The sequence below is a fragment of the Streptomyces sp. Je 1-369 genome (assembly GCF_026810505.1).
Taxonomy (GTDB): Bacteria; Actinomycetota; Actinomycetes; order Streptomycetales; family Streptomycetaceae; genus Streptomyces.
In genome coordinates this window covers 455,746-568,113 of the sequence record NZ_CP101750.1, presented here as the reverse complement: position 1 = coordinate 568,113, position 112,368 = coordinate 455,746, and the positions used below count along the sequence as shown (strand labels likewise).

Genomic DNA, 112,368 nt, shown 5'->3' with positions numbered 1-112,368 from the left:
GGGGCGCAGCAAGGCCGACATGCGGGAGAACGACGCGCTGCCCCGGGTCGAGGTCGCGGCGGACAGCTTCGCGGTCACGATCGACGGAGAACTGGTGGAACCGTCACCGGCCGCGGAGCTGCCGCTGGCGCAGCGCTACTTCTTGTTCTGACGCGACGGCTTCCGCGACGGCGGCGGCTCCCGCGAGGACCACGGTTCCCGCGACGACTACGGCTCTCGCGACGGCCACGGCTCCCGCCACCGCTCCCGCCCCACTCCACTCACCCCGTTCCCTCCCCTCCCGACAAGCTGGCGACGATCACATGTCACGAGCAGCACTCCTCGTCCTGGCCGACGGCCGCTTCCCCGCCGGTGGGCACGCCCACTCGGGCGGGGCCGAAGCGGCCGTCAAGGCGGGCCGCATCACCGGTGCGGCGAGCCTGGAGGCGTTCTGCCGGGGTCGGCTGCACACCTCCGGGCTCGTGGCGGCCGCCCTCGCGGCGGCCGCCGCCCTCGGTGTCGACCCGGGCGCCCTGGACGCGGCGGCGGACGCCCGCACGCCGTCACCGGCCCTGCGTACCGCCGCGCGGCGCCTCGGTCGGCAGATGATGCGGGCCGCCCGCGCCACCTGGCCGCATCCCGCACTCGACGAACTGGCCCGGCAGTTCCCCAAGGGAGCCCACCAGCCGGTGGTCCTCGGACTCGCCGCCCGCGCCGCCGGGCTCGGACCCGAGGACGCCGCGTACTGCTCGGCGTACGAAGGGATCAGCGGCCCCGCGACCGCCACGGTCCGGCTCCTCAGCCTCGACCCCTTCGACGCCACGGCGGTCCTCGCCCGGCTCGCCCCGGACGTCGACGAGGTGGCGCACCGGGCTGCCGAGGCGGCGAGACGCGTGGTCGACGAGGGTGTCGACGCACTGCCCGCGGCGTCCGCGCCACTTCTGGAGATCAGCGCGGAGGCGCACGCGGCGTGGCCGGTCCGCCTGTTCGCGTCCTAGCGACGGCTCCACGCACGCGTTCTCAGCCGACTACTTGTTCCCGCACGACCGACCCCACGTTCCCGTACGACCGGCCCCACGTTCCCGCCCACGACCGGCACCACCCGAAGGAGCAGCAGCATGCACCTCGACCACTCCCATGACGGCCCCGCCGCCGTGTCCGCCGACGCCCACCGCCCCGACGGCCGCCGTCGCGCACTGCGCATAGGGCTCGGCGGTCCGGTCGGTTCCGGCAAGACCGCGACCGTCGCCGCGCTCTGCCGCGACCTGCGCGACGAACTGTCCCTCGCCGTGGTCACCAACGACATCTACACCCGCGAGGACGCCGAGTTCCTGCTGCGCGAGGCCGTCCTGCCGCCCGAGCGCATCACCGCGGTGGAGACCGGAGCCTGCCCGCACACCGCGATCCGCGACGACATCTCCGCGAACCTGGAGGCCGTGGAGGACCTGGAGGACGAGGTGGGCCCGCTCGACCTGATCCTCGTCGAGTCCGGCGGCGACAACCTCACGGCGACCTTCTCCAAGGGCCTCGTCGACGCGCAGATCTTCGTCATCGACGTCGCGGGCGGCGACGACATCCCGCGCAAGGGCGGCCCCGGCGTCTCCACGGCGGACCTGCTCGTCGTGAACAAGACCGACCTCGCCCCGCACGTCGGCTCCGACCTCGCCCGGATGGCCGCCGACGCGAAGGCCCAGCGCGCCGAACTCCCCGTCGTCTTCCAGTCGTTGCGCTCGGGTGAGGGTGTCGGCCCGGTCGCCGCGTGGGTGCGCGAGCAGTACGCGACGTGGACCGCGTCGGCGTGACGACGGACCTCGCGTCCCGGGACGGCATCGGCGAGGGGCGAGTGAACGCCGCGGGCATCCGCGCCACGGCCCGCGTCGAGGCGCGTGCCGATGACCGCGGCCGCATCTCCCTGCCGGTACTCGACGGAGAGGGCCCGCTCGCGCTGCGCCGCACCCGCTCCACGGGCCGCACGGCGCGCGTGACGCTGGTCGGGGCGATGAGCGGTCCTCTGGGCGGCGACCACCTGACCGTCGAGGCCGCGGTCCATCCGGGGGCCGCGCTCCACATGGACTCGGCTGCGGCCACCATGGCGCTGCCGGGCCAGACCGAGACGGCGGCACGCTACGACGTACGCCTCTCCGTCGCCGACGACGCCGAACTGCGCTGGCTGCCGGAGCAGTTGATCTCGGTGTGCGGCAGCGACCTGCGCGTCACGACGTGCGCTGAGCTGGCCGCCGGGGCCCGCCTGGTGCTCCGCGAGGAACAGGTCCTGGGCCGCACGGGCGAGGCCCCGGGCCGCCTCACCAGCCGCCTCACGGTGCGCCGCGCCGGACAGCTGCTCCTGGACCAGGAACTGGCCTGCGGCCCCGGCGCACCCGGCGGCTGGGACGGCCCCGCGGTCCTGGCCGGCCACCGTGCGATCGGTCAACTCATCGTCGTACGCCCGGAGTACACCCACGACAAGCCCGCCGCCGGGCCGTTGGGGGAGTGGGCCGCCATCACGCCGCTCGCGGGGCCGGGAGTCCTGGTCACGGCCGTCGCGCCGGACGCGCTGCTGGTACGCAGAGCGATGGACGAGGCGGTGCGCCGCCTGGGGTGAGACCTGCTCAGTGCTGAGGGTGGGGGAGCTCGTCCACGAGGACGTCGAAGGCCGTGGCGAGAGCGGGCGATGCCGCCTCCGTGTTGTGCGTGTCGAACAGGTGGTGCGCCCGGTCGATCCACTCCTGGTGCACGGGCTGCCCGGCCATGTCCCATTGCCGTTGAACATGCCGAAGGCCGCCACCGAGAGCCGTAACAGCTCGTACTCGACGGCCTGCGACAGATCGAGGTCGCTCAGCCCGGACTCGTGCTTCAGGACCTCGCGGCGGGCGAAGCGGGTGAGCAGGCGTTCGTACAGTTCATGGCTCACCAGCGTGTCCGCCTCCCGCTGATAGGCATTGTCCTCGGCGTCGTACAGGGCGAGCATCAGCAGCAGCAAGGGCTGGCTCGCGAGGGCGGCCCGAGTGAGCGCTTGCGAGGAGGGGAGGGGGTGCAGACCGCTGCGGCGGAAATAGTCCGCGTTCTTCCGGCCAAGTGGCGATCCACGTACGGCGATTCGTCGGTCTCGGCATGGACATGCAGGCATCCTACGAGTCGAGTTGCGCGCCGAGCGCTCTCCTCACCGATGATGTCGCGTCGTCAGCACCACTTCGGCCTGGTCCATCATCTCGCGGACGACGTCGCCCGCGGGCCTGATGTCGTGGATGAGACCGACGCCCTGCCCCATCAGCCAGGGCATCTCCTCCCAGTCCGCCTCGGTGGCGGGCACGGGCGGCAGGACGTTAAACTTGCGCAGCACCGTCTCCTCGCCCTGGAAGACGGTGGTGCCGACCTGCTCCAACGAGTCGCGGACGGTCGGCACTTCGGCGGTGCGGTCGTGCCACTCGGCCACCACGCGGTCGCGCTGCACCCGCATCGGGTTGAACTCCGGCCACTCGGGGCCGAAGATCCCGGTGAGTACCGTGTCCTCGCCCAGGCCGGCGATCAGCCGCCGGTGGTGCTCGGGATGCACCTCAGCCTCGCGGGTGGCGGCCATGCGGGTGCCGACCCAGACGCCGTCGGCGCCCAGGCACAGGGCCGCGGCGACTTGGCGGCCGTCGGTGATGCCGCCCGCGGCGAGGACCAGCGCGCGGTCTCCCACGGCGTCGACGACGGCGGGGACGCCGACCATGGTGGGCAGCCCGCCGAAGTTGTGCCCGCCGGCCTCCCAGCCCTGGGCGACGACCGCCTCCACACCGTCGTCGACGGCGCGCCTGGCCGCGTCGACGGAGCCCACTTGCTCCCACACCGACACTCCCGCCGCACGCAGCTGTTCGAGCTGATCGGCCGGTGGATGGCCCCAGTGGTACGAGACGATCGGCACCTGCTCCTCGGCACAGACGGCGACGTGCTCGGTGTTGTCGAAGTACGTGATCAGGTTGATGTGGAACGGAGCGCTTCCGGCGCCCTTGCGCACGGCGTGGATGATCTGCCGGAGGACGTCCGGGGGCATGAGCGCGGCGCCCACCGCACCGACGCCCCCTGCGTCGGCCACGGCCACCGCCAGTTCGGCGTTACCGCCGACGATGCCCATTCCGGCGCAGACGAACGGGTGACGGACGGCGTACTTCTCGGTGAGCCTGGTCGACAGCACACTCATGTCGGCGTCCTCCCGGAGCTGAGTCCGCGTCGATTCTCCCGCGAACAGGGCCGCCGCGAAGCCGCCCGAACCGGCCAGCCGGGCGCGGCGGCGACGGCATGGTTCTGAGAGCCGCCGCCGCGCTGATCGAGAACGCTCGAACCGCGGTCAGTCGTGTGCGCGGGTCGTGAGCTTCCACCCGGTCCCGGAGCACCCCTCGTGCGGGGGTGGGAACCGGTGGCCCCGCACGTCGGTGCTGTACCGGTGGTGCTGGCCGCACTCGCACTCGTAGATCCCGGACTCGGGGACGATCTCGCCCGGCTTGTAGATCGTCTCGCCCTGCTCGTCGCTGTTGCTCATGACTCCTGGTCTATGGGCCCCGGCGGCACGGCGCGACTCGGCGAGGCCCGGACGAGTCCCCCGGTTGCGGGCGACTGTGGTCCATCCGGGTCCGGCCGACCGGTGGAGCAGCACCATCCGACCCGCCGTGGCCGCTCACCGGTACGTCCCGCCCCGTTTATCGGATTGGCAAAAAACTCCGGCTCCATCTGTTCTCAGCCACCCCGCAGGCGCAAGGATCCCCCGTACTGATCGAATCTGCTCGAATCGATGTGCGGGAGGCCCGACTTGAAAAGGACCCCAGGGACCAGACGGCGGACGGCGGTGTTCGGATCCGCGGGGGCCCTCGTCGCGGCGACGCTGATAGCGGGGGCCGTCGCGGCCCCGACGGCGAACGCCGACGCCGCTACGACGGCGCGGGCCGACGCGGCCCGCTCCGGCAAGGACCGTGAGATGCGCGGCGCCGTCCTCGCCGCGCAGCGCGCCGCGAAGGCCGGCATCGACTGGCGGAACTGCCCCGCCGACTGGGGGCTGGAGAAGCCCATCCAGTGCGGCTGGGTCACCGTCCCCGTCGACTACGCCAAGCCCAACGGCAAGAAGATCAAGCTCGCCGTCGACCGCATCGGCAGCACCGGCACCAAGGACGAGCGGCAGGGCGCCCTGGTCTACAACCCGGGCGGCCCCGGCGGCTCCGGCATGCGCTTCCCGCGCCGCGTCACCACCAAGAGCAAGCTCTGGGAGAAGACCTCCAAGGCGTACGACTTCGTGGGCTTCGATCCGCGCGGCGTCGGGCACTCCGCGCCCATCTCCTGCGTCGACCCGCAGGAGTTCGTGAAGGCGCCCAAGCTCGACCCGATCCCCGACAGCGAGGCCGACAAGCGCGCCCAGCGCAAGCTCGCCGCCGAGTACGCCGACGGCTGCCAGGAGCGCAGCGGCGACATGCTGCCGCACATGACGACGCCCAACACCGCCCGCGACCTGGACGTCATCCGCGCCGCGCTCGGCGAGAAGAAGCTGAACTTCCTCGGCGTCTCCTACGGCACCTACCTGGGCGCGGTCTACAGCACCCTCTACCCGACGCACGTGCGCCGCATGATCTTCGACTCCGTCGTCAATCCGCGCACGGACAAGATCTGGTACGAGGTCAACCTCGACCAGGACGTCGCCTTCGAGAAGCGCCTCATCGACTGGATGAAGTGGGTCGCGAAGAACGACTCCGCCTTCCACCTCGGCGACACCTACACCGAGGTCCGCGCCCAGTGGGACAAGCTGCGCGCCACCGCCAAGAAGCAGCCCCTGAACGGCGTCGTCGGCCCGGCCGAGCTGCAGTCGTACTTCCAGAACGCGCCGTACTACGACTCGTCCTGGGTCGAGATCGCCACGAACTGGAGCAAGTACGCCGCCGGCGACCCGAAGCCCCTCATCGAGGCGGCGAGCCCCGACCTCTCCGACACCGCGGGCAACATCACCAGTGAGAACGGCAACGCGGTCTACACCGCCGTCGAGTGCGCCGACGCCAAGTGGCCGCGCAGCTGGCGGAAGTGGGACCGCGACAACACCCGCATCCACCAGACCAGCCCCTTCATGACCTGGGGTAACGCCTGGATGAACCTGCCCTGCGCCACCTGGTCCAGCAAGCAGCAGCGCCCCGTCGAGGTGCGCACGCACAAGGGTCTGCCGAAGACGCTGATCATGCAGTCCACGCGGGACGCCGCCACGCCGTACCCCGGCGCCGTCGAGCTGCACAAGCGCCTCAAGGGCTCCCGCATGGTCACCGAGAAGGACGCCGGTTCGCACGGCATCACCAACCTCGCCAACCCGTGCCTCAACACCCGTGTCGACACCTACCTGTTGACCGGCAAGGTGGACGCCTCCGACGTCACCTGCGGCCCGCACGCCACGCCCAAGCCGTAGGGGATGTGGATGCGGATGCGTTGTAGGTGAACTGCGCGGCCGCCAGCGGAGGGACCCCTCCGGTGGCGGCCGTCGTCGTTGCGCGGCGTAGGAGTCACGTGCCCGGGGGAGGGGTCACGTGCTTGGGGAGCGAGGTGTCAGGAGTTCCTCCGGTCCGCCAGCCACGCGTCCTCCGCCGCATAGTCGAAGAGGTCGAGCGACCGGTCGTAGTTCGCCGCCATCTCAGGGAACACCTCGCGCCAGTCGCGGTCGCCCAGACGGTCCGCGATCCAGTCGACCGTCTCCGCGAGGGCGTCGACGTACGACGTCACGGCGCGGTACCCCAGCTCCCGCTCCGCCGCCGACATGTCGTAGACGACCGGATGCGGCGTGCTCCACGGGGTGACACCGACGCTCGTGGCAGGCGCATCGCCTGGCATCGGCACTGTCTCGCTCTCGAAACCCATCACCGTGTCGATCGCCGCACCGATCTCCGCGACCGTGAGCGCCTCCGGGTCGGCCGCGTTGAGGACCCGGGACCCGGGCCGCCCGGCCGCGAGCCGTATCAGCTCCGCGATGTTGTGGACGCTCACCGGGTGGAAGCAGCTGCGCCCTCCGTGGGCGAGGACGCGCGTGCGCCGCTTGTCCAGGTTCCGCTTCACGAAGTACAGCTCGCGCGGCCCGCGGCAGTGCGGGCCGTAGATCGCGCCGGCCCGCAACAGCGTCACCGGCAGCCGGTCGCCCATCGCCAGGAGGTCCCGCTCGATCCCGATCTTGCGGGTGCCGTACGTCGCGTCGCCGGGAGCGACCGTGGGCTGGCTCTCCGGGATCGGCACGGGGTACTCGGGGGAGCCGTCGGGCTCGTCCTGGGTGTCGAAGCTGCGGCCCCGCGCGTCCGTGTAGACCGCCCCGCTGGACACCACCACGGCCGACCCGATCCGGTCGGCGAACTCCGCGTACTGCCGGGAGTGCGCGGCCGTGAACGCCACCATGTCGACCACGAGGTCCACCCCGTCGCCGAGCGCCCCCGCGAGCGCCGCGTCGTCCTCCCGGTCGAGCCGTACCGCCCGTACGTCCTGCGGCCACCGCTCGTCGCGGCCGGCGCCCCGCGACGCGGCCCGCACCGCCCAGCCGTCCTCGGCGAGGGCGCGCACCGCGACCCGCCCGATCTGTCCTGTCGCTCCGATGACCAATGCGCTCTTCATGATCGGACCGTAAGCGCCGCCGGGCGCGGGCTGAAGAGGGATCTGCTGTCAGCAGACGGGCCGGGTCCCGGTGAGGGGCGGATCGCTCGTGCGTCGTGTGCTCCGGGAGCGCATGCGGCGGCGCCGCTGCTTTCGGTGTCTTCCCCGGCGATGCGTACTCCGGCCCCCTCAGCTCAACGGCATCCGCGGCCGCCTGCGCGGTTCCTTGCCCCCCGCCGCCGCGCGTTCGCGTTCCGCTTCCGCCGCCTCCTCCGCCTTGACGACGGCCGCGTACTTGTCGACGTACTCCTGCCCGGAGAGCCCGAGGATGGCGTACATGATCTCGTCGGTGACCGCCCGCAGGACGGCCTTCTCGCCGTCCATGCCGACGTAGCGCGTGAAGTCGAGCGGCTCGCCGAAACGAATCGTCACCCGCTTGAACTTGGGGAACTTCCGGCCGGGCGGCTGCGCCTCGAAGGTGCCGATCATGGCGCACGGGACCACCGGCACCTGCGCCTTGAGCGCCATCGCCGCGACCCCGACCTTGCCTTTGTAGAGGCGTCCGTCGTGCGAGCGGGTGCCCTCCGGGTAGATGCCGAGCAGCTCGCCCTTGCGCAGCACGCCGAGGCCCTCGCGGATCGCGGCCCGGCCCGCCTCCTTGCCGGAGCGGTCCACCGGGATCTGTCCCGCGCTGCGGAAGAACGCGGCCGTCAGGCGGCCCTTGAGGCCCGGCCCCGTGAAGTACTCGGCCTTCGCCAGGAACGTGATGCGGCGCTTGATGATCGCCGGCATCAGGAAGTGGTCGGAGAACGACAGGTGGTTTCCCGCGACGATCGCCGCGCCGCCGTCCGGCACATGCTCCAGGCCCTCGATTCTGGGGCGGAACATCAGCCGGAGCAGCGGGCCGAGGATCACGTGCTTGAGCAGTAGGTAGAACATGGCGGCCGCCTTCCCCCTGATCCCGGTGCCGACGCGCAGTAGTCAATCGGTGACGCGGAACAGTAGTCAATCGATCGCGCGGATGCGAGAGCCCGTACGGGCCGTTGCGTGCGGCCGGGCGGGTGAACGACCGGCGTGGCGGCCCGGCGTACACCGCCGTCGAAGGGTGCCGTGGCTACTCCTCGGTGCCGCCCGACGCCACGGAACGTCACCGCCGCCGTCACGTCCGACGTGTATCCCGGAGGTCCCTCATGCGCTCGTTCCCCCTCGCGGCCGCCGCCGCCCTGGTGGCTCTCGGAGGGCTCGCGCCCGCCCAAGCCGCCGAGACCGCCGCACCCGCCACCAAGCGCGGGCTCTTCCTCACCGTCTCGGGCGCCGAGAACACCTGGACCCGGGGCGTGCTGCTGCGCTGCGTGCCCGAACCCGCAGGAGCGCACCCGCAGGCGGCCCGGGCGTGCGAGGCGGTCGCTGCGGCCGGGGGAGACTTCGACGGGCTGCCGGACGACCCGCACGCCTGCACCAAGGAGTTCGACCCGGTCACGGCGACGGCGACCGGGTCGTACAAGGGCAAGGCGGTGAAGTGGCACAAGACGTACCCGAACGCCTGCGCCCTGGACGCGGACACGGGCCACGTCTTCCGCTTCTGAGCCTCGCGGGCGACCGCGGCGCGCCGCCACCCTCACGCGGGCCGCGACAGCACCATCGCCAGCGTGATCAGACCGAGGACCACCCAGCCGAACCACAACCAGCCGTTGCTGCCGAGCGCCGCCGTGTAGGCCGTCACCATGACGAGGCCGCCGATGGTGAACCCACCCATGGTCTTCGTGGAACCGGGCATCGCTCCGCCTCCTCCCGGCAGTCCGCGGCGCCGAGGCGCCCGGACCGCGGTCCGAAGACCATCGTGACCCGGGAAGACCCTTTGGCGCTAGCGTCCGCGAGCGGCCAGTGAGGCCAGATAGGCGTTGTACGCCTCCAGCTCCTTGTCGCCGTCGCGGTCCGCGGCACGGTCCTTGCGGCGCGCCTCGCGGTCGTCGGAGCGCCGCCACTGGAAGAGGAGGGCGACCAGGACGACGACGGACGGGATCTCGCTGAACGCCCAGGCGATGCCGCCGGCGGCCTCCTGGTCGGCGAGCGCGTCGATGCCGAGCGAGGCGGGCGGGTGCATGTACGTGCCGATCATCGGCTGGCTCGCCATCATCAGCGCGATGCCGAAGAACGCGTGGAACGGCATGCCCGCGAACAGCTCCAGCATCCGCATGATGTAGCCGGGGCGGTGCGGTCCCGGGTCGACGCCCATGATCGGCCAGAAGAAGACGAGGCCGACGGCGAGGAAGTGGACCATCATCCCGATGTGGCCCGCCTTGGAGCCCATCAGCGTGTCGAAGAGCGGCGTGAAGTAGAGCGCGTACAGGCTCGCGATGAAGAGCGGGATCGTGAACGCGGGATGCGTGATGATCTTGATGTAGCGGCTGTGCAGCAGCCGGAGGAGCCACTCGCGGGGGCCCTTGCGGCCGCGTCCCGCCGCCGGCAGCGCACGCAGCGCCAGCGTGATCGGGGCGCCGAGCAGCAGCAGGATCGGCGACAGCATGCTGATCACCATGTGCTGCACCATGTGCACGCTGAACATGACCATGCCGTAGTCGTTGAGCTTGGTGCACATCACCAGGAGCACCGTCAGGATGCCGAGCACGAACGACACCGTACGGCCCACCGGCCACTTGTCACCGCGCCGCACGAGCCGCGCCACGCCCCACCCGTACAGGGCGAGAGCCACCAGGCAGCCGATGAGGAAGAAGGGGTCGGCCGACAGCTCGAGGCCTCGCCCCAGCGTGAACGGCGGCAGATCCATGTTCATGCCGTGCCCGCTGTGATCCATCCAGTGGCTCCTGATTCGTGCGGATTGTGCGACGTGTGTCGGCACCAGAGTAGAACTGCCCCCGGCCGCTGACGCGACCGGGGGCAGGAGTTCGACGGGCGAGCGGACTACAGCACGCACTCCGCTTCGGCGTACCGCTCCTCGGGCACCGTCTTCAGCGTCTCCACGGCCTCCGCCAACGGCACCATCGTGATGTCCGTGCCGCGCAGCGCCGTCATGTTGCCGAACTCGCCGCGGTGCACGGCCTCCACGGCGTGCCAGCCGAAGCGGGTCGCGAGGACGCGGTCGTACGCGGTGGGGGTGCCGCCGCGCTGGACGTGACCGAGGATGACCGGACGGGCCTCCTTGCCGAGGCGCTGCTCCAGTTCGAGGGAGAGCTGGCGGGCGATGCCGGCGAACCGCTCGTGGCCGTAGACGTCCTTGACGCCCACGTCGAACTCCATGGAGCCTTCGCGGGGCTTGGCGCCCTCCGCGGCGACGACGATCGCGAACTTCTTGCCCGCCGAGAACCGTTCGCCGACCTTCGCGGCCAGCTCCTCGATGTCGAAGGGGCGCTCCGGGACGACGATGGCGTGCGCGCCCGCGGCCATGCCCGAGTGCAGGGCGATCCAGCCGGTGTGCCGGCCCATCACCTCGACGATGAGCACGCGCTGGTGCGACTCCGCGGTGGTCTTGAGGCGGTCGAGTGCCTCCGTCGCCACGCCGACGGCCGTGTCGAAGCCGAAGGTGACGTCCGTGACGGCGATGTCGTTGTCGATGGTCTTGGGGACGCCGACGATGGGCAGGCCCGCGTCGGAGAGGAGCCGGGCCGCCTTGAGGGTGCCCTCACCGCCGATCGGGATGATCGCGTCGAGGCCGAGCTCGGCGACGTGGCCCTTCGCCCGCTCGACGCCGTCCCGCAGATGCGCGGGCTGGACGCGCGAGGAGCCGAGAATCGTGCCGCCGCGGGCGAGGATGCCGCCCACCGCGTCGAGGTCCAGCTTGCGGTAGTCGCATTCCAGGAGGCCTTTCCAGCCGTCGTGGAAGCCGATGACCTCGTCGCCGTGGTCCACCACCGCGCGGTGCACGACGGAGCGGATGACGGCGTTCAGGCCGGGGCAGTCGCCGCCGGAGGTCAGGACACCAATGCGCATTGCCCGGAATACCTTTGCAACGTGGGTCGATGACCGGACCACGTCGTCCGGCTGGATCCCCGCCACCCTATAGGCGCCGGGGGGCCGGACCGCACCTGGCGTCCGAGGGCTGGACGCCCGCGCTCACATGTGCGGGCGGGGCGTCAGGCGGGCCCTCGGACGGGGGCGCGGCGGAGGTGTTACGCGGGCTGCTGCGCGGAGTTGATGCGCTCGGCGCGCAGCGCCTCGTACCAGCGGTCGTCCGTCGGCGGCAGCGCGTTCACGTCGAGGGCCAGCTTCAGGAGCAGGTCCGCGATGAGCGGGTTGCGGGCGAGGACGGGGCCGTGCATGTACGTGCCGAAGACCGTGCCGTTGTACGCGCCCTCGGTGCCGTCGCCCGTGCCGTTGCCCCGGCCGAGCGTCACGCGGGCGAGCGGCCGTGCGGCCGGGCCGACGTGCGTGATGCCCTGGTGGTTCTCGAACCCGGTCAGCGGCGGCAGCCCGAGCTGCGGGTCGATGTCGCCGAGCACGTCGCCGACGCACCGGTCGCCCTCGCCGCGGGTGGAGACCACGTCGAGGAGGCCGAGGCCCGGCTCGCGCTGGCCGAGGTCGTTGATGAACTCGTTGCCGAGGATCTGGTACCCGGCGCAGACCGAGAAGACGATCGCGCCGTTGCCGACGGCGCGCTGCAGGCCGCCGTCGCGGCGCAGCCGCTCGGCCGCGAGCCGCTGCGGGCGGTCCTCGCCGCCACCGATCAGGTAGATGTCGCCGGAGGTGGGCACCGGCTGGTCGCTGCGCACGTCGTAGCGCTCGACCTGGAGGCCGCGCTGACGCGCGCGGCGCTCCACGACCAGGGCGTTGCCCTGGTCTCCGTACGTGCTCAGCAGGTCGGGGTAGACCCACACCAGCCGCAGGCTGTTGTCGCTCATGCTCATGTCCTTATCCGGGCGGGTCAGTTGCCGACGCGGCGGCGCAGGTCCTGGAACGCGGTGTAGTTCGCGATCGTCTCGATGCGTCCCGGCGGGGCGAACTGCACCGCCTCGTCGACGCTCTCGCAGACCCGGAAGTCCAGGCCCGCGACCTCGAGGCGCACGGCGAGGTCCAGCTTGCGGTCGCCGAGCACGAAGATCGGGTGACCGGCGAGCCGGGTGTAGTCGACGTCCCAGAGCCAGGAGGTGTCCGTGCCGTCGGCGCCGCGCGCGTTCACGGAGAGGATCACCGGGGTCGGCGGCGGGTCGATCAGCGAAAACGTTTCGAGCCAGCCCGCGGGGTTCTTGGCGAGCAGCAGACGCAGGTCACGGCCCTGGAACTGCACGACGTCGTAACGTCCCGCGACCGCCTGCACCTGGTACATGCGCTCGAGGGCGACCTGCGGCGGCACGCCGAAGACGGCGGCCACGGCGGCCGACGAGGCCGCGTTGGCCTTGTTGGCCCGGCCCGGCAGCTGCAGGTGGATCGGCCACGCGGAGCCGTGCGGGTCCAGGACGTGGTCGCCGGAGAGCACCCAGCTGGGCGCCGGACGGCGGAAGCCGCACTCGCCGCAGAACCAGTCGTCCCCGGGGCGCTGCATGACGCCGCCGCAGGACGGGCACGACCAGGCGTCGTCCTTCCACTCCTGGCCCGCCGCCACCCACACCACGTTCGGCGACGAGGAGGCCGCCCAGACGACCAGCGGGTCGTCGGCGTTGGCGATGATCACGGCCTTGGAGCCGGCCAGACCCTCGCGCCACCTCTCGGCGAGCATACGGGTCTCCGCGGCGCGGTCCAGCTGGTCGCGGGAGAGGTTGAGCAGCGCGATCGCCTTGGGGTCGACGTCACGGGCGACGCCCGCGAGGTACTTCTCGTCGACCTCGATCACACCGAACCTGGCGTCCGAGCCGCCGGCCAGCGCCGAGGTGATTCCGGCGGGCATGTTCGCACCGAGCGCGTTCGAGACGACCGGGCCACTGGCCCGCAGCGCCTCGGCGATCAGTCGCGTGGTGGTCGTCTTGCCGTTGGTGGCCGACACGAGGACGACGTCCAGGTGCGTGGCGAGCCGTCCGAGCAGTTCGGGGTCGAGCCTGAGCGCGACCTTGCCGCCGATCACCGATCCGCTGCCGCGGCCCGCTGCCCGGGACACCGCCGCGGCCGCCTTGCCCGCCGTCACGGCCAGCTTGGCCCGCGGCGACAGCGGGTCCGTGTTGCCTGACATCTGTCGAGATCCTCCTTGCGTACGGCGCCGCGCCTGCCCCCGGCATCGTTTCGCTGCTCAGCCTATCGAGATCCATCTGCAAGCCCGAATTGCGGCACCACCTCGGCACCTCGGCGGTGCCGCTCCGTCCCCTGGACCGTACTCTTGCCGCCATGCGACACGGCACGATCCCGGGCGCCTCGGGGCGCGTACGACCTCTGACCCTGCTCGGCGACCCGGTGCTGCACGCGCCGTGCGAGGAAGTCACCGACTTCGGCCCCGAACTGGCGCGCCTCGTCGAGGACATGTTCGCGACGATGTACGCCGCGCGGGGCGTGGGGCTCGCCGCGAACCAGATCGGCGTCGGCCGACGGGTGTTCGTCTACGACTGCCCGGACGACGACGACGTCCGCCACCTCGGGCACGTGGTCAACCCGAGACTCGTCGAGGCGGACGGCGTGACGGTGCGCGGTCCCGAGGGATGTCTCTCGCTGCCCGGACTCGAAGCGGGCACGCCGCGCTTCGACCACGCCGTCGTCGAAGGCGTCGACGTACGGGGGGAGCCGGTCCAGGTGCACGGGACGGGCTGGTTCGCCCGCTGCCTCCAGCACGAGTGCGACCACCTCGACGGTGGCGTCTACACCGACCGTGTCACGGGCTGGCGGCGCCGGAGGGTGCTGCGGTCGGCCGCCAAGGCCTCCTGGAACGTCTGAGGCCGCACCGTCCGGAGCTGGAACGTCCGATATCAGAACCCGGGACCTCCGACGCGGTTGCCCGCCGCCGCGAGCCGCCCCCAGAGCAGGTCGGCGAGGCTGCGCACCAACTGGGCGCGGGGGCAGGGCCGTTCGCCGAGCCACCAGTCGCCCGCCGCGTGCATCATGCCGACGATGCCGTGTCCCCACACCCGGGCGAGCTGGGCGCTCTCCGGGCCGAGGTCGACGCGCTCCTCGATGACCTCCGCGAGCTCCTCGCCGAGCCGGCGCAGCAGGGGGGCCGAGTGCAGCCCGACGTCGAAGCCCTGCTCGCCGGGGGAGGGGGCCTCCGACGGATGCATGAGGAAGCGGTAGACCTGCGGGCGTGCCTCGATCGCCGTGAGGTAGGTGTCGAGCGTCGCCTCGACCCGTTCCCTGCGCTCGGCCGGGGCGTCGAGCGCGGCGCGCAGGGCCTCCAGAAGGGCGTCGGTGTGTCTCTTGGCGAGTGCCGCGTACAGGCCGCCCTTGTCGCCGAAGTGGCGGTAGAGGATCGGCTTGGTGATGCCTGCCTCGGCGGCGATGGCGTTCATCGAGGCGCCGGGGCCGTCGCGGAGCACGACCCGGTCCGCGGCCTCGAGGAGCTCTCGCCGCCGGTGTTCCGCGGACCGTTGCTGATCGGTCCGCTGCGTGGTCTCCATCGTTTCTCCCCGCCCGTGCTGAATCGGTGACGCACGCGCAACGTAACACCCGTCGTCCCGACCGGATCGAACGGGCCACCGGGAGTTGACATGGACTACTGGCCGGTAACAGACTGCGGTTACCGCAAGTAACGTCGCAGATGATCGCAGGTCCTGGAGGGGTCATGACCGAGTTCACCATGGAGCTCAACGACGAACAGAAGGAGGTCCGGGACTGGCTCCACGGGTTCGCCGCCGATGTGATCCGCCCCGCGGCCGCCGAGTGGGACGAGCGCGAGGAAACCCCGTGGCCCATCATCCAGGAAGCGGCGAAGCTGGGGATCTACTCGCTGGATTTCTACGCCCAGCAGTTCTTCGACCCCTCGGGCCTCGGCATCCCGATGGCGACGGAGGAGATCTTCTGGGGTGACGCCGGCATCGGCCTGTCCATCATGGGCACGGGCCTGGCCGCCGTCGGTGTGCTCGCCAACGGCACCGAGGAGCAGATCGGCACCTGGATCCCGCAGATGTACGGCGACGTGAACGACGTCAAGGTCGCCGCGTTCTGCTCGTCCGAGCCGGACGCCGGATCCGACGTCGCCGCCATGCGCACCCGCGCCGTCTACGACGAGGTCAAGGACGAGTGGGTCCTCAACGGCACGAAGACCTGGGCGACCAACGGCGGCATAGCCAACGTGCACGTCGTCGTCGCGGTCGTCGACCCCGAGCTCGGCTCGAAGGGCCACGCGTCCTTCATCGTCCCGCCGAACACCCCGGGCCTGTCCCAGGGCCAGAAGTTCAAGAAGCACGGCATCCGCGCCTCGCACACCGCCGAGGTCGTCCTCGAGGACGTCCGCGTCCCCGGGCACTGCCTGCTCGGCGGCAAGGAGAAGCTGGACGAGCGCATGGCCCGCGCGCGGGAGCGCGCCAAGTCCGGTGGCGAGCGCGTCAAGAACGCGGCGATGGCCACGTTCGAGGCCTCCCGCCCGGCGGTCGGCGCCATGGCCGTCGGTACGGCGCGTGCCGCGTACGAGGAGGCCCTGGAGTACGCCAAGACGCGCACCCAGTTCGGCCGCCCGATCATCGACAACCAGGGCATCGCCTTCCAGCTCGCCGACATGCGCACCCAGATCGACGCGGCCCGCCTCCTGGTGTGGCGCGCCTCCTGGATGGCCACCACGGGCAAGAAGTTCGAGTCGGCCGAGGGCTCCATGTCGAAGCTGTATGCGAGCGAGGTCGCCAAGAAGGTCACAGGGCAGGCGGTCCAGATCCTCGGCGGCAACGGCTTCACCCGCGAGTACCCGGTGGAGCGCATGCACCGCGACGCCGCGATCTACACGATCTTCGAGGGTACGAGCGAGATCCAGCGGCTGGTCATCGCGCGGACCCTCTCGGGGATGCCGATCCGCTAGGCGTAGATAGGAAGGCAAACTTGCAAGTTTGACTTGCTGTGTCGTACGGTCGGCGTATGAGCGGACACTCTGGAGAGCCCACGCCGGAGCAGGTCGCCGCCGACCTCACGCACGTCGTCGGGCGTCTCGTACGGAAGCTGCGCGGCGCGTCGCCCATGAACGGGCTCAGCCCCTCGCAGCGCTCCGTCCTCGCCCGGCTCGACCGCGGAGGCCCCACCACCACCGCGGGTCTCGCGCGTGCCGAGTTCGTGCGGCCGCAGTCGATGCGGATGACCGTGAGCGCCCTGGAATCCATGGAGCTCATCGAGCGGACCCCCGATCCGAACGACGGGCGACAGTCCGTCCTCTCCCTGACCGATGAGGGGCGCCGCACCCTCACCGACGGCCGCGCCGCCAAGCGCGGCTGGCTGTCGGAGGCGGTCTCCGAAGAGCTCGACCCGGCCGAGCGGCGCCAACTGGCCGACACCATCGCGCTGTTGGAGCGACTGGTGCAGAAGTGAAGGCCACTCCCGTCGCGCGCGCCCGGCGGCGTCCGGTGCGGGAGCGGTCCGCCTTCGGAGCGCGACTGACCGCGCCGCTGCTGCTCGGCTCCCTGCTCAACCCCCTCAACACCACGATGATCTCCACCGGCCTGGTGGCGATCGGCCACGACTTCGGCGTCGGCGCCTCCGACACCGCCTGGCTCGTCTCCGTGCTCTACCTCGCGAGCGCCGTCGCCCAGCCCGTGCTCGGCAAGCTCGCCGACAGCGTCGGACCGCGCCGCGTCTTCCTCGGCGGACTCGTCCTCGTCGTCGTGTCGGGCCTCGTCGGAGCGCTCGCCCCGGCATTCGGCTGGCTGCTCGCCTCCCGGGCGCTCCTCGGCATCGGCACGTCCGCCGCGTACCCCGCCGCGATGGCCGTCCTGCGCGACGAGTCGACCCGGCTCGGCACCCCGACTCCGCGTACCGTCCTCGGCCGCCTCTCCTTCGCGGCGCTCGGCAGCGCGGCGATCGGCCCGACCCTCGGCGGCCTCCTCGTCGCGACCGCGGGCTGGCGCGCCGTCTTCGCCGTCAACGTGCCGGTCGCGGTCATCGCGTACGCCACCGCCCTGCGATGGATACCCAAGGACGCACCGCGCGAGCGGGCGGCGGGAGCAGCGGGCCGCAAGGGGACGCTCGATCCGCTGGGGATCGCTCTCTTCACGGGCGCGCTGAGCTGCCTCGTCGTGTTCCTCCTCGACCTGCGCCACCCGATGTGGCCGCTCCTCGCCCCGGTCGTGCTGCTCGCCGCCCTCCTCACGTGGTGGCAGCTGCGCCACCCGCACCCCTTCATCGACCTGCGCATGCTCGGCACCAACCACGCGCTCGCCCGCACCTACCTGCGGCACGGGCTCAGCTACCTCGTCGTGTACTGCGTGATGTACGGCTTCACCCAGTGGCTGGAGGAGGAGCGCGGCTACTCCTCGCTGCACACCGGGCTCGTCATGCTGCCGATGTCCCTCGCGGCCCTGGCCTGTTCCCTGATCGGGGCGCGCACCAAGGGCATTCGCGCGCCGCTCACCGTCGCCGCGGTGCTCCTCGCCGCGGGCAGCTCGCTGCTGCTCTTCACCACCGGGTCCACGCCGCTCGCCGCGCTGCTCCTGGCGGGTGCCTGCTTCGGCATCCCGCAGGGGCTCCTGGGCACCGGCAACCAGGCGGCCGTGCAGCAGTTCGCGCCCCCGGAGGCGATCGGGTCGGCGGCGGGACTCCAGCGCACCGCCCAGTACATCGGCGCCATCACGGCCTCCGGCCTGATCGGCCTCGCCTACGGACAGCGGGCCGACGACGGCGGGCTGCACCTCATGGCCGCCGTCGGCGCCGTGCTGGCCCTGGCCCTCATCGTCCTGACCGCCACGGACCGCGCGCTGCGCCGCCGCCCGGCCAAGTAGACGGGCCGCTCCGACAACCGGGTACGCCCTACGGCCGGTACACGTACGGCGTGGTCGTGCAGAGCGTGGCGAAGCCGAGCCGGTCCAGGATCGGGCGGCTGTCGTCGGTGGCGTCGACCTGCAGATAGCGGTAGCCGCGCTCGACGGCGATGCGGGCGCGGTGGGCGACCGTCGCGCGGTAGATGCCCCTGCCGCGCCACTGCGGGTCGGTGCCGCCTCCCCACAGCCCGGCGAAGTCGGTGCCCGGCCGGAACTCCATGCGCGCGCCGCACACCGGCCGGTCGCCGGCCATGGCGACGACCGCGACGATGTCGTCCGGTGTCTCGGTGAGCTGAGCGAGGACCCGCCGGGCGAGGTGTTCGCTCAGCGCCGCGTCGCCCTCACCGAAGGCGGCGAGGTGCGCCTGGGACATGAGGCGTACGCCTGCCGCGTCCGTCACGGGCACCAGCCGGATGCCTTCGGGCAGTTCGGGTCCCTCGGGCAGGGCGGCGGCCTCGGCGACCATCACGGTCTCCGTCGGTTCGGCCTCGAACCCGGCCGCCAGGAGACGCTTGTCGAGGTCTGCGGGAAGGTCGTACGAGTGCAGTTTCCACTCGAACTCGCGCCCCTGCTCGGTGTAATGCCGTACCTGTTCCGCGATCACGGCGTCCGCCGTCGACGCGTCGGCGTCGGTCCACAGGACACCGTTCCAGTGGTGCGCGGAGCCGGTCACGCGCACGACGCCGCCGGTCCGCTCGACCCGGGTGTCGCCGCCCTCGCCCTGTGTGTCGTGCCGGAGTTGACGGTCGTACGCGGCCAGTACCGCTGCGTGATCCATGCGGTCACCTCAGCAGCACGGCGAACCGGCGGCAACCGGTTTTCAGGAGCGCCAGCGGCAGCGCAGGGCCGCCGTCGCGAAGCCGGGGCCGAAGGCGATGGCCGCGCCGTGCGCGCCGTCGTCCGGCGGGTCGGCGTGGGTGCGTTCCAGGACGCGCAGGATGCTCACGCCGCCCAGGTTGCCCTCGTGGCCGAGTGTGTCCGTGGAGTGCCGTGCGGCGTGCTCGTCCAGGCGCAGCGCGGTCGCCGTGTCGGCGATGATGCGCGGGCTGCCGGGGTGGATGACGGCGAAGTCGGGCCGCCGGGGGCCGAGCCACTCCAGGAGGGGCGGCATCACGTCGGTGACGGCGGCCAGGACCTGCTTGGTCGAGTCGAAGTGGATGCCGTCCTCGGCGATCCTGCCGCGCTGGCGTTCGAGGCTACCGGCGAGGACGTACTCGAAGGTGTCCTCGACGGCCAGTCCGGGGCCCAGCGGGGTGTCGGTGACGACGGTCGCTGAGGCCCCGTCGCCGAAGAGCGCTTTGTAGATCATGGACTCGATGGTGGTGTCGCTGTGGTGGTAGATGCTGGACAGCACTTCGGAGGCGACCACCAGGACCTTGCCGCCCGGCCGCGCGGCGAGGAGGTCGGCGGCGCGGGTCAGGGCCTGGGCGCCGCCCGGGCAGGCCACCGAGGTGAGCGCGACGCGGCGCAGGTCGGGGCGGAGGCCGAGCCGCGTGACGAGGTTGATGTCCAGGTTCGGGACGGCCCAGCTCGTGGTGTGCGTGGTGACGAGGGCGTCGATGTCCCGCGCGGCCAGGCCCGCGCTGTCCAGGGCCAGGGTGCAGGCTCGTTCGGCCATGTCGAGTGCGTCGGAGAAGGCGATACGGGCGCGCTCCCCGACGTCGGCCGTGCCGGACACGGTGGGGGAGTCGAGCGGTCGCGTGAAGTAACGGGTCCGGACGCCGCAGTTGCCGATGACGCGGAGGATGGCGCGCAGCCGCGGGTGGTCGGCGTGGTGCGCGCTCACGTCGTCGGCTATCTCGGCGGTGGTGACCTTGTGGTCGCCGAGGACGGTCCGTGGTCGGAGTACGTGAGCAGTCACGAGGCGGCTCCCCGTGGATCGGCGGTGCAGGTGGGGACGTGGCCAAATTACTGCACTATGCCGAGAGTGCCCTGTTTTACGCCGATTGCTCGAATGTGTGTACGAGGGTGGGGGTCGGGTGGACCGGGCGTGTGCGCCGGGTCAGTCGGAGCGGAGGTTGGGCGCGCGCGAGTGGACGCGCTGCGTGCCGCGGTGGAACACGAGGATCATCAGCCGGGAGCCCGGCGCCGTCAGGGGCTGCGCCGCGCACATGGTGACCCAGCCGGGTCCCTCAAGGGCGTGCAGCAGGGGGCGCTCGTCGCCGTCGGGATGGGGGTGGGAGTTGCCCGCGGCGTAGAGGTCGGCGGTCTCGGGGTCGGCCAGGATCTCCTTCTCGATCTGCCGCAGTATGTCGTCGTCGGGCCTGGTGGCGAGCGCGGCCCGCAGTTGCGGCAGCACCATCGGCGCCCACACGCTGTGCCAGTCCATCAGGGTCTCGCGGCCGTGCGGGTCGAGGAGCATCCAGCGCAGGGTGTTGCCGGGGACCTTGCCGCTCGGGAACATCGCAGCGAAGGCGCTGTTGTACGCGAGCATCTCCCAGGACGCGTCGGTCACGTAGGCCATGTGCCCTATCCCGTCGACCGCCTCCTGCCAGACGCCGGGGACCTCCTTGCCGGAGGAGAGGTGGAGCGGACCCGGCGGGTCCTGCAGCAGGGCGTAGCGGCAGAGGGACACCCACTCCTGCTCGTTCAGACCGAAGAGCCGCGCCACGTCCCGCAGCAGCGAGGTCGGCGGGTTGGGGTAATTGCCGGACTCGAGACGGTGGTACGTCCCGAAGGTGCGGTGCAGCAGTTGGTCGACCTGGTGCTGTGACAGGCCGGGTGCGCGCCGGCCCTGGCCCGTGGGGCGGGCGAAGCCGTGCGATTCGGGGGCTATGAGGGCGCGTCGTTCGCGGAGCAGAGCGCGGAGCGCCGTCTTGTTCATGGTGGGTAATCCCTCTTGGTGCACGCCGAGTTGGAGCGTGATCAGTCTAAATATTCACATCGGCTTTGGTAGTAAACATTGCCCGAAGAAAACGATCAGTCGCTCAGGCATCATGGAGCGTGCGGGGTCACCGACCTGCAGGTTTGATCGTCGGATGACACTCGTGCGCAACAGCGGGGCATCTTGTCCGGGGAGCTTGAGAATGGCTGAAATTCCCCGGCATTGGGTACCCCCTAGGCCTACTGGGCCGCTGTGGGAAGCGTGTGGGACAACTGTTCGTATTCTGATCCGCGTGATCGGAATCGGAGCAGCACAGGACCGCACAGCTCGGCTTCCCGTGCCGGTTCCGTAGGACCACCGGCTGCGGTCGGTGCCGTCACTCGCCATTACGTAGCGGCCACGGTACCGGCCGCCCGTGGTTGTTCCGGGCGCGTCAGGTGGCCGTGATGTGCTCCTCCGCCTGCGCCAGGATCTCCGAGACCCGCAGCCCGAACCGTACGTCGCACGGATGAGCCGTGCCCGTGGCCGCGGACTCGACGAGCGCGTCCACCGCAGCCCCGAGCGCGTCACCCGCCCCTTCCCACGGCGGAAGCGCCACCGTGCCGCTCTCCCCGCGCAACTCCACGGCGAGACCCTCGCACTTCGGCGGCGCCGTCAGGCTCAGCGTCGCCGTGCTCGACGCGCCGCTCTCGTGCCGCAGGATCAGGTGGACCGTGTCCCTGGGGCCCTCGGCCGCGGTCACGGCGGTCACGTCGCCGAGCACGGGCAGCAGCATGGACAGGGCGTGCGGGCCCACGTCCCACAGGCCGCCGCGGCTGGCACGCCACGGTGACGAGAAAGCGGCGCTGCCGTCCGGCGCGTAGAACGAGCCGTACCAGTCGGCGCGGCCGGTGAACCAGCCACCCGTGGCGGTCTGTTCGGCCAGCCAGGCCGCCGATGCGGTGGTGAAGCGCAGCGTGAAGAAGACCACGGAGGCGACCCCCGCGCGCTCGGCCGCCGCGGCGAGGTCCCGCGCGCCGGCCGTCGTCGTGGCCACCGGCTTGTCGAGCAGCAGGTGGCAGCCCGCCGCCGCGGCCCGCGCGGCGAGCGGCGCCTGCACGTCGGGCGGCACCGCGAACGCCACGGCGTCACTGGCGGCGAACAGGTCGTCCACGTCCGCGTACGCCCTCGTCCCGTGCTCGGCGGCGAGCGCGGCCGCGGGCTCGGGGCGACGGCCCCAGACGCCGCTGAGGTCCACGCCCGGGTGGCTGGACAGCGCGGGGGCGTGCGTGGCGGAGGCCCACGGGCCGGTGCCCACCAGGCCGATGCGGAGTCGGTTCATGGGCCGCAGTATGACCGAAGCCGCCGACAGTGGGCCTGCCGCGGCAGGGGTGCGTGGCGGGCCCGGACGGTTCACGGCCACGGGCGGGCGGGGCTCCCCGCCCGAATTCTCGCCGAATTTCTCTGGGTGAATTCCCATTCACTAGCTATGGTGAATGGTAATTCACCTGATCGCGAGATTCCGCCGGGGGGATACGTCATGGCACCGGTTCCGGCCGTCGGCGACGGGGGAGGGGCGCGCGCCCGGCTCGCGGTCCCCGTGCTCGCCTTCGGCGGCATCCTCATGGCCGTCACGCAGACCGTCGTCGTCCCCCTGCTGCCCGATCTGCCCCGCCTGACCGGCAGCTCACCCGGTGCCGTGTCCTGGCTGGTCACCGCCACACTCCTGGCGGGCGCGGTCCTCACCCCCGTACTCGGCCGGGCCGGCGACATGTACGGCAAACGCCGCGTCCTGCTGCTCGCCCTCGGCCTGATGGCCGGAGGGTCGGTGCTCTGCGCGCTCACGTCCGACATCCGGCTGCTGATCGCGGCGCGCGCCCTGCAAGGTGCCTCCGCCTCGGTGGTGCCCCTGTCCATCAGCATCCTGCGCGACGAACTCCCGCCCCGGCGCACCGCATCCGCCGTCGCCCTGATGAGCTCCACGGTCGGCATCGGCGCCGCGCTCGGTCTGCCGCTGGCGGCGCTCATCGTGCAGTACGCGGACTGGCACGCCATGTTCTGGGTGACGGCCGCCCTGAGCACGGCCGGTCTGCTGCTCGCCCGGTGGGCCGTGCGGGAGTCACCGGTGCGTTCGCCGGGGCGGTTCGACACGTGGGGTGCGCTCGGCCTCGCGGCCGGTCTCGTCTGTCTGCTGCTCGCGGTGTCACAGGGCGGCCAGTGGGGGTGGGGGAGCGGCCCGGTCCTCGGACTGTTCGCGGGCGCGGTCGTCATCCTGTCCGTGTGGTGGCGGATGCAGCTGCGCGCGAAACAGCCACTGGTGGACCTGCGCCTCGCGTCCGGACGACGCGTCGCCCTCCCGCACCTGACCGCGCTGCTCGCCGGATTCGCCTTCTACGCCAACTCGCTGGTCACCGCGCAGCTGGTGCAGGCGCCCGCCGTGAGCGGCTACGGCCTGGAGCTGTCCATCGTGGCGACGGGGCTGTGCCTGCTTCCCAACGGCGTGATCATGCTGGCCCTCTCACCGCTGTCGGCCCGCGTCTCCACGGCTCGCGGCCCCCGGGTGACCCTCGCCGTCGGCGGCGCGGTCATGGCGCTCGGCTATGCCGTACGCATCGTGGACAGCCGGGAGTTGTGGGTGATCGTGCTGGGTGCCGCGATCGTGGCGACCGGCACGACCTTCGCGTACTCGGCGCTGCCCACGCTGATCCTGCGGGCGGTGCCGGTCGAGCAGACCGCGTCCGCGAACGGCGTGAACGTCCTGATGCGGACGGTCGGCCAGAGCGTCTCCAGTGCGGCCGTCACCGCGGTGCTCGTCCGGCACACCGCGTCCGCCGGAGGCACCGAGTTCCCCACGCTCGGCGGCTACCAGCTCGCTTTCACCCTGGCCGGCACGGTGGCGCTCGTCGCCTGCGCCACCGCACTGGCCATACCCTCGGACACGTCCACGGCCCGGCGGAACGGACGCAGGACCGCCGGGCGCGAAGGGCCCGCACAGGAAACCGCTCTGGAGGGAAGCTGACCATGGCGGAGGTACGCACGGAGGCGGACGGGCGCGCGGACGGGTCCCGCCACGCCCCGCCCACCGGACGCAGGGGCGCCGAGGCGAGCAAAGGGGCCATCATCCGCGCCGCCCGCCATCTGCTGGCCCGGCACGCGCACGGGGACATCACCCTCAAGGCCGTGGCCGACCGGGCCGGAGTCAGCGCCCCGTTGATCCTGAAGTACTTCGGCAACAAGGACGCCCTGTTCTCCCAAGTGATGTCGTTCGAGGCCGACGCCGCCGTGTTCCTCGACGCACCCGTCGACGACCTCGGCCGCCACATGGTCCGGCACCTGCTCACCGGCCAGGCGGAGCGGGGCGCCGATCCGATCCTGCGCATCGTCTTCGCCCCGCTCCACGGCGAACAGGGCGACATCCTGCGCGCCAACTTCCGCGTACAGGTGGCCCAGCGGCTGAGCGAGCGGCTGTCGGGGCCGGACGTGGGACTGCGGGCCGAGCTCGCCGTGGGCATGCTGCTCGGCCTCGGCGTGATGTACGGCATCGCCCGCGGCCCGCACCTGCGCGCCACCGAGATCGCCGAGATCACCGACCGGTACGCACCCGCTGTGCAGGCCTTGTTGACTCCCCGCTGACCCGCGTCTCCCGGGTGGTGGCCGCAGCGGGGGACCGGTCCGCTCCCCGTCCTCCCCGCCGTACGACCATCACCGCCGCGAGCCCGACCGACAGTCCCACCACGGTCTGCGGCCCGAAGGGCTCGCCGAACATCAGCGCGCCCCACAGCGCGGTCACGGGCGCCATGAGGAACATCAGCGTGTTGACCTGCGTGACCCCGGAGCGCCGCAGAATCAGCCAGTACAGGCCGTACCCGCCGAACGTGGAGAGCGCGACCAGCCATGCGATCGCGCCCCAGAACGACGCCTCGGGCGGCGGTGTCGCGGCCCCCGACACGAGCGCGAGCCCCGTGAAGACGACGGCGCTGGTGACGCAGTGGACGGTCATCGCCACCGAAGGGGCGACCGGGCGGGGCGCTCGCCGGTCGAGGAACGTCGCCGCCACCAACGAGAGCATGCCGAGGAACGGCACGGCATAGGCCCAGGCAGGGGTGGCGCCGCCCTGCGCGAAGTCGGCGGCGGTGACGATGACGACTCCGGCCACGCCGAGGCCGAGGCCGGCCCACTGCGTGCGCGAGACGTACTGACCGAGCAGAGGCCCTGCGAGGGCGCCCGCGACCAGTGGCTGGGTGCCGTCGATCAGGGCCGTGGTGCCGCTGGAGACGCCCAGTTGGATCGCCAGGTACACGGTGAGCAGATAGCCGCTCTGCGACAGTGCGCCGACGGCCGTCTGCCGTCCGACGTCGCGCGCCGTCAGACCGCGCCACGCCGCGCGGTGCAGCACCAGCACAACGAGTCCCAGGACCACGGCCAGCGGCAGGAAGCGCCACATCAGCACGGTCACGGCGGACGCGCTGCCCGCGCCCAGTTTGGCGCCGATGAACCCGGAACTCCAGGTCAGCACGAACGCGGTCGACAGCAGGACGTTCATGGGGATCTCCCGTCTCGGGTCTCCGAGGTCGTGCGGAGACCCGTCGTGGATGAGTAAACCGATCTGTCTACCTGGCTTGGCTGCCGAGTATACAGATCGGTATAGGTGCGATGTATACCGGTCGGTATACCATGGGCGTCATGGGTGATGAGACGACGTGCGGGGAGGAAGGCGGCGGCGCGAGTCCGCACCGCATCGTCATGACGCCGGCCGCCCGCCGCGCCCTCGATGCCGCCGGGCGCCTCTTCTACGAGCGCGGCATCCATGCCGTCGGAGTGGACCTGATCGCCGTCGAGGCCGGGGTCACGAAGAAGACGCTCTACGACCGGTTCGGCTCCAAGGAGCAGATCGTCGTGGAGTACCTGGCCGACCGCGACGAACGCTGGCGGGCCTTCCTCGCCCCGTACGTCGAGGCCGCATCCACGCCCCGCGCCCAGGTCCTCGCGGTCTTCGACGCCCTGCGCGGCTGGGCCGAGGGGCCCGAGGGGCGTCTGGTCAAGGGGTGCAGCATGGTCAACGCGCACGCCGAGATCAGTGACCCCGCGCATCCCGCGTACCCGATCATCGCCGGTCAGAAGGCCTGGATGCTCGCACTGTTCACCGGCTTCGCCGAGGGTGTCGCGCCGTCCGGGGCCGACGCCGCGCGGCTCGGGCGGACGCTCATGCTGCTGCACGAAGGTGCCCTCGTCGCCCACGGCCTGCACGTGTTCCCGGACGCGATCGACCAGGCCCGCGGTGACGCGGAGGTGCTGCTGGATGCGGCCGCGGGGCGGGCGTCCGCGCATCGTTGACAAGTCTTTGCCCGTGGCCGGAACACTCCCTTCCGGCCGCACTCCCGGTCGCGGGAAGCGCCAAGTGTCCGGCGGGATGGGTGCCCCCGTGCTGACACGAGTCATCCTCCGCCATCGGTAAAGAGCGGCCGAAACCGTCGGGGTCGGCGTGGCGCGCCGCCCGCAGGGGCGTTGACCGTGAGCAAGGGCAGGAGCACGCTGCACACATAGGTGCTAGTTACACCTAGTTCGGCGAGCGGAAGGAAAGCGCATGTGCGGCATCACCGGCTGGGTCTCCTTCGACCGTGATCTGACGGCCGAGTCCACCACCTTGGACGCCATGACGGAGACGATGTCCTGCCGCGGCCCCGACGACCGCGGCACCTGGTCCCGCGGGCCCGCCGCGCTCGGACACCGACGGCTCGCGATCATCGACCTGCCCGGCGGACGCCAGCCCATGACCGTCGGGACACCGCGGGGCACCGTCGCCCTGGTCTACTCGGGCGAGACGTACAACTTCGCCGAGCTCCGCCGCGAACTGGCGGGCCGCGGCCACCGTTTCACCACCGAGTCCGACACCGAGGTCGTCCTGCGCGGCTATCTCGAATGGGGCGAGGCCCTCGCCGAGCGGCTGAACGGCATGTACGCCTTCGCGATCTGGGACGCCCGCCACGACAAGCTCGTCATGATCCGCGACCGCATGGGCATCAAGCCCTTCTACTACTACGAGACGTCCGACGGCGTCCTGTTCGGCTCCGAGCCCAAGGCGATCCTCGCCAACCCGCTCGCACGCCGCCGCGTCGCCCTGGACGGGCTCAGGGAAGTGTTCGCCCTCGTCAAGACGCCCGGTCACGCCGTGTGGGACGGCATGAGCGAGGTCGAGCCCGGCACCGTCGTCACGGTGGACCGCTCCGGTCTGCGCCGGCACGTGTACTGGTCCCTGGAGACCCGGCCGCACACCGACGACCGCGACACCACCGTCGCCGGGGTCCGTGCGCTCCTCGACGACATCGTGCGCCGTCAGCTCGTCTCGGACGTGCCGCGCTGCACGCTGCTCTCCGGCGGCCTCGACTCCTCGGCGATGACGGCGATCGCCGCCCGTCAACTCGCGGAGACGGGCGAGACGGTCCGGAGTTTCGCCGTCGACTTCGTCGGCCAGGCCGACAACTTCGTCGCCGACGAGCTGCGCGGCACCCCCGACACCCCCTACGTCCACGACGTCGCGAAGTCGGCGGGCACCGACCACCGTGACATCGTCCTGGACTCCCACTCCCTCGCCGACCCGGACGTACGCGCCAAGATGATCCGTGCGCGGGACATACCCATGGGCTTCGGCGACATGGACGCCTCCCTCTACCTCCTCTTCCGCGCCATCCGCGAACACTCCACGGTGGCGCTCTCCGGAGAGTCCGCGGATGAGGTCTTCGGTGGCTATCTGCAGTTCTTCGACGAGACGGCGCGCACGGCCGACACCTTCCCCTGGCTGGTGCGGTTCGCCGACCACTTCGGGGACGACGCCGGCATCCTGCGCCCCGACCTGACGGCCGCGCTCGACCTGCCCGCCTTCATCAAGGAGAGCTACGCGGGAGCCGTCACCGGCATCCGCCGCCTGGACGGCGAGAGCGACTTCGAGTTCCGGATGCGGAAGATCTCGTACCTGCACCTGACCCGGTTCGTCCGCGTCCTCCTCGACCGTAAGGACCGCGCCAGCATGGCCGTCGGCCTGGAGGTGCGCGTGCCGTTCTGCGACCACCGGCTCGTGGAGTACGTCTACAACGCGCCGTGGGCGCTGAAGTCCTTCGACGGGAGGGAGAAGAGCCTGCTGCGCGAGGCGACCGCCGACGTGCTGCCGCGGTCGGTCTACGACCGGGTGAAGAGCCCGTACCCCTCCACGCAGGACCCCGAGTACGCCGTCGCGCTCCAGGGACACGTCAAGGATCTGCTCGCGCGGCCCGGACATCCGGTCTTCGACCTGGTGGACAGGGAGCAGGCCGCGAAGGCGGCGGAACGGGAGGCGCCCCAGATCACCCAGGCATCGCGACGCGGCCTCGAGCGGACGCTCGACCTGGCGCTCTGGCTGGACCTCTACCGCCCGGAGATCGTTCTCGCCTGACCCGCGCGCTGTCTCTCCCGGTCACCGTCCCTGCTGGTCCTCGGGGTCCGCCGAGGCGGCGAGCGTGTCGAGGAATCGCCGGAGCGCCGGTGCCCCGTCCGGGCCGATGCCCCGCTGGACGGGCGGCACGGAGGCCCCGCGCCGGGTGTCGGACGTCTGGCACGGGCCGGGCGGCTCCTCGGCCCGGACGGTCACCGCGCGGCGGATGAACTCGGCCACCGGCACCCCGAGACGGTCCGCGTGGCGCAGGATCGCGGCGTACTCGTCGGGCGTGAACAAGACCTGCACAGGCTTGGCACCGTCCATGGACGCATGATGCCGCCCGGGCGTGTGTGACGCGCTGTGCTTGTCATATTCGCCCTCGAAGGCGTGAAAACCGGGGAAGGCGCCCACATGGCGCCGACATGAAGGTGGCGCGACATGGATGTGACCCCGACCGGACGGGGGAATCGCGGTCGGGGCCACATCATGTTCAACGATAAACCATGGGGTGGTGTTCCGAGGTGGGGGGCCTGATCGTGTGAGCTGTGGCACCCCGTCCTCGCGATCCCCCGTCCTCACGTCCTCACGTCCTCATGCCTTCACTGGACCAGCATGATGATCGAAGCCGTGGTCCCGACGACCACGATGAACGTACGCATCGCAAGCGGCGGCAGCCTGCGGCCGTAGCGCGCGCCCACCAGGCCGCCCACCGTCGAACCGGCGGCGATCAGCCCGGCCGCCGTCCAGTCGATGTCCGCGACCACGATGAAGACGACGGCGGCGACGCCGTTGACGATCGACGCGAGCACGTTCTTCGCGGCGTTCAGCCGTTGCAGGTCGTCCAGGAGGAACGTGCCGAACAGGGCCATGAGCAGGACCCCCTGTGCCGCGCCGAAGTAGCCGCCGTAGACGCCGGTGGCCAGGACGCCGCACCACATCGGGATGCCGCCGTCCACCTTGCCGCCGCCCTCGCGGTTCCGGAGCCTGCGGGTGAGCCACGGCTGCAGCAGCACCAGGAGGCAGGCGCTCAGGATGAGCGCGGGGACCACCGCCTGGAAGGCGTCGTCGGGGAGCTTCAGGAGCAGCAGCGCGCCGATCAGACCGCCGATGAGCGAGGCCGTGCCGAACCGCACCAGCCGCTTGAACTGGCCCTTCATCTCGCGTCGGTAGCCGTACGCGGCGCTCAGGGTGCCCGGCACGAGGCCCAGGTTGTTCGACACGTTGGCGAGCACCGGTGGGAAGCCGAAGGCCAGCAGTGTGGGGAAGGTGATGAGGGTGCCGGACCCGACCACCGCGTTGAGCCCGCCGGCCGCGACACCGGCGGCGCCTACGGCCACCATTTCGAGCGCTTCCACGCTTCACCTTTCCCGATGTTCCCGATGTTTCCGGTGCTGTTGGTGCTGCCGATTTTTCCGATGTTGCTGACGTGCTGGATCGTCACCGTGGCCCCCGGGTCGACGCCCGTCGCCGGGTCGCCGCCCGGGCCTTCGTCGATCTTGGTGCACGGTGAAAACCCAAGTCAATCCTCGGGTTTCCTTGCATCCCCCCAAGGGATAACTTCATCCGCTGTGACCCTCGACGACCTTCGCATCTTCATCGCCGTGTGCCGCGCGGGCAGCCTCAGTGCCGTCGCCCGTGAGCTGTCCTGTACGCAGTCCGCCGTGAGTCAGCACGTCAAGCGCCTGGAGCGGGAGCTCGGCGTGAGTCTTCTGGAGCGGCAGGCGCGGGGTGTCCTGCCCACCTCGGCGGGCCGGACCCTGCAAGCCGCGGCGTCGGACGGGATCGGCGGCATCGATCTCGCCGTACGCCGCCTCAAGGAGCAGGTCCGCGGCGAGGGCGGCACGGTGCGGATCACCACCGGGGCCACCTCCGTACGGCACTTCATGGCCGAGGCCGTCGTCGACTTCCGGGACCGCTACCCGCGCGTCGGCCTGGAATTCCAGACCATGAGCTCGAGCCGCGGCTGTTTCGACGCCCTCGCCGCCGACGACCTCGACCTCGCCTGGATCACCGTCGGCGAGCCCGTGCGCGGCATCGAGCAGCGGCCCGTCGTGGAACTGCCCTGGGTCCTCGCCGTCCGCGCCGACGACCCGTTCGCCGGGCGGCCGCGCGTCGAGCCCGGCGAACTGGCCGCGGGGCAGCTCATCACGCCGCCGGAGGGGTCGACGTCGCGAGGTCGGCTCGACGCACGGCTCGGTGAGCTGGATGTGGTGCTGCGGACCGTCACCAGCGTCGCCGACTGGGACACCGCCGTCCTCCTCGCGGAGCTCGGGCTGGGCCGGGCCGTCGTGCCGCTGCTGCCGGGCTGGCGCGAGTGCGGGCCCGCGGGGCTGCGTCTCGTGCCGGTGCCGGAACTGCCGCCGCTGCCGGTGGGGTGGGCGGTGCGCCGGTGGGACGCGCTGAGCCCGCTGGCCCGTGCCTTCGCCGACACCGTCGCCGGGCACTGCGCGTCGTCCGGACGGGTGCCGGTTCAGGGTGCGAGTCTGGCGGCGCGCGTCCGAAGGTAGTGGGCCTCGGGGCGGCTGAGTGTTCCCTTGGCCGCCGACTGGTAGGCGGCGCGGGCGCGTTCGAGGTCTCCCGCCCTCTCCAGTAGATGGGCGCGGACGGCTTCGAGGCGGTAGTGGCCTCTCAACCCGCCCTCCAGGGACTCCAGTTCCACGAGGCCCGCTCGCGGACCGTGGACCATCGCGTAGGCGACGGCCCGTCCCAGCTCGGCCATGGGCTCGGGGGAGCGGCGTACGAGAACGTCGTACAGCGCGAGGATCTGTGGCCAGTCGGTGGTGTCCGCGTCGGGCGCCTCGTCGTGCAGCGCCGCGACGGCGGCCTGCAACGGGTAGGCGCCGGGCGGGCCTTGAGTGAGAGCCTCCTCGACGAGTGCCGTGCCTTCGGCGATCGCCTGCCGGTCCCAGAGGGTGCGGTCCTGCTCGTCGAGGGGGATCAGCTCGCCGTGCGGGCCGGTCCGCGCGGCGCTGCGGGCCTCGGTGAGCAGCATCAGGGCGAGGAGGCCCGTCACCGATCCCTCCCGGGGCAGGAGGCGACGTACCGCACGCGTGAGACGGATCGCCTCGCGGGCCAGATCCGCGCGGTGCAGGGCGTCGCCGGAGGTGGCCGTATAGCCCTCGTTGAAGATCAGGTAGAGCACCTGGAGGACGACGGCGAGGCGCGCGTCGCGGTCCGCGGGGCCGGGCTGCCGGAAGGGCACCCCCTTGATCTTCGCCTTCGCGCGGCTGATGCGTTGCGCCATCGTCGCCTCGGGCACCAGGTGCGCGCGGGCGATCTCGGCCGTGGTCAGACCGCCGACGGCACGCAGCGTCAGGGCGACCTGCGCAGCCGCGGTGAGCTCGGGGTGGCAGCACAGGAACAGCAGCGTGAGCGTGTCGTCGTCGGCGGGGGCGCGGCTCTCGCCCGGCGGGGGAGCGGTGAACGCGTCCCGGGGAGCCAGCCGTGCCGCGTCCTCCTCGCGCCGCCGCCGCGCCTCGTCGGCACGCAGCTGGTCCATGAGGCGGCGCGAGGCGACCTTGATCAGCCAGCCGCGCGGATTCTCCGGCACGCCCTGGTCGGGCCACTGCCGCGCGGCCGCGAGAAGCGCTTCCTGCACGGCGTCCTCGGCGGCGCCGAAGTGTCCGTACCGGCGGACGAGCGCGCCGAGGACCTGCGGCGCGTGCAGGCGCAGCAGGTCCTCGGTCCCGGTCGCGGGTCTCACGACGCGCTCGTACGTCTCACCGTGTGCCCCGTGCGTCTCAGCACTCGCCCCCCGAGGCGTCCTGGATGGGACGGATCACGACGGGCGGGTCCACGACGCCCTCCGGGGCCGGACACTCGCTGATGCGCAGGGCGATCTCGGTGACCCGTTCCAGGCTCTCGCAGTCGAGGACCCAGTACCCGGCGAGCACCTCCTTCGTCTCGCCGTAGGGCCCGTCCGTGATGACCGGGCGGCCGTCCTTGTCCCGGCTGACGAACCGGGTCTGTGCGGGCTCGGTGAGTCCCTGCCCGTCGACGAGCTCACCGGACTCGGCGAGGTCGTTGTTGAGCTCGCTCATGAACGCGAACATCGCCTGCAGTTCCTTCTCGCTCCAGGCCGGGCTGTCCGCGGACGGCTTGCCGGACATCGCTTCGTAGTCGGCCTGCGAACCCTGGACCATCACCAGATACTTCATGACTTCGCTCCTCGGCTGCGCGGTCACCCCTCGCGGGCGACTCTCACAGGGGACGTCGGCGCGGGCGGCACGTTCTCGACACCTCGCGGAAAGAATTTTATCGGCGGCAACCTTCCCTGTCCTCGGCGGCGACTGATCAGCGGCCCGGTCCACCGGACACGGCATTCACCCCCCCACGTTGGTACAGACGGGAAGCGACGCATGAGAAAGCTCCACGGCAAGGCGCGGCACCGCAGAAGAAGGACGGCTCTGGTGATCGGCGCCCCGCTGGCCGTCGCCGCCGCGGGAGCCATGGCCTACGGCACCGCCTTCGGGGCGTTCGGTGAGGACGCCGAGCCCCGCGCGGCCGCGGCACCCGCCGCCGCGCCGGCGTGGGCCGACGACACCGCCGACGGCTTCGCGTCCGTCGACGCGCAGGGGCAGAAGGGAACGTACGGCGGACGGGACGGGAAGACCGTCACCGTGCGGACGCTCGCCGACCTGGAGAAGTACGCGACCGCCCCGGAGCCGTACGTGATCGTCGTGGCCGCGGCGATCACGATGGACCCCAAGGGCAAGGAGATCAAGGTCGCGTCGGACAAGACGATCGTGGGCGCGGGGACGGCGGGACAGATCGTCGGCGGCGGCTTCTTCCTCGGCCGGGGCGTGCACAACGTGATCATCCGGAACCTGACGATCCGGGACGCGTACCACGGCACCTGGAACGACAAGGAGCACGACTGGGATGCCATCCAGATGGACGGCGCGCACCACGTGTGGATCGACCACAACGACCTGCGGCACATGGCCGACGGCCTCATCGACAGCCGCAAGGACACCACCCACGTGACGGTGTCCTGGAACAGGCTGAGCGACAACAACAAGACGTTCGGGATCGGCTGGACCGAGAACGCCACCGCCGACCTCACGATCCACCACAACTGGTTCCGCGAGACCGAGCAGCGCAACCCTTCCACGGACAACGTCGCCCGCGCCCACCTCTACAACAACTACCTCCAGGACGACGCGGGCACCCGGATCACCTCGTCCTACGGCAACTACGCGCGCGGCAGGACGAAGATGGTCCTGGAGAACAGTTACTTCAAGGGCATCAACAACCCCGTCATCAAGGACGGCACCGCGGCCCTCGTCCAGCGCGGCAACGTGTTCTCCGGAACGAGGGGCCGCAACGAGAGCGGCGGCACGGCCTTCGACCCGAAGGCGTACTACGAGTACACCCTCGACAACGCCGCCGACGTCCCGGCGCTCCTCAAGTCCGGTTCGGGACCGCGGAGTTCGCTCGGCACGACGGCCGGTGCCCGCGCCGCCGACCGCACCCTCACCGTCGCCAAGGACGGCAGCGGCCGCTACGCGAGCGTGCAGAAGGCCGTCGACGCCGTGCCCGCGGGCAACACCTCGCGCGTCGTGATCCGCGTCGCGCCCGGCACCTACCGCGAGACGGTCGAGGTCCCGGCCGACAAGCCGCACATCACGGTCGAGGGCACGGGCACCAGCCGCAAGAACACCGTCATCGTCTTCGGCAACGCCGCGGGCACGCCAAAGCCGGACGGCTCGGGGAGGTACGGCACGGGCGGCAGCGCCACCTTCGCCGTCGAGGCCGACGACTTCACGGCCCGCAACCTCACCGTCTCCAACGACTTCGACGAGGCCAGGAACCAGAACCTGGACGGGCATCAGGCGGTGGCGCTGCGCACGGCGGCCGACCGGGTCCGCCTCGACTCGCTCATCGTCAGCGGCGATCAGGACACCCTGCTCCTCGACACGGCGGGCAAGGACAAACCGGGCCGCGTCCACATGACCAACTCCTACGTCGTCGGCAACACCGACTTCGTCTTCGGCCGTGCCACCGCGGTGATCGACAAGTCGGTCCTCACCCTGAAGAAGCGCTGGAACGGCACATCGGCCGGTTACGTCACCGCCCCCAGCACGGCCGCGGGCCGCAAGGGCTTCCTCATCATCCGCTCCACGGTCAACGGCGACGTGTCCGCGCGGAGCTTCCACCTCGGCCGCCCCTGGCACGCGGGCGGCGACGCGACCCTGGACCCGCAGACGACGGTACGCGACACCGTCCTCAGTGCCGCGGTCAAGCCGGGCCCGTGGTCGGACATGGGCGGCTTCTCCTGGAAGGACGACCGCTTCGCCGAGTACCGGAACAGCGGCCCTGGTGCGGGCGGCCCCAGTGGTGACCGCCCGCATCTGACGGACGCCCAGGCCGCGAGCCAGGAGACCGCCGACTGGCTCGGGGACTGGACGCCGTAGAACCGAACTCGGTTGCTATTGCCGGGGGTTCACCCCATGTGGATCGGTGCCGCGCCCTCGGCTGTCTCCTGCTTGCGGGCGTTGATGGCCAGCGCGGTGACGGCGAGACCGGCGAGGAACATGATTCCCGCGCCGACGAACGCCAGCGTGTAGCCGTGGGTCAGGGCGTCCGCCGCCCTGGCCACCAGGCCGTGGTCCTTCGTGGCCAGGCCGCGGTAGAGCGAGGCGGCCGCGTCGGGCAGTCGGTCGTCGGCCGCCGACGTGGAGACGGTCGCGAGGACGGCGAGGCCGAGGGCGCCGCCGATCTGCTGGGCGGTGTTCAGGAGTGCCGAGGCGATGCCCGTGTCCTGATGCTCGACACCGCTGACCGCGCCCAGCGTCATCGGGACGAAGCCCATGCCGAGCCCGAGGGCGGTGACGAACATCGCGGGCATCAGGTGCCCGGTGTACGAGGAGTCAGGGGTCAGCGTGGCGAACCAGAACATGCCGCCCGCCGCCACGAGCAGACCGGGCCCGGCGATGGCGCGCGGCGCCAGACGCGTCACCAGCTTGGCGCTGAGCGCGGCGGCGACGCCCATGCCGAGGCTGAACGGCAGGTTGGCGAAGCCCGTCTTGACCGCGCTGTAGCCGAGGATCAGCTGCATGTAGAGGGTCAGGAAGTAGAAGGTGGCGATCATGCCGGCGCCGATGAACAGCATCGTGGCGAAGGACCCGGAGCGGTTGCGGTCCTTGAAGAGCCGCAGCGGCATCATCGGGTTCGCGGTGCGGCCCTGGATGACGAGGAAGGCGGCGAGCAGCACGGCGGCGACGGCGAAGCAGGACAGGGTGAGGCTGTCGGTCCAGCCGTGCTCGCCGCCGCGGGTGATGCCGTAGACCAGGGCGATCAGTCCGCCCGTGCCGGTGACGGTGCCCGGCAGGTCGAGCCGGCCCGGGTGGCGCTCCGCCTCGACGAGCGTCTTCGTCCCGGCGAGGACGGCCAGGCCGATGGGGATGTTCACGAAGAACACCCACCGCCAGTCCAGGGCGTCGGTCAGGACGCCGCCGAGCAGCAGCCCGACGGTGGCGCCGATGCCCGCCATGGCGGCGTAGACGCCCATCGCCTTGTTGCGCGGCTTGCCCTCGGGGAACGTCGTGGCGATCAGGGAGAGCGCACTGGGCGCGGCGACGGCGGCGCCGACGCCTTGCAGGATGCGCGCGCCGATGAGCAGGCCCTCGTTCGGGGCGAGCCCGCCGAGCAGGGAGGCCAGAGTGAACACGGCGATGCCCACCTGGAACATCAGCCTGCGCCCGAAGAGATCCCCTGCGCGGCCGCCGAGCAGCAGCAGCCCGCCGAAGGCCAGCGCGTAGGAGTTGACGATCCAGGCCAGATTCGCGTCGGACACATCGAGCGCGGTCTGGATGCTGGGCAGTGCGATGTTGGTGATGGTGCCGTCGAGCACCACCATGAGCTGGGCCGCGGCGATGACGAACAGGGCCAGGCCGAGGTGCCGGCCGCCGGGCGGCGCGGCGGCGGTTGCCGCGGGCGATGGTGTGGTGACAGCCGTGCTGTCAGCAGACATGAAAGAGCTCCAGGACGAGGCGTGGACACATTCCGCCGGTACGGGAATCAGACCTGGAAGGCCTTCTTCCATTCCGGCGTGAGGGGCGACGGCGGCCGCCGTGAAGAGGCCGTGTGTCGCAGTGCAATCCGAGCGGTGCGCCGGTGCGAATGCGGCCCGGATCGGGATGAGTAAAAACCCTAACACCTCAAAACCGCTGGTCGGGGCCGTGAAAAACAAATACCGGCAGACCTGTTCGGCAACTTGACTTTTCGCCCGCTTTCCTAGGCTACCGACTTTTGACGGCTTTATGGATTCCACTTGCATTTTCGCTTCAGCTGTGAGCAATCGGCGCTTCGAGGGGGTGGTTGCTGTGCTCACACTTTTCACGAAAAGGCAACTCGCGCTAACGTTCACCCCCTGGACCGGGAATGGGGGAGACAGTGACCGTCGACATCGGGGTCCCGCTCTGGAGCAACCGCAACTACCGGGTCTTCCTCCTCGTCCAGACCCTCTCCGCCCTCGGCGACTCGTTCTCGTTCGTGGCCATCCCGCTGCTCGTGCTGCACAGCACCGGCTCGGTCGTCCAGATGGGCCTCGTCACCGGTCTGACGGGCGTCGCGTCGATCGTCACCGGACTCTTCGCCGGTGTGATCGCCGACCGGTTCGACCGGCGCCGGCTGCTGATGCTCTCCGACGTGGCGCGCTGTCTGCTGTACGCGCTGATCCCGCTGGTCTGGGTCTTCGCGACCCCGCTGTGGCTGATCTACACGGTCGTTCCGCTCACCGGCGGCTTCGCGATGCTCTTCCAGGTGACGTACGTGACGGTGGTGCCCGCCATCGTCGAGCCCGGCCAGATCATCAAGGCCAACGCCCACCTGTACGGCTCCTACGCGGTGGCGACGGTCGGCGGGCCCACCCTCGCGGGCCTGGTCGCGGCGGCGTTCGGGCCCGTGGCCGCCATCGGGATCGACGCCGCGACGTTCGCCGTGTCGGCCGCCGGACTCCTCGCCGTCAAGCTGCGTCCGACTCCGCGGCCCACCGCGGACGCGGGGGCTCAGCAGGAGGGCGCTGAACGCGCAGGTGTACGCGGTGAGTTCCTCGCGGGCTTCCGCTTCCTGTGGGCCCACCCCGTCCTGCGCCCACTCACCGTGCTGCTGTCCCTGTTCATCTTCCTCACGCACGGCATGACCGACGTCATCATCTTCCGCATCAAGGAGGACCTCGGCCACGGCGACGGCACGGTGGGCTACGTCCTGAGCGCGGGCACGGTCGGTACGTTCCTCGCCTCCTTCCTGGTCACCCGGCTGCGCAAGGGCCTCGGCTTCGGGCCGAGTTGGGTCGGCGCGGTCACGCTCGGCGGTGTCGCCGTCGCCTGCCTCGGGCTGACCGGGAGCGTGCCGGTGATCGGCGCGCTCTCGGCGACCATGCTGCTGGCCACCGGAGTCGCCGGGATCTGCTCCATGTCGCTGCGGCAGGAGGTGACGCCGGGTCACCTGCTCGGGCGGGTCACCGCGGCGTTCTGGACCACGCACTACTCGCTCGGCCCGCTGGGAGCGGCCGCCGTCACCGCGGCCGCGGCCGGGTTCGGGGTGGCCAGGGTGTGCCTGGCGGTGGGCGCGGGCGTGGTGTGCGTGGCGCTGAGCGGGACGCTGACGGGGATCGTGCGGGCGGAGTCGCCGGAGGCGTCGTCCCGTACGGCCGCGGCGGCGGGGACGCCCGAGTCGGCGACGGAGACCGCCTGACGCCGAGGCCCCGCGGGCCTACGGGGAACGCGTCGTGCCGCCGCCCCTGGCCTTCTGGTCCGACGGACCCGCCCCGCCCCGCCCGTTCCGCTTCTCGTCCCCGTGCCCCGGCCACCACGCCGCGTGCCCTATGAGCGCCGTCAGCGCCGGGGTGAAGATCATCGCCATGACGAACGCGGCGACGAGGATGCCGAAGGAGAGCGAGAAACCCATCTGGGAGAGCGTCGAGTTGCCCGCGAGCATCAGCGTCGCGAACGTACCCGCGAGGATCACACCGGCCGAACCGATCGTCGGCCCCGAGTGGCGCACAGCCGTGCCCGCCGCGTCGTGCGGCGAACGCCCCTCCCGTGCCTCCTCGCGCAGCCGCGACACCATGAGGATGTTGTAGTCCGTGCCGAGCGCGACCACGAACAAGTACATGATCACGGGCAGCATGAACATCAGGCCCGGCTGGCTGCCGATCTGCTGGAAGATCAGGGATGTCGCACCGAGCGTCGCGCCGAAGCCGAGCGCGACGGACAGCATCAGGTACCAGGGCGCGACCAGGCTGCGCAGCAGCAGCCCGAGGATCACCATGATGGCGAGCGCCGCCACCGGGAAGACCACCGAATAGTCGCGGTCGACCGCCTTGTTGATGTCGACGTACACGGCCGTGGTGCCGCCGACGAGCGCCCGCGTGCCGGACGGCGCGTCCTCGTGGGCGGCGGGGCGCAGCCGGTCCTTCACCGTCTCCAGGGCGCTGTCGGAGGCGGGCGGGTCCGAGAGGATCACGGAGTACGAGGCGGTCGTACGGTCCGGACTCAGCCGCGGCGCCGCCACCTCGCCCACCCCGCGGACGTCGGCGAGCTGCTTGCGGAAGGCGGCGGCCCGCGGTTCCGCGACCGGCTTGCCGTTCGTGGAGGTGAGATACACCGACGTCGGGTCGGTGCTGCCCGCGGGGAACCCCTTCTGGAGGTCGTCCAGGGCGACCATCGACTCCTTGTCCTTGGGCAGCGAGGACCCGGCCAGGTCGAAGTTGGCCTTGTAGCCGAGTGCGCCGAGCGCGAGGGCGCCCATGAACAGCGCGGACACCAGCGCCCAGACCGCGGGTTTGCGGGCGATGGACGCGCCGAGCTTGGCGAACCCCGTGCCCTGCGGCTCCCGCTGCCAGGACTTCGACGGCCAGAACACCTTCGTACCGAGGAGCGACACCACCGCGGGGACGAGGGTGAGTCCGGCGAGGAGCGTCACGAACACCGCGATGGCCAGCGCGGGGCCCATCGACCGCAGCATGCCGAGCGAGGACAGCGTCAGCGCGGCGAAGGCGACGATGACCGCGCCGGCCGCCGACGTGATCGCCTCGCCGACCCGCTCCACGGCGTGCACCATGCCGCTCTTGGGATCCTCGCCCGCGCGCAGTGCCTCCCGGTAGCGGAAGAGCAGGAACAGGATGTAGTCCGTGCCGACGCCGAACAGGACGACGGTCAGCAGCTCCTGGATGGAGGAGTCCGCCTTCATGTCGAAGGCCTTGTTGGCGGAGGCGATCAGACCGGTCGCCATCGGCGAGATGAGGCCGATGAGGACGACGGGCAGCAGCGCGATGATGGGACTGCGGAAGATCACGAGCAGCAGGACGACAATGATCACGATCGTGCCGACGCCGACGAGCAGCCCCGCCTTCTTCGACGCGTCGCTCTCGTCGAGTGCCTGCGCCGCGGAGCCGGTGATCCCCGCGGAAAGGTCCGTGCCCTTCAACTCCGGCTTGAGGCCGTCCCGCAGCTCCTTGACGGCGTCCTGTTGCGCGGTGTCCTCGGGGTCGGTGATCTTCGGCATGGCGACGACGGAGGTCTGCACCTGCTTGTTGGGCGAGACCTCACCAGGCACGACGGCCTGCACCTCGGGGATCTTCCGGTTCTGCAGATCCTTGGAGACGCGCGCCACGTCGGCGGAGTCGGCGGCTGTCAGCTTCCCGCCGTCGGAGCGCTGGAAGACGATGATCGCGCCGACGTTCTGCTGCTTGGGGAAGTCCCTCTCCTGGACGTCGGCGGCGCGAATGGACTCGTAGTGGTCCGGCAGGAAACTCGCCTCGTCGCTGCTGGAGGTGAGCTTCGGCGCCAGTGAGATCACGGCGCCTGCCGCGATCACCCACGCCAGGATGATCCACCAGGCGCGGCGCACCACGAATCGGCCCAGGCCAGAGAACATCGGCTACTGCCTCTCCTCGCCCCCGAGGCAAACAGTCGTGTTCCGCCAAGGATCGGCCGGGGCGGGCGGCCCCGCCACTCGGGTGACCCGAATCCGGTCACGCGCGGCGTGGCGGGGCGCCCTGGTCGTCAGCCGCCCGTCAGAAGTTGATCATGTGCCCGGCCAGGCCGTGCACCGCTTCCTTGACGGCCTCACCCAGGGTCGGGTGCGCGTGGACGTTGCGCGCCACCTCGTGGACGGTGAGGTCCCACTGCTGGGCCAGGGTGAGCTCGGGCAGCAGCTCGGTGACGTCGGGGCCGATCAGGTGGGCGCCGATGATCTCGCCGTACTTGTCGTCGCTGATGATCTTCACGAAGCCGACGGTGTCGCCCAGACCGTGCGCCTTGCCGTTCGCCTGGAACGGGAACTTCGCGACCTTGACGTCGAAGCCCTTCTCCTTGGCCTGTGCCTCCGTCCAGCCGAAGCTGGCGATCTGCGGCTGCGAGTACGTGGCGCGCGGAATCATCGGGTAGTCGAGTTCCATCGTCTCGGCGTCCGCGAGGGTCTCCGCGGCCACCACACCCATGGCCTCGGCGGTGTGCGCGAGCATCAGCTTCGCGGTGACGTCGCCGATGGCGTAGATGTGCGGGACGTTCGTACGGCAGCGGCCGTCGACCTCGATCGCGCCGCGCTCGGTGAGCGCCACGCCCGTCGCCTCCAGGCCGAAGCCGGACACGTTCGGCGCGAAACCGATCGCCTGGAGGACCTTGTCCGCCTCCAGGACCTGTTCCTTGCCGTCCTTGCCCGTGACGGTGACCCGGACCTGCTCCCCGGACTCGTCGATCGACTCGACGCGCGTCGAGGTCATCACGTCGATGCCGAGCTTGCGGTACTGCTTCGCCAGCTCCTTGGAGACGTCCGCGTCCTCCAACGGCGCGACACGGTCGAGGAACTCGACGATCGTGACCTTCACGCCGTAGTTGTGCAGGACGTACGCGAACTCGATGCCGATGGCACCGGCACCCGCGATCACGATGGACCGCGGCAGCGAGTCGGCGAGGATCTGCTCCTCGTACGTCACCACGCGCTCGCTGCGGCTCGTGCCGGGCAGCAGGCGGGGCGTGGCGCCGGTGGCGATGATGCAGTTCTCGAAGCCGATCGTGGCGGTCGTGCCGTCGGACTTCGCGACCTGCAGCGTGTTCGCGTCCACGAACGTGCCCCGGCCGTCGAACTCCGTGATGCCGTTCTTCTTCATCAGGAAGTGGACGCCCTTGACCCGGCCGTCCGCGACCGTGCGGCTGCGGCTGAACGCCTCGCCGTAGTCGAAGGAGACCTGCCCGTCGACCTTGATGCCGTACGTCTTCTGCTCGTGCGTGAAGAGGTGGGCCAGCTCGGCGTTGCGCAGCAGGGCCTTCGTCGGGATACAGCCGACGTTGAGGCAGACACCGCCCCAGTACTTCTCCTCGACGACCGCTACCCGCTTGCCCAGCTGGGCGGCGCGGATGGCGGCCACGTAGCCGCCGGGTCCTGCTCCGAGTACGACGACGTCGAAGCGGTCTTCCATGGGGAGGTCCTCTCTGGGTGGTACGGAATCCGGTGGTGCGGATGGCTCTCTGCCCCGATCATCCGTCATGCGCGGGCCCGGACGGTCGGCGGGTGAGGCACACCACAGGTCTCACTCCGGGACGACCCGGGGGCGGGGCCAGGAACCCCCGCCAACCCATGTCTCCCGCAAGGACGTTGAGTTTTCGTAGTTCATTCACCCGAACGTGGATCACCGGATAGTGTCGCGACAAGGAACACGTTCCGTGAATCCTGCGGGAGAGGTGGAGAGCGCGCTGTGGCGAGTGACAACCAGTCCGAGACGGTGTCCGGGCCGTCCAACCCGTCCATCCCCTACGACGTCCCGACCTCGGCGCGCGGCTACGGCTGGATGCTGGGCGGCAAGGACAACTACGAGATCGACCGGAAGTTCATCCTCTCCACCGTGCCCTCGTTCCCCGAGGTCGTCGACATCTGCCGGCAGAACCGCCAGTTCCTCTACCGCGCGGTACGCCATCTGACGCGCGAGCACGGCATCCGCCAGTTCATCGACATGGGCTGCGGACTCCCCACCGACAACAACGTCCACCAGGTCGCCCAGCGCTTCGCGCCCGACGCCCGCGTCGTCTACGTGGACATCGACCCGATCGTCCTCGCGCACGGCCGCGCGCTGCTCGCCGACGACTCCTCCACGACCGTCATCATGGGGGACATGCGGGACCAGGACGCCATCCTGAAGAACCCCGACGTGACGCGCCTCATCGACTTCGACGAGCCGGTCGCCACGCTCTTCCTGTCCGTCGGGCACCACCTCGTCGACGCCGACGACCCGCGCCGCGTCCTGCGCACGATCATCGACCGCGCGGCGCCCGGCAGCTTCGTCGGCTTCTCGCAGGTCATCTGCGAGGACCCGGTCCGCGGCGCGGCGATGACCGAGCACATCGCAGGCGGCGGCGTGCCGTGGCAGACCCGCACGCCCGCCGAGGTCGACGTCCTCCTCGAAGGTCTCGAGCCCGTGGAGCCCGGCGTCGTCAACCTCGTCGACTGGCGCCCCGACCCCGACCAGCCCGCCCTGGAGCCGGTCGACCCCGACCTCGAGCCCTACCTCGGCGTGACCGACGCCAACAAGGGGATCTACGAATACGGCGGAGTGCTGCGCAAGCCGTAGCGGACGGTTGACCCGGAGGGGTGGACGCCCCACAATGACGATCATGATCCAGCACCTGACCGCCGCCACCCGGACGTTCGACGTCCCGTGGCGGCGCGGGTGCGAGCGATCGGGCCGCTAGCTGTACGGAGCCGTGCTCCGCACCGCCCCCGCCCGTCCGCTCCCGCATCCGAAGGATCAGACCCGATGACTGTCGCACCCCATTCCCACGCCACCGAAGCCCTGCGCGAGGCGCGCGTTCCCGCCGACGGCATGTACGAGGGCCGCCGCACCCTGCGCCGCCTGCCCGACGACTGGCAGGAGCGGCCGTACGAGCTCTTCGACGTCGTGCCCCAGGGCCGCGTCATCGGCGCCGAGATCCGCGGCGTCGACCTCGCCCGCCCGCTGACGCCCGCCCTGCGCGAGGAGCTGAACCGCGCCCTGCTCGAATGGAAGGTGCTGTTCTTCCGCGGCGCCCGCATCACCTCCGAGCAGCAGCGCGCCTTCGCCCTCAACTGGGGCGAGCTGGAGACCAACCCGCTGTTGGCGCGCGGCTCCGCCGACGACGTCGTCCGCTTCGACAAGGGCGGCAGCGCCACTCCCACGTACGAGAACGTCTGGCACGCGGACGTCACCTTCCGCGAACGCCCCGCGCTGGGCGCGGTGTTGCAGCTGCACGAGGTACCGCCGTTCGGCGGCGACACGATGTGGGCGGACATGGCGGCGGCCTACGACAACCTTCCCGACACCGTCAAGGCGCGCATCGACGGCGCCCGTGCCGTGCACGACTTCATCCCCGGATTCGCCCGCTTCTACGGCCCCGACCGGCTCGCCCCGCTCCAGGACCGCTTCCCGCCCGTCACCCACCCCGTGGTGCGCACGCACCCGGAGACCGGGCGGCGCATGCTCTTCGTGAACACGTCCTTCACCACGCACATCGTCGGCATGGAACGCGAGGAGAGCGACCGCCTCCTCGGCTACCTCGTGCGCCAGGCCCACGTGCCGGAGTACCAGGTGCGGTTCCACTGGCAGGCGGGCGACGTCGCCTTCTGGGACAACCGCGCCACGCAGCACTACGCCGTCGACGACTACGCCCCGCACCGACGGGTCGCGGAGCGCGTCGCCATCGCGGGCGACCTGCCCTGCTGAGCCCGGCGAGAGTGTCGTGACGGGGGGCGGGGGGCGGGGCTCAGTCCCCGAGTCCCGCCTCCCAGCGGATCCCGCCGTCCCGGATCACATCGGTGGCATGCGAAGGGGAGCACCTGATGACACCTCCATCCACCAGCCCCGACACCCACGGCGGCGCCCTCGCCGGGGTCAAGGTGCTCGACCTGTCCCGCGTCCTCGCGGGACCCTACTGCGCCCAACTGCTCGCCGACCACGGAGCCGACGTCATCAAGGTGGAACCCCCCGCCGGGGATGAGACCCGCGGCTGGGGTCCGCCGTTCGTCGCGCCGGACACCTCCGCCTATTACCGGAACCTCAACCGCGGCAAGAAGAACATCGTCGTCGACCTGTCCGTGCCCGAGGGACGCGACATCCTCGACGCCCTCCTGCTCGGCACCGATGTGCTCGTGGAGAACTTCAAGGCGGGCACCCTCGCCAAGTGGGGCTATCCGGACGACGAGTTGCGCCGCCGGTACCCCGCCCTCGTCCACTGCCGCGTCACCGGCTTCGGAACCGACGGACCCCTCGGCGGGCAGCCCGGATACGACGCCGTCCTCCAGGCCTACGGCGGCCTGATGAGCGTCAACGGCGAGGCGGAGGGACCGCCGTTGCGCGTCGGCGTGCCCGTCGTCGACCAGGTCACCGGCATCCTCGCCTTCTCCGGCATCCTGCTGGCCCTGCACGAACGCCACCGCTCCGGACTCGGCCAACTCGTCGACTGCACCCTCCTGGACACCGTGATCAGCCTCCTCCACCCGCACTCCGCGTCGTGGCTCGCCGACGGAACCGTGCCGCGCCGCACCGGCTCCGCACACCCCAGCATCGCTCCCTACGACGCCTTCGCCGCCGCCGACGGACCGCTCTTCGTCGCGGTCGGCAACGACCGGCAGTTCGCCGCGCTCACGGACGTACTGGACGTGCCCGAGCTGGCCCGGGACCCGCGCTTCCGCACCAACCCGGACCGCGTACGCCACCAGCGCGAGCTGCGCGCCGAGTTGGCGCCGCCCATCGCGGCCCGCCCCCGCGCCGAGCTCACCGCGCACCTAACGGCACGCGGCATCCCGGCCTCGCCCGTGCACGACGTCGCCGAGGCACTCACCGCACCCCAGGTGCGCCACCGCGGCCTCGTCGTCGAGGACGGCGACTACCGCGGGCTCGCCTCGCCCGTCTCCCTGTCCCGCACGCCCGCCGAGGTGCGGGCCGAGGTGCGGGGCGCGGGGGCGGACACGCGGCAGGTGCTCGCGGCCCGCGGGCTCGACGAGGAGGCCATCGAGGAGGCGGTCGTACGTGGGGTGGTGCGGGCGGCCGTGACCAGGGACGACGCGTGATTGTCAGTGGTGGGTGCGAAGGTGTCCGGCATGACACCACTGCGACTCACCGACATCGAGACGGCGCTGCGGGACAGTTGGGGAGCGGACACCTATCCGCCGGACTCGACGAACAGCTGGCCGCCGGACAATCCGGCGCGAGGCCAGTGCGGGGTGACCGCACTGGTTCTGCACGACCTGCTGGGCGGTGAGCTCATGCGCGGCGAGGTGCACGTCGACGGCGTCCGCACGGACTACCACTGGTGGAACCGTCTGGGTGCGGGAGTGGAGATCGACCTCACCCGCGAGCAGTTCGCACCGGAGGAGGTCGTGACGGCGGGCGCCGTCATCGCCCGGCCGCCTGAGATCCGCCGCTGCCGCGAGGAGTACGAACGGCTCCGCACCCGCGTCCTCCACAGACTCGCCGAACGCGGGAAGAACGTGCGGCCGGTGCCCGCTCACGCCACGTCGTAGACGTCCAGCCGTCCGCACATGCCGAACCGGCCGCGGACGGCGGGCTGTTCGGCCCGAACCGTCGCCCGCGCCAGGTAGGCGGCGTCGCCGCGCTCCAGCCGGTCGAGCTGGGCGCCGGTCGCCTCCGCCGCGGCGGCCGCACCCGCGCGCCACCGCTCCCGCCACGCCGCGGCCAGCGGCCGGGCCAGGGCGACGGCGGCACGGTGGAACGCGGCCAGCCGCTCCGGGTCCCCCGCCTGCGTCGCCTCGCGGAGCGCGGTGAACCCCTCGACGGCCAGGTCACGGCGGTGCCGGGCCGCGGCCGCCAGCTCGGCCTCGCTTCCTTCGGCGGGCAGGGCGACGGCGGCGCGGTAGGTCGCGGGGTCGGCGAGCAGCGCCGGAGGCAGCGTCAGGACGGCGTCCCCGGCCTCGGGCAGCCCGCAGTTCTGCATCAGGACGTTGATGGTGAGTCCGCCGTCGTTGACCAGGCGGTGGATGGTGCCGGGGGTGAACCACACCAGGGCGCCGGGGGACAGGGGGGTCTCGCGGAAACCGTCCGCGGTCAGGGTCTGCACGGCGCCGCTGCCGCCGGTGACCGCGTACCCCTCCGAACAGGTCAGGTGCAGATGGGGAGTTCCGCCGCGCCTGCCGTCGGTGGCGGTCCAGTTGTACACGCTGAGCTGCGAGACCCCGATGCCGCCGGGAAGTCCCTCGTACGGGACGGGCATCGCTTGCGCTCGGTGCGGTTGGTTCACCATGGACTCCTCGCGACGTCGCCGGGGCCGGTACCGCTGGAAACACTACGGCCCCCGGTGTCACCCGACACCGGGGGCCGCCCCGCGTCCCGGCCGCCTTCCCCCACGAAAGGTCACCGGGACTTCCCCTGAGTGTGGTCAGGGTCCGTGATCCCGTCAGAAGGTCAGTGCGGCACCCTCTCCGAGACCCGCCTTCATCGTGCACTGGTTGGCGAAGGTGGTGGTCCAGTTGACGTGCTTGCCGTTCCAGACGCCGGCCACGGTCACGGTGACCGGACGCCACTCCTTGGTACAGATGGCGTCGGACGAGGCACCGATCAGCTGGGTGAACTGACCGTTGACCTTGGCGAGTTCGGCGCACGCCGCGGCCGCCGACGGGTGGGTGCCCCCGGGACGGGGCGCACAGGTGAGCGTCACGGCGCGCTCCACGGCCGCGGACTCGGCGTTCTCGCCCTGGCCGACCGTCAGCACGAGGGCGGACGGTGCGTAGAGGCTCTCCGTCTTCGGGGCCTCGGCCTGCGCGGTGCCTGCCGTCGCGGCGAGGACGCAGGTGGCCGCCGCCGCGGCTGCTCCTACGGCCTTGAGGGTGCGACGCATGGTGAACTCTCCTTCGATCGATGCGGTTGGTGACTGCGGTGAGGAGTCTTGCCGGTGCGGAGAGTGAGCGCCATCCGGATGGTCGATTTCCGGATGTGGCGCTCCGGTGAGCGGTGACCGTACGCTCGTTCGGGCAGCTCAGAGGTGGTGGGAGCGGTTCCGTGTCACCTGTCCAGCATGTGGACGATCGGCATTGGTATAACCAAGAACCAACTTCTGACCTGCGGAAACGTAAAATTGGTTCTTGCTTCGACTACTCGCATCGTCCGGAAATCATCGCTGTTTTGCCCGTCAGCCATACGAATCATTGGCAATTCGGGCTCTATAGCCCTGGATTGGCGGCTGCTCCCTCGGTGCTGATCAGGACGACGGTCGCGTCGGGCCCGACCCCCAGGGCGGCCCGGCGCTCGGCGCTGCCGCTGCCGGTGAGGGCGGCGCGCGCTCCGGCGAGGGGGGCGGCGCCGCACGGTCCGGAGGAGACGCCCAGCTCCGCCAACTCGCGCACGGCGGACGTGCTGTCGGCATCGGTGACCGCCACCGCCGCGTCGAGGCCGTCGCGGAGCACAGGCCAGGCGAGGGTGGAGGGTGTCCCGCAGTTCAGCCCGGCCATGACCGTGGCGCCGGTCGGCACGTGCGTGAGCCGGCCGGCGCGGAGGCTCGCCAGTACGCAGGCGGCACCCACGGGCTCCACCGACAGCAGCGCGGTCCCCGTACCGCGACCGCCGCGCCGACCCGCGCTCGACCCACTGCGGTAATGCGTGACAGCCGCCTGCGCCAGAGACCCCACGCCCACGGGCACGGCGACCAGCGCGGGCGGCTCCGCGCCCACGGCGTCCAGTTGCGCGTCGATCTCGGCGAACAGGGTCGCGTACCCCTCGACGACCAGCGCCGGAATCTCCTCGTACCCGTCCCACGCCATGTCCTGGACGAGCACCGCGTCCGGCGCCGCCGCCGCTGCCCGTGCGTCGTGCACCGCCGCGTCGTACGACCCGGCCACCGCCGTGACCTCGGCGCCCTCGCCCTCGATGGCGGCCACCGCGGCCGGATGCACCCCTACGGGTACGAAGACATGGGCGCGCCTGCCCAGTTGCCGGGCCATCCGGGCCACGGCCCGGCCGTGATTGCCGTCGGTCGCGGTGACGAAGCGGAGCGTCCGCGTGTCGGTGGCCCCGGGTGTGCGGTACGCGGCGCGGGCGAGGATCCGGTCGATCGCCCAGGACGCGCCGAGCGCCTTGAAGGCGGGCAGGCCGAACCGTGCGGACTCGTCCTTCACGAAGACCCTGGCGACCGCCAACTCGGCAGCTAGGGGCGGTAGTTCATGCAGGGCGGTGGGTGCGTACCCCGGCAGTGTCGTGTGGAACGCGCGGGCGTCCGGCGGGGGAGCGGCGCAGCTCCACGCGCGTGCGGCGGGCCGCGCGTACCAGGGCAGGGGCGAGGGGAACGCGGTCGCGGGGAAGTCGTGTTCTTGATCCGTCACCGCGCCAGCGTGCGGTCACCCCCGGGAGAACGCCAGCACGGCCGCCAGGTTCATCGGCTGCCGCGTCGACACATAGACATACGGCGCGCCACCCCAGGCGTTGGGCAGCTCGATGCGGAGCGCGGTGGGGACGTAGGAGCGCAGGAGCAGCAGCGCGTACGGGTTCGCCCTGGCCGTGCGCCACTCGAAGGCCTCCCGCTCGTCGAGGATCTCCGTCGCGCCCAGCGCCTCGATGGGGATGACCCGCTTGCCGACGACCAGGGTCCCCGGCGTCACGAGGATGCGCACCCTGCCGTGCAGGTGCACGAGCGTGGCGGACACGGCCATGCCGAGCGCGGACGCGATCACCGCGGCGAGCGCACCGAAGGGGATCGCCGCGACGGCCAGCCCCACTCCGCCGAGCGCGACCAGTCCCCACCAGGAGCGGGGAACGCTCAGCCGCTCTTCATAGATGTGCATGACCGCATCCTGGCAGGCAGCCGTGCGGCGACCGGCGGGGGGTTCCCCACCCGCACCGGCAGGCAACTCCCGGCCATCGATTCCCGTCATCGAAGGAGTAAGCGGGGCACGTGAGTTCGGTGTGGCCCAAGTGCGGCCAGTACACATGGGCGTGCCCCGATGTGCTTGACGGCAAGGAGAATCACGTTGAGACGTGTGCTGAAAGGGGCGACCGCGGTTTTAGCGGTCCTCGCGCTCGCGGCGGTGTCGCCGGGCGTGGCCCACGCCGGGTCGGCCGCCGAATCCCCGCCGACGGGTCCGCCCCCGGCGCCCGCGTCGGCCGCGTCGAGCGAGCGAAGCGACAGCAGCGGCGGCACGGGGCTGCCCGACGGCTGGCGGCTGACCGGCAAGGGCGACGGGAAGGAGCTCGTGTGGGCCTCGCCCGACCCCGTGCCGATGGGTGACGCGCGGGTCGAGTTCTACTCCGGGGACCGGCTTCTCGGCAGGCCCGTGGCGGCGCGCGACGGACGTTCGTTCCGGCTGCCGCTGCGCGGCGCGCGCATCGGCCCCGCGCGTCAGTTGAAGGTGCTGGCGGCCGGACGCCGCCTGGACGGGGCGGCATCCGGCGCGGAGTCGCGCGGCCCCCGGCCCGGTCCGGCCGTCCGCCCCGAAGCATCCCTGCCCGCCAACCCCGTAGATCCCGGCGTGCCGGGCCGCTACCGCACCGTCACCGGCTCGTACACGCTCAAGTCGGTGCGGCTGCCCGGATTCCCGGAGCCGGTGGAGATGAAGGCCAAGGTGGTCGGCCCCGCCGACGCGCCCGGCAAGCGTCCGCTGGCTCTCTTCCTGCACGGCCGCCACTACACCTGCTTCGGGCCCGACGGCGAAGAGGCGATGAACTGGCCCTGCGCGTCCGGTCTGAAGCCGGTGCCGAGCCACCAGGGCTATCAGCGCGCCCAGAAACTCCTGGCCTCCCAGGGGTACGTCACGGTCTCCATCGCCGCCAACGGCATCAACGGCCAGGACCACCTCGCCGAGGACGGTGGCGCGCAGGCCCGCTCGTCGCTCGTGCGCCTGCACCTCGCCCGCTGGGCCGACTGGGCGGGCAAGCGGTCCGCCGCCCCGGACGCGGTGCGCGCCGTCGCCCCCGCCGACCTGTCCCGCGTCCTCCTCGTCGGACACTCACGAGGCGGCGAGGGCGTCGACCGCGCGGCCCTGGACAGCCTCTACCGCCCGCCCGCCGCCCAGGACGGCCAACGCGGTCCTGGGCGCTGGAAGATACGCGGCAACGTCCTCATAGGCCCCACCCTGTTCAGCCAGAACCCCGCCCCCGACGTGCCGTCCGCGACGATCCTGCCGGGCTGCGACGGAGACGTGTCCGACCTCCAGGGCGAGCTCTACGTCGACGGGACGCGCGGCGTCAGCCGCGGCACCGCCCTGCACAGCGCGGTGTACATGGTCGGCGCCAACCACAACTTCTTCAACAGCGAGTGGACTCCGGGCCAGTCGAAGGCTCCCTCCGTGGACGACTTCCCGTCCGACACCCCCGACCCGGTCTGTTCGAAGGGCACGAGGACCCGCCTGTCGGCGCCGCGGCAGCAGACCGCCGGTGCCACCTACATAGCCGCGGCGGCCCGGCTGTTCGTCGCGGGCGACGACCGGGTGCGCCCGCTCCTGGACGGCTCCGGCCGACGTGCTCCCTCGGCGGACCCCGCGCGGGTGCTGACCCACGCGGTGGGCGCGCACCGCACGCAGGCCCTGATGCCCGGCGCCTCCACCAAGGTCGAGGGCGGGCGGATCTGCGCCCAAGTGGCCCCCGACGACGCCAAAGCCTGTCTGCCGCCCGCCACATCCGGAGCGTCGCCGCACTTCGCGTCCTGGGAGTTCGCCCCGGAACCCGGCCGTGACGCGGTGGCGATGCGCTGGACGAGAGCCGGGGCCCCGGTGCGGGTGAGCCCGGCGCGCCCGGTCTCCCTGGCGGGCGCCAAGAACCTGGCGCTGCGGGTGATCGTGCCGCCGAACACGACCGGCACCCGCTTCGACGTCTCGCTCGTCGACGCGTCGGGCCACCGGGCCGAGCTCGGCCGGGTCGGCGTCGACGGACTGCCGGGCAGCGACCGCACGGCCTCCTACTGGGGCCGCGAAGTCCGCGTACCCCTGTCGTCCACGGTCCGGGAGAAGCTGGACCTCAAGCAGGTGAAGACCGTGGAACTCACGCCGCGCACCCGCTCGGGCAAGGCGTGGCTGATGGACGCCTGGGGCTGGCGCCCGGGTACGCCGACGGTGAAGGCGGCGGAGCTGCCGCGTGTCGACGTCGGCCGCCTGAAGGTCAAGGAGGGCGACTCCGGAGTGCGCACCTACCGCGTGCCCGTCACGGTCTCCGGAAAGGGCAGCGGCAAGGTCCGGCTCTTCGTCCCCGACGTCGAGACGGGCGCGGTCGCACACCGGACGCTGACGGTACGTCCGGGTGACCGCGTCGACGTGCCCGTCGAGGTCCGCGGCGACACCCGCTACAACTACGACATCGAGCACGACACGCTGGTCAAGGCGGTGCGCGGCGCGGTCGTCGGCTCGTACCGCGGCGGCGTGATGGCGCTGAACGACGACCCGGCGCCGAAGGTCACCCTCGAACCCGTCGCCGACCGGGTCACCGAGGGCCAGGCCCTGACCTGGCGGATGACCCTGTCGGAGCCGGTCGATGTGGACATGATGGCCACCCTCTCCTTCCAACCCGTCGACGGCGGCGGCCCGGAACTGACCACTCTGGACGTCGACCCCGAGTGGCTGCGGAACGAGCTCGGCACGGAGCCCCGCCCGGAGAGGGCACTGTCGAAACTGGGGCAGGAGATGGGCCTGTTCGTGAGCGTCCCCGCCGGCGAGAGGACCGCCGAAGTCAGCATCCCCACCCTCAAGGACGAGCTGAGCGAGCCGGAGGAGTCCCTCAAGGCCCAGCTGTTCGTCTACGACACGGAGTGGCAGCCGCAGCCGGGCCCGGTGGCCATGGGCACGGTCCGCGACGCGCCGTAGCGCGTACGACGGTCAACTCGGCCGCTGTTGCGCCGGGTTGGCCGTCGCGGGGCAGGGCTCGTCCGCCGTGTCGGCGGCGAGCCTCGCCCTGGCCAGTGCGTGCGCCCGGTCGAGGGCGTCCTCGGCGGCGCAGGGCACGTCGGGACGTACGCCCGTGCCCTCCCAGTTGGTGCCCGACACGGGATTGACGGCCCGGCCCACCGGAATGGTCGCCTCCAGGTGCGGATGCACGGTCCAGCCGTCACGCGGGTGCGCCCCGCCGCCGGTTGTCTCGCCGACCACGACGGCTCGGCCCAACTGCTGCAAGTCGTACGTGAGTTCCTCGGCGGCGGAGAAGGTGCGCGCGCTCGTCAGTACGTAGACCGGCTTGCTGCCCCCGAAGCGGGCGCCCGGCACGTGCGCCGGACTCCAGGACTGTTCGAGGCGGTCCCCGTCGCGCCAGTACATGGAGTTCAGGTGGGTCCGCCCGTCCAGCAGATGGCCGCAGACGAAGGCGACCGTGTCCGGGTCCCCGCCGGTGTTGGCGCGCAGATCGAGGATGAGGGCGTCCGCGGGTGCGACCAGGGTGAGCGCGGCCCCCAGCGGCTCGGCGGACCACGACAGCGGGAACAGCATCGGCGCCAGTTCGAGCAGTGCGACGCGGCCGTCGAGCAGCTCCACGCGGGGTGCGCCGCCCAGTGAGGAGTCGAACCCCTCGCGCACTCTCGCCAGGGTGGCCGCACCCTGCTCCGGAGGAACCGGCTCGGCGTGGTGCTTGAGGCGCAGATGAAGGTCGCCGTTGAGGGACTGAAGGTCCGCGGTGACCAGACGGGCCAGGTCGGCGGCGTCCTCGACGTCGTACACGCCCTCGGCGAGACGGCGTCCGAGCAGGGCGGCGAGCTGTTCCGCGGTCTCGGGGAACACGTAGCGGTCCAGAAGGAGTTGGGTGGTCGCCTCGATGACGGGGGCGGCGGTGACGTGCTGTGCGGTGGTGGTCATGGCAGGGGAGTAGAGCAGTACTCTTCCCAAAGCGTCAAGAAGATTGGACACTTGGCGTATGTCCGAGCAGCAACAGCAGTCCCCACCGCACCACGTCCTCGCGATCGAGTCACCGGAGCAGCACGCCGCACTGGCGCACCCCATGCGGCAGCGCCTGCTCTTCCTGCTCGGCCACCACCCGGCCACCATCAGCCAGTTGGCTGCGCAGCTGAGCACGGGCAAGGGCAACGTGGCCCACCATCTGAAGGTGCTGCGCACCGCGGGACTCGTCCATGTCGCCGAGACCCGCAAGGTCAGGGGCGGCACCGAGCAGTACTACCAGCGGGTGGCCGAGCGCATGGCCGTCGCCGAACCGCGGGCCGAGGGGACGGCGGCGATGCTCGGAGCCGTGGCCCAGGAGCTCGGCAGGTCCGAGCGGACGACGCTGTCCCTGCGCCACGTGCGCCTCAGCCCCGACAAGGCACGCGAACTCGGCGAGACCCTGGCCCGGTTGGTCGACGAAGCCGAGGAGGACGCGGAGGGGGAGCCGGTGCACGGCGTGCTGGTGGCGTTGTACGAGCACGCGCGACCGCAGGACGCGGGCTGACCCGGGCGCGCTCACCCGAGCTCATTACAGTTCTCCCATGCCTGCCCCCGCCACACTCCCCGACCTGCAGCTCCTCCGCGCCGACCACGTGCCCGCGCTGCGCGCCTTCGAGGAGACCAACCGCGCCTACTTCGCGGCCTCCGTCCCCGACCGCGGGGACGCCTTCTTCCACGACTTCGACGCGGTGTGCCGCGCCCGGCTCGCCGAGCAGGCCACGGGTGCCTGCCTCTTCCACGTCCTGGTGGACGACGGCGGCGAGATCCTCGGGCGGGTCAACCTCATCGACGTGGCGGACGGCGGCGCCGAGCTCGGCTACCGGATCGCGGAGAAGGCCGCGGGCCAGGGCCTGGCCACCCGGGCCGTCCGGCAAGTGTGCGGCCTGGCACGCACCGCGTACGGCCTGACCGCGCTGCGCGCCGCGACGACGCTCGACAACCCGGCCTCACAGACCGTGCTCACCCGGGCGGGTTTCGTGCCGGCCGGGGACATCCGCCTCGACGGGCGGCCGGGAATCAGCTACGCCCTGACGCTCTGAGACCACCGGGCGGGCCCTCCCCCGCACTGCGGGCCCGCCCCGCGCCGACCGGCGCTCAGGCCGTGCGCGGCCGCGACTCGTGCAGCCGCGTGTGGTAGCGGCCCTCCGACTCGTACCCCTCCGGATCCTCACCCGCCAGAACCACCTGCCGCATGGCGTCGCGCTGCTCGTCCGGGCTGGTGAAGAGCCGCTGCGTGTAGGTCCGCGAGGTGTCGGTCACGGTGTCGAGTTCGTGCGCCGTCAGCGACTCGGTGATCCGCCCGTAAGGCACCGTGCGCAACACGAACGCGCTGACCCAGACCGGCAGCCGTGCACAGTCGAGCAGCGCGTCGAAGGTGTGGTGCGAGATGTAGCCGATGCCTCCGGTGACCGTGATCAGACCGGTGCGGGCCATCGCGCGACGCAGCCCGGCGCTGGGCGGATGCCGCTCCAGGTTCTCGGCATACGCCTCGTCGAGCAGGCCCGCGTCCAGGGCGTAGCGCGTCGCGTTCGCCGCCATGTCCAGACCGATGACCGGGGTGGCGTCGGCGCGCCGCCGCGAGGCGTAGAACTCCTTGTCGCGCTCGATCATCTCCGGCGGCGTGAGCGCGGCGGCCTCGTCGCTGGTGTAGTGCGCGTACAGGTCGGCGAGCGTCACGTCGTGGTTGAGCAGCGCCGCGTTGATGCCGTACGAGCAGCACAGGTCGACGACGGTCACCGGGCCCTCGTCGCCGACCGCTCGGGCACGCAGATCGCGGGTGCGGCGGAACACCTCTTGGGCGTGCTGCGGGATCTCGTACTCGAAGGGCGCCAGCGTCCGGAAGTACGCGCGCGGGTCCGGCTGGTCGTAGATGTCGTCGAACCGGGTCTTGCCCGATGCGTTGCTCGTCCTGTGCCGGTCTGTGGCCATGGGGCACCTCCGGGAGCGAGGAAAGGGTCTGGGGCAGACGTGCACTCCTACCGGACCCTTCACCACCCCGGATAGACCTCGTGGCGGTATCCGGCCACGGCAGCACCCCACCGCGGACCCGTCCCACCGCCCCGCTGACTACCCTGGAGACGATGTTCTCCTCCGAGGGTCCCACGCTGCGCGAGCTCGCCGTTCAGGCGTTGTCGTCCACCGAGCACGGGTACGACCTGCTCGCCCCCAAGTTCGACCGCACACCCTTCCGTACGCCTGGCCGATTCCTGGCGGCGACGACCGACGCGCTGCGCCCGCTCGGACCCTTCGACGCGGCCCTCGACGTGTGCTGCGGAACCGGTGCGGGCGTCGACGCGCTGCTGCCGCTGTGCCGGGAGCGCGTCACCGGGGTGGACTTCAGCGCGGGCATGCTGGCCGCCGCGGCGGAAGCGGTGCCGAGGGACGCGGGCGGACCGGGCGGGCCCGAGGTCGACTGGCTACGGGCGGACGCGCGCGCCCTCCCGACCTCCGGACCCTTCGACGGCGGCTTCGACCTGGCCGTCAGCTTCGGCGCGTTCGGCCACTTCCTGCCCACCGAACGCCCCGCCCTGTTCACCGGTGTCCACCGGGCGCTGCGCCCCGGCGGCCTCTTCGCGTTCCCGATCGGCGCCCCGCAGCCCTTCGCGTCGCCCTGGTACTGGGCCCTGCTCGGCTTCGACGGCGTGATGCGCGCACGGAACCTCCTGTGGCGTCCGCCGTTCGTCATGTACTACCGGACCTTCCCGCTCGGCGGGGTGCGCGAGGACCTCACGGACGCGGGCTTCGACGTCAGCCTCCTTCCCCTGGAGGAGTTCGGACGACGCCCGGACGGCAGTCCGCACTGGCGCCTGGTCGTGGCACGGAAGCGGTAGTCGGCTAGCCGTCGGCCGCCGCCCGCAACGCCGCCACGTCCAGCTTCTTCATGCCGAGCATCGCCTGCATGGCGCGCCGGGCCCGCTCGGCGTCCGGGTCGGTGAGGAGCTCGTTGAGCACCGTGGGGACGACCTGCCAGGACAGGCCGTACTTGTCCTTCAGCCACCCGCAGGGGCCTTCCTCGCCGCCCTCGGAGAGCTTGGTCCAGTAGTGGTCGACCTCGGCCTGGTCGGCGCAGAGGATCTGGAAGGAGACGGCCTCGTTGAACGTGAAGTCGGGCCCGCCGTTGAGCGCCGTGTAGGGCCGGCCGTCCAGGACGAACTCCACGGTCAGGACGGTGCCCGCGGGGCGCGGGGCGCCTTCGCCGTAGTACGAGACGCTCTTGATCCCGGAGTTGGGGAAGACCGACACGTAGAAGTTGGCCGCCTCCTCGCCCTGAAGGTCGAACCAGAGGCTTGGCGTGATCGTGGGCATGGTGCTCTCCTGTCGCGTACGCGGCGGTCCTGTCCGCCTTTCGGCTCTGCCTGTGTGGACCGTCGCACCGCCCGGAACTCATCGCCCCACGGTGAACCGGTCACTCGCCTCCCCGTACGTGCGGCTCCCGCTCCAGCGTGATGCCGAAGTGCCGCTCGTACGCGGCGAGCACCTCCGCCTCCGTGGTCAGTTCGAGGGTTTCGCGCTCGCCGCCCGCGGTGGTCTTCAGGGTGCGCCCGCTCAGCGTGACGCGGCCGGCGTCGATGAGGCGGGAGCAGACCAGGGAGCGCGTGAAGTGCGAGTCGGGCGACGTGCGGTGGTACCAGGCACCGGCCTTGAAGTCGGCCAGCGCGCGCGGACGCGGGTCCACCAGGTACTGCCGCTTGCCGTCCTTGACGACGTCGAGGTCGCCGTCCGGAGTCTCCGCGATGCGGAACGTGCCTGCCGGGTCGGCCTGCTCGCCGCGGTCCGCGTAGGCGAGCGGCAGCTCGCTGTGGGCGCCGAAACCGACGTCCGCGAGCCAGTCGCCGCCGTCCTCCGTGAGCACGCGCAGGGCGAGGTGGTCGAAGGGGATGCCGAGCTCCCCGGTGTCGTCGTACACCCGGGCCTGCAACAGCGCGACGTCGAAGCCGAGGGCCTTCAGGAGCGCGGCGAAGGCGCCGTTGAGCTCGTAGCAGAAGCCGCCTCTGTGGGCGTCCACGACCTTGCTGACCAGGGCCTTGTCGGTGAGCTCGATGTCCTGGCCCAGGTGGATCGAGAGGTTCTCGAAGGGAACGCTGCGCAGATGCGCCAGATGCAGGTCGTGGAGGGCCCGCGAGGTGGGGGCGGCGGGGCGTTCGGCGCCGATGTGCCGCAGGTAGGCGTCGATCTGTTCGGTGTCCATGGCACCAGTGTGGTGCGGGACGCGGTGCCCGGGCCACGGGCCCCGGAGGGAGGCGGTGCCCTCCGTGGGTCCTAGGGCCTGTGTCGGAAGTCCCGCCTGCCCCGCGACGCCCGGCACGCGCCCTCGCGGCGTTGTCGGGGCACCCCGATACAACCAGTATCGGGGCGACCCTCCGCCTTGCGATCGCACGTACCGGACGCCGCGGGGCCCGCCCTCCGGGCGGACGACGGGACTTCCGACACAGGCCCTAGGACTTCGGAGCGACCGGCAGCGCCTCGCCGAGCGTGTCTGGACCGACCTGCGCGAGTCCTTCCGCCCCTTGCGGCCCGCGGGCTGACGGCGGAAGAACTCGCGAGGGTTTCCGTCAGCGGCCGCCCTGCTGCGCGCCGCCCTTCTTTGCGACGGCGCAGGTGGCCGTGGCGGCCTTGTGCGGGTCGCTCACCGAGCGGGCGGTGAGGGTGAGGCGGCCCTTTGGGTGGGCGTTCGCCTTCGCGGACACGGCGACGTCCACGTCGACCGTGGCGCCCGCCCTCGCCGTGGCCAGCTTGCTGGGCAGCCAGGCGGACCAGCCGCGGCCCGAGGCCTCGGCGGAGAGCCGGTAGACGTCGGAGTCGAGGTAGCGGGCGGCGTTCTCGGGGTGCTCGCCCGGCGGTTCTGCCGACGCGCGGCCGGTGTTGGTCAGCGGGAAGGTGCAGGTCGCGCGGCTCTTCACGGGGTTGCCCGACGCCTCGCCGCGGTGCAGTGCGGTCCCGCGGCGCTGCGGGCCCGCACCGTCCAGCGACTTGACGGCGATGGTGTACGACAGCACGCCCGAGCGGCTGCGGCGGATGTCGGTGACGTAGAAGTGCAGGCGGTTGGCGCGGTCGACGTACTCGTAGGAGCTGCCGGAGTCCGTTCCGGCGTGGAAGAGCGCGTCGCTGAGCTGGCGGTAGTCACCCATCGTGATCTTCTGCTCGGTTCCGTCGGGGCGCGTGAAGTCCACCATGTCGATGTCCTCCGGGTGGGCGTCGATCACCCAGGCGAAGGGGGCGCGGTCCTGGTTCTTGGTCTTGGTGATGAGTACGCCGTTGTCCGGGGTGAAGGAGTCCATGCCCATCCGGTCCACGACCTCGACCGTGTAGTTCTCGTAGCCGCCGCCGTCGCACAGCGGGTCGGTGGCGCGGTCGCAGACGGGGGAGAGGTCGCGGGACATGGCGATGTTGACGCCGGACAACCCCCGCGCGCCGGGCGGCGCGGACCGGGCGGTGACCTTGGCGACGACCACACCGGACTCGTCGAGCGCGTCGCGGTCCAGGCGCAGCACGTTCTTCTCGTCGACGATGCCGAGCTTCAGCTTGTCGCGCAGGATGTGCTGGGAGCCCATCGAGCCGCCCTCGGTGGCCGGGATCTTCCAGCGGGTGTGCGGGCCGCCGGGGCCGTTGAACGAGCCGCGCGAGAGCATGCTCCAGATGCCGGTGTAGGCGCGGCTCAAAGGCTTGCCATAGGGGTTGTTGTAGTTGTCGCCTATGCCCAATATGTGGCTGAGCTCGTGGGCGTACACCCCCATGCCCGAGCTCTCGGCCTGCGTGGACGAGCCGGTGACGGCGTTCGGCCAGATGCGGGCCGCGGCCTGCCAGGACGTCCACGGCACGTAGCGGGTCGTGGCGGCGTTGCTGCCGGAGAGGATGGGGGACGGCGGGCCCCACGTGCCCGGTACCTGCCCCTGCGAGCCGAACTTCATCTGGCCGAACTCCTGCCAGGTGGAGGACTCGTCCTGCCCCGCGGTGAGATAGAAGACGAAGTCGTACTTGGCCGCCTCGGCCTCGCCGACCTGGGCGGTCCAGGCCGCCTTGCCGTTGGCGCGGATGTCCTTGCCGCACGTGCTGTCGGTGGGGCAGGCGCCCGGGTTCATGCCGGGCTCGATGCCGTACTGGAACGACTTGAACGGCATGCGGTACACGCCGAAGGCCTTCAGGTCGACGCCGACGCGGCCGCCGGAGTCCTCCATCCAGTACTCATTGATGGTGTGGCCGCGGTTGAGCGCGCCGGGTTTGTTGAGGAAGTCCTCGTAGAACCGCGGGAGACGGGAGCGCGGGACGTCGGACGCGGTGGTCTGCGGGTTGCCGAAGACCGTCGAGCCCGCGGGCTTGCCGACGGTGAACTCCTCGTCGGGATAGTCGAGGAGGACGAGGGCGCCCTTGAACGTGCGGTCGGTGGGCTCGATGCCGGGGTTCGCCCAGTCGGTGCCGGGCACGGAGCGGTACTCGCTCCAGGTCATGTCGTCGGGATTGCGCCAGTTCTGCGGGTCGATGGGCCGTGCGAGGGACGGCCGGTCGCGGGCGACGGGATCGGTCTCGTCGGGCGTCGCACGGGCCGTGCCCACCGCGGCCGTCGCCATGGCCGCGAGGACGGCGACCAGGACAGTGGCACGTCGGGCGGGGTGGCGGCGCGGACGGGTGGTGGCGGATGCGCGTACGGGGCGTCCGGTGCGTCTGTGACGGAGGAACATGGCTCACCTCGTGCCTCTTGCCGGGAAGAAAGGGACAAGTGCGTGACAAGCCGTTCGAGTGGTGCGTCAACCGCTGCAAAGGTAGGCCGCCCGAAGCGGTGATGCCAGAGTGCCTCCAGAGCGCCCCGTGACGGGTTCCGCGTCGGCGGCGGGGCGTCAAGTGCCCTCGCGGCGGGCAGGATTGGTGCCCCCTCACCCGGCGGACCGCTCACCGGACCGCACGGCGTCTCCCCGCGGAAGGAGCCGACCATGGCACAGGAGCCGACCATGGCAGGCGACCGGCACGGCCACCCGATGTCCCGCACCGGCACCGAGGCCGCCGCCCTCTACGAACAGGCGCTGGAACACCTGCTGTTCTTCCGCGCCGACGTGGCCGACGCGTCCCGGCAGCTGCTCGCCACCGCGCCCCGCTCGGTCATGGGCCACGTACTCGCCGCCCATTTGGGCCTCCTCGGCACGGAGGAGAAGGAGGCCGCCGACGCCCGCAACGCGTTCGAGCGCTTCAAGGAACACGTGCACCGGGGCGAGATGACACCGCGCGAGCGCATGCACGTCGCCGCCGCCACCTCCTGGCTCCGGGGCGACCTCCACCAGGCGGGCCGGGTGCTCGGCGAGCTCTCCGTGGAGTATCCGCGCGACGTGCTCGCCCTGGCCGTCGGCCACCAGATCGACTTCTTCACCGGCAACGCCGCGCGCCTGCGCGACCGCATCGGCGGCGCCCTGTCCGCCTGGGACGCGTCGGACCCGCAGTACGGCCCCGTCCTCGGCATGTACGCCTTCGGTCTCGAGGAGTCGTGCCACTACGAGCAGGCGCGGGAGATCGGCCTCGCCGCCGTCGAGCGCCGACCGCACGACGTGTGGGGCATCCACGCCGTGGTGCACACCTACGAGATGCAGGGCCGGTTCGCCGACGGCATCCGCTACCTCGACGCCCGCACCGCGGACTGGGCGACCGGCAACTACCTGAACGTGCACAACTGGTGGCACTACTGCCTCTACGCCCTGGAGGCGGGCGACATCCCGCGCGTCCTGGAGATCTACGACGCCGCACTGCACCACGCGGAGTCGACGGGTGCGGCGATGGAGCTCCTGGACGCGGCCGCCCTCCTGTGGCGGCTGCGGCTGGCCGGGCAGGACGCGGGGGGCCGGTGGGGGCCGCTCGCCGACGCCTGGGCCGCCCGCCACGACGGCCCGTACTACGCCTTCAACGACGCGCACGCGGTCATGGCGTACGTCGGCGCGGGCCGCACCGCCGACGCCGAACGCCTGGTCCGCGCGCGCGAGCGGTATGTCGCGTGCAGCGGCTCCGGCGTGTCCAACCACGCCATGACCGCGGACATCGGGCTGCCCGTGTGCCGCGCACTGATCGCCTACGGAGAACACCACTACGACCGGGCCGTGGAACTCCTGCTCCCCGTACGGCACCGCCTGGGGGAGTACGGCGGAAGTCATGCCCAGCGCGACGCCGTGCACAAGACCCTGCTGGAGGCCGCCCTGCGCGCCGGCCGCCACGAGCTGTCCCGCACCCTCCTGAGCGAGCGCATCAACCTGCGCCCGGTCTGCCCGTACAACTGGCTGGCCCAGGCCCGCCTGGCCGACGAACTGGGGGAGGGGGCGCGCGCCGCGGTGGCCCGCGCCAGGGCGGGCGAGCAGGCGGCCGACGGCGCGGCGGCACTCAAACGGTGAAGCGGCGCGGGTCCCGGCGTGCGACAACGGCGAAATCCGGCCAACGGCTGTATCCGTCGCCTCGCGGCGCATATGCGTGCGTGGTGCAGGTATAGGGGGCGAGCTGCGGCGCGGCGTAAGGGGAGTCGAATGTTCCGCGCCAATGATGAAGAAACCGTTGACACGTGACTGCACCCTGTGGCCTAGAAAGGGAGATCCGCTCTCCTCCCAGGGGATGACACTTCGCGCGACGCAGTACAGCGACCGTGGGCCGATAGTCCGGCTCGCAGGCGGACTTGTTGACCTCAAAGGGCGGTGAAGATTGAGGGGAAATCCTGCTGGACCCCCTGACGTGCGGCGATCGCACCGGCAGAGGGTTGTCCGTGCCTGCCGAACCCGACGGGAGTCCCCTTCGCCGTGGCTACGTTCCTGTACAAACTAGGCCGCCTCGCCTTCCGGCGGCGCCGTTACGTGGCGCTGCTGTGGGTCGTGGCCCTGGCGGGGGCCATCTTCGCCTCCTCGGCGGCTCCCGCCCCGCCCGAAGACTCCTTCTCCATGCCGGGAACGGAGTCGCAGAAGGCCTTCGACCGCCTCGAGGAGCACTTCCCCGACGCCAGCGCCGACGGAGCGAGCGCCCGCGTCGTCATCCGCGCCCCCAAGGGCGAGAAGCTCACCGAGGGGCAGCAGAAGAGCCAGGTCGACCGCCTCGTCGACACCATAGGCAAGGGCCCGCAGGTGTCGAGCGTCGACGACCCCTACGAGGCCGACGCCGTCAGCAAGGACGGCACCACCGCCTACGCCTCGGTCACCTACAAGGTCACCGCCACCGAACTCACCGACGAGGCCAGGGACGCGCTGACCGAGGCGACCGACGAGACCCGCGACGCGGGCTTCACGGTCGAGACCGGCGGCGACGCCGTCATGGCCGAGCAGGAGATGGGCGGCAGCGCCGAACTCATCGGCATCGCCATCTCCGCGGTCGTCCTCATCCTGACCTTCGGCTCGCTGGTCGCCGCGGGCATGCCGCTCCTCACCGCGATCATCGGTGTCGGCATCGGCATCTCCGGCATCGCGGCACTCGGCAGCACCCTCGACCTCTCCGCCACGACCTCCACGCTCGCGATGATGATCGGCCTCGCCGTCGGCATCGACTACGCCCTCTTCATCGTCTCCCGCTACCGAGCGGAGATAGCCGAGGGCCGCGAACCGGAGGAAGCCGCGGGCCGGGCCACCGGAACCGCGGGATCCGCCGTCGTCTTCGCCGGCCTCACCGTGGTCGTCGCCCTGTCGGGCCTCGCGATCGTCAACATCCCGATCCTCACCAAGATGGGTCTGGCCGCCGCGGCCACCGTCGTCATCGCCGTCCTCATCGCGCTCACCATGATCCCCGCGCTGCTCGGCTTCGCGGGCCGCAAGGTGCTGCGCCGCAAGGACCGCAAGAAGTCCGCGAGCGAACTGTCCGACCCGAACGCCAAGCCGAAGCTCGGCACCCGCTGGGCGCGCTTCGTCCTGCGCCACCCGCTCTCCGTGCTCCTGGTCGCCGTCGTCGGCCTCGGCGCCGTGGCAGTACCGGCCGCAAGCCTGGAGCTCGGTCTGCCCGACGAGGGCACGTCGGCGCCGGACACGACGCAGCGCAAGGCGTACGACATGCTGTCCCAGTCCTTCGGCGCCGGGTTCAACGGCCCGCTGATGATCACGGTCAGCAAGGACGCCGACGTCGCCGGCGCGGCCAAGACCGTCGGTGACTCCATCGCCAAGATCGACGGCGTCGTCGCCGTGACGCCCGCCCAGGCCAACAAGGCCGGCGACACCGCGATCCTGAACGTCATCCCCAAGACGGGCCCGAGCGACCACGAGACCGAGGAACTGGTCAAGTCGATCCGCTCGACCGCCGACGGCATCGGCGCCGACACCGGCTCCGAGATCCTGGTCACCGGCCAGACCGCGATGACCATCGACTTCTCGCAGACGCTCGACGACGCGCTCCTGCCCTACCTCGGCCTGGTCGTCGGACTCGCCTTCCTGCTCCTGATGCTGGTGTTCCGCTCCGTTCTGGTCCCGCTCAAGGCGGCGCTCGGCTTCCTGCTCTCGGTGGCAGCCGCGCTCGGCGCCGTGGTCGCGGTCTTCCAGTGGGGCTGGCTCGCCGACATCGTGGGCGTCGACCAGCCGGGCCCGATCATGAGCATGATGCCGATCTTCATGATCGGTGTGGTCTTCGGCCTGGCGATGGACTACGAGGTCTTCCTCGTGACCCGGATGCGCGAGGCGTACGTCCACGGGGCGCGCCCCGGCGAGTCGGTCGTGACCGGCTTCACCCACGGCGGACGGGTCGTGGCCGCGGCCGCGATCATCATGATCAGCGTCTTCTCCGGCTTCATCATGGAGAACGACGACATGATCAAGATGATGGGCTTCGGTCTCGCCATCGCCGTCCTCTTCGACGCCTTCGTGGTCCGCATGGCGATCGTGCCCGCCGTCCTCGCGCTGCTCGGCAAGTCCGCCTGGTGGCTGCCGCGCTGGCTGGACAAGGTGCTGCCGAACGTGGACGTGGAGGGCGAGAAGCTCCACAGGAACCTCGGCGACACCGGGACGCCCGACGCCGAGACGGACCGGGAGCTGGCCCCTGTGGGCCGCTGACACACCGCGGCACCCGCTGAGCGGGCCGGCCGGGACACCCCACACGTGGGGGAGTGCCCCGACCGGCCCGCTCGGTCGTTCCCGGAGGTTGTGGCGGAGGGGCTCAGCGGCGGTCCGCGTAGACCATCCAGACCTGGCCGGGCGCGAAGGGCATCGGCTCGCCGTTCGGCCGGGTGAACGTGGTGCCGCCGTCGGCCGTGGGACGCTGCCAGCGCGTCGCGTACCGCTTGCCGTCGCGCAGCACCGTCGCCCTGCCGCGGCCGACCGTCTCGATGTACGGCGTCGCCGCGCCGTTGACGTCCTTGAAGCGCGACGGACGCATGTTCACGTACTGGATCACGATGGTGCGGGCGCCGAGCTGCCGCCCCGACGTGCCGCGGGCCGGGGCGCCGTCGAAGGACGCGAGCCAGCGGCCCTGCCGCCGCGACCAGCGGAAGGTGTGGCTCGCGGCGGCGTACCTGACGGTCCGCGCGGCGGTGCGCGCGCCGCCCGCCGGAGCCGGGCCGAAGCGGAAGCCGACGTCGGCCGGGCGGTCGGCCCGCGGAGCCGAACGCAGCAGGGCCTCGGGGTGGACGAAGAGGTTGTGCGGGGCGGGCCGCCCGCCGTGCCGGAAGTACGCGCCGGGCACCCGGCCCTGCGAGCGTGCGTGCAGCGGCGAGTTCCGCAGCACCTTCTGCAGGGCGCTGCGCACCCCGGAGTACGCGAGGGCAGGACGCCCGAACTGGCGCAGGAGCTCGATGTCCGACTCGCGGGCACTGCGCACCGGTCCGACGGCCTTCGGAAGTTTGCTGGAGTACACGCCCATCAGGCGGCTCATGCCGCCCTCGACCTTCTCCACGTAGACGAGGTCCGCCCGGTCGAGACCGGTGTGTGGCCGGGCGTGGCGCGCGTTGTCGAACTTCACGGCGAGCACCGGGTTCTGCGGTGCCGACTGCCCGGTGAAGGGCGAGGTGGTCCGAGGGGCCGGGGTGTCCTCGGGGGAGTGGGCGCTCGCGTACGAGGGGGCTCCCACGGTGAGCGAGGCCGTGGCGGCCAGCGCGAGCACTGTCGCGCCGATGCGAGTGCGACGGTCGGCCCGGACTCTCGATGCTGCCTTCAAGGCGTCTCCATTCGTGGCGGGGCGGCAGCCGCACACGTACCTCCCGCGCCGGTACGCCCAATCACGCCTGGGCCATCCACCGACACCCCGTCACTCTTTCCGGGGGCCGAACCGCGTGGCGCCGCACCGAATGGCGCCCCGGACGCGTACACCGGCACTTCCTCCGGCCCGTCACAGCCGCTGAACAGGGGCGTACGCGGTGGTATGCGCGCTCGCGCGTGCCACCGCCGCGACCCGCCCGCAAGTTGTCAGCACGTCTGATGCGCACTAATGTCACCACGCCTTGGTGAACGGGAAATCCGGTGTGATGCCGGTGCGGCCCTCGCCACTGTGATCGGGAAGTCCGGCTCCAGCCCTCGCGGCAGCCACTGGGTACGCACGTACCCGGGAAGGCGGAGTCCGGTCGGTACGACCCGTCAGCCAGGAGACCGGCCAAGGCGCGTTGTCCATCCACGAGGTGCTGGAGAGGGTCTGCCGAGCCATGCACATAGCCGAGGGTTTCCTCCCACCGGCGCACGCGATCGCCTGGGGCGTAGCGTCCGCGCCGTTCGTCGTCCACGGAGTCCGCTCCCTGACCCGTGAAGTCAAGGAACACCCGGAGAGCACGCTGCTCCTCGGCGCCTCCGGGGCCTTCACCTTTGTCCTTTCCGCCCTGAAGATCCCCTCCGTGACGGGCAGTTGCTCGCACCCGACGGGGACCGGGCTCGGGGCGATCCTGTTCCGCCCGCCGATCATGACGGTGCTCGGAACCATCACCCTGCTCTTCCAGGCGCTGCTGCTCGCCCACGGCGGGCTCACCACCCTGGGCGCCAACGTCTTCTCCATGGCGATCGTCGGGCCCTGGGCGGGCTACGCCGTCTACCGGCTCCTGAAGCGGTACGACGTGCCGCTCATGGTCGCCGTGTTCTTCGGCGCGTTCGTCGCCGACCTGTCCACGTACTGCGTCACCAGCGTCCAGCTGGCCCTGGCGTTCCCCGACCCCAGCAGCGGCTTCCTGGGCGCCCTGGGCAAGTTCGGCGGCATCTTCGCCGTCACGCAGATCCCGCTCGCGGTCAGCGAGGGCCTGCTCACCGTCCTGGTGATGCGGCTGCTCGTGCAGTCGAGCAAGGGCGAACTCACCCGCCTCGGCGTGCTCTTGCAGCGCAAGCAGCCGACCGAGACGACCAAGTCGACCGAGACGCAGACGGGGGCCAGCGCCTGATGAGCCGTAACGCGAAGATCAACACCCTGCTGCTCCTCATCGTGGCCGCACTCGCCGTGCTGCCCATCGCGCTCGGGCTCGGCGACGACGAGGAGGAGCCGTTCGCCGGGGCCGACGCCCAGGCCGAGACGGCGATCACCGAGATCGAGCCGGACTACGAGCCGTGGTTCTCGCCGCTGTACGAGCCCCCGTCCGGCGAGGTCGAGTCGGCGCTCTTCGCCCTCCAGGCGGCCCTCGGCGCGGGAGTCCTCGCCTACTACTTCGGGCTCCGCAAGGGCCGCAAGCAGGGCGCGGAGCTGGGCATTGAGCAGGGCGCGGAGCAGGCACGCGCGGAGCAGGCGCGCACGGAGCGCCGGGCCGAGCCCGCCGGGGATCCGGCCGACGCGGACAGAAGCCGGGCCGAGACCGAGCAGGTCTGATCCGGCGTGCTGCCCATCGACGCGGCGGCGCACAGCAGTCGCTGGCGCCGCCGGCACCCCGTGGACAAGGCCGTGCTCGGACTCGGCCTCACCGTCCTCGCCATCTCGCTGCCGCCCTGGCCGGGCGCCGCCCTGGTCCTGGCCGCCGCGCTCGTCCTGCTGCTCGGCCCCGCGGGTGTGCCGCCCCGCAAACTGTGGCGCGCCTACCGCGTGCCACTCGGCTTCTGCGTCACCGGCGCCCTCACCCTGCTCGTCCAAGTGGGCGGCCCCGACGGGTTCGTGACGTTCGCGGAGGGCGGTCCGGCGCGCGCCGGCGGACTGCTCCTGCGGACCTCAGCCGCCTCGCTCGGCGTGCTGCTCTTCGCCTTCACCACCCCGATGTCGGACCTGCTCCCGCGCCTGGTGAAGGCGGGCGTGCCCGCGCCGGTCGTGGACGTGGCACTCGTCACGTACCGGATGAGCTTCCTGCTCCTGGACTCCATGAGCCGCATCCGGCAGGCGCAGGCCGCGCGCCTCGGCCACACCACCCGCGCCGCCACCTGGCGCTCCCTCGCCGGTCTCGGCGCCACCGCGTTCGTACGCGCCTTCGACCGGGCGAGCCGCTTGCAAGCAGGCCTCGCCGGGCGCGGCTACGACGGCACCCTGCGCGTACTCGTGCCCGAGGCCCGCGTCTCGCGCCCCTTCATCGCCGCGGGCGCGGCACTTCTCGTGGGCCTGGTGGCCCTCACCCTCGTACTGGAAAGGTTCCTCCCATGAGCGAGCCGAGGGCTCTTCGCGAGCCGGACGCTCCCGCAGGACCGCACGCGTCCGTGGTCGCCCTCCACGCGGCGGCGTACGCGTACGAGGACGGGCCCACCGTCCTCAGCGGCCTGGACTTCGACGTCGTCGACGGGCGCGCGCTCGCCCTGCTCGGGCGCAACGGCAGCGGCAAGACCACCCTCATGCGCCTGCTCAGCGGCGGACTGCGCCCCGCCGAGGGGAGCCTGACCCTCGCGGGGACCCCGGTCACGTACGACCGCAAGGGCCTGACCCGGCTGCGCACCACCGTGCAGCTGGTCGTCCAGGACCCCGACGACCAGCTGTTCGCCGCATCGGTCGAGCAGGACGTGTCGTTCGGCCCGCTCAACCTCGGCCTGCCCGACCCGGAAGTCCGGGCACGGGTGGCCGAGGCGCTCGCCGCCCTCGACATCACCCCGCTCGCCGACCGGCCCACCCACCTGCTCTCCTACGGGCAGCGGAAGCGGACCGCGATCGCCGGAGCCGTCGCGATGCGCCCCCGCGTCCTCATCCTCGACGAGCCGACCGCCGGACTCGACCCCGACGGCCAGGAGCGCCTCCTCGACACCCTGCAAGGACTGCTGGACGCGGGCACGACCGTCGTCATGGCGACCCACGACGTGGACCTGGCCCTGCGCTGGGCCGACGACGCGGCGCTGCTCACTCCCTCCGGCGTACGGACAGGACCGGCGGCGGAGATGCTGGGGCGCCGCGACCTCCTCGCGCAGGCCGGGCTGCACCTGCCGTGGGGCATCGCGGTCGGCGAACTGCTGCGCGCCCACGGCCTGCCGACCGGCATGGGCGAAGGGCCGCGGACGGCCGAGGAGTTGGCGGCGCTGGTGGCGAGACCGGCGACCGCGGCGGACGAGGTCTGATGTCCCCCTGGCGGGTGGGGCTCAGACCTTCCTGAGAGTGCGGTCGAGCAGCGGCAGCAACCGTTCCCAGTGGCGTCGCAGACCCGCGGCGTCGAAGGCGTCCGTGTCGGCCATCGTGAAGCCGTGGGCGGTGCCCGCGTAGGTCTCGATGGTGTGGGTGACACCGGCCGCGTCGAAGGCCTTGCCGAGCTCGTCGATCGCCTCGGGCGTCAGGTCTCCTTCGGCGAGGCCGAGGTGGACCTCGGCGGTGAGGTCGTGGACGAGGCGGTGCGGGCTGTCCGGCGCGTCGGTGACCAGGAAGCCGGGGTGGAATCCGGCGACGGCGGCGACCAGGTCGGGGTGGGCGGTGGCGGTGCGCATCGCCAGGGAGGCGCCCAGGCAGTAGCCGACGGCGGCGACCGGTCCCGCGCCGACCTCGGGCCGCCCGGTGAGGAACGTGAGGTAGGCCTCCGCGTCGCGCAGGATCCGCTCGGTGGTGTGCGCCTTGACCAGGGGCATCGCCTCGGCGAAGACCGCGGGCCGCTCCTCCTCCCCGATGTGCTCGGGGAGTTCGAGCACCGGCGCGGGGCCGTGCCGGTAGTAGAGGTTGGGGACGAGCACGTGGTACCCGTGTCCGGCGAGCTCGACGGCCTTCTTCTCCAGCTCCGGCCGCAGACCGAACGCGTCCGGGTACATGAGCACGCCGGGATGCCGTTCGCCGCCCTCGGGAAAGGCGACGAAGGCGTCGGCCGGGCCGTCCGCGGTGGGTATCTGCAGTGTCTGGGTGGGCACGGCTTTCCTTCCGGTGGTGGTACAGGTCGAGGTCGAGATCGAGATCGAGGGGGAGCTCCGCGAAGGGCGGGTCCTCCGGATACAGCACGCTATGCGCTGCCCCGCGAACCCGTCACGGACGAGCGGCGTGACGGTGATCACCGAGCCGATGCCGAGAGCGAGCCAGTAGAGGCGCCCGTGACCGGCACGGTGCAGCAGCACGAACAACGTCCCGCCGCACAGCGCGCCCAGCGCCTCGCCGCCGGTCCAGCAGATCTGCCGGAGGTGGAAAACCTCCAGGCGGGACCCGACCGCGAGCCCGGCGAAGGCGGTACTGACGGTGGCGTGGAAGAACGGTTCGGCGAGCGTGAACAGGGCGACGGCCACGACGAGGGCGGGCCCGGCGGCCAGGCCGGAACCGAGCACCAGCATCGCGCCGCCGAAGCCCCACGCCGCCACGCCCACGAAGACGTACGACGGCACGCCCCGGCGCATCAGTCGCGTCATCACCGCGGTGGCGGGGGACTGCAACACCACGATGCCCACCGCGGGGGCGGCGAACAGTGCCGCCCGCAGTGACGCGGACGCCATCTCCTCGGCGAACAGCAGAACCAGGGAAGAGGCGAGCTGGGCGTACAGAAAGGTGACAGCGGTCGCGCGTCGCCTCCGTGATAGGTGGCCATGGCCAGGAAGGGCCCCACCGAGGCCGCGATGTTGATCGCGATCATCGTCGGCCGATACCGCCTGCCCGACAGGCGGCGGCTGATCAGCAGGATGCCCGACCCCGCCGGTCGCCGTGCGGCTCAGCACCAGTGCCAGGACCGGCAGCACGGTGTACAGGCCCAGGGAGACGAGCAGGTGGTGCGCGGACAACACGAGCGTGAGCCGCACAGGAGGACGGGCTTCGGACAAGGGCGGGCCGGAGGAGGTGCCTTCGGTCACTACGGTGGTCTCCCATGCGGGAAGCGCCCATCGCGGACCGAGCGGGCCGGCCGGTGGGCGGCGCGAAGTGGTCGGCATCGGGCGGGCAGGGTCGGGCGCACCGCTGGTACGCGGTGTCCACGAGCAACGCCTCCGTCACTTCGCCGGGATGACCACCCGGCACTCGGGCCATTCTCACCGCCGGCCCGGCTCCTCAGCAATGCCGGTACACGTATCCGTCCTCGCCCGCCGGGCGGACGTCACGGTCGCGCAGGGTGACGGACAGCTTCTTGCCCCAGGTGCGGCAGGCGGCGTCGAAGTCCTTCGTCACGTACTCGATGTCGAAGACCTTCCCGTCGTACGCGGACGTGAAGTCGGGGCACTCCTTGTAGTGGGCGCACTCCTCGGTCACCGCGAAGTCGAAGCCGATCCGCTCGCGCCGGTCCAGCAGGTCGGTGGTGTTCTTCTGCGCGATGGCCAGGCCCTGGTCGTGTGCGCGGCGGGCGAGGAGCTCGGCGAAGGCCGCCGCGTCATCGGTGGTGAGCAGGCCGTCGGAGCGTTCGTAGGAGTCGAGGTTGTCGGGCTCCACCGCGTCGAAGCCCGCCTCCGCGCAGCCGTCGATCCACTCCCCGACGATCTCGGCGAGCGCCTCGCGCTTCTTGGGGGTGGAGATGTCGAGGAGCGGCTCCTGCCAGTCCTCGTCGACGACCGTCCGACCCTTCTTGTCGCGGAGGACGAGATCGCCGTGCTCGCGCTCCCACCAGCGCGCCGCCTTCTTGCCGGGCTGGGCCTGGAAGGCGTTGACGTAGCAGATGTTGTAGAGGTCAGGGGCCGGGTCGGCGGTGCGGTCGCGTGAGACGGCGCGGACCTTCGACGGCGGCTTGTACGGGCCGCCCAGCTGGTAGTCGAAGGTCGCGTTCACGGGCGGCTGCCGCACGTCGTCCTTGCCGGATCCGGCGGATGTGCCGGATCCGGCGGTCGAGCATCCGACGAGCAGCGCGAGCAGCAGCGTGCCGCCCGTCCCGGCTCGTAGGATGCGATTCTTGCTGGTACGCCACTTTGTCCCGTTCACCCGACCATGATCGCAGAGGTCAGGACAGCTTCAGGGCCGCCGCCGTCTGCTTCGCCATGCCGGCCTCGCCGAGGGCGTTGGGGTGCACGGGAACGAAGTTCGTGCCGAAGAGCACCGGCTCGATCCACCGCTGCCCCGCCGGCCGGCACGCGTCGTGCGCCTCGGACACGGCGGCCATGTCGACGTACGCCGTGCCGGTCTCCGCCGCGGCCCGCTGCGCGGCGCCGTTCAAGTGCGCCTGGAGATCGCGCAGGTAGGGCACGTCGCCGTCGGCCAGGGGCATCTTGGCGAAGCAGCCCGGTACGGCCTTCGCGGGGGTGATCCACGGGTAGCCGAGGATCGCGACCTTCGCCTTCGGTGACTTCGCCCTGATCTGGTTCAGCGAGTTCTTGATCGCCGGGTAGGTCGTCGCGTCGATCTGGTCCTTGAACTTGTCGCCGTGGAGGTCCTTGCAGGGGCTGCCCTTGCCGCCCGAGAGGATGCCCGCGCTGCCGCAGGCGAGGATCGCGTTGATGAAGGTGCTGTTGTCGTTGCCGCCGATGGTGAGCGTCACCAGCTCCGTGTCGCTCTTCAGCGCGTCGAACTGCGGGGCGACGCCCGGGTACTGGGACGTGGTGAAGTGCTTGGTCTGCGCGCCGCCGCAGGTCACGTCGGTGAGGTGGGCGCCGAGGGAGGCGGCGAGCAGGTGCGGGTAGTTCAGCGAGGTGCGGGCGCACAGGAGCGGGGCCTTGGGGTCGAGGGGCAGCACGCCCGACCCGGCGCTGTAGCTGTCGCCGAGGGCGACGTAGCGCAGCGGGTCACTGGTGGCGGGTGCGGCGGCGGCCGGTCCGGCGCCGAGGCCGAGGGCGGCGATTCCCGTGACGGCGGCGAGGGCCGCCACTGTGCGCTGCGGTCTGGGCATACGCATGAGGGTGATCCTCCGGGGGAGAGGGCGTGGGGGTGGGTGGAGCTCGTGCAACGTAGTGCACGATCTTGCAACCCACTACGCGTGCGCGTGCGCATCCCCGCCCGGAGTCTTGGCACTTCGGTGACAACCACACGAACGGCCCGATGCCCATGGCGGGCACAGCGGGGTGTCGCTGTGCGCGCCATGGGCATCGGGCCGGTGCCGGATGCCGCGAAGGGCGGAGTCAGTTCTTCAGGACGCGGCGGATGTTGTCGGCGTTTCCGCAGTCCGCCGCAAGCTGCTTCTTCCGCTCCGCGAGGAAGGCGGCGCCGAGCTCCTCGCGCCGTTCCATGGCGACGTTCTCGCGGGCGCCGTTGAGGATGGTGCGCTCTTCTTCGTCCGCGTGGTGGTTGACCGCCTCGACGAGCTTCTCCAGCTTCTCGTCCCACTCGTCCGAGCCGACGTCCTCGACCTCCAGGAGGGCGAGCAGCGCCTTGTTGCCCTCCTCGTGCTCCTCCTCGCCGTGCTCGACCTCTTCGTCGTCGATGTTCTTGAACCGGCGGAGCGCCGGGTAGACCTCCGCCTCCTCGGCCAGGGCGTGGGCGATGAGCAGGTCGGCGAACTCGCTCAGCGCGGCTGCCCGGTCGGCCTCCACGCTGCGCATCTTGCGGAAGAGGTCCTCCATCGTCCGGTGGTCCTGGAGGATCAGTTCGACGACGTCCTTCGTTGGGGCCATCGGGGTCTGCCTTTCTTCTTCGAAATCCGCGGTTACCGGGTGTTACGGGAGCCGTGTACCCCGCACGAGCCGTTCGATGAGCCGTTCCACCTCGTCGGCGCTGAGGTGGAGGAGCAGCGCGTCCTCGGGTGCACCGGGGGCGGCGGGGGCGATGACGAGCCGTACGTGCTCGCCGGGCGGATCCGGGGGCGGGGCGGTGAAGGACGGTGGGAGTGAGGTCCGCCAGGAGATCAACGCGTCGCGCAGGCGGCCGTGTGCCGAGGAGGTGTCGCGCGCGGCCCAGCGCGTGGTGACTGCGTCGAGGCCGTCACCGTGCGGGGCGGAATCGTCGAGGCCGTCACCATGCGGAGTGGAGTCGTCCGTGCGCGCCGTGCTGTTGCCCATGGGGGTCATCCTGGCCACCCCCTGGACCGTCCGCCTCCGGTCGGATGCAGAGGGAGTAGTGGGGGTGCGGGGCACACGGCCCGTGTGGAGTCGCACCGGGCTCTGCGTAGTCACACGGGTGTTTGTTTTTCCCGGACCTCGCGGGGCAACCGAGGGGAGCAAGGCTGTGCGGAGACCGCACAGCGTAAGACAGCTATTGAGCCAGCGCTCTTTGGAGGCCCGATCATGCTGAAGGCCATTGCAGACGTTCTCCGAGCCATTGGCGGAGCCATCGCCACGGTGGTCACTCTGCCGTTCCGTGCGGTCGCACGACTCTTCGGCGGTGCTTCGGACACGGCCCACGGTCACCACTGAACGTAAGCTGCAAAAAAACTGCTTCATAAAAAAGCATGGGAAGGGGGCCCGGGCTACCAGCCCGGGCCCCCTTCCCATGTTCCTTTTCCCGCTGCTGCGTATCTACCGCGCCCGGTTACCAGTAGTGCTTTCGGCCGCCGACCGAGTGTCCGACAGCACCGAGGACCCAAAGAACCGCACCGATGACAAGAAGTGCGACGCCGATGGTCCAAAGGATGGAAACACCGGTCAGCAGACCGATGACGAGCAGAATGAGACCGAGTGCGATCATGGATCCTCCAACCCTCGGAACGATTAAAGTGTACGCCTGATCAGTGACCGGAGCCGTAATAGCCGCCGAGCTGATCGCGGTAGGCCGGGTCGCCGAGGTGCTTTTCCTTGTCGAACTCGGGAGCGTTCTTGATCTGCTCCTTCGTGAGCGAGACCAGGATTCGCCGCTCCTCGTTGTCGATGGCCGTCACGGTGCTGGCGGGGAGGAGGACCTCCTTGCCGAAGATCCATACACCGGTGTCGACGACGATGTACTGGTTGGCGACCTCGTCGGAGTGCTTGTCGACCTTGCCGATATGGCCGTCCGCCGCCTCGACCTTGTAACCGGTCAGGTCGCTGTCGGGACCGTGCCCGGCGGTCGGAACGTAGCTCCACATTTCGTTGTTCATTCAGGACTCCTTGATCGACACCTGAAGCGCAGGATGATTAATATCGGAGGGAGTCACAATGATCAACCGCTCCTGAACTCCGGGTGTCCTGCGGAAGCGCCGTCAAACCTTCGGGGCGAAATAAAAAAGCCCGCCCCCGTCCGGACCGATCGAGGTCCGGGCAAGGGCGGGTGAGCGTTCTTTGCCGCCCACATCGGCTGTGGGCCAGCCTTTGATCTTCGCGTCAGCCTTTGACGTTCGCGTCAGCCTTTGATGTTCACATCGATACAGGCGTAGAACGCGTTCGAGGTGTCCGCGACGTTCCACACGGCGAGAACCTTCTGCTTGCCGGTGAGTCCACCGAAGTCGACCTTGTGCGTGACGGTCTCGCCGGGTTTGGCGCCGCCGTCGTCGACCTCGGCGATCTTGTTGCCGCCGACGAAGTACTGCCAGGTGCTGGTGCTGTGACGGGCCGTCAGCTTCCAGCTGAACTCCTGGGACGAGCCGACGTCGGTGGTCCGCCAGCCCTTGCTGTCGTCGTCGAGCTCGGCGAACCGCTCGTTGCCTCCGCTGCACGTCGTCTGCCCCTTGGGGCCCTCGACGCTCTGCGGCTCATGGGTGATCTCGCCGCACGCCACCGTGCCGGCCGCGCACTGCGCCTGCCGGCTCGGGGGCGCGTTGACGTAGCCGTGCGCTCCGGCCGGGGAGACCGTGGTCAGGACGAGTACGGGCGCGAACGCCGCACCGAGGACCGCGGCCACTTTCCGCTTCGCATGCATCTCTGCTCCCTCTGGGGGTGGGGGGGATGAGGGGGAAGAGGCAACCGGGCGCCTCGGTCGACTCATTGGCCTAGACCTTACTGATTGTCGGGACTCCGTCAACCCTTCAACTGATGTTCTTGGGTCGGGTGTTGTGTGTGGGGCCACTCGCGGGCCAGCTGGGCGACGGCCCGCGCGGCGGCGGTCCTGCAGCCGCGTCCCGGTCCTCGCGCTCCACCCGAACGCCGTTGATCCCAAAGCGAGTTGGGGTTTCGGATGGCTCCCGCCCCATTGACATCCGACGCGACCCCGGTGAAGCTCCAAGACGCCCGTGTTAACGCTAACAGCGTGTCGACGCCGACATCGGGCAGCACGCACACCTGTGGGAGTCATCCATGTCAGGTAGTCGTCCCCCGTCGATGGACCGCCGCACCCTGCTCGTGGCCGCCGCGGCCGGCGCGCTCGCCACCGCCTGCGCCACCGCTGAGGGGCTGCCCTCGGGCGAGGTCGCCGTACTCGGCGACAGCACCGCGTGGGAGAAGCCCATGACCGCCGCGGGGGCGGCCATGAAGTCCGTCGCGTCGCTGCGCCTGGTGCCCGAGGTCAACCCGTCCCTGGAGTCGTTCGAGCAGATCGTGCGGTCCTCGCTGCGCACCAACAAGACGCCGGACATGCTCAAGTACTGGTCCGGCTACCGGCTCCAGGACCTCGCCCGCACCGGCGGCATCGAGGACCTGACGGGCCAGTGGGACAAGGCCGTCGCCAGGGGGTGGGTGGATCCCTCGCTGCGGGAGGCGTTCACCTACCGGCGGCGGGTGTACGGCCTTCCGATGAACCTCGCCTACTGGGTCATCTTCTACAACCCGCAGGTCTTCCACGAGCACGACATCGAGGCCCCGGAGACCTGGGACGGTTTCCTCGGCGCGTGCGGGCGCCTGAAGAAGGCGGGCATCACGCCGTTGCACGGCACCGCGGCCGACCGCTGGCCCTCCTTCATCTGGTTCCAGGAGATCCTCAGCCGCCAGGACCCGCGGTACTACCAGGACCTGATGAACGGCCGCGCGCGCTACACCGATCCGCGAGCCGAACGCGCGCTGCGCACCATCGCCTCCTTCTTCGACAAGGACTGGTTCACGCCCATGGACCTCAGCCACACCGACGCCGCCGCCGCCCTGGTGCGCGGCACGGTGGGCATGGTCGCCTGCGGCACCTGGCTCGGCTCGACGCTGGCGGGGGCGGGCGGGAAACCGGCCAAGAACGTGGGTGCGTTCGTGCTGCCGATGGCCGACCCGAAGGCCCGCCCCAGCGTCGTCTTCGAGTCCAGCGCGCTCGTCGCCACCGTCAAGGGCGCCGACCACGAAGAGGCCGTCGAAGCCGCCGGTTCATGGCTGCACCCCGCGGTCATGCGGGCCTTCTCCTGCGCTCTCCAGGACGGCTGCCCCAACCCGAAGGTCGCGCCCGCCAACCCCGTCATCGGCGGCCTCGCCGAGAAGGTGCGCGGCGACAGACTGTGGCTGCTCAACCGCTTCTGGGAACAGGGCCCGCCCGAACTCGTCGAGGCGACCGTCGACGACCTCGCCGGTTTCCTCCTGAACCCGTCCTCGTACCGCAAGACGCTGCGCACCATGCAGGACCGTGCCGACGACGCCTGGCAGGTGTGGCGGGAGGCGGAGGAGACATGACAGGAACCGCGACGCCGGCACACGGCGCGACGAAGCCGGTGCGCGTGCGCCGCCGGGTGCCCACCCGTACCCCGCACCAGGCCGCGAAGGCCGGCGGCGGCAGGCTCGGCGGCCCCCTCGCCGCCCTGCCCTGGGCGCTGCCCGCATTCGCTCTCGTCGGTGTCCTGCTCGTCTACCCGTTCTTCCGCAGCGTCTACGGCAGCTTCTTCGAGGACAACGGCTTCACCAGCAGCTACACCGGACTCGACAACTACGCCCGGCTCGCCGACGACCCGATCTTCGGCCGGTCGGTCCTCAACACTCTGATGTGGGTGGCAGGCACACTGCTCCTGCCCGTCCTCGCCGGACTCCTCATCGCCGTCGCCACCCACCGGATGCGGTTCGGCGGCATCGCGCAGCTGATCATCGTGCTGCCGTTCGCGATCTCGGGGGCGGCCACCGCCGTGCTGTGGAACTTCATGCTGACGTCCGACGGCGCGGTCAACCAGGTGCTGCGCGGCGTGGGCCTGGACGGCTGGACACAGACATGGCTCCTGGAGTGGCCGCAGAACACCCTCGCGATGATCGTCGCGAGCACCTGGCAGGCCACCGGTCTGAACGTCGTCCTCTTCGCGATCGGCCTGCGCGCCATCCCGCGCGAGACCGTCGAGGCCGCCGAACTGGACGGCGCGAGCGGCCGGCACATGTTCCGGCACATCACCCTGCCCCAACTGCGCGCCGTGACCGTCGTGGTGGTCGGCATGGCCATCGTGAACAGCCTCAAGGCGTTCGACATGATCTGGATCCTCACCAAGGGCGGCCCGTCCCGCTCCTCGGAGACCCTCGCGCTCAGCATGTACCGCGAGACGTTCCGGCTGTTCCACGTGGGCTACGGCTCGGCGATCGCACTCGTCCTCTCCGTGATCGTCGTCGCCTCGTCCTGGATGTATCTGCGCCGCCGGATGCCTGACACCGGCACGGCGAAGAGCTGAGGAGGCGCCATGGGACGCGCGGTGCGCAATGTGTTCGTCGCCGGATGCGTGGTGCTCTGGCTGATCCCGCTCCACCTGCTGGTCGTCAACGCCCTGACCCCGGCCGCCGAGTACGCGGGCAAGCCCGAGTGGACCGTCCAGGGCTTCGATCTATGGCAGAACGTGCAGACCGCCTGGGACGTGGCGGGCATCGGCGACAGCTTCCAGGCCTCGCTGCTCTACGCCGTCGTGTGCGGCCTGGTCGCGGTCCTCGTGGCGGCCATGGCGGCGTTCGCCGTCGTCGTCCTGCCCATCCCGCGGCCCGCTTTCTGGTTCTGGCTGATCTACTCCGGCACGCTGTTCCCGCTCCAGATGTTCCTCGCGCCGCTCTTCGGCCTGTACGCGGACGCCAACCTGTACGACACCAGGATCGGCCTGATGCTCGTGTACGCGGCATGGGCCGTGCCCTTCGCCTTCTTCCTCATCCGCAACCAGATGACGACCATGTCGCCCGAGCTCACCGAGGCGGCGCTGCTCGACGGAGCGTCGTTCGGGCGGATCTTCTGGCGCATCCACGTACCGCTGATGAAGGCGGGGCTCGGCGCGGCCTTCATCTTCCAGTTCACCGCCGTCTGGAACGACCTCCTCCTCGGCATCACCCTCAGCCGCAGCCCCGACGTACAGCCCGTCATGGCCACCCTGACGACCCTCAACAACGCCTACGCGTCGACGGGACCGCCCGTCATCCTGGCCGGCGCCCTCATCGTGTCCGTGCCGACCCTGCTCCTCTTCCTGGTGTTCCGCGGCCTGTTCCTGCGCGGCATCACCGCATCCGCCCGCTGACCCGCACACGCCCCCTTCCCCGGGAGAGATCCGCATGACGACACGGGCTCTGGTCCGCACCACCGACTGGGACAACGACCGGATCCGCGACAGCCTGCGCGCCGACGTCGTGAGCGCCGAGGGAACGCTCACGGACGGCACCGCCCTGCGGCTCACCGAGGAACCCCTCCTGCGGTACGCCGACGACGGCACACTGCTCCAGTCCTTGCGGGTCGAGACCGTCAACGAGACAGTCGAGGCAGCCGAGTTGAGCGTACGTACCGAGTCCGGCGCGGTCCTGCGCTGCGAGCGCGTCGCAGGACCCGGCCGCTCCGTACGGCTGCTGCTGCCCGCCGTCGACGCACCGGCCCGCGTCACCGTCTGCCTTCCCGACGCACGGGACGGCATCGACGTACGCCTGACCCCGCAGCGCCGCTGGACCCTCCACCTCGTCCACCACTCCCACCTCGACATCGGCTACACCGATCCGCAGGGGCGCGTCCTCGCCGAGCACCTGTCGTTCTTCGACTCCTGCCTGGAACTCACCCGCGCCACCGACGACTGGCCCGCCGAGTCGCAGTTCCGGTGGTGCGTGGAGTCGTTGTGGTCGTTCCAGCAGTGGGCGGAGGCGCGCCCGGCCGAGCAGGTCGACGAGTTCGTACGACGCGTCCGCGAGGGACGCATCGAGCTGACCGCGCTGCCGTTCAACCTGCACACCGAGACCTGCTCCACGGACGAGCTGCACGAACTCCTGCGCCTGGCCCGCACCGTCCGCGACGCACACGGCGTCGAGTTCACCTCCGCCATGCAGACCGACGTGCCCGGCGCGGTCGTCGGACTCGTGGACGCCCTCGCCGCCGCCGGTGTCACGTACCTGTCCGTGGCGCACAACTGGGCCGGACGCTCCGTCCCCCACCTGGTCGGCGGCGAGAAGCTGCCCCGCCTCTTCCGCTGGCGCGCCCCGAGCGGCAACAGCGTCCTGGTGTGGGTCACCGACACCCCGCACGGCCTCGCCTACATGGAAGGCCCGCTCCTCGGCTTCGACACGGACTACCAGGACGTCGACGACCTGCTCCCCGCCTACCTGACCTCCCTCGCCACCAACCCCTACCCCTACCGCGGCGGCATCTTCGGCTGGGCCATGGACCACACCGAGGTCAAACGCGAGCCCTACCCGTGGGACATCCTCCACCTGCGCGTCCAGGGCAAGTTCGGCGACAACGCGCCGCCCCGCCGCATCATCGCCGACACCGTCCGCCGCTGGAACGACACCTGGGCCTACCCGCGGCTGCGGCTCTCCCGCAACGAGGACTTCTTCACCGACGCCGAGGCCAGGCTCGGTGGCGAGATCCGCACCTTCGAAGGCGACTGGACCGACTGGTGGGTCGACGGGGTCGGGTCGGGGGCACGCCCGCTGTCCCTGGCCAGGACCGCCCAGTCCGTGGTCGCCGACGCCCAGACCATCGGCACGTTCGCCGCCCTCCTCGGCGCCACGGGGGCCGAGGACGACAGCAGGGACGCCGCCGGGGTCTACGAAGCGGTGTCGCTCTTCGACGAGCACACCTGGGGCGCCGGCGACCCATGGACCCACGGCGACGAGGGCGGCCACTCCGGGGAGCACCAGTGGCACTGGAAGTACGGGCAGGCGATGCGCGCCCACGACGACGGCAACGCGCTCCTCGCCCGCGCCGGCGCCCGCCTCGGACAGCGGCTCGCCGCGGCACCGGACGCGGCGGCGACGTACCACGTCGTCAACACCTGCTCCTGGCCGCGCACCGACGTCGTCCGCGTCTTCCTGCCCGAGAGCACCGTGCCGCTGTACCAGCGGGTCACCCTTCGCGACGCCCGCGACGGACGCCGGCTCCCGCACGAGGAGCAGCCGCAGACCAACGACGACCACCGCGACGCCGGACGGTTCCTCCTCGTCCGCGTCGACGACGTGCCGCCCGCCGGGTCGGTGCGCCTCGACATCCTCACGGCGCCCGCCGAGCCGCACGAGGAACGGCGGGGCACGACGGTGAAGTCCGCCACCGGCTGGAACCCGACCGGCGGCACCGAACGGGACGACCCCGCGGACACCGCGGCCGAAGCCCTCGCGCACCCCGAACCGACCCTCCTGGCGAACGAGTACTTCACGGTCCGCGTCGACCTCGCGCACGCCTGCGTCGCCTCCATCACCGACAAGAGGACCGGCCGCGAACTCGTCCGCCAGGACGCCATCACCGGCTTCAACGGCTACCTCCACGACAGCTACACCACCGCGGGCGCCTTCAACCACAACTCCAGCCGCACCACGGCATCCGACCGCCTCGAACACCTCGGGGCCCGCGCCGTCCCCCCACCCGCCGCACTCATCGCACGCCGCTCCACACCCACCGCCGAGTCGCTCACCTACGAGACCCGCCCGGCGGGCGCCAACCGACTGCGCACCACGCTCACCCTCCCGCACGGCGTGCCCCGCATCGACATCGAGAACCGCCTCGACAAGGACGCCCGACCGGGCAAGGAGAGCGCCTACTTCGCCTTCCCCTTCGCCTTCGACAACCCGGTCGTCCGCATGGAGGCGTCGGGCGGCGTCACGGGCAGCGGCCTGCCGGTCGTGCCCGGCTCCGCGCTGCACATGCGGGCGGTCCGCCGCTGGGTGACGCTCGGCGACGACGAGCTGACGGTGGCCTGGTCGACGCAGGACGCGCCGCTCGTCCAGTTCGGCAACATCGCCCTGCCCTACGCACCGTTCCCGAAGACGATGGGACACGACGAACCCGCCACCGTCTTCTCCTGGATCCACAACAACCTGTGGGACACCAACTTCCCCGGCGAGCAGGGCTTCGAATTCACCTACCGCTACAGCCTGGCCAGCGGTTCCGGTGCGGGCGGCCTCGGGCCACGGACGGCCGCCGCCTGGAGCCGCCCGATGCGCGCCGTCCGAGCCCGGGGGAGCTCGGACGGCGCGCGGGACCTCCCCGACGCACACTCCTTCGTCGACCTCGACGACGCGCGCGTCCGGCTCGTCGGTGCCACCACACCGCGCCCCGGCCACGTCCTGCTGCGCCTCCAGTCGTTCGCGGAGCAGCCACTGACCTGCCGTATCCGCACCCGCTTCACGGTCACGGCCGCGCACCGGGCGGACTACCTCGGCACCGCGTCCGACCCACTGCCCCGCACGGACGGCGAGACGATCCTCGATGTCCCGGCGCTCGGCACCACGGCCGTGCTGTTCGTACGTCCCTGACCCCTAGGAACCCGGGAAACCCGGAAACCCGGAAACCGCCCCGAGGTTGCCCGCAATCCGCATGTCTTGTCCGCACGAAGGAGAATGTGTGTACCGGCTCGACCCGCGCTACGCCCCCGCACCCGGGACCGTCCTCGCCACCGGCTGGCAGGCCGTCGCCGCGCGCCTGCCCACGGGCCCGGTCACCGTCGCCGTGGACGGCCCGCCGACCGTCGCCTGGGACGACCTCGCCGCCCGGCTCACCCGGGAGCTGACCGCGCGCGGCACCGCCGTGCGGACCCTCGACCTGCGCGCCCACCACGCCCCGCCCGCCGAGGTGCGCCGCCGCACCGACTCCGCGGCGGACCCCCATGGCGCCGATCTCACCGACGACCCCTACTACGCCAAGCTCGCCGAGAACCCCCTGCGCGACCTCTTCGACGACCTTCCGCGGCCGCGCCCGCCTACGGGGCGTGAGGTGCTGCTCGTCCACGGCCCCGGCGCCTCGCTCCTGCCGCACGACCTGCTCTGGTACGCCGACCTGCCCAAGCGGCACGCCGAGGCGGCCGTGAACGCCGGTTCCGGCCGCAACCTCGGACTTCCGGACGACAGGGGCAGCCTGCGGAGGCTCTTCTACATCGACTGGCCCATGCTCGACCGCCACCGGGACGCCCTCGCCCCCCGCCTGGACGCGTGGCTCGACGTACAGGACGCCGAGCGCCCCACGTACATCGACGGCACCGGACTGCGCGCCACCCTCTCAGACCTCGCCCGCCGCCCCGTACGGACCCGCCCCTACTTCAACTCGACCCCCTGGGGCGGACATTGGGCCCAGGACCGCCTCGGATTCGACCCCGCCACGCGCAACACCGCGCTCGGCTACGAACTCATCGCCCCCGAGGCAGGCGTCCTCATCGGCACACACCCCGGCCAACAGGCGGAACTCCCCTTCCAGTTGCTGTGCGTCCTGCACCCCGAGGCGATGCTGGGGTCAGAAGTGGCCGCCCGCTACGGCACCTCCTTCCCCATCCGCTTCGACTACCTCGACACCCTGGGCGGCGGCAACCTCTCCGTGCACTGCCACCCCAAGGCGCGGTACATGAAGGAGCGGTTCGGCTGGTCCTACACCCAGCACGAGACGTACTACATGGCCTGCGGCAGCCCGGACACCCGCGTCTTCCTCGGCCTGCGCGAGGACGTCGACCTGGACCTCTTCCGCAAGGAGATCGAGGAGGCCGCGCACGACGGGGTGCCGATGGACCCCGAGGACCACGTCATGACGTTCCCCGCCGAACAGGGCCGCCTCTTCATGATCCCGGCGGGCACGCCGCACGCCTCCGGCGCGGGAAACGTCGTCCTGGAGATCAGCGCCACCCCGTACCTCTACTCCCTGCGCTTCTACGACTGGCTGCGCCCCGACGCCGACGGCCGCCCCCGCCAACTCCCCTACGGGCACGGTCTCGCCAACCTGGAGACCGGACGCCGCGGCGACGCCGTCGCACAGGAGCTGGTCCAGGAACCGCGCACGCTGCGTGAGGGTCCTGGCCGGCGCGAGGAGCTCCTCGGCTCGCTGGACGAGATGTTCTACGAGGTGCGGCGCCACGCCCTCGACGTGGGCGCCGAGACCGACGACGACACGGCGGGCCGCTTCCACGTCCTCAACGTGGTGGAGGGCGAAGGCGTCGCGCTGCACACGGCGGCGGGGGAGCGGCACCTGCTGTACCGCTCGGAGACGCTGACGGTGCCCGCGGCCGTCGGCCCCTACCGGCTCGCCGCCGTCGGCGAATCACCGGTCAAGGTCGTCAAGGCGCTGGTCCGCGCGGAGCGGCCCGGCCGGACCGGCTCGCGAGGGGATGCATGAGACCCGTCCTCGAACTGGGCGGCACCCACGTCACCGCGGCCCTGGCCGACCCCGGCACGGCGACCGTGCTGCGCAGGGTGCGCGAGCCGGTCCGCGCCCGGGGCTCCGCCGAACACGTCCTGGGCGTGCTCGTCCGCTGCGCCGGGGAGCTGGACGCGCCCGCCGGGGAGGTGTGGGGCGTGGCGGTCCCCGGCCCCTTCGACCACGACAAGGGCATCGCCCGCTTCGCCGGCGTCGGCAAGTTCGACGACCTGTACGGCATCGACGTACGCGCGGTCCTCCTCGACGCGGTGTGGCCGCGCCCCGCACACGCGGTCTTCCTCAACGACGCGCACGCCTTCCTCCTCGGCGAGTGGCGGTCGGGTGCGGCGCGCGGCCACGAACGGTGCGCGGGCATCACCCTCGGCACGGGCGTGGGTTCCGCCTTCCTGGTGGCGGGCCGCGCCCGGCACGAAGGCCCCAGCATACCGCCGCAGGGCCGCATCGACCTCGTGGAGGCGGCAGGCAGGCCGCTGGAGGACACCGTGTCGCGGCGCGCGATTCTGGCGCACTACGGCGGAGCGGAGGCACCCCTCGACCCGGACCTGGACGTGAGCGACGTCGCGGAGCGAGCGCGGGCGGGAGAGCGCCGTGCGCGCCGCGTGCTCGACGAGGCCTTCACCACCCTCGGCGCGGTACTCGCCCCGCACCTGCGCGACTTCGGGGCCACCGTCCTCGTCGTCGGCGGCGCCATGGCCACCTCGTGGGACCTCCTGCGCCCCGCACTCCGCGCGGGCCTTGGCGACACACCCGTCACGCTGCGCCCCGCGGGCCTCGGCGAGGACGCGGCACTCGTCGGAGCCGCGGCACACGCGGCGGCGGTGTCCTGAGAGCCTGTCCTTGCCCGGCTCCGCCCCACCGCGCCGAGGCATCCCGCCGAACGGAACGGAAGGACATCCGCACCATGCCCGGACCGCACGAACCGCAGAGCGGCCGACCGTCGCACGATCCCCACAGGGGTCGGCCGTCGCGCGACGCGAAGAGCGGTCAGCCCACCCTGCGGGACGTCGCCGAGCGCGCCGGGGTCAGTGCGATGACGGCGTCCCGGGTGCTGCGCGACGACCCGCAGGTCCTGCCCGCCACCCGCGAACGCGTACGCGCCGCGGCCGCCGCCCTCGGCTACCGGCCCAACGAGGTCGCCCGCAGTCTCCGGCTCGGCCGCGGCACTGGGCTCGTCGGCCTCATCGTCACCAACCTCGCCAATCCCTTCTACTCACGCCTCGCCCTCGGCGTCGACTCCGTGGTCGGCGAGCACCACCTCAAGACGGTCATCGGCAACACCGGTCAAGACCTCGACGCGGAGCGGGAACTCGTCGCCGACCTGGTGGCCCGCCGCGTCGACGGCATCATCGCCGTACCCGCGGGCGCCGACCAGCGCCACCTCGCCACCGCCGTGGCCGACGGGGTGCCCGTCGTCCTCGCCAGCCGCCCGCCCGAGGGCTTCGCGGCGGACTGCGTCCTGGTCGACGACTTCGGCGGCGCCCGTGCCGCGACGACCCGCCTCCTGGAGCGCGGCCACCGCCGCATCGGCTTCCTCGGCTCGCCGCCCGCCGTCCACACCGGCACCGAACGGCTCCGCGGCTACGCGGCGGCGCTTGCCTCGGCAGGGCTCACCGTCGACGCACGCCTCGTACGCCAGGGCCAGACCGAACCGCGGCAGGCCACCCGCGCCGCCGCCGGACTCCTCGCGCTGCCCGAACCCCCGACCGCACTGTTCTGCTCCAACAACCGCAACACGATAGGAGCGTTCCGGGCGTTGCGGAACGCGGCTGCGGGGGGAGCCGACGGGACTCACGTCGCCCTCGCCGGGTTCGACGACTTCGAACTCGCCGACGCCCTCGGCCTGCCGCTGACACTCGTCGCGTACGACAGCGACGAACTCGGGCGCGTGGCGGGCCGGCTCCTCGCCGACCGGCTGCACGGCCGGGCCGCTGCCGGGGAGCCGCGCCACATCGTGGTGCCCACCAGCCTGGTGGAGTACGGCATGTGAGGAGCCGTAGGGGGAGGAGTACGGGAAGGAGCACGGGGAGCGGAACGAAACGCGTCGGCCCGTACGTTGAGCAGGCCGGGGCCACGCCGTGCGCACCCGGGAAAGCCGACGGGAAAGCCGACGGGAAGAGCCGAGGGGACGGGGGCACGCGTGTCGCAGCAGAGCCGTTCCGCGCGCATCGCCGCATCCGCGGTGTCGCTCGTCGTCACCGTCCTCGCCCTGTTCGTCCCCTCCGCCGCGGCGGAGGGGACACCGGCGGACGGACCACTCGCCCGGCACACCGCCGTGGCGCACGCGGAGAAGCAGACCGCACCTCACGACGTCCCGGCGCTCCACGTCACCGTCACGCACCGGCTCGACGCCCACATACCCGGGCCGCAGCCGGTAGGACCACCGCGCACCGCGGTCGACACGGCGCCGCACCGCGCCCTCGGCGGACCCGACGCCCGCCCCGAGACCGTAACGGCCCCTCCGCGGCGGACCGGCACGGCGGCCGCCCCGCGCGGGCCGCCCCAGCGATGAGTACCACGCAGACCTTCCCCGACGCCTGACCCGGCACGCACGCACGCGCGCGCACGAACACACGCACACGCCGCGTTCGCGACGCCCCGGTCACGTGTCCTTCCGTCCTTCCCTCATCGTGGCCCCCAGCATGGCCCTCATCGTGGAGAACCCATGTCCCGCGCGCCCCTGTGGCGGGCGATCGTCGCGCTCGCGGCCGTCGCACTGTCCCTCTACATCGCCCTCACCCAGTCCGCCCGCCTCGGCCTCGACCTGCGCGGCGGCACACAGATCGTCCTGGAGACCAAGGACTCACCCACCACCACGGCGGACGCCGCGTCCACCGACCGCGCCCTGGAAGTCCTGAGGCAGCGGGTCGACGCACTCGGCGTCTCCGAACCAGGCATCGCACGCTCCGGCGAGAAGCGCATCATCGTCGAACTCCCCGGCGTCCAGGACCCGCGCAAGGCCGCCGAGGTCATCGGCCGGACCGCCCAGCTGACCGTCCACCCCGTCACGGGCGAGTCCTCCGAGAAGGGCACTGCGAAGCCGACCGCCGACGGCTCACGGACCCTGCCCGACCCCGACCGGAAGGGCAGCTACCTGAAGCTCGGCCCCACCGCCCTCACCGGCCAGGGCGTCAAGGACGCACAGGCCACGCTCGACCAGCAGTCCCTCGCCGGGTGGCTCGTCACCCTCGACTTCCGCAAGGAGGCGGGCGACACCTGGGCGAAGATCACCGGCGACGCGGCCTGCGCACCGCAGAACGCCCCCGAGCGGCGCGTCGCCATCACCCTCGACGACAAGATCATCTCGGCGCCCGGCGTCAACCAGGGCGTGCCGTGCAAGACCGGCATCACCGGCGGCACCACCCAGATCACCGGCGACTTCAGCCAGTCCGAGGCCCGCGACCTCGCGGCACTCGTCAAGGGCGGCGCGCTGCCGGTACCCGTCGACGTCGTCGAGCAGCGCACCGTCGGCGCGACGCTCGGCGCCGACGCCATCGAGGCGAGCGCCACGGCCGCCGTCATCGGCGTAGCCCTGACCGCCCTGTTCATCACCGTCGTCTACCGGCTCATGGGCGCGCTCGCCGCCCTCGCCCTCGCGCTGTACGGCCTCATCTCGTACGCCGCCCTCGTCGCACTCGGCGCGACGCTCACCCTGCCGGGGCTCGCCGGGTTCGTCCTGGCCATCGGCATGGCCGTCGACGCCAACGTGCTCGTCTTCGAACGCGCACGGGAGGAGTACCTCGGTGTCCGCTCGGCCGACCTGGCCAAACCCGTCCGCACGGGCTTCGCCAAGGCGTGGAGCGCGGTCGTCGACTCGAACGTGACGACGCTGCTCGCCGCGGCCCTGCTGTTCTTCTTCGCCACCGGACCCGTCAAGGGCTTCGGCGTCACCCTGTCCATCGGCGTCCTCGCGTCGATGGTCACCGCGCTCGTCATCACCCGCGTCCTCGCCGACTTCGCCGTGAGCCGCGATTTCGTGCGCGAACGGCCCGCCCTGACGGGCATCGCCTCCACGGGCCGCGTCCGTACCTGGCTGGCCCGCCGCAAGCCGAACCTGGTCCGCCACCGGCGCCGCTGGCTCGGCGCCAGCGCCCTCCTGGTCGTCGTGGCGGTCGCGGGCATCGCGCTGCGCGGCCTGGAGTTCGGCGTCGAGTTCACCGGCGGCCGCCTCGTCGAGTACAGCACCAGCAGGCCCGTCGACGCCGACACCGCCCGCGGCGCCGTGTCCGAAGCGGGCTTCCCGCGCGCGGTGGTGCAGGAGTCGGGCGACGGGGACATCTCCGTACGCACGGAACGGCTGACCGACGCCGAACAGCAGCGCGTCAAGGAGGCCCTGGAGGAGCCCGGTGGCACGGTGACCGTCGAACGTGACGAGATGATCGGGCCGAGCCTCGGCGACGAACTGCGCCAGAAGGCGCTGATCGCCCTCGGCATCGCCGTCGCTGCCCAGCTGATCTATCTGAGCGTGCGGTTCCGCTGGACCCTCGCGGTGGCGGCCGTCTCGGCGATGGTCCACGACGTGCTGCTCGTGGTGGGCCTGTTCGCCTGGCTCGGCAAGCCCGTCGACAGCGTCTTCCTCGCCGCCCTGCTCACCGTGATCGGCTACTCGGTCAACGACACGGTGGTCGTCTTCGACCGCGTGCGCGAGGTGCGCCGCCGGGATCCGCGCGGCGACCTGGAGGCCACCGCCAACCAGGCCGTCGTGCAGACGCTGCCGCGGACCGTGAACACGGGCATGGGCGCGCTGTTCATCCTCACGGCCCTCGCGGTGCTGGGCGGAGACTCGCTCGCGGACTTCTCGCTCGCGCTGATCGCCGGGGTCCTGGTCGGCATGGCCTCGACCGTCTTCACGGCCGTCCCGATCGCGATCGCGCTCGAACGCCGCAATCCGGCACCGCCGCCCTCGCGGCCGGGTCGGAAGGGCGGCACGGGTGGCTCGGGCGGATCGGGCGACGAGTCCGACGCGTACAGCCCTCTGGAGGCGCGCAGGAGGAGGGAGCGGGGGACCGGGGCGGTCGTCTGAGGCGGCCGTACGCGACCGGACGGCAGTCTCCACAGGTGGCGAACGGATACGTCGCTTAATGTACCCATATGGTCACAAACAGGAATGCATCTGCCGTCCGGCGCGTACGCCCCACACTCACCAGGAGCACGGGCCTGATCTGTGTCGCCGCCGCGGCCGGAGCGCTGCTCACCGGCTGCGGCAACGACGACGGCGACACCGCGAAGACCGACTCCTCCACGGCCGGACGGGTGGCGTCGCCCACCTCGTCCTCCGACGGGGGCAGCCTCACGGACGACCAGCGGGAGCGGAAGGAGCTCGTCCCCAAGGCCAAGGTCGGCTACGACAAGGCACTCGACGCGGCGGTGGCGACGGTCGACAAGTCGAAGCCGGTCTCCATCGAACTCAAGGGCACGCCGGACAAGCCGGTCTGGAAGGCGGAGGTGGCGACCGCGGACGGCGCCTCCCACGACGTCGACGTCGACGCGGTCACCGGCAAGGCCGGGCAGGCGCGGGCCGACGACCAGGACCAGGACGACAAGCGCGAGCTCGCGGACTGGCTGAAGAAGGCGACGGTCACCCCGCAGCAGGCGGCGCAGACCGCCACGGACAAGAAGAAGGGCACCGTCACCTCGGTGGAGCTGGACGACTCCGACAAGGGCGACATGGTGCTGTGGTCCGTCGACGTCGTCACGACCGACGACTGGAACAAGACGACGTACGACGTCGACGCGACCAACCGCAAGATCGTCCGGGAGCACGTCGACCGGGACTGAGCTCCGGCGGGGCAATGACGCAGGCTCTCGCAGGACCTCGTGGCGGCGAGAGCCGCGCGAGGATGGGCGCATGGATGTTCGTCAACTGGAGTACTTCCTCGCGATCGTCGACCACGGCGGTTTCAACCGGGCGGCGTCGGCCCTCTATCTCTCCCAGCCGTCGCTGTCCCAGGCGGTGCGGGCGCTGGAACGGGACCTGGGCAGCAGCCTGTTCCACCGCATCGGCCGCCGCGCCGTGCTCACCGAGGCGGGCACGGCGCTGATCGAACCCGCCCGGGCGGCCGTACGCAGTCTGGAGACGGCCCGCGCCAGCGTCGCCGCGGTGCACGAACTGCGCGAGGGGCGGCTCGACATCGCCGCCATGCCCTCCCAGGCGGTGGAACCGCTGACCACGATGGTCCGCGGCTTCACCGGCCGTTACCCCGGCGTGTCCGTGCACATCCGGGCGGCGTTCACCTCGCGCGACGTCATCGACATGGTCCGCACCGGCGCCGCCGAACTGGGCCTCCTCGCGGCGTCAGGCCCCCTCGCCGACAAGGAAGTGCTCTCGCACGACGTGGGCGAGCAGCGCTTCGTGCTGGTCACCCCGCCCGACGGGCCCTTCCCCGCGGGCCGCCCGGTGGCCCGCGAGGAGCTGGCGGGACAGCGGCTGATCGTCGGGCAGCGGGGCACCGGCATGCGCGCGTACGTCGACGGTCTTCGCGAGCGGGGCATCGACTTCACCATCGCGGCGGAGACCGAGCACCGGGTGGCGATCCTGCCGCTGGTGCTCGCCGAGGTCGGCCTCGCCGTCGTCACCGAGTCCTGGCGCTCGACCGCCGAGCGGGCCGGTGCGCTGGTCCTGGACATCGAGCCGCGGACGACGCTGCGGATCGCGCTGGTGAGCCGCAGGGCCGAGCAGCCGCCGGCCGCGCGGACGTTCCTCACGCGCGCGCTCGCCACGTGCACGTAGGCGTGCCTCCAAGGCAAGCACATCCGGGCGTCCCTCCAAAGCCCGCACATATAGGCGTGCCCTATAAGGCAGATCGGCAGAGCGTCTTGGACGCTCGGACACCGCCGTTGCTGCAATCAGGGCATGACCCACCACCACATCGCACTCATCCCCGGCGACGGCATCGGGACCGAAGTGCTGCCTCCCGCACAGCGGGTCGTCGACACGGTCGGCGCCCGCCACGGCTTCACCTGCTCGTACACGACGTACGACTGGTCGTGCGAGCGCTACGCCCGTGAGGGCGCGATGATGCCCGAGGACGGGCTCGACCAGCTGCGCGACAAGGACGCCATCCTGCTCGGCGCGGTCGGCTACCCGGGCGTGCCCGACCACGTCTCGCTGTGGGGGCTGCTGATCCCGATCAGGCGGGGCTTTCGCCAGTACGTCAACGTGCGGCCGATCCGCGTCTTCGAGGGCGTCGAGAGCCCGCTGCGGGCCGCCGCACCCGGAGAGGTCGACTTCGTCGTCGTACGCGAGAACGTCGAGGGGGAGTACAGCGAGATAGGCGGACGGCTGAACCGCGGCTTCGCGGAGGAGATGGCCGTCCAGGAAGCCGTGTTCACGCGCGCGGGAGTCACCCGCGTCCTCGATCACGCCTTCGGCCTCGCCGCGCGCCGCGGGGGCAGGCTCACCTCGGCCACCAAGTCGAACGGCATCGTGCACACCATGCCGTTCTGGGACGAACTGGTCGCCGAGCGGGGCGCGGAGCATCCGGCGGTGGTGTGGGACCAGGAGCACATCGACGCGCTGGCCGCGAAGTTCGTCCTCGACCCGGCCCGCTTCGACGTCGTGGTCGCCTCCAACCTCTTCGGCGACATCCTCAGCGACCTGGCCGCCGCGGTGGCCGGTTCCATCGGCATCGCCCCGGCCGCCAACCTCAACCCGGAGCGCGAGTTCCCCTCGATGTTCGAGCCGGTCCACGGCTCCGCGCCCGACATCGCGGGCCGCGGCATCGCCAACCCCCTCGGCGCCATCTGGTCGGCGGCGATGATGCTCGACCACCTTGGACACCGTGCGGCGGCCGACGAGATCACGGCCGCGATCGCCGCGGTGCTGGCCAAGACCGACGTGCGCACCCCGGACCTCGGCGGCGACAGCACGACGGCCGCGTTCACCGAGAAGCTCCTCGAACTGCTCTGACACGTTCACCGGCGAGGAGAAACGCCATGGCAGCAACCGCGTCCACCACCTCCGGCACCCCACCCGCCGCGTCACCGTCCGAACCACCGTCCGAAACCTCCACGCCCTGGTACCGGCAGCTGTACTTCTGGGTCCTGACCGCGATCGTCACCGGCATCCTGACCGGCTGGCTGTGGCCCTCCGTCGGCGTCGCCCTGGAACCGGTCGGCACCACGTTCGTCTCGGCGATCAAAATGCTGATCACCCCGATCGTCTTCCTCACGGTCGTCGCGGGCATCGGAGGCGTCGACAGCCTGCGCCGGGTCGGCAGGGTGGGCCTGAAATCCCTGCTCTACTTTCAGGCGGGAACCCTCGTCGCGCTCGCCGTCGGACTGCTCGCCGTCAACCTCTTCCAGCCCGGTGCCGGCGTCCACGCCCACCCCGGAGACCTGCGGCTCTCCGGGGGCGCCGCGCAGTACGTCAAGGATGGCGAGGACCAGAGCTGGTGGCACTTCCTCACCGACATCGTGCCGTCCAGCGCGGTCGGGGCGTTCGCCGAGGGGAACATCCTCCAAGTCATCTTCTTCGCCGTCCTGTTCGGTGTGGCGCTGAAAGCCGTGGGCCCCGTGGGCGCGCCCCTGGTCGACGGCGTCAACCGGCTGAGCGCGGTCGTCTTCAAGATCCTCCACTACGTGATGCTCGCCGCCCCCGTCGGCGCGTTCGGCGCCATGGCCTACACCATCGGCAAGTACGGCGTCTCGACGCTGACCAGCCTCGGCCGGCTCATCGGCCTGTTCTACGGCACGTCGCTGTTCTTCGTCGTGGTCGTCCTGGGCGGCGTCCTCGCCCTGCTGCGGATCAGCATCTTCCGGCTGCTGCACCACCTGCGGGAGGAGTTCCTCATCGTCCTCGGCACGTCGTCCTCGGAGAGCGTGCTGCCGACGGTGATGGCCAAACTCGAAGGGCTCGGCGTGCGCAGGGACATCGTCGGCCTGACCGTGCCGACCGGCTACTCCTTCAACCTCGACGGCAGCTCCATCTACCTCTCCCTGGCCGCCGTGTACATCGCCCAGGCCACCGACACCCCGCTCACCCTCGGCCAGCAGCTCGGCCTGCTCGCCGTGATGATCCTGACGTCCAAGGGGTCCGGAGGCGTCACGGGTGCCGGGTTCATCGCCCTGGCCGCCACGCTCTCCACCGTCGGCACCGTGCCCGCCGCGGGCATCATGCTCATCTTCGGCATCGACAAGTTCATGTCCGAGTGCCGGGCCCTGACGAACCTCGCGGGCAACAGCGTCGCCACCCTCGTCGTCGCCCGCTGGGAGGGCGTCCTCGACACGGCACGCGTCAACAGGGTCCTGCGCACCGGACTTCCAGAGCCGTCGACCGAGCCCTCGAAGGAGCCCTCGAAGGAGTCGGGCGTGCACGGAACTTCGACGACGGGGAAGGCGTTGGCGGAGTGACGCGCACAAGCGCGTGGACGAGCGAAGCAGTCGAGGTGGCACGGATGGCGATGTGGGACCGGATCAAGGACCAGACGAAGGGTCTTCAGCAGTCGCAGGGGGCGCGCGGCTCCGGCGGCCACGGACGACCGGGTTCGGGCTCCGGCGGGGGATCGAAGGCGCAGCTCGTGGGCGTGCTCAAGACGCAGCTTGCCTCCCTGAAGACCGAGCTCAAGAGCGGTGCGTACCGCGACGCGAGCATGGCCATGTGCGCCCTGGTCGCGGCGGCCGACGGATCGGTCGACCCGGCCGAGCGCCAGCACGTGGAGTCGCTGATCGTGCAGAACGACGTCCTGCAGAACTTCCCGCCGGACCAGCTGCGGCAGCGCTTCAACAAGCACGTGGACCAGCTGTCGCTCAACTTCCAGCAGGGCAAGACCGAGGCGATGCAGGAGATCGCCAAGGCGGCGAAGAAGCCGGTGGAGGCGAAGGCGGTCGTGCAGACCGGCTTCGTCGTGGCCGGCGCGGACGGGTACATCGCACCGGCGGAGGAGCAGGTCCTGCGCGAGGCGTGCGCGGCGCTGAACGTGTCCCCGCAGGAGTTCGGCCTCTGAGCGGTCGGGCCCGGTAGGCGGCCGGATCTGTACCTGTAGGCGGTCAGGGCACCGTGGAGAGCTACGCCGCCACGGTGTCCAGGGCCGGGCCGATCACGTCGAAGGCCCGGTCGAGGAGTTCGGCCGGGTCCTCGGCGCCGTCGTTGCCGCTCCACCGCTGCAGCACGGCGTCGAACGCGGTGAGGGCCATCCCCGCGGCCAGCCGCGGGTACAGCTCGACCTCCGGGTCGAGCCCCGTCCGGCGGCCCATCTCCTCCGTCAGGTCGTCGCGCCACTGCGCCTGCCGCTCCAGGAAGCGGGCCAGCAGGGCGGGCGTCCGCAGGATCAGCTGCACCACGCTCAGCGCACGCTCGGAGTGGTCGGAGCGGTCGGAACAGATGGCGAGGGGGACCTTGACGGCGTTCCGCAGCGCTTCCGCGTGCGTTTCGCCGGTGGGGCGGTCCGCCAGTTCCGTGCGCATTCCGGTGCCCATGTCGGCCAGGAACTGGATGACCACGTCCTCCTTGGACGCGAAGTACCGGAAGAACGTGCGCCGGGAGACTCCGGCGGTGGCCACGATCTCGTCGATGGTGACCGCTTCGTACCCCTTCAGCGCCAGCAACTGCAACGCGGATTCGGTCAGTTCGTCCGAGACGAGGCGGCGCTTGCGCTCGGCCAGGCTCATTCGGGGGTGGGAAGTCACCGAGTCATCGTACATGTCGGGCGTTCGCATGCCCTTTTTGTCACTCAGGGGCAGGGCGGCATCTCATGCCGTACGTGGCGAGGAATGCCACATGGCGAGGAGTGCCGCCCTGCCGGGCGTCGGCTTAGCCGGGCCGCTCGGCCGGGCCGCTCGGCCGTGTGTCAGAACTTGCGCCAGCGCGCGCTCGCGAACGAGAAGAGTCCGAAGGCCACGAGGCCGACGGCGATCAGCGCGAGCAGCCAGGGCCCGGCGCCGGTGTCGGCGAAGGAGCGCAGCGTGTTGTCCATGCCCTTGGCCTCGCCCGGCTTGTGCCGCAGCGCGGCGGTGATGGCGAAGCCGCCCGCGACGCCGAACACCACGCCCCGTGCCGTCCCGCCGGTGACGCCGAGGACATCGGTCGTCTGGCGCATCCGCCGAGGCATCTCGGAGACGCGCAGCTTGTCGCGGAACTTGCGCAGCACCGCGCGGCCCGCGATCCAGACCCCCGCCACGAGCACGCCCGCGCCCGCGGCGGCGACGATCCACTGCCCGCCGGGCCAGTCGAGCACCTTCGCCGTCGCGTCCTGGGTCTGCTTGTCGCTCGATCCGCTGCCGCTGCCCTGGTCGCCCGCGGCGTAGGCGATGACGGAGTACGTCACGAAGCTGTAGAAGAGGCAGCGCGCGCCCGCGATGGCGCGTTTGCCCGCGGTGTTTCCGTCCGGCCCCGCCTGCCCGAAGAAGACCTCGGAGAGCCGCCACAGCGCCATGCCCGCCAGGGCGCCGCCGAGCAGCCACAGCATGACGTGCCCGAAAGGACGCTCCGCGATCTCGGCCAGGGCGCCGCCCCGGTCCGCCTGGCGGCCGTCGCCGCCGTCGGAGAACGCGATGCGCAGGGCCAGCGCGCCGACGAGGAGATACAGGACGCCACGTCCGACGAACCCGGCGCGTGCCACCGCGGCCACGCCTCGTCCCTTGGCTGCGCGCCTTGCTTTGCCCTTGCCGCGCACGGTGGCCGACGTGAGACGCACGGAAGGGAGGCGCATGGATGGGAGATGCATGGCTACCGGATGCCCCGGGCGCCCTGCCTCATGCCGACCTCTGTGAGTCCCGGGCGCGTGGCCCGGAGCCGGGGCCGGGGCCGGGGCCGCGTCAGCGGAACCCGATCCGTGAGCCGGTACGCGTGCACGGCACCGGCGCGCCGGCCGGGATCGTGAACGCCTTGTCGAGTGAGGTGATGCGCAGCAGTCGCCGATTGCGCGCGCTGCCCGGCACGAGCCATAAGGTGCCCCGGCCGGGGACGACCCGCTTCCGGATCCGCACGAGCAGGCGCAGACCACCGGCATCCATGAAGGTCACCTCCCGCAGGTCCGCGACGACCCGAGGGCCGGCCCGGTCCATGAGTGCCATGACACGGGGGGCGAGCTCCTGGTCGGCCCAGGCGTCCAGTTCGCCCCAAAACGCAAGGACATCAGTGCCGTTCACCACGCGGTGGTGCAGGCCGAAGGTGAAGTCGGCGGTGCCCGTTTCCCAGTCCAGCAGTGTCTTTTCCCTTCACGGAGAGTAATCAAAATGTTGGTGGCGTGGCGTACGAAGACCGGCGCCGGACGCCACCGGGGTCCTGGGCGGCACCGAGGTCATGTGTCAATCGTTCCCGCTCAGGGCCGTTCTTACCCTCACAGGGCGATGTGATTGAACGAAAAGCGGAGCTGATGAGCCGTCAACTCGCCGATTACTCACCGTAGTCACCTTACTGTGTGTGCTCCCACGGGCTGCTCGGAACCGAGTCCTACGGGCGTCAGCACTGGTCCCGCTCGACCGGGAAGAGTTCCGCGCGGAGCCCGCCCGCCGCGCAGGCGTAGGCGAGGTCGCGCGCGTCGTACGGCACGCCCGGTCCTGTCTGCCAGAACCGGAAGTACCAGTACATAAACGGGTCCGTCACCCCGGGGGAGAGACCGGCCTCCTCGTGCTCCACACCCCATGACGTCATGCTGGCAGCCGGGTCTGACAACGGGCCCTGCGCGCAGCACCGGTGACGGCGGCTCAGCCCCCCGTGGGCACCCGGCTCCGCCGCGCGCAGTCCAGCAGCGTCGGCAGCGCCCGTTCCAGCAGGTCGACGCCGTGCGCGTACGGCAGCCGCAGCCGGTCACGGAACCCGTCCACCGCGGAGAACGCCGACCCCGGCACGACGGCCACGCCCCGGCGCCGCGCCAGCTGCGCCAGCGCCTCCGTGTCGGTGCCCGGCACCCGGACCCACAGGGCAGGTCCGCCGGCCGGCCTGTCCCACTCCCAGTGCGGGGCACGCGAGCGCAACAGCTTCTCCGCGCCCGTCAGTTGCTCGCGCAGCACCGCGCGGCGAGCGGTCCGCGCCTGCGGCAGCCCGGCGAGCAGCCGCGACGCCACCAGCTGGTCCACGACCGAACACGACAGGTCCACCGACGTCTTGATCTTCGCGAGGCGCGCCACGATGTGCGGCGACGACCGCACCCAGCCCACCCGAAGCCCGCCCCAGAACAGCTTCGACAGCGTCCCCACCGTGATCGTGGACGTCACCGGGAGGCGGGCGGAGAGCGGCACCGGCGCACCGTCGTCCGCCAGGCCGAGCTCCGCGCACGCGGTGTCCTCGACGGTGAACAGCTCGCGCTCGCCCAGCGCCGCCGCCCACTCCCGCAGCGCCGCCCCGTCCAGACTGCGACCGGTCGGGTTGTGCACAGACGGCTGGAGGTAGACGAGCCGCGGCCGCACCTTCGAGCCGAGCCGCCGCAGCGCCGCCGCGTCCGATCCCGCGCCGCCCGCCCCCGGACCGTCCCCGCCGACCGGGACGAGCCGCGCGCCGCGCGACCGCAGCGCCTCCAAGGCACCCCGATAGGTGGGGTTCTCCACCACGACCGTGTCGCCCGGGTCGACCAGCGCCTGCGCGACCAGCCACACGGCCTGCTGCGAGCCCGCCGTGACCAGGATCTGCTCCGGCTCGGTGGGCAGCCCGGCCCCGCGGTAGTACGCCGCTATGCCCTCGCGCAACTCCGGGAGCCCGTGCGTCAGATAGCCGTCGGCGCGCAGCAGCGGAGCGAGCTCCGCGCCCGACAGCGCACCGACCGTGTCGGCCACCGCGCCCAGGCCGTCCAGCGCGCCGCTCGACAGGTCGGCCCCGCTCGTCCGCGCGTCGAAACTCGCGAGCCGGCCCTCACCCCCGTGCCGCTCCTCGTCGGGGGACTGCTCCAGCGTCCCCGAGCCACGCAGCCGGGAACCGCTGCCGCGCCGGCTCTCCAGCCAGCCCTCGGCCTCCAGGAGGCTGTACGCGGCGGTCACCGTGGAGCGGCTCACCCCCAGCACGCCCGCGAGTTCACGTTGTGAGGGCAGGGTCGAGCCGGGAGCCACGTCCGCGCGCTCCGCGAGCTCCCGCAGAGCGTCCGCGAGCCTGCGCGGAAGTGGAGCCGCGCCCTCCGATGACCAGCCGGTGAGCAGCCGCGACAAACGGGCCGTCGGGATCTTCGCCATACCCTTCATCTTCGCCTACTCCCGGGCCGCGCAGGCCAATCGGGTCCCACTGGCCGTTGCCCGGGGCGATGAGCGGTCGCAGGATCACAGCACCGAGCACCTGAAGGAGTGTGGAGTACATGGCGACCGTGGTCCTCGTCGGCACGCTGGACACCAAGGGCGAGGAGTACGCGTGGTTGCGCGAGCGGCTCCGGGAGTACGGCAGCGATGTCCTGCTGGTCGACGTCGGCGTGCTGCCGCCGCCCGCCCACGCGCCCGTGGCCGACGTTCCCGCCGACGTGGTGGCACGGGCCGCCGGACACGACCTGGGGGCGCTGCGCGCCGCCGGGGACCGCGGCGCGGCCGTCGCCGCCATGGCCGAAGGACTGACCCGCGTCGTGCTCGACCTGCACCACCAGGGCAAGCTGCACGCGGTGCTCGCGGCCGGGGGCAGCGGCGGCTCGGCCATCGCCTCGCAGGCCATGCGCGCCCTGCCCATCGGCGTGCCGAAGGTCCTGGTCAGCACCATGGCGGGCGGCGACGTGGCACCGTACGTCGACAGCAGCGACCTCACGATGATGTACAGCGTCGTCGACATCTCCGGCATCAACTCCGTGTCGAGCCACATACTCGGCAACGCGGCGGCCGCCGCGGCCGGTATGGCCCGCCGTCAGGAGCGCAGCTACGAGGAGCTCGCGGGCCCGCGGCGCAAGGTCGTCGCCGCCACGATGTTCGGTGTGACCACGCCCGCCGTCGACACGGCCCGCGCCCGCCTCGCCGAACTCGGCTACGAAGTCCTGGTCTTCCACGCCACCGGCGCGGGCGGCCGCGCCGTGGAGAAGCTCGCCGCCGACGGCCTGCTGGACGGCGTCCTCGACCTCACCACCACCGAACTCGCCGACGAACTCGTCGGGGGAGTGCTCAGCGCGGGCCCCGACCGGCTCACCGCGGCGGGCGCCGCCGCCATCCCGCAGGTCGTCGCGCCCGGCGCCCTCGACATGGTCAACTTCGGCCCGGCCGCGAGCATCCCGGAGCGCTTCGCGGGCCGCCGGTTCCTGGTCCACAACCCGACGGTCACCCTGATGCGGACGACCGCACGGGAGATGGCGGCCCTCGGCGCCATGCTCGGCCACAAGCTCGCCGCGGCCCGCGGGCCCGCCGAACTCTTCTGGCCCCTGCGCGGACTCTCCGCCGTGGACATGCCGGACGCGCCCTTCGCCGACCCGGTGGCCGACAGGACGGGCCTCGACGCCCTGCGCGCCACCGTCTGCGGCAGCGGCGTCCGCCTCCACGAAGTCGACGCCCACATCAACGACGGGACCTTCGCGGTGGCCATGGCCGACCGCCTGCACCAACTGATCGGCGAACGCGCCGCCTCACAGGCCGCCCGCTGACCTCACCGCTTCGAGGAGCAACCCCATGAACCGCAAGGAAGCACTCGCCCGGCTGCGCGCCCAGGTCGCCGCGGGGCAACCCGTCATCGGAGCGGGCGCGGGCACCGGACTCTCCGCCAAGTGCGCGGAGGAGGGCGGCGTCGACCTGCTCATCATCTACAACTCCGGCCGCTACCGGATGGCGGGCCGCGGCTCCCTGGCCGGACTCCTGCCGTACGGCGACGCCAACGAGATCGTCGTCGACATGGCGCGCGAAGTCCTGCCCGTCGTCCGCGACACCCCCGTCCTCGCGGGCGTCTGCGGCACGGACCCGTTCCGCCGCATGGACCTCTTCCTCGACCAGCTCAAGGCCATGGGCTTCACCGGCGTGCAGAACTTCCCCACCGTCGGCCTGTACGACGGCACGTTCCGGGTCAACCTCGAAGAGACCGGCATGGGATACGGCCTGGAGATCGACATGGTCCGCGCCGCCCACGAACGCGACCTGCTCACCGCGCCCTACGTCTTCGACCCGGAGCAGGCAGCCGAGATGGCGCGGGCGGGCGCCGACATCCTCGTCCCGCACGTCGGCCTCACCACCAAGGGCTCCATCGGCGCGGGCACCGCGATGACCCTCGACCGGGCGGCGGCCGCCGTGCAGGACATGCACGACGCCGCCAAGCGGGTCAACCCGGACGCCCTGGTGCTCTGCCACGGCGGTCCCATCGCCGAGCCCGAGGACGCCCGGTACGTCCTGGAGCACACCACCGGCATCGTCGGCTTCTTCGGCGCCTCGTCGATCGAACGGCTGCCCACGGAACGGGCGATCGTCGAGCAGACGCGGGCGTTCAAGTCGCTGGGCTCCTGAAGCCTCCGGTGCCGGAAGTGTTACCAGAGACGGGTACCCCGCCGTGCCAGGTAGCGGTAGGGGCTGACGTCCGAGCCGTAGTGGCGCCGGGCCCGTATCTCCAGGTGGAGGTGGGGTCCGGTGGCGCGCCCCGTGCTGCCGCTGCTCCCGAGTCGCGTTCCGGCGCGGATGCGGGCGCCCTTGCGCACCCGGATGCGGGAGAGGTGCCCGTACACCGCGTAGTGCCCGTCGGGCATCCGTACGGTGACGGCCTTGCCGTACGCCCCCGACCAGCGTGCGAGGACCACGACCCCGCCGCCCACCGCGTACACGGCGGTGCCGCTGGGGACCGCGAGGTCGATGCCGGTGTGGTGGCCCGCGAGCCAGTTGCCGCGTGCCCCGTAGCGGGTGGTGATCCGGTACTTGCGGCGCAGTGGAAGGGTGAACCGGCGGGGACCGGCCGCGAAACCGCGCTCCTCGTCCTCGGGGAACTCCGCGTCGCCCTCGGCGAGCGCCGACTCGAACTCGGCGTCGTAGTCGGTCTCGCAGGAGTCGGGCTCTTCGCCCACTCGCGGTGCGGCCGCCCCCGCGGTGAGGGCGCCGCCTGCCAGCAGCACCGCTGCCATGCCCAGTACGTCACGTCGTGTGGTGCCCGCGTCGCGCGGGCTCTCTATGTGGTGGCCCATCTCACTCAGCAGACCGGCAGGGGCGTGGGTACGCACGTCGGCTGCGCCATCCGGAGGACACGGGGTCCGCCCGGCGCGCTGTCTGCGGCGGGCCATTTCCATGCACATCGAGGGGTAGGGCAACGATGCATCGCGCACTGGATTCAGGATGGAACTCTTCGAGGTACGGAGTCCCCCGGGCTCTGTGAAAAGACCGGACTCCCGGCGGAACACGGCGCGGCGCGGCCGAGGTCGACAGCGGCCGCGCCGCACCGCGCCACCACAGGAGGCGGGACTGCCGACACGGGCCCTAAAGGGCGATCCACTCGGTGGCCGTCGTCACCTGCTCAAGGACGTCCGGCAGCGGTTCCGTTCCGAGCCCCGGCCCGGTGGGAACGTCGAGATGGCCGTCCGCGAGCACGAACGGCTCGGTGATGTCGGTGGCGAAGTACCGGTGCGAGCCCGAGGTGTCGCCGGGCAGCGTGAACCCGGGCAGCGCCGCGAGCGCGACGTTGGCGGCGCGGCCGATGCCGGTCTCCAGCATTCCGCCGCACCACACGGGGACGCCGTGGGCCCGCGCGATGTCGTGGATGCGCCGGGCCTCCAGATAGCCGCCCACCCGGGCCGGTTTGACGTTGATGATCGAGCAGGCCCCGAGCGAGATGGCGGCGGCCGCGTGGGCGGCGGACTCGATGGACTCGTCCAGACAGACCGGGGTGCGCAGGAGCCTGGCGAGCTGCGCGTGCTGCACCATGTCGTCGTTGGCCAGGGGCTGTTCGATCAGCAGCAGCCCGAAGTCGTCGAGCCGGGCGAGGTGCTGCGCGTCGACCAGGGTGTACGCGGCGTTCGCGTCGACCTGGAGCAGCAGGTCGTCCCCGAAGCGTTCGCGCACCGCGCGCACGGGCTCGACGTCCCAGCCCGGCTCGATCTTCAGCTTGATCCTGACGTACCCCTCGGCGACGTACTGCTCGACGGCGTCGAGGAGTTGGGGGACCGAGTCCATGATGCCCACGGAGACGCCACAGGGGACGCGGTCGCGCGCGGCGCCCAGGTAGGAGCCGAACGACTCGCCGGTGGCCCGCAGCTGGGCGTCGAGGACCGCGCTCTCCAGGGCAGACTTCGCCATGTGATGGCCGGTGAAGGGTTCCAGGGCCCGGCCCACGGCGGCCGCGTCCACGCCGTCCTCGGGCAGCGCGGGGATCAGGAACTTGCGCAGGACGTCCTGGGCCCCGTCGACGTACTCGCTGCAGTAGCGGGGCTCGGACATCGCCGCGCACTCCGCCCAGCCTTCCCCGTCGGCGGTGACGACCCGCACGAGGAGGACGTCGCGGCTGGTCTCGACGCCGAACGAGGTGCGGAACGGCGCGACGAGCGGCATCGCGATGCGGCGCAGTTCGACGCCGGTGATCTTCGACTTGGTCACTGGTTGCTCCCGGTGGGCAGGGGTGCGGAGGTGGCGGGGGCGCGGTGGACGACGTAGCTGCGCCGGTCGTGCAGGCCGAGGACACGGGCTCCGTCGGCGAGCAGGGTGCCGAGGGTCTCTCGCACGGCGACCCGCCAGGCGCGGGCCGCGGCGGCGTCGGTGCGGCGCAGCGCCTCGATGTCGTCCGGCAGGTCGATCAGGACGAACTCGGCGTCGGTGGGCCCGAGGCGGGGGAGGCCGTCGCGGTCGCGCACGGCGTGTGCGGCACCGGCGGGCAGCGGGATGCCGTCGTGCTCGGCCGCCAGGCGCGGCGCCGACAGGTCCCAGACGGTCAGGACGCGGTCCGACTCGTCACCGCCGTTGATGGCGTCGTCCATGGCGCCGTAGAAGGACCGCAGGTATTCCTCGGGGCGCGCCCCGAGTTTGGTGAGGTTGAAGTGGGCGTTGCGGCGGATGAGGGGGTCGTACGTCCACGTGATGCGCTTCAGGCCGCGGTCCAGGGCCCATTGGCGCTGGTGCAGCTTGAGGGCCAGCCCTATGCCGCGGCCCATGGCGGCGCCCGTGATGTGGGAGTGCAGGGTGGTGCCCGCGGGCTCCCCGAAGAACGCGACGGAGGCGCCCGTCATGCGCCCGTTGTCGTACGCCCCGCCGACGTAGTTGCCGGCGTGGCTCAGCGCGCGCATGACCTCGGCGGAGACCGGGCCCGTGCTCGGGTCGGTGCCCCAGATGTCGGCGTAAAGTCGGCAGACGGTCTCGAACTCCTCCATGGTGTGGAGTTCCCGGATGTCGAGGTGGTTCACAGCAGTGCTCCGACGAGGTGGGCGAGGAGTTGGGTGCGGGGCGGCATCTCCGCGGTCACGACGTGCTCGTGGTCGGCGTGGGCGCCGTCGCCGACGGCACCGAGGCCGTCGAGCGTCGGACAGCCGACACCCGCCGTGTAGTTGCCGTCGGACGCGCCGCCGACGGAAGCCTGCTGGAGCGGGCCGAGCCCGATGCGTCCCGCCGTGTCGGCGGCCAGCGCGAACAGGCTCCGGGAGGCTGCGGCGTCCAGGGGCGGGCGGTTGGGGCCGCCGGTCACCTCCAGGCGGGCTTCGGGATGGTGCGGGGCGAGGCCCTTGAGGAGGTCGTCGACGGCTGTCTGGGCGGCCGGGGTGGGGACGCGCGCGTCGATGTGCAGCTGGGCGCGGGCCGGAACCGTGTTGGTGGTCGTACCGGCCGACATCACCGTCGGGGTGATCGTCGTGCCCGGCCCGGTGCGGGCGGTCACCGTGTCGGTGATGTTCCGCAGGGCGAGGAGGTGGTGGGCGAGCTCCGTGGCGGCGTTGACGCCCTTCTCGGGGTCCAGGCCGGAGTGGGCGGCGCGGCCGTGGACCGTGATCTCGTAGTGCGAGACGCCCTTGCGGCCGGTCTTCAGGGCGCCGCCGGTCGCCGAGGCCTCCAGGACGAGGGCGGCCCGGCAGGCGCGTGCGGTGTCCTCGATGAGCGCGCGGGAGGTGTCCGAGCCGACCTCCTCGTCACCGGTGACCAGGACGCAGACGCCGTCGAGGGAGGGCAGCAGGGACAGGGCGTGGAACATCTGCACCAGGCCCGCCTTCATGTCGAAGACGCCGGGCCCGCGCGCGACACCTTCCCGTACCGAGAACGGGTGGGTCTTGAGGGTGCCGATGGGCCAGACCGTGTCGTGGTGGCCGAGGAGCAGGACGCGCGGGGTCCCGAAGCTCCACTGCAGGTGGGTGACCCCACCGATCTCCAGCGTGCGCGGCCGGGCGCCGAGCAGCCTGCTGCCCTGCTCGGCGACGACCCGGGCACTGCGGGCCACGGCCGCGTGATCGGCGGAGTACGACTCGCAGGTCACGAGTTCTTCGAGGTCGTCGAGGAGCGCGCCGAGGGGCGGCGGCTCCGGGTGGGAGAGGTGTTCGGCCTGCACGGGGGATCCTCCAGGTGGTGGGATGACCACGGATGACCACCACGCTAGGCAGGACGCCGGAAAGAGGGTTCGTACGAGGAGCACACGTATCGCGCTCACTTTCGTACGAGGGGCCGAAACGGTGGGAGCAGGGAGCAGGGAGCAGGGAGCGGGGAGCGCGGGTACGGGAAGCGGTCGGCGGTCAGCTGTCCGTGGGACGCCCCGGCCCTGACGCGCCGCCCCCGTCGTACGCCCCCATCAGCCGCAACTGCAGCATCGCGGCGAACCGCTCGGACGGATCCCGCAGATCGATCTGCCCCACTTCGGCGACGCGCCGGATCCGGTAGCGGAAGGTGTTGGGGTGGACGAAGACGCTCGCCGACGCGCCGATCACGTCGCCGAACGCGTCCAGCCACGCCCGCAGCGTCTCCACGAGGTGGGCGTTGTGCCGTCGGTCGTACGCCGTCAACCGGGCCAGCGGGCCCGACAGTTCGTCGCGGTTGGCGACCGCGAGGTCCCGCATCTCGAGCAGCAGCGCGTCGGTTTGGACGTCGGCGATGGCGGCGACGCGCCGGGTGCCGTCGCCGGGCCGGCCGGTGAGCACGCGCAGCGCGCGGTCCGCGTTCGTACGGGACCGGGCGAGGGCGGCGGGCTCCGGCGCCACGGAGCCGATGCCGACGACGGCGTCGCCGCGGTCGCCGGTGCGCCGGAGGAAGTTCTCCGCCACCTGTACGGCACGCTCCCGCGCTGCCGCCGAGTCGTCGGCGACGGGGAACAGCGCGTAGGCGACATCGCCGAGGAGCGCCACGGCCGAGCGCGGCTGGACCGCCGTCAGGTGCACGGCGAGCGCCGCGGCCAGCCGCTGCCGCTCGGCCGTGAGCCGGGCGTGGTCGCTGTCCGTCGCGTGGGCGGGCTCGAGCCCCATGGCAAGGACGAGGAGCGGTTCGTCGGCGAGCCCCAGCCGGCCGAGCGCCGCGACCGCTCCGGAGCCGCCCTCCAGCGCGGTCGTCACCAGGTCGGCGCGCAGCCGGTTCTCGGCGTCGGCGCCCGCCCGGAAGCGGAGCATGTGCAGGGCGACCAGCTTGGCCGCCTCCTTGAACGCCTCTTCCCGCTCCTCGGTGAGCGGTTCGCGCAGCGCCGCCCACACCGATCCGAGTACTTCGTCACCGGCCCGCACGGCGATCGCCACGCGTGGCAGCGCGACCTCGTCGCCCAGCGTCGGCGGCGGGATGCGGACGGGCCGGTCGCTGCGGTAGAGCTCCTTGAAGACGCCGTGCTCCTCGTGCACGCGCAGGTACCGCTCGGGCACGCGCCGGGCCAGGATGCTCGCCACCCGGGCCGGGTCCGCCTCGTCCTGCCGTCCGGAGAAGGCCAGGATGCGGGAGCGGCGGTCCTCGATGGTGATCGGCGCGTCAAGCAGGGTCGCGATCGCGTTGGCCAGCGCGAAAAGGTCCCCGGATGGCACGCCGCCCAGGGTCTGCTCCCCGGCGCCGCCCACGTCGCCCTCCGAAAGGAGGGTCCGCAGCATCGCCGCCAGCTGGGCCCAGGACGCCCCGCGCGTCAGCGCCAGCAACGCGATCCCGGTCTCTTCCGCCACGGCTTCCAGGGCCGCCGTCTCGACGGGCCCGCGCACGACCAGCGCGGCGGCGCCCGCGCCGGTCAGCGCGCGCATCAGCCGGGCGGTGTCCGCCGCCCCGTGCACACCGACGCCCAGCACGATGGCGCGCTCCGGGTAGTGCTGCTCGTCGTGCGGATCGTGGATGCCGACGCCGCCGAGCTCCGTCGCGGCCGCGGGGTCGCCGAGGAGCAGATCCAGGAGCGAGGGCCCGAGGTCCTCGAGCACCCGGCTCAGACCGCGGGCGGGGTGCGTCGACATGTGGCTGATCATCTCCGCAGGCTAGGGCCGGTGCGTTCCTGCGCATCCGTACGTGGCTACGAGATTACGCAACCGTTCCCGTACTCCCGGACGAACTCTCCCGGTCACGGCCCCGGAGCCGTCCCCACAACCACACCCACACCTCGCACGGGACCCCCGCCCGGTACGGTCACCCCACCGGCCCGCGCCCCGGCGGCCGCACTACGGGAAAATCCCGATGGGCGCGTCGAGCGTGAGATGCGGATACGGTGCTGACGTGATGATCGAGAGGGAGGGACCCATGCCTGGAACCGTGCTGCTCATCGCGGCCGCCCCGGTGGGCAAGGGACGCCTGGTGGACGCGGCTTCCGTGCTTCCCGTCCTCGCCGCGGTGCCCACGGAGACGCTCGCCGGGACGCCGACCGCGAGCATCGTGGAACTGGCGGACCCGCTGGACCCGCAGACCGTACTGACCCGGTTGAGAGCCGCGGCGATGACCCCCGGGCCTCTGACGGTCTACCTCATCGGTCAGGTCCACCTCGACCGGCGCCAGCGGCAGTTGCACGTCGCGCTCGCCCGCACCACCACGGCGACGGTGCGCTACACGGGCTTCCCGTGGCACTGGTTCACGCAGGAGCTGCGGCTCCGTCCGGCGGGCAGCACCACCGTGATCGCCGACCTGCACGCCGACACGGAGAGCTGGCAGGCCCTCACCGAACACCCCCTCGACGCGGGACCCGGCGTCGCGCTCCACGGCCGCATCGCCCCGCCCGCCCGGCGCCGTACGCCCGCGATTCCCGCGTACATGAAGGCCGTCGCGACGATCCTCCGCAGCGGCCACCGCCCGCCGCCCCTCCCGCTCCACCAGCAGGCCGCCGCCCAGGGCCTCGGCGACGGCGCCCCCGACCTGTTGCCGTACCACGACCCCGCCACGCCCCCGGCACCGCAACAGCAGCCTCCGCAGCCCGCCGACGCCCACATGGATCCGCACGCGGCGATCACCGCGGCCGTCGAAGCGGGCCGGCACGGCGAGGCGGCCTCGCTGGCGGCGTCCTGGGAACAGAGCGCGCTGCGCATGCACGGCCCCGGGTCCAAGGACGCCATCCACTGGATGGAAGTACGGGCGGACCTGGCGAGGTTCGCCGGTGACCTCGCGCGCAGCTGCGAAACGTGGCTCGCGGTGGCCTCCGCCCGCCTCACGTCGGGACAGGCCCCCGATTCCCCCGAGGTGGAAGCGGCGGCGGACCGCGCCCACCACCTCTGGGACCGCATCAAGGACGCCGAGGCGGTCCGCGCCCTGGGCCCCGCCCTGGTCACGCTGCGCCGTCAGGTCCCGGGCCGCCAACGCGGCACGCTCCTGCTCGCCCAGAGGCGACTGGAACAGTTCCACACACAGGGGAGCGGCTCCGGCTCAACCGGAAAGGGCGCGACAACTTCCGTGTAATGACCGGCCCCGGGCCCATGCCCGCGCGAGCTGGACATCGCGCTCGCCGCCGAAATCCCGCACGCGTCCCGACTCTGGCCGGAATACCACGAGTCGTACTACGGAACCTTCGTCCGCGACCCCGACGGGAACAACGGCGAGGCCGTCTGCCACCAGCCCTGAGGGCTGCGCGACGCCGACTGCGGGCGGCAGAGTCCCGATGCCGCGCACAACCACACGGTGGCCCGTTCCACGGCTGATAGAGCGCGCCCCTGGGCGGTCATGCGCCGAGGACGACCTCACATCTTCCCGCCCTGGTTCGTCAATACAGCGAGACAGCAGCAGCCCACACCCGCCTCCACCACCGTCCCCCGGCGGACGGATCCGCCCCCTGACGAGGTCGGCCCGCGCCGCGGTGGTCCAACCCTCCGCCCCACCACGCACCTCTCGCTGCCTGTCCCTTGCCGCTCGCCGCTCGCCTAGGGAGTAGACGCCATGAGCATCTCCGTGCTCCTCGTGGACACCGACGCATTGTTGCGCACCTGCTGTGCCACGCTGCTCGCCGCGCAGCCGGACATAGCGGTGGTCGGGGAGGCCGGAGACGGTGCCCGGGCCGTGGAACTCGCCGAGCGGCTCCGCCCGGACGTCGTCCTGATGAACCCACAGCTGCCCACCATGAGCGGCATCGAGGCGACCCGGCGCATCACGGCCCGCCCCCAACTGTCCGGCGTACGCGTCCTCGCGATGGCCGCGCCGACCGCGGACTCGCAGGTGTTCGACGCGCTCGCGGCGCACGCCTGCGGGTTCCTGTTCCAGGACGCGGAACCGGACGAGCTGTTACGCGCGATCCGCGTGGTCTCCCAGGGGCAGGCGCACCTGTCTCCCCGCATCGTGCAGCGGGTCATCGACGAATGCGTCCTGCGGGACCGCGCCCCCGGCATCCCCCTGGACGGCCTCACTCCGCGCGAGCGGGAGATGCTGGTGCTGATCGGCACCGGCCTCTCCAACCAGGAGATCGCCGACAAGCAGTTCATCTCCTGCACGACGGCCAAGACCCGCGCCTGCCGCATCATGGCCAAACTGGGCGCCAGGAACCGGGTGGAGCTCGTCTCCATCGCCTACCAGTGGGGGCTGGTCCGCCGCAGGTCGGTGCCGCTGGGCGGCTGACGGATCCGCGACGGCCCCACCGATGCGAAGTATGTGATTAATAGCTAGATCGGGGCTGGTAGGACCGATACGCCACGAAGGCGGTGCGACAGCGTGGATCGTCTTGATCGACACGCTTGCGCCCTGGGCCGTCCATCGATCCGGGGCGTCTCTCGCTGATCCCGGAGGATCCATGCGACACCCTGTTTCCCGCCTGCGCACGCGAGCCCTGGCCGTGGGACTCGTACTGACCGCGGCCGCGTTCGTACCCTCGGGCGCCGCCGGTGCGGCTGCCGCCGACGCGTACGAGTGGGTCGCGCTGGGCGACTCGTACACCGCCGGCGGCTTCGTCGGCGAGCCGCTGCCCGCGCTGGGGGACGCCTCGCGGGACGGCTGCGACCGCACCACCGAGGCCTACCCCGCCCTCGTCGACCGTGAGCTCGCCGAATTCCCGCCCGGCCTGCCCGTCAACCTGACCGACGTCAGCTGCGGCAACGCCGCCATCGACCACATCGCCAACACGAAGCAGACGCCGATCAGTCCGGTGCAGCCGCCCGAAGGCGGCTGGCCCGCGGTGGACACGCAGATCGAGCGGGCGGGCCTCAACAGTGAGACCGACGTCGTCACCGTCGGGGTCGGCGGCAACAGCCTGCCCTTCGGCGACATGCTGGGCGAGTGCCTGAAGCTGGGCACGATCGGCAAGTCCTGCCGCGACCACTACACCGACCCGGAGGGGGAGGAGAGCATCGACGAGAGGCTCCAGCGGGTGGAGCAGGAGTACATCGGCATGCTGGTCAAGGTGCACGATGCCGCCCCCAACGCGAAAGTGATCACGGTCGGCTATCCGGCAGTCCTGCCGGAGGACGGCAGCGCCTGCAACCGCCTCGCCCTCACCGAACTCGGCGGGATCACCCACGCCGACGTCGACTGGCTCCGGGAAGACGTCCTCAAGAAGCTGAACGCCACGATCCAGCGGGACGCGGGCTTCTTCGGGGACCAGTACGTCGACGTCTACTCCTCCAGTGTCGGCCACGACGCCTGCCAACCGGCCGACACCAAGTGGATCGAGGGAGTCTGCGGTGACGCCCCGGACTACTGGCCCACCAAGGTCGGGGTGCTGAACTGCGCCATCATCGGCAAGCGCGTCACCCTGGTCCATCCCAACGCCGAGGGGCACGCCAACACCGCGCAGCACGTCGAGCGAGCCGTCCGCATCGCCCTCCTCGACCGGTAACGCCGGGCCTCGACCCCAGAGCCCCGGGGCAGCCTGTCGGCCACCGGGGCTTGATACGGGTGTGCCACCTGGGGCCCACGCACACTAGAGTGCCGCGGACGCGCGCGGACACACCAGTTGAGGCCGACGCACCCGCGAAGCCCCCTCAGCACCCAGTCCCCCAGCCCTCCAGACAGGAGCCCCACCCCTCATGAAGAGGACCCGAACCACCGCCTTGGCCGCGCCCGCTCTCGTCCTGGTGTCAGCCATGACCCTCAGCGCCTGCGGAGACTCGGACTCGTCTTCCTCCTCTTCCAAGGACACCTCCGCCTCCACCGGCACGTCGAAGGATTCCGCTCAGTCACCGGAGAAGCCGGCGGACCCGGCCGCGGAGCTGCGCCGTGCCGCGCTCACCGAGAACGAGGTCAAGGGGTTCACGGTCAAGAAGCCGGAAGCCAAGTACGCGTTCGCCGCGTCCCAGGACCAGATGAAGGTCGACAAAGCCGCCTGCGCCCCGGTCGCCTACGCGACCAACCAACTCCCTCTCGGCACCCCGAAGGCCGACCTGATCCGTCTCGCCACAGGAGCCAAGGGACCCGGCGACTTCACCTACGTCACGCTCGCCGCCTACGGGAGCGGCGAGGCGAAGTCCACCCTCGCCGAGCTGTCCAAGGCCATCCGCTCCTGCGGCACGGGCTTCTCCGCCAAGGCGGGCCGCAACACCGGCTCGTACTCCTCGATCACCGCCGAGACGGCCCCCAAGCCGGCCGGTGCCGACGAGTCCCTCGCCTTCAAGGTCACGACAAAGTACGAGGGCATGACCCACACGATGCGCGCCCAGGCGGCCCGCCACGGCGACACCATCGCGCTCTACTACGCGGTGGACGGCATGGCCTTCACCCAGGCCCGCCCGGGCAACGCGAAGGTCGGCAAGGCAGTGGTGGACACGCAGAGCGCGAAGCTGGCGCGGTAACACGACCCACCGAGCTGTCTCTCGGCGGGACCCCGGGCCGTCGCCTAGCGCCGCAGCCGCTCCGGGGCGAGAAGACGATCAGGCAGCGGCGATGCGCCCAGGCCCCGCTTCGGCGGCGTGCCGCCGCTCACCGCTTCGTCCATGTACGTGGACAGTGCCTGGCCGATCGGGTTCGGCAGTGGCTTGCCGGTGTCGTCGAAGCGTTCGTACTTCATCAGGTTGTAGCCGATCGCGGCCTGGCGGTGCCCGTCCTCCGTGGACAGCGCCCACGTCCCCGCTCCGAAGACCCCGCCGTCGTGACCCCAATACCAGCCGCCGCTGGGCATCTTGAGGGTGTACAGGCCGAGGCCGTACCGGAGCGCGACCTCCTGTCCCGGCTCCGGCTCGTACGCGGGCACCGTGGTCTTCATCTCCCGCAGCTCCGCCGCGCCCAGCAGCTTTCCGGTCAGGAGCCGGCGGTAGAAGTCGTTGAGGTCGGTCGTCGTGGAGACCATCGCCCCGGCCGTCCCGGCCCAGGACATGTCGTAGACGCTGTAGTCGCGTGCCGGTTCGATGGTGCCGTAGAACGACTCGTACATCTTGGCGTGCGGTCCCGATATGCGGGCGGAGCGCGGGAAGTACGTGTGCCGCAGGCCGGCTCTGCGGATGACGTTCTTCGTGATGTACGCCTCCGGGTCCTGTCCCGTGACCTTCTTCAGCAGCAGCCCGGCGATGATGTAGTTCGTGTTCGCGTACGCGTGCGTGCCGCGCGGCGCCGCGGGCTCGGCCGCCAGGCCCAGGCGGACCAGTTCCTCCGAGGCCGCCTTGCGGAACCGGTTGTCGTCCAGCGCCTTTTGGGGGTCGGTCAGTATGCCGGGGAACGCGGGCACTATGTAGTCCGCGATGCCACTCGTGTGGTTCAGCAGCATCCGCACCGTCACCTTCCGGCCCCGCTCGCCCGGCACCAGTTCCGGCAGGTACTCGCCGATCGGGGCGTCCAGGTCGATCCGGCCCCTGGCGACCTGCTGGAGCACGGCCACCGACGTGAAGGTCTTGGTGATGCTGCCTATGCGGTGCTCGAAGTCGGGGCCCACCGGCCGGCCGGTGTCGATGTCGGCGACGCCCGCCGCGCCCCGCCACTGCTGAGAGCCCTCCCTGACCGACGAATAGGCCCCGTACATCCCCGCCTCGTGGAACGCCTCGAGCGAGGCTCGCAGCGCCTTCCGGTCGAGGTGGGGCGCTGTGGTGGCGGTGGCGGTGGCAGTAGCGGCGGCAGCGGGTGTGGGGGCTGCCGCCTGTGCGGGCAGCGTGGCGGTCGCCGCGAGCGACAGCAGAGCCGCCGATGTCACCGTGGCCAGACGCGCTCTCCGGGCGGCGGGATGGGGGCGGGGGCGGTTCGGGTGGGTCGTGGTGGTGGTACGCATGGAGGGATTCCGTCTCATCAAAGGTGCGTCGAGAGGTGACATCAGGGGTGCGTCACCATGGGCGCGTCATCAGGAGTGCGTCGTGCGCGAGGCACGACGACGATCCGTCCATCCTCTACGCGCGACACACCCCCGCCCCTCCACCCTCCGAACGACCTTCTGCACAAGAAGAGATGACGTTTGTCAGGTTCGGCCGCCCCACGGACGAGTTGGCCGAGCAGGCTCAGTC

105 protein-coding genes and 1 riboswitch (2 of these 106 cut by a window edge) are annotated in these 112,368 nt (G+C 71.5%); of the genes, 52 read left to right on the top strand and 53 right to left on the bottom strand.

Annotation, left to right across the window (positions count from 1 at the left end; all coding sequences use genetic code 11):
- From NOO62_RS02595 to NOO62_RS02580, 4 genes are all read left to right on the top strand, one after another.
- A protein-coding gene (locus NOO62_RS02595) for an urease subunit alpha (RefSeq protein ID WP_268769247.1) crosses the window boundary here: on the top strand, positions 1-151 show its final stretch. Its footprint begins 1,571 nt before the window's first position; the window shows 151 of its 1,722 coding nt (coding positions 1,572-1,722); its start codon lies off the left edge, out of view; its stop codon occupies positions 149-151.
- Positions 152-302: 151 nt separating this feature from the next.
- Positions 303-977 (top strand): urease accessory protein UreF, encoded by a 675-nt coding sequence (locus tag NOO62_RS02590; protein WP_268769246.1) that lies wholly within the window; start codon positions 303-305, stop codon positions 975-977.
- 120 nt (positions 978-1,097) lie between these two features.
- Positions 1,098-1,781, top strand: a complete 684-nt coding sequence (gene ureG / locus NOO62_RS02585; RefSeq protein ID WP_268769245.1) for an urease accessory protein UreG — start codon at positions 1,098-1,100, stop codon at positions 1,779-1,781.
- A 41-nt stretch (positions 1,782-1,822) separates the two neighbouring features.
- Entirely contained in the window at positions 1,823-2,581 is a 759-nt protein-coding gene (locus NOO62_RS02580; RefSeq protein WP_268775447.1) for an urease accessory protein UreD, read from the top strand.
- A 7-nt stretch (positions 2,582-2,588) separates the two neighbouring features.
- Here NOO62_RS02580 and NOO62_RS02575 read toward each other — a convergent pair whose 3' ends face one another.
- The 3 genes from NOO62_RS02575 to NOO62_RS02565 all read right to left on the bottom strand — a co-directional run bounded on the left by NOO62_RS02575 (position 2,589) and on the right by NOO62_RS02565 (position 4,498).
- Positions 2,589-2,729, bottom strand: a complete 141-nt coding sequence (locus NOO62_RS02575; protein WP_268769244.1) for a hypothetical protein — start codon at positions 2,727-2,729, stop codon at positions 2,589-2,591.
- 410 nt (positions 2,730-3,139) lie between these two features.
- Entirely contained in the window at positions 3,140-4,159 is a 1,020-nt protein-coding gene (locus NOO62_RS02570; protein WP_268769243.1) for an NAD(P)H-dependent flavin oxidoreductase, read from the bottom strand.
- 147 nt (positions 4,160-4,306) lie between these two features.
- Positions 4,307-4,498, bottom strand: a complete 192-nt coding sequence (locus NOO62_RS02565) for a hypothetical protein (RefSeq protein ID WP_268769242.1) — start codon at positions 4,496-4,498, stop codon at positions 4,307-4,309.
- Between the two features lie 267 nt (positions 4,499-4,765).
- Here NOO62_RS02565 and NOO62_RS02560 point away from each other — a divergent pair, with 267 nt between their 5' ends.
- Entirely contained in the window at positions 4,766-6,391 is a 1,626-nt protein-coding gene (locus NOO62_RS02560; RefSeq protein ID WP_268769241.1) for an alpha/beta hydrolase, read from the top strand.
- Between the two features lie 137 nt (positions 6,392-6,528).
- On the opposite strand, the gene NOO62_RS02555 is transcribed toward NOO62_RS02560, so the two are convergent.
- Both NOO62_RS02555 and NOO62_RS02550 read right to left on the bottom strand, forming a co-directional pair.
- Positions 6,529-7,575, bottom strand: coding sequence for an NAD-dependent epimerase/dehydratase family protein (locus tag NOO62_RS02555; RefSeq protein ID WP_268769240.1), 1,047 nt, complete (start codon positions 7,573-7,575; stop codon positions 6,529-6,531).
- 168 nt (positions 7,576-7,743) lie between these two features.
- Positions 7,744-8,493 carry a lysophospholipid acyltransferase family protein gene (locus NOO62_RS02550; protein WP_268769239.1) on the bottom strand — a complete coding sequence of 250 codons (750 nt, stop codon included), beginning with the start codon at positions 8,491-8,493 and terminating at the stop codon, positions 7,744-7,746.
- A gap of 251 nt (positions 8,494-8,744) precedes the next feature.
- Here NOO62_RS02550 and NOO62_RS02545 point away from each other — a divergent pair, with 251 nt between their 5' ends.
- On the top strand, positions 8,745-9,140 hold the full coding sequence (locus tag NOO62_RS02545; RefSeq protein WP_268769238.1) for an SSI family serine proteinase inhibitor: 396 nt from the start codon (positions 8,745-8,747) through the stop codon (positions 9,138-9,140).
- Positions 9,141-9,172: 32 nt separating this feature from the next.
- Here the strand turns inward: NOO62_RS02545 and NOO62_RS02540 are convergent, their stop codons facing one another.
- From NOO62_RS02540 to NOO62_RS02520, 5 genes are all read right to left on the bottom strand, one after another.
- On the bottom strand, positions 9,173-9,331 hold the full coding sequence (locus NOO62_RS02540) for a hypothetical protein (protein ID WP_268769237.1): 159 nt from the start codon (positions 9,329-9,331) through the stop codon (positions 9,173-9,175).
- 87 nt (positions 9,332-9,418) lie between these two features.
- The gene (locus tag NOO62_RS02535) at positions 9,419-10,369 is read right to left on the bottom strand and encodes a cytochrome c oxidase assembly protein (RefSeq protein ID WP_150220545.1); all 951 of its coding nucleotides are present in this window, start codon (positions 10,367-10,369) and stop codon (positions 9,419-9,421) included.
- A 107-nt stretch (positions 10,370-10,476) separates the two neighbouring features.
- A complete protein-coding gene (locus NOO62_RS02530) occupies positions 10,477-11,502 on the bottom strand; it encodes a 6-phosphofructokinase (RefSeq protein ID WP_268769236.1) in 1,026 nt (341 codons plus the stop codon).
- A 179-nt stretch (positions 11,503-11,681) separates the two neighbouring features.
- Positions 11,682-12,410, bottom strand: a complete 729-nt coding sequence (locus NOO62_RS02525) for a type 1 glutamine amidotransferase (protein ID WP_268769235.1) — start codon at positions 12,408-12,410, stop codon at positions 11,682-11,684.
- Positions 12,411-12,433: 23 nt separating this feature from the next.
- Entirely contained in the window at positions 12,434-13,672 is a 1,239-nt protein-coding gene (locus NOO62_RS02520) for a MurT ligase domain-containing protein (RefSeq protein WP_268769234.1), read from the bottom strand.
- A gap of 152 nt (positions 13,673-13,824) precedes the next feature.
- On the opposite strand from NOO62_RS02520, the gene def reads away from it, so the two are divergent.
- Entirely contained in the window at positions 13,825-14,364 is a 540-nt protein-coding gene (gene def, locus NOO62_RS02515) for a peptide deformylase (protein WP_268769233.1), read from the top strand.
- A gap of 32 nt (positions 14,365-14,396) precedes the next feature.
- On the opposite strand, the gene NOO62_RS02510 is transcribed toward def, so the two are convergent.
- Positions 14,397-15,041 (bottom strand): TetR family transcriptional regulator, encoded by a 645-nt coding sequence (locus NOO62_RS02510; RefSeq protein ID WP_268769232.1) that lies wholly within the window; start codon positions 15,039-15,041, stop codon positions 14,397-14,399.
- A 164-nt stretch (positions 15,042-15,205) separates the two neighbouring features.
- Between NOO62_RS02510 and NOO62_RS02505 the strand changes: the two genes are divergently transcribed.
- Genes NOO62_RS02505 through NOO62_RS02495 form a run of 3 tightly spaced genes read left to right on the top strand, consistent with a single transcriptional unit; the run spans position 15,206 to position 18,338 of the window.
- A complete protein-coding gene (locus NOO62_RS02505; protein ID WP_268769231.1) occupies positions 15,206-16,432 on the top strand; it encodes an acyl-CoA dehydrogenase family protein in 1,227 nt (408 codons plus the stop codon).
- A 56-nt stretch (positions 16,433-16,488) separates the two neighbouring features.
- Positions 16,489-16,932 carry a MarR family winged helix-turn-helix transcriptional regulator gene (locus NOO62_RS02500; RefSeq protein WP_268769230.1) on the top strand — a complete coding sequence of 148 codons (444 nt, stop codon included), beginning with the start codon at positions 16,489-16,491 and terminating at the stop codon, positions 16,930-16,932.
- Positions 16,929-18,338: an MFS transporter gene (locus NOO62_RS02495; protein ID WP_414930757.1), complete on the top strand. Its 1,410-nt coding sequence runs from the start codon at positions 16,929-16,931 to the stop codon at positions 18,336-18,338. The genes NOO62_RS02500 and NOO62_RS02495 overlap by 4 nt, the downstream gene beginning before the upstream one ends.
- A gap of 28 nt (positions 18,339-18,366) precedes the next feature.
- Here NOO62_RS02495 and NOO62_RS02490 read toward each other — a convergent pair whose 3' ends face one another.
- The 4 genes from NOO62_RS02490 to NOO62_RS02475 form a co-directional block, all read right to left on the bottom strand.
- Positions 18,367-19,155: a GNAT family N-acetyltransferase gene (locus NOO62_RS02490; RefSeq protein ID WP_268769229.1), complete on the bottom strand. Its 789-nt coding sequence runs from the start codon at positions 19,153-19,155 to the stop codon at positions 18,367-18,369.
- Positions 19,156-19,197: 42 nt separating this feature from the next.
- On the bottom strand, positions 19,198-20,238 hold the full coding sequence (locus tag NOO62_RS02485) for a PhlD (protein WP_268769228.1): 1,041 nt from the start codon (positions 20,236-20,238) through the stop codon (positions 19,198-19,200).
- Positions 20,239-20,379: 141 nt separating this feature from the next.
- Entirely contained in the window at positions 20,380-21,201 is an 822-nt protein-coding gene (locus NOO62_RS02480; protein ID WP_268769227.1) for a helix-turn-helix domain-containing protein, read from the bottom strand.
- A 433-nt stretch (positions 21,202-21,634) separates the two neighbouring features.
- On the bottom strand, positions 21,635-22,522 hold the full coding sequence (locus NOO62_RS02475; RefSeq protein ID WP_268769226.1) for a Gfo/Idh/MocA family protein: 888 nt from the start codon (positions 22,520-22,522) through the stop codon (positions 21,635-21,637).
- A 198-nt stretch (positions 22,523-22,720) separates the two neighbouring features.
- On the opposite strand from NOO62_RS02475, the gene NOO62_RS02470 reads away from it, so the two are divergent.
- A complete protein-coding gene (locus NOO62_RS02470) occupies positions 22,721-24,199 on the top strand; it encodes an MFS transporter (protein WP_268769225.1) in 1,479 nt (492 codons plus the stop codon).
- Positions 24,200-24,201: 2 nt separating this feature from the next.
- Positions 24,202-24,813: a TetR family transcriptional regulator gene (locus tag NOO62_RS02465; RefSeq protein WP_268769224.1), complete on the top strand. Its 612-nt coding sequence runs from the start codon at positions 24,202-24,204 to the stop codon at positions 24,811-24,813.
- Here the strand turns inward: NOO62_RS02465 and NOO62_RS02460 are convergent.
- Positions 24,764-25,723 carry a DMT family transporter gene (locus NOO62_RS02460; protein ID WP_268769223.1) on the bottom strand — a complete coding sequence of 320 codons (960 nt, stop codon included), beginning with the start codon at positions 25,721-25,723 and terminating at the stop codon, positions 24,764-24,766. The two genes, NOO62_RS02465 and NOO62_RS02460, sit on opposite strands and share 50 nt — an antisense overlap.
- 140 nt (positions 25,724-25,863) lie before the next feature.
- On the opposite strand from NOO62_RS02460, the gene NOO62_RS02455 reads away from it, so the two are divergent.
- Positions 25,864-26,514, top strand: coding sequence for a TetR/AcrR family transcriptional regulator (locus NOO62_RS02455; RefSeq protein ID WP_268769222.1), 651 nt, complete (start codon positions 25,864-25,866; stop codon positions 26,512-26,514).
- A gap of 250 nt (positions 26,515-26,764) precedes the next feature.
- Positions 26,765-28,606 (top strand): asparagine synthase (glutamine-hydrolyzing), encoded by a 1,842-nt coding sequence (gene asnB / locus NOO62_RS02450; RefSeq protein WP_268769221.1) that lies wholly within the window; start codon positions 26,765-26,767, stop codon positions 28,604-28,606.
- 21 nt (positions 28,607-28,627) lie between these two features.
- On the opposite strand, the gene NOO62_RS02445 is transcribed toward asnB, so the two are convergent.
- Both NOO62_RS02445 and NOO62_RS02440 read right to left on the bottom strand, forming a co-directional pair.
- Positions 28,628-28,912 carry a plasmid mobilization protein gene (locus tag NOO62_RS02445; protein WP_268769220.1) on the bottom strand — a complete coding sequence of 95 codons (285 nt, stop codon included), beginning with the start codon at positions 28,910-28,912 and terminating at the stop codon, positions 28,628-28,630.
- A gap of 275 nt (positions 28,913-29,187) precedes the next feature.
- Complete coding sequence (locus NOO62_RS02440) at positions 29,188-29,943, bottom strand: sulfite exporter TauE/SafE family protein (protein ID WP_268769219.1); 756 nt, start codon at positions 29,941-29,943, stop codon at positions 29,188-29,190.
- A gap of 213 nt (positions 29,944-30,156) precedes the next feature.
- Here NOO62_RS02440 and NOO62_RS02435 point away from each other — a divergent pair, with 213 nt between their 5' ends.
- Positions 30,157-31,095: a LysR family transcriptional regulator gene (locus NOO62_RS02435; protein ID WP_268769218.1), complete on the top strand. Its 939-nt coding sequence runs from the start codon at positions 30,157-30,159 to the stop codon at positions 31,093-31,095.
- Here the strand turns inward: NOO62_RS02435 and NOO62_RS02430 are convergent.
- Positions 31,059-32,291 (bottom strand): RNA polymerase sigma factor, encoded by a 1,233-nt coding sequence (locus NOO62_RS02430; RefSeq protein ID WP_268769217.1) that lies wholly within the window; start codon positions 32,289-32,291, stop codon positions 31,059-31,061. The genes NOO62_RS02435 and NOO62_RS02430 overlap by 37 nt on opposite strands.
- Positions 32,292-32,328: 37 nt before the next feature.
- Positions 32,329-32,745, bottom strand: coding sequence for a YciI family protein (locus tag NOO62_RS02425; RefSeq protein WP_268769216.1), 417 nt, complete (start codon positions 32,743-32,745; stop codon positions 32,329-32,331).
- Positions 32,746-32,946: 201 nt separating this feature from the next.
- On the opposite strand from NOO62_RS02425, the gene NOO62_RS02420 reads away from it, so the two are divergent.
- On the top strand, positions 32,947-35,004 hold the full coding sequence (locus NOO62_RS02420) for a pectinesterase family protein (RefSeq protein ID WP_268769215.1): 2,058 nt from the start codon (positions 32,947-32,949) through the stop codon (positions 35,002-35,004).
- Positions 35,005-35,033: 29 nt separating this feature from the next.
- Here the strand turns inward: NOO62_RS02420 and NOO62_RS02415 are convergent, their stop codons facing one another.
- Positions 35,034-36,563 (bottom strand): MFS transporter, encoded by a 1,530-nt coding sequence (locus tag NOO62_RS02415; RefSeq protein ID WP_268769214.1) that lies wholly within the window; start codon positions 36,561-36,563, stop codon positions 35,034-35,036.
- Positions 36,564-36,973: 410 nt separating this feature from the next.
- Here NOO62_RS02415 and NOO62_RS02410 point away from each other — a divergent pair, with 410 nt between their 5' ends.
- Positions 36,974-38,287: an MFS transporter gene (locus NOO62_RS02410; protein WP_268769213.1), complete on the top strand. Its 1,314-nt coding sequence runs from the start codon at positions 36,974-36,976 to the stop codon at positions 38,285-38,287.
- A gap of 18 nt (positions 38,288-38,305) precedes the next feature.
- On the opposite strand, the gene NOO62_RS02405 is transcribed toward NOO62_RS02410, so the two are convergent.
- Positions 38,306-40,471: an MMPL family transporter gene (locus NOO62_RS02405; RefSeq protein ID WP_268769212.1), complete on the bottom strand. Its 2,166-nt coding sequence runs from the start codon at positions 40,469-40,471 to the stop codon at positions 38,306-38,308.
- A gap of 139 nt (positions 40,472-40,610) precedes the next feature.
- Complete coding sequence (gene lpdA, locus NOO62_RS02400; RefSeq protein ID WP_268769211.1) at positions 40,611-42,014, bottom strand: dihydrolipoyl dehydrogenase; 1,404 nt, start codon at positions 42,012-42,014, stop codon at positions 40,611-40,613.
- Positions 42,015-42,290: 276 nt separating this feature from the next.
- On the opposite strand from lpdA, the gene NOO62_RS02395 reads away from it, so the two are divergent.
- The 4 genes from NOO62_RS02395 (at position 42,291) to NOO62_RS02380 (ending at position 46,087) form a co-directional block, all read left to right on the top strand.
- Complete coding sequence (locus NOO62_RS02395; protein WP_268769210.1) at positions 42,291-43,160, top strand: SAM-dependent methyltransferase; 870 nt, start codon at positions 42,291-42,293, stop codon at positions 43,158-43,160.
- Between the two features lie 252 nt (positions 43,161-43,412).
- Positions 43,413-44,288 carry a TauD/TfdA dioxygenase family protein gene (locus tag NOO62_RS02390; RefSeq protein WP_268775445.1) on the top strand — a complete coding sequence of 292 codons (876 nt, stop codon included), beginning with the start codon at positions 43,413-43,415 and terminating at the stop codon, positions 44,286-44,288.
- Positions 44,289-44,404: 116 nt separating this feature from the next.
- Positions 44,405-45,634 carry a CaiB/BaiF CoA transferase family protein gene (locus NOO62_RS02385; protein WP_268769209.1) on the top strand — a complete coding sequence of 410 codons (1,230 nt, stop codon included), beginning with the start codon at positions 44,405-44,407 and terminating at the stop codon, positions 45,632-45,634.
- 30 nt (positions 45,635-45,664) lie between these two features.
- Positions 45,665-46,087, top strand: coding sequence for a hypothetical protein (locus tag NOO62_RS02380; protein ID WP_268769208.1), 423 nt, complete (start codon positions 45,665-45,667; stop codon positions 46,085-46,087).
- On the opposite strand, the gene NOO62_RS02375 is transcribed toward NOO62_RS02380, so the two are convergent.
- From NOO62_RS02375 to NOO62_RS02360, 4 genes are all read right to left on the bottom strand, one after another.
- Positions 46,072-46,824: a cupin domain-containing protein gene (locus NOO62_RS02375; RefSeq protein ID WP_268769207.1), complete on the bottom strand. Its 753-nt coding sequence runs from the start codon at positions 46,822-46,824 to the stop codon at positions 46,072-46,074. The genes NOO62_RS02380 and NOO62_RS02375 overlap by 16 nt on opposite strands.
- Before the next feature lie 153 nt (positions 46,825-46,977).
- Positions 46,978-47,418, bottom strand: coding sequence for an SSI family serine proteinase inhibitor (locus tag NOO62_RS02370; RefSeq protein WP_268769206.1), 441 nt, complete (start codon positions 47,416-47,418; stop codon positions 46,978-46,980).
- Between the two features lie 322 nt (positions 47,419-47,740).
- On the bottom strand, positions 47,741-48,895 hold the full coding sequence (locus NOO62_RS02365) for a diaminopropionate ammonia-lyase (protein WP_268769205.1): 1,155 nt from the start codon (positions 48,893-48,895) through the stop codon (positions 47,741-47,743).
- 15 nt (positions 48,896-48,910) lie between these two features.
- Complete coding sequence (locus tag NOO62_RS02360) at positions 48,911-49,354, bottom strand: DUF3093 domain-containing protein (RefSeq protein WP_268769204.1); 444 nt, start codon at positions 49,352-49,354, stop codon at positions 48,911-48,913.
- A gap of 159 nt (positions 49,355-49,513) precedes the next feature.
- On the opposite strand from NOO62_RS02360, the gene NOO62_RS02355 reads away from it, so the two are divergent.
- Positions 49,514-52,360: a hypothetical protein gene (locus tag NOO62_RS02355; RefSeq protein WP_414930756.1), complete on the top strand. Its 2,847-nt coding sequence runs from the start codon at positions 49,514-49,516 to the stop codon at positions 52,358-52,360.
- A 12-nt stretch (positions 52,361-52,372) separates the two neighbouring features.
- Here the strand turns inward: NOO62_RS02355 and NOO62_RS02350 are convergent, their stop codons facing one another.
- Positions 52,373-53,338 carry a S41 family peptidase gene (locus NOO62_RS02350; RefSeq protein WP_268769203.1) on the bottom strand — a complete coding sequence of 322 codons (966 nt, stop codon included), beginning with the start codon at positions 53,336-53,338 and terminating at the stop codon, positions 52,373-52,375.
- 58 nt (positions 53,339-53,396) lie between these two features.
- Here NOO62_RS02350 and NOO62_RS02345 point away from each other — a divergent pair, with 58 nt between their 5' ends.
- Positions 53,397-53,924 carry an ArsR/SmtB family transcription factor gene (locus NOO62_RS02345; protein ID WP_268769202.1) on the top strand — a complete coding sequence of 176 codons (528 nt, stop codon included), beginning with the start codon at positions 53,397-53,399 and terminating at the stop codon, positions 53,922-53,924.
- A gap of 37 nt (positions 53,925-53,961) precedes the next feature.
- The gene (locus NOO62_RS02340; RefSeq protein ID WP_268769201.1) at positions 53,962-54,459 is read left to right on the top strand and encodes a GNAT family N-acetyltransferase; all 498 of its coding nucleotides are present in this window, start codon (positions 53,962-53,964) and stop codon (positions 54,457-54,459) included.
- A gap of 55 nt (positions 54,460-54,514) precedes the next feature.
- Here NOO62_RS02340 and NOO62_RS02335 read toward each other — a convergent pair whose 3' ends face one another.
- A complete protein-coding gene (locus NOO62_RS02335; protein ID WP_268769200.1) occupies positions 54,515-55,348 on the bottom strand; it encodes a hypothetical protein in 834 nt (277 codons plus the stop codon).
- Between the two features lie 152 nt (positions 55,349-55,500).
- On the opposite strand from NOO62_RS02335, the gene NOO62_RS02330 reads away from it, so the two are divergent.
- The gene (locus NOO62_RS02330; protein WP_268769199.1) at positions 55,501-56,250 is read left to right on the top strand and encodes a class I SAM-dependent methyltransferase; all 750 of its coding nucleotides are present in this window, start codon (positions 55,501-55,503) and stop codon (positions 56,248-56,250) included.
- A 4-nt stretch (positions 56,251-56,254) separates the two neighbouring features.
- Here the strand turns inward: NOO62_RS02330 and NOO62_RS02325 are convergent, their stop codons facing one another.
- From NOO62_RS02325 to NOO62_RS02315, 3 genes are all read right to left on the bottom strand, one after another.
- Positions 56,255-56,725, bottom strand: coding sequence for a VOC family protein (locus NOO62_RS02325; protein WP_268769198.1), 471 nt, complete (start codon positions 56,723-56,725; stop codon positions 56,255-56,257).
- A 100-nt stretch (positions 56,726-56,825) separates the two neighbouring features.
- Positions 56,826-57,608: an arylamine N-acetyltransferase family protein gene (locus NOO62_RS02320; RefSeq protein WP_268769197.1), complete on the bottom strand. Its 783-nt coding sequence runs from the start codon at positions 57,606-57,608 to the stop codon at positions 56,826-56,828.
- Positions 57,609-57,972: 364 nt separating this feature from the next.
- Positions 57,973-60,096 (bottom strand): M6 family metalloprotease domain-containing protein, encoded by a 2,124-nt coding sequence (locus NOO62_RS02315; protein ID WP_268769196.1) that lies wholly within the window; start codon positions 60,094-60,096, stop codon positions 57,973-57,975.
- A 249-nt stretch (positions 60,097-60,345) separates the two neighbouring features.
- Between NOO62_RS02315 and NOO62_RS02310 the strand changes: the two genes are divergently transcribed.
- Together NOO62_RS02310 and NOO62_RS02305 are read left to right on the top strand one after the other, a co-directional pair.
- Positions 60,346-61,782, top strand: a complete 1,437-nt coding sequence (locus tag NOO62_RS02310) for a tetratricopeptide repeat protein (RefSeq protein ID WP_268769195.1) — start codon at positions 60,346-60,348, stop codon at positions 61,780-61,782.
- Between the two features lie 396 nt (positions 61,783-62,178).
- Positions 62,179-64,398: an MMPL family transporter gene (locus NOO62_RS02305; protein WP_268769194.1), complete on the top strand. Its 2,220-nt coding sequence runs from the start codon at positions 62,179-62,181 to the stop codon at positions 64,396-64,398.
- Between the two features lie 103 nt (positions 64,399-64,501).
- On the opposite strand, the gene NOO62_RS02300 is transcribed toward NOO62_RS02305, so the two are convergent.
- A complete protein-coding gene (locus tag NOO62_RS02300) occupies positions 64,502-65,497 on the bottom strand; it encodes a DUF3048 domain-containing protein (protein ID WP_268769193.1) in 996 nt (331 codons plus the stop codon).
- A gap of 267 nt (positions 65,498-65,764) precedes the next feature.
- Positions 65,765-65,949, top strand: a riboswitch (cobalamin riboswitch).
- A gap of 29 nt (positions 65,950-65,978) precedes the next feature.
- Here NOO62_RS02300 and NOO62_RS02295 point away from each other — a divergent pair.
- From NOO62_RS02295 to NOO62_RS02280, 4 genes are read left to right on the top strand one after another with little or no spacing between them, the layout of a single operon-like run.
- The gene (locus tag NOO62_RS02295; RefSeq protein WP_268775443.1) at positions 65,979-66,698 is read left to right on the top strand and encodes an energy-coupling factor ABC transporter permease; all 720 of its coding nucleotides are present in this window, start codon (positions 65,979-65,981) and stop codon (positions 66,696-66,698) included.
- Positions 66,698-67,117: an energy-coupling factor ABC transporter substrate-binding protein gene (locus tag NOO62_RS02290; RefSeq protein ID WP_268769192.1), complete on the top strand. Its 420-nt coding sequence runs from the start codon at positions 66,698-66,700 to the stop codon at positions 67,115-67,117. Before NOO62_RS02295 ends, NOO62_RS02290 begins: the two co-directional genes overlap by 1 nt.
- Before the next feature lie 6 nt (positions 67,118-67,123).
- Positions 67,124-67,873 carry a cobalt ECF transporter T component CbiQ gene (gene cbiQ / locus NOO62_RS02285; RefSeq protein ID WP_268769191.1) on the top strand — a complete coding sequence of 250 codons (750 nt, stop codon included), beginning with the start codon at positions 67,124-67,126 and terminating at the stop codon, positions 67,871-67,873.
- A complete protein-coding gene (locus tag NOO62_RS02280) occupies positions 67,870-68,769 on the top strand; it encodes an energy-coupling factor ABC transporter ATP-binding protein (RefSeq protein ID WP_268769190.1) in 900 nt (299 codons plus the stop codon). The genes cbiQ and NOO62_RS02280 overlap by 4 nt, the downstream gene beginning before the upstream one ends.
- Before the next feature lie 21 nt (positions 68,770-68,790).
- Here the strand turns inward: NOO62_RS02280 and NOO62_RS02275 are convergent, their stop codons facing one another.
- The 5 genes from NOO62_RS02275 to NOO62_RS02255 all read right to left on the bottom strand — a co-directional run bounded on the left by NOO62_RS02275 (position 68,791) and on the right by NOO62_RS02255 (position 73,518).
- Complete coding sequence (locus tag NOO62_RS02275) at positions 68,791-69,540, bottom strand: dienelactone hydrolase family protein (RefSeq protein WP_268775442.1); 750 nt, start codon at positions 69,538-69,540, stop codon at positions 68,791-68,793.
- 1,114 nt (positions 69,541-70,654) lie between these two features.
- Positions 70,655-71,512, bottom strand: coding sequence for an endo alpha-1,4 polygalactosaminidase (locus NOO62_RS02270; protein WP_268769189.1), 858 nt, complete (start codon positions 71,510-71,512; stop codon positions 70,655-70,657).
- Positions 71,513-71,531: 19 nt separating this feature from the next.
- A complete protein-coding gene (locus NOO62_RS02265; RefSeq protein ID WP_268769188.1) occupies positions 71,532-72,413 on the bottom strand; it encodes an SGNH/GDSL hydrolase family protein in 882 nt (293 codons plus the stop codon).
- 229 nt (positions 72,414-72,642) lie between these two features.
- Positions 72,643-73,134, bottom strand: a complete 492-nt coding sequence (locus NOO62_RS02260; protein WP_268769187.1) for a hemerythrin domain-containing protein — start codon at positions 73,132-73,134, stop codon at positions 72,643-72,645.
- A 42-nt stretch (positions 73,135-73,176) separates the two neighbouring features.
- Entirely contained in the window at positions 73,177-73,518 is a 342-nt protein-coding gene (locus NOO62_RS02255) for a hypothetical protein (RefSeq protein WP_268769186.1), read from the bottom strand.
- A 225-nt stretch (positions 73,519-73,743) separates the two neighbouring features.
- Between NOO62_RS02255 and NOO62_RS02250 the strand changes: the two genes are divergently transcribed.
- Positions 73,744-73,872: an LPFR motif small protein gene (locus NOO62_RS02250; RefSeq protein ID WP_263398772.1), complete on the top strand. Its 129-nt coding sequence runs from the start codon at positions 73,744-73,746 to the stop codon at positions 73,870-73,872.
- 115 nt (positions 73,873-73,987) lie between these two features.
- Here NOO62_RS02250 and NOO62_RS02245 read toward each other — a convergent pair whose 3' ends face one another.
- The 3 genes from NOO62_RS02245 to NOO62_RS02235 form a co-directional block, all read right to left on the bottom strand.
- Positions 73,988-74,143, bottom strand: a complete 156-nt coding sequence (locus NOO62_RS02245; protein ID WP_165284346.1) for a DUF6131 family protein — start codon at positions 74,141-74,143, stop codon at positions 73,988-73,990.
- A gap of 40 nt (positions 74,144-74,183) precedes the next feature.
- Entirely contained in the window at positions 74,184-74,531 is a 348-nt protein-coding gene (locus NOO62_RS02240; protein WP_042820572.1) for a PRC-barrel domain-containing protein, read from the bottom strand.
- A 242-nt stretch (positions 74,532-74,773) separates the two neighbouring features.
- Positions 74,774-75,289: a lytic polysaccharide monooxygenase auxiliary activity family 9 protein gene (locus tag NOO62_RS02235; RefSeq protein WP_268769185.1), complete on the bottom strand. Its 516-nt coding sequence runs from the start codon at positions 75,287-75,289 to the stop codon at positions 74,774-74,776.
- A gap of 374 nt (positions 75,290-75,663) precedes the next feature.
- Between NOO62_RS02235 and NOO62_RS02230 the strand changes: the two genes are divergently transcribed.
- The 14 genes from NOO62_RS02230 (at position 75,664) to NOO62_RS02165 (ending at position 93,777) form a co-directional block, all read left to right on the top strand.
- On the top strand, positions 75,664-76,950 hold the full coding sequence (locus NOO62_RS02230) for an ABC transporter substrate-binding protein (protein WP_268769184.1): 1,287 nt from the start codon (positions 75,664-75,666) through the stop codon (positions 76,948-76,950).
- Positions 76,947-77,921 carry a carbohydrate ABC transporter permease gene (locus tag NOO62_RS02225; protein ID WP_268769183.1) on the top strand — a complete coding sequence of 325 codons (975 nt, stop codon included), beginning with the start codon at positions 76,947-76,949 and terminating at the stop codon, positions 77,919-77,921. The genes NOO62_RS02230 and NOO62_RS02225 overlap by 4 nt, the downstream gene beginning before the upstream one ends.
- Positions 77,922-77,930: 9 nt before the next feature.
- Positions 77,931-78,743, top strand: a complete 813-nt coding sequence (locus tag NOO62_RS02220; RefSeq protein WP_268769182.1) for a carbohydrate ABC transporter permease — start codon at positions 77,931-77,933, stop codon at positions 78,741-78,743.
- A 34-nt stretch (positions 78,744-78,777) separates the two neighbouring features.
- A complete protein-coding gene (locus NOO62_RS02215) occupies positions 78,778-81,954 on the top strand; it encodes a glycoside hydrolase family 38 C-terminal domain-containing protein (RefSeq protein ID WP_268769181.1) in 3,177 nt (1,058 codons plus the stop codon).
- A gap of 88 nt (positions 81,955-82,042) precedes the next feature.
- Positions 82,043-83,794, top strand: a complete 1,752-nt coding sequence (locus tag NOO62_RS02210; protein WP_268769180.1) for a class I mannose-6-phosphate isomerase — start codon at positions 82,043-82,045, stop codon at positions 83,792-83,794.
- On the top strand, positions 83,791-84,663 hold the full coding sequence (locus NOO62_RS02205; RefSeq protein WP_268769179.1) for an ROK family protein: 873 nt from the start codon (positions 83,791-83,793) through the stop codon (positions 84,661-84,663). Before NOO62_RS02210 ends, NOO62_RS02205 begins: the two co-directional genes overlap by 4 nt.
- Positions 84,664-84,737: 74 nt before the next feature.
- Positions 84,738-85,823 carry a LacI family DNA-binding transcriptional regulator gene (locus NOO62_RS02200; protein ID WP_414930755.1) on the top strand — a complete coding sequence of 362 codons (1,086 nt, stop codon included), beginning with the start codon at positions 84,738-84,740 and terminating at the stop codon, positions 85,821-85,823.
- 150 nt (positions 85,824-85,973) lie between these two features.
- Positions 85,974-86,345, top strand: a complete 372-nt coding sequence (locus tag NOO62_RS02195) for a hypothetical protein (protein WP_268769178.1) — start codon at positions 85,974-85,976, stop codon at positions 86,343-86,345.
- Positions 86,346-86,498: 153 nt separating this feature from the next.
- Positions 86,499-88,856 carry a protein translocase subunit SecD gene (gene secD / locus NOO62_RS02190; RefSeq protein WP_268769177.1) on the top strand — a complete coding sequence of 786 codons (2,358 nt, stop codon included), beginning with the start codon at positions 86,499-86,501 and terminating at the stop codon, positions 88,854-88,856.
- A 68-nt stretch (positions 88,857-88,924) separates the two neighbouring features.
- Entirely contained in the window at positions 88,925-89,611 is a 687-nt protein-coding gene (locus NOO62_RS02185) for a PepSY domain-containing protein (protein WP_268769176.1), read from the top strand.
- A 70-nt stretch (positions 89,612-89,681) separates the two neighbouring features.
- Complete coding sequence (locus NOO62_RS02180) at positions 89,682-90,563, top strand: LysR family transcriptional regulator (protein WP_268769175.1); 882 nt, start codon at positions 89,682-89,684, stop codon at positions 90,561-90,563.
- Positions 90,564-90,686: 123 nt separating this feature from the next.
- Positions 90,687-91,742 carry a tartrate dehydrogenase gene (locus NOO62_RS02175; protein WP_268769174.1) on the top strand — a complete coding sequence of 352 codons (1,056 nt, stop codon included), beginning with the start codon at positions 90,687-90,689 and terminating at the stop codon, positions 91,740-91,742.
- Between the two features lie 26 nt (positions 91,743-91,768).
- Positions 91,769-93,184, top strand: a complete 1,416-nt coding sequence (dctA, locus tag NOO62_RS02170) for a C4-dicarboxylate transporter DctA (protein ID WP_268769173.1) — start codon at positions 91,769-91,771, stop codon at positions 93,182-93,184.
- A 44-nt stretch (positions 93,185-93,228) separates the two neighbouring features.
- Positions 93,229-93,777: a tellurite resistance TerB family protein gene (locus NOO62_RS02165; protein ID WP_268775440.1), complete on the top strand. Its 549-nt coding sequence runs from the start codon at positions 93,229-93,231 to the stop codon at positions 93,775-93,777.
- A gap of 61 nt (positions 93,778-93,838) precedes the next feature.
- Here NOO62_RS02165 and NOO62_RS02160 read toward each other — a convergent pair whose 3' ends face one another.
- The 5 genes from NOO62_RS02160 to NOO62_RS02140 all read right to left on the bottom strand — a co-directional run bounded on the left by NOO62_RS02160 (position 93,839) and on the right by NOO62_RS02140 (position 97,933).
- The gene (locus NOO62_RS02160) at positions 93,839-94,441 is read right to left on the bottom strand and encodes a TetR family transcriptional regulator (protein ID WP_268775439.1); all 603 of its coding nucleotides are present in this window, start codon (positions 94,439-94,441) and stop codon (positions 93,839-93,841) included.
- Positions 94,442-94,620: 179 nt separating this feature from the next.
- Entirely contained in the window at positions 94,621-95,481 is an 861-nt protein-coding gene (locus NOO62_RS02155) for a DUF1206 domain-containing protein (protein ID WP_268769172.1), read from the bottom strand.
- A gap of 106 nt (positions 95,482-95,587) precedes the next feature.
- Positions 95,588-95,920: an STAS domain-containing protein gene (locus tag NOO62_RS02150; RefSeq protein ID WP_268769171.1), complete on the bottom strand. Its 333-nt coding sequence runs from the start codon at positions 95,918-95,920 to the stop codon at positions 95,588-95,590.
- Between the two features lie 313 nt (positions 95,921-96,233).
- Positions 96,234-96,425 carry a hypothetical protein gene (locus NOO62_RS02145; protein WP_268769170.1) on the bottom strand — a complete coding sequence of 64 codons (192 nt, stop codon included), beginning with the start codon at positions 96,423-96,425 and terminating at the stop codon, positions 96,234-96,236.
- A 53-nt stretch (positions 96,426-96,478) separates the two neighbouring features.
- Complete coding sequence (locus NOO62_RS02140; RefSeq protein WP_268769169.1) at positions 96,479-97,933, bottom strand: PLP-dependent aminotransferase family protein; 1,455 nt, start codon at positions 97,931-97,933, stop codon at positions 96,479-96,481.
- Positions 97,934-98,052: 119 nt separating this feature from the next.
- Between NOO62_RS02140 and NOO62_RS02135 the strand changes: the two genes are divergently transcribed.
- Both NOO62_RS02135 and NOO62_RS02130 read left to right on the top strand, forming a co-directional pair.
- Complete coding sequence (locus tag NOO62_RS02135; RefSeq protein ID WP_268769168.1) at positions 98,053-99,306, top strand: Tm-1-like ATP-binding domain-containing protein; 1,254 nt, start codon at positions 98,053-98,055, stop codon at positions 99,304-99,306.
- Positions 99,307-99,331: 25 nt separating this feature from the next.
- On the top strand, positions 99,332-100,153 hold the full coding sequence (locus NOO62_RS02130) for a phosphoenolpyruvate hydrolase family protein (protein ID WP_268769167.1): 822 nt from the start codon (positions 99,332-99,334) through the stop codon (positions 100,151-100,153).
- 20 nt (positions 100,154-100,173) lie between these two features.
- Here NOO62_RS02130 and NOO62_RS02125 read toward each other — a convergent pair whose 3' ends face one another.
- The 5 genes from NOO62_RS02125 to NOO62_RS02105 all read right to left on the bottom strand — a co-directional run bounded on the left by NOO62_RS02125 (position 100,174) and on the right by NOO62_RS02105 (position 106,014).
- Positions 100,174-100,854 carry a M23 family metallopeptidase gene (locus NOO62_RS02125; RefSeq protein WP_268769166.1) on the bottom strand — a complete coding sequence of 227 codons (681 nt, stop codon included), beginning with the start codon at positions 100,852-100,854 and terminating at the stop codon, positions 100,174-100,176.
- A gap of 253 nt (positions 100,855-101,107) precedes the next feature.
- Positions 101,108-102,175 (bottom strand): o-succinylbenzoate synthase, encoded by a 1,068-nt coding sequence (menC, locus tag NOO62_RS02120; RefSeq protein ID WP_268775438.1) that lies wholly within the window; start codon positions 102,173-102,175, stop codon positions 101,108-101,110.
- A gap of 41 nt (positions 102,176-102,216) precedes the next feature.
- Positions 102,217-103,020, bottom strand: a complete 804-nt coding sequence (locus NOO62_RS02115; RefSeq protein WP_268769165.1) for a GNAT family N-acetyltransferase — start codon at positions 103,018-103,020, stop codon at positions 102,217-102,219.
- Positions 103,017-104,147, bottom strand: coding sequence for a M20 family metallopeptidase (locus NOO62_RS02110; protein ID WP_268769164.1), 1,131 nt, complete (start codon positions 104,145-104,147; stop codon positions 103,017-103,019). Before NOO62_RS02110 ends, NOO62_RS02115 begins: the two co-directional genes overlap by 4 nt.
- Before the next feature lie 181 nt (positions 104,148-104,328).
- The gene (locus tag NOO62_RS02105; RefSeq protein ID WP_321170548.1) at positions 104,329-106,014 is read right to left on the bottom strand and encodes a PucR family transcriptional regulator; all 1,686 of its coding nucleotides are present in this window, start codon (positions 106,012-106,014) and stop codon (positions 104,329-104,331) included.
- 268 nt (positions 106,015-106,282) lie between these two features.
- On the opposite strand from NOO62_RS02105, the gene NOO62_RS02100 reads away from it, so the two are divergent.
- The 4 genes from NOO62_RS02100 to NOO62_RS02085 all read left to right on the top strand — a co-directional run bounded on the left by NOO62_RS02100 (position 106,283) and on the right by NOO62_RS02085 (position 110,736).
- Positions 106,283-107,425 carry a hypothetical protein gene (locus NOO62_RS02100; protein ID WP_268769163.1) on the top strand — a complete coding sequence of 381 codons (1,143 nt, stop codon included), beginning with the start codon at positions 106,283-106,285 and terminating at the stop codon, positions 107,423-107,425.
- 474 nt (positions 107,426-107,899) lie between these two features.
- Entirely contained in the window at positions 107,900-108,571 is a 672-nt protein-coding gene (locus tag NOO62_RS02095) for a response regulator (RefSeq protein WP_268769162.1), read from the top strand.
- Positions 108,572-108,743: 172 nt separating this feature from the next.
- Positions 108,744-109,784 (top strand): SGNH/GDSL hydrolase family protein, encoded by a 1,041-nt coding sequence (locus NOO62_RS02090; RefSeq protein ID WP_268769161.1) that lies wholly within the window; start codon positions 108,744-108,746, stop codon positions 109,782-109,784.
- A gap of 190 nt (positions 109,785-109,974) precedes the next feature.
- Entirely contained in the window at positions 109,975-110,736 is a 762-nt protein-coding gene (locus tag NOO62_RS02085; protein ID WP_268769160.1) for a hypothetical protein, read from the top strand.
- 44 nt (positions 110,737-110,780) lie between these two features.
- Here the strand turns inward: NOO62_RS02085 and NOO62_RS02080 are convergent, their stop codons facing one another.
- Both NOO62_RS02080 and NOO62_RS02075 read right to left on the bottom strand, forming a co-directional pair.
- Positions 110,781-112,139, bottom strand: coding sequence for a serine hydrolase domain-containing protein (locus NOO62_RS02080; RefSeq protein ID WP_268769159.1), 1,359 nt, complete (start codon positions 112,137-112,139; stop codon positions 110,781-110,783).
- Positions 112,140-112,362: 223 nt separating this feature from the next.
- Positions 112,363-112,368: the 3' portion of a hypothetical protein gene (locus NOO62_RS02075; RefSeq protein ID WP_321170647.1), read on the bottom strand. It continues 1,104 nt past the right edge of the window; the window shows 6 of its 1,110 coding nt (coding positions 1,105-1,110); the start codon falls outside the window, past its right edge; the stop codon is at positions 112,363-112,365.

What these genes read in the sequence shown, in the direction of transcription:
- NOO62_RS02145 (WP_268769170.1), bottom strand. Translation starts at nt 96,425, where the DNA reads ATGACGTCATGGGGTGTGGAGCACGAGGAGGCCGGTCTCTCCCCCGGG.
- NOO62_RS02570 (WP_268769243.1), bottom strand. Translation starts at nt 4,159, where the DNA reads ATGAGTGTGCTGTCGACCAGGCTCACCGAGAAGTACGCCGTCCGTCAC.
- NOO62_RS02550 (WP_268769239.1), bottom strand. Translation starts at nt 8,493, where the DNA reads ATGTTCTACCTACTGCTCAAGCACGTGATCCTCGGCCCGCTGCTCCGG.
- NOO62_RS02455 (WP_268769222.1), top strand. Translation starts at nt 25,864, where the DNA reads ATGGGTGATGAGACGACGTGCGGGGAGGAAGGCGGCGGCGCGAGTCCG.
- NOO62_RS02155 (WP_268769172.1), bottom strand. Translation starts at nt 95,481, where the DNA reads ATGCGCCTCCCTTCCGTGCGTCTCACGTCGGCCACCGTGCGCGGCAAG.
- NOO62_RS02220 (WP_268769182.1), top strand. Translation starts at nt 77,931, where the DNA reads ATGGGACGCGCGGTGCGCAATGTGTTCGTCGCCGGATGCGTGGTGCTC.
- NOO62_RS02340 (WP_268769201.1), top strand. Translation starts at nt 53,962, where the DNA reads ATGCCTGCCCCCGCCACACTCCCCGACCTGCAGCTCCTCCGCGCCGAC.
- NOO62_RS02330 (WP_268769199.1), top strand. Translation starts at nt 55,501, where the DNA reads ATGTTCTCCTCCGAGGGTCCCACGCTGCGCGAGCTCGCCGTTCAGGCG.
- NOO62_RS02380 (WP_268769208.1), top strand. Translation starts at nt 45,665, where the DNA reads ATGACACCACTGCGACTCACCGACATCGAGACGGCGCTGCGGGACAGT.
- def (WP_268769233.1), top strand. Translation starts at nt 13,825, where the DNA reads ATGCGACACGGCACGATCCCGGGCGCCTCGGGGCGCGTACGACCTCTG.
- NOO62_RS02245 (WP_165284346.1), bottom strand. Translation starts at nt 74,143, where the DNA reads ATGATCGCACTCGGTCTCATTCTGCTCGTCATCGGTCTGCTGACCGGT.
- NOO62_RS02205 (WP_268769179.1), top strand. Translation starts at nt 83,791, where the DNA reads ATGAGACCCGTCCTCGAACTGGGCGGCACCCACGTCACCGCGGCCCTG.
- NOO62_RS02590 (WP_268769246.1), top strand. Translation starts at nt 303, where the DNA reads ATGTCACGAGCAGCACTCCTCGTCCTGGCCGACGGCCGCTTCCCCGCC.
- dctA (WP_268769173.1), top strand. Translation starts at nt 91,769, where the DNA reads ATGGCAGCAACCGCGTCCACCACCTCCGGCACCCCACCCGCCGCGTCA.
- NOO62_RS02255 (WP_268769186.1), bottom strand. Translation starts at nt 73,518, where the DNA reads ATGGGCAACAGCACGGCGCGCACGGACGACTCCACTCCGCATGGTGAC.
- NOO62_RS02080 (WP_268769159.1), bottom strand. Translation starts at nt 112,139, where the DNA reads ATGCGTACCACCACCACGACCCACCCGAACCGCCCCCGCCCCCATCCC.
- NOO62_RS02355 (WP_414930756.1), top strand. Translation starts at nt 49,514, where the DNA reads ATGTGCTTGACGGCAAGGAGAATCACGTTGAGACGTGTGCTGAAAGGG.
- lpdA (WP_268769211.1), bottom strand. Translation starts at nt 42,014, where the DNA reads ATGGAAGACCGCTTCGACGTCGTCGTACTCGGAGCAGGACCCGGCGGC.
- NOO62_RS02100 (WP_268769163.1), top strand. Translation starts at nt 106,283, where the DNA reads ATGCCTGGAACCGTGCTGCTCATCGCGGCCGCCCCGGTGGGCAAGGGA.
- NOO62_RS02385 (WP_268769209.1), top strand. Translation starts at nt 44,405, where the DNA reads ATGACACCTCCATCCACCAGCCCCGACACCCACGGCGGCGCCCTCGCC.
- NOO62_RS02465 (WP_268769224.1), top strand. Translation starts at nt 24,202, where the DNA reads ATGGCGGAGGTACGCACGGAGGCGGACGGGCGCGCGGACGGGTCCCGC.
- NOO62_RS02240 (WP_042820572.1), bottom strand. Translation starts at nt 74,531, where the DNA reads ATGAACAACGAAATGTGGAGCTACGTTCCGACCGCCGGGCACGGTCCC.
- NOO62_RS02090 (WP_268769161.1), top strand. Translation starts at nt 108,744, where the DNA reads ATGCGACACCCTGTTTCCCGCCTGCGCACGCGAGCCCTGGCCGTGGGA.
- NOO62_RS02555 (WP_268769240.1), bottom strand. Translation starts at nt 7,575, where the DNA reads ATGAAGAGCGCATTGGTCATCGGAGCGACAGGACAGATCGGGCGGGTC.
- NOO62_RS02460 (WP_268769223.1), bottom strand. Translation starts at nt 25,723, where the DNA reads ATGAACGTCCTGCTGTCGACCGCGTTCGTGCTGACCTGGAGTTCCGGG.
- NOO62_RS02405 (WP_268769212.1), bottom strand. Translation starts at nt 40,471, where the DNA reads ATGTTCTCTGGCCTGGGCCGATTCGTGGTGCGCCGCGCCTGGTGGATC.
- NOO62_RS02225 (WP_268769183.1), top strand. Translation starts at nt 76,947, where the DNA reads ATGACAGGAACCGCGACGCCGGCACACGGCGCGACGAAGCCGGTGCGC.
- NOO62_RS02575 (WP_268769244.1), bottom strand. Translation starts at nt 2,729, where the DNA reads ATGGCCGGGCAGCCCGTGCACCAGGAGTGGATCGACCGGGCGCACCAC.
- NOO62_RS02345 (WP_268769202.1), top strand. Translation starts at nt 53,397, where the DNA reads ATGTCCGAGCAGCAACAGCAGTCCCCACCGCACCACGTCCTCGCGATC.
- NOO62_RS02505 (WP_268769231.1), top strand. Translation starts at nt 15,206, where the DNA reads ATGACCGAGTTCACCATGGAGCTCAACGACGAACAGAAGGAGGTCCGG.
- NOO62_RS02545 (WP_268769238.1), top strand. Translation starts at nt 8,745, where the DNA reads ATGCGCTCGTTCCCCCTCGCGGCCGCCGCCGCCCTGGTGGCTCTCGGA.
- NOO62_RS02480 (WP_268769227.1), bottom strand. Translation starts at nt 21,201, where the DNA reads ATGAACAAGACGGCGCTCCGCGCTCTGCTCCGCGAACGACGCGCCCTC.
- NOO62_RS02470 (WP_268769225.1), top strand. Translation starts at nt 22,721, where the DNA reads ATGGCACCGGTTCCGGCCGTCGGCGACGGGGGAGGGGCGCGCGCCCGG.
- ureG (WP_268769245.1), top strand. Translation starts at nt 1,098, where the DNA reads ATGCACCTCGACCACTCCCATGACGGCCCCGCCGCCGTGTCCGCCGAC.
- NOO62_RS02350 (WP_268769203.1), bottom strand. Translation starts at nt 53,338, where the DNA reads ATGACCACCACCGCACAGCACGTCACCGCCGCCCCCGTCATCGAGGCG.
- NOO62_RS02510 (WP_268769232.1), bottom strand. Translation starts at nt 15,041, where the DNA reads ATGGAGACCACGCAGCGGACCGATCAGCAACGGTCCGCGGAACACCGG.
- NOO62_RS02250 (WP_263398772.1), top strand. Translation starts at nt 73,744, where the DNA reads ATGCTGAAGGCCATTGCAGACGTTCTCCGAGCCATTGGCGGAGCCATC.
- NOO62_RS02230 (WP_268769184.1), top strand. Translation starts at nt 75,664, where the DNA reads ATGTCAGGTAGTCGTCCCCCGTCGATGGACCGCCGCACCCTGCTCGTG.
- NOO62_RS02265 (WP_268769188.1), bottom strand. Translation starts at nt 72,413, where the DNA reads ATGCCCAGACCGCAGCGCACAGTGGCGGCCCTCGCCGCCGTCACGGGA.
- NOO62_RS02165 (WP_268775440.1), top strand. Translation starts at nt 93,229, where the DNA reads ATGGCGATGTGGGACCGGATCAAGGACCAGACGAAGGGTCTTCAGCAG.
- NOO62_RS02095 (WP_268769162.1), top strand. Translation starts at nt 107,900, where the DNA reads ATGAGCATCTCCGTGCTCCTCGTGGACACCGACGCATTGTTGCGCACC.
- NOO62_RS02320 (WP_268769197.1), bottom strand. Translation starts at nt 57,608, where the DNA reads ATGGACACCGAACAGATCGACGCCTACCTGCGGCACATCGGCGCCGAA.
- NOO62_RS02325 (WP_268769198.1), bottom strand. Translation starts at nt 56,725, where the DNA reads ATGCCCACGATCACGCCAAGCCTCTGGTTCGACCTTCAGGGCGAGGAG.
- NOO62_RS02475 (WP_268769226.1), bottom strand. Translation starts at nt 22,522, where the DNA reads ATGAACCGACTCCGCATCGGCCTGGTGGGCACCGGCCCGTGGGCCTCC.
- NOO62_RS02130 (WP_268769167.1), top strand. Translation starts at nt 99,332, where the DNA reads ATGAACCGCAAGGAAGCACTCGCCCGGCTGCGCGCCCAGGTCGCCGCG.
- NOO62_RS02415 (WP_268769214.1), bottom strand. Translation starts at nt 36,563, where the DNA reads ATGTCTGCTGACAGCACGGCTGTCACCACACCATCGCCCGCGGCAACC.
- NOO62_RS02335 (WP_268769200.1), bottom strand. Translation starts at nt 55,348, where the DNA reads ATGGCCACAGACCGGCACAGGACGAGCAACGCATCGGGCAAGACCCGG.
- NOO62_RS02445 (WP_268769220.1), bottom strand. Translation starts at nt 28,912, where the DNA reads ATGGACGGTGCCAAGCCTGTGCAGGTCTTGTTCACGCCCGACGAGTAC.
- NOO62_RS02410 (WP_268769213.1), top strand. Translation starts at nt 36,974, where the DNA reads ATGGGGGAGACAGTGACCGTCGACATCGGGGTCCCGCTCTGGAGCAAC.
- NOO62_RS02140 (WP_268769169.1), bottom strand. Translation starts at nt 97,933, where the DNA reads ATGGCGAAGATCCCGACGGCCCGTTTGTCGCGGCTGCTCACCGGCTGG.
- NOO62_RS02175 (WP_268769174.1), top strand. Translation starts at nt 90,687, where the DNA reads ATGACCCACCACCACATCGCACTCATCCCCGGCGACGGCATCGGGACC.
- NOO62_RS02360 (WP_268769204.1), bottom strand. Translation starts at nt 49,354, where the DNA reads ATGCACATCTATGAAGAGCGGCTGAGCGTTCCCCGCTCCTGGTGGGGA.
- NOO62_RS02390 (WP_268775445.1), top strand. Translation starts at nt 43,413, where the DNA reads ATGTACGAGGGCCGCCGCACCCTGCGCCGCCTGCCCGACGACTGGCAG.
- asnB (WP_268769221.1), top strand. Translation starts at nt 26,765, where the DNA reads ATGTGCGGCATCACCGGCTGGGTCTCCTTCGACCGTGATCTGACGGCC.
- NOO62_RS02490 (WP_268769229.1), bottom strand. Translation starts at nt 19,155, where the DNA reads ATGGATCACGCAGCGGTACTGGCCGCGTACGACCGTCAACTCCGGCAC.
- NOO62_RS02180 (WP_268769175.1), top strand. Translation starts at nt 89,682, where the DNA reads ATGGATGTTCGTCAACTGGAGTACTTCCTCGCGATCGTCGACCACGGC.
- NOO62_RS02565 (WP_268769242.1), bottom strand. Translation starts at nt 4,498, where the DNA reads ATGAGCAACAGCGACGAGCAGGGCGAGACGATCTACAAGCCGGGCGAG.
- NOO62_RS02535 (WP_150220545.1), bottom strand. Translation starts at nt 10,369, where the DNA reads ATGGATCACAGCGGGCACGGCATGAACATGGATCTGCCGCCGTTCACG.
- NOO62_RS02540 (WP_268769237.1), bottom strand. Translation starts at nt 9,331, where the DNA reads ATGCCCGGTTCCACGAAGACCATGGGTGGGTTCACCATCGGCGGCCTC.
- NOO62_RS02530 (WP_268769236.1), bottom strand. Translation starts at nt 11,502, where the DNA reads ATGCGCATTGGTGTCCTGACCTCCGGCGGCGACTGCCCCGGCCTGAAC.
- NOO62_RS02085 (WP_268769160.1), top strand. Translation starts at nt 109,975, where the DNA reads ATGAAGAGGACCCGAACCACCGCCTTGGCCGCGCCCGCTCTCGTCCTG.
- NOO62_RS02215 (WP_268769181.1), top strand. Translation starts at nt 78,778, where the DNA reads ATGACGACACGGGCTCTGGTCCGCACCACCGACTGGGACAACGACCGG.
- NOO62_RS02185 (WP_268769176.1), top strand. Translation starts at nt 88,925, where the DNA reads ATGGTCACAAACAGGAATGCATCTGCCGTCCGGCGCGTACGCCCCACA.
- NOO62_RS02525 (WP_268769235.1), bottom strand. Translation starts at nt 12,410, where the DNA reads ATGAGCGACAACAGCCTGCGGCTGGTGTGGGTCTACCCCGACCTGCTG.
- NOO62_RS02280 (WP_268769190.1), top strand. Translation starts at nt 67,870, where the DNA reads ATGAGCGAGCCGAGGGCTCTTCGCGAGCCGGACGCTCCCGCAGGACCG.
- NOO62_RS02310 (WP_268769195.1), top strand. Translation starts at nt 60,346, where the DNA reads ATGGCACAGGAGCCGACCATGGCAGGCGACCGGCACGGCCACCCGATG.
- NOO62_RS02500 (WP_268769230.1), top strand. Translation starts at nt 16,489, where the DNA reads ATGAGCGGACACTCTGGAGAGCCCACGCCGGAGCAGGTCGCCGCCGAC.
- NOO62_RS02315 (WP_268769196.1), bottom strand. Translation starts at nt 60,096, where the DNA reads ATGTTCCTCCGTCACAGACGCACCGGACGCCCCGTACGCGCATCCGCC.
- NOO62_RS02520 (WP_268769234.1), bottom strand. Translation starts at nt 13,672, where the DNA reads ATGTCAGGCAACACGGACCCGCTGTCGCCGCGGGCCAAGCTGGCCGTG.
- NOO62_RS02420 (WP_268769215.1), top strand. Translation starts at nt 32,947, where the DNA reads ATGAGAAAGCTCCACGGCAAGGCGCGGCACCGCAGAAGAAGGACGGCT.
- secD (WP_268769177.1), top strand. Translation starts at nt 86,499, where the DNA reads ATGTCCCGCGCGCCCCTGTGGCGGGCGATCGTCGCGCTCGCGGCCGTC.
- NOO62_RS02235 (WP_268769185.1), bottom strand. Translation starts at nt 75,289, where the DNA reads ATGCATGCGAAGCGGAAAGTGGCCGCGGTCCTCGGTGCGGCGTTCGCG.
- NOO62_RS02160 (WP_268775439.1), bottom strand. Translation starts at nt 94,441, where the DNA reads ATGAGCCTGGCCGAGCGCAAGCGCCGCCTCGTCTCGGACGAACTGACC.
- NOO62_RS02260 (WP_268769187.1), bottom strand. Translation starts at nt 73,134, where the DNA reads ATGGCCCCAACGAAGGACGTCGTCGAACTGATCCTCCAGGACCACCGG.
- menC (WP_268775438.1), bottom strand. Translation starts at nt 102,175, where the DNA reads ATGCCGCTCGTCGCGCCGTTCCGCACCTCGTTCGGCGTCGAGACCAGC.
- NOO62_RS02425 (WP_268769216.1), bottom strand. Translation starts at nt 32,745, where the DNA reads ATGAAGTATCTGGTGATGGTCCAGGGTTCGCAGGCCGACTACGAAGCG.
- NOO62_RS02295 (WP_268775443.1), top strand. Translation starts at nt 65,979, where the DNA reads ATGCACATAGCCGAGGGTTTCCTCCCACCGGCGCACGCGATCGCCTGG.
- NOO62_RS02370 (WP_268769206.1), bottom strand. Translation starts at nt 47,418, where the DNA reads ATGCGTCGCACCCTCAAGGCCGTAGGAGCAGCCGCGGCGGCGGCCACC.
- NOO62_RS02105 (WP_321170548.1), bottom strand. Translation starts at nt 106,014, where the DNA reads ATGATCAGCCACATGTCGACGCACCCCGCCCGCGGTCTGAGCCGGGTG.
- NOO62_RS02375 (WP_268769207.1), bottom strand. Translation starts at nt 46,824, where the DNA reads ATGGTGAACCAACCGCACCGAGCGCAAGCGATGCCCGTCCCGTACGAG.
- NOO62_RS02135 (WP_268769168.1), top strand. Translation starts at nt 98,053, where the DNA reads ATGGCGACCGTGGTCCTCGTCGGCACGCTGGACACCAAGGGCGAGGAG.
- NOO62_RS02200 (WP_414930755.1), top strand. Translation starts at nt 84,738, where the DNA reads ATGCCCGGACCGCACGAACCGCAGAGCGGCCGACCGTCGCACGATCCC.
- NOO62_RS02290 (WP_268769192.1), top strand. Translation starts at nt 66,698, where the DNA reads ATGAGCCGTAACGCGAAGATCAACACCCTGCTGCTCCTCATCGTGGCC.